We start from the raw sequence: 115,343 nt of genomic DNA on the forward strand, positions 1-115,343 counted from the left end.
GCGGTGGGAAAGCCTTTGGCGCCACTTTTGCTCTTGGTGATCAAACGCGCGGGCTTCTTCTTGTCCGCCGCGTTCTTGTTCTTGACGGTCTTGCCCGATGAGCAACAACCGCAGCCGGGGCCGTGCGAGGCCTTGTATTGTGCCAACGTCTGCGGCGCGTGCGCACTGCGCTCGTTGACGGCGTGCGCCTTGCGCTTGTCTGCCGGCATGCAGAAGAAGTTCGGTGCGGTCAGGATCACGCGCGGCGCCATCGTCTCGCAGTGCGGACAGTTTTGCGGATCGTCGCATTCCGCCATCGGGCGGAGGTCCTTGAAAGGTCCGCAGTCGTCACAGAGATATTCATAGACCGGCATCGTGTTGTCCTTCGTGTTCCTTGATCCGTCATCCTGAGTCGCTCTGGATGGGGCGCGTTGCGCCTCATCGAGAGCCTCGAAGGATGTACGGCCGAGATGCAGCCGAGCCGTCGTCCTTCGGGGCTCGCCTTGCCTTGCAAGGCGAGCACCTCAGGATGACGGGGATAGAACGCACGATCATTTGTCCGGCGAGATCGGCATCTTGATATCGCCGGTGATGTGCTTGATCGGGCCCGCCGCCGAAGGCATCACGTCGAAATCGAAGATCTCGGTCGGCAGCCACAGCGTGGCGCAGGCGTTGGGCACGTCGACCACGCCGGAGATGTGGCCCTGGCACGGCGCGGTGCCGAGGATCGAATAGGCCTGGGCGCCGGAGTAGCCGAACTTCTTCAGATACTCGATGGCATTGAGACAGGCCTGGCGATAGGCGATGTGGACGTCGAGATAATGCTGCTTGCCGGCCTCGTCGACCGAGATGCCTTCAAAGATCAGATAGTCCTTGTAGTTCGGCGTGATCGGCGACGGTTTGAAGATCGGATTCTTGATGCCGTATTTCGACATGCCGTCCTTGATCACCTCGACCTTGAGATGCAGCCAGCCGGCCATCTCGATGGCCCCGCAGAAGGTGATCTCGCCGTCGCCCTGGCTGAAATGCAGATCGCCCATGGAGAGACCCGCGCCGGGCACATAGACCGGGAAGTAAATCTTCGAGCCGCGCGAGAGATCCTTGATGTCGCAATTGCCGCCATGCTCGCGCGGCGGCACGGTGCGCGCGCCCTCGGCGCCGATCTTGGCCTTGACGTCGCCCTTGGCACGGCCGCCATGCGCCGTTGCCGCGAACGGCGGATTGGCGAGACCAGGCACGCGGGTCGGGTTGGTCGAGATCAGCTCGGCCTCGCGCTTGTTCCAGGTCTCCAGCATCTTCGGATCAGGCAGACAGCCGATCAGGCCGGGATGGATCAGGCCGGCGAAGTTGACGCCGGGCACATGGCGCGACGAGGTGTAGAGGCCCTTGATGTCCCAGATCGATTTCTGCGCCAGCGGAAAATGGTCGGTGAGGAAGCCGCCGCCATTCTGCTTGGAGAAGAATCCGTTGAAGCCCCACAGGCTCTCCTTGAGCGGGCCGACGTCGAGCAGGTCGACCACGAGGAGATCGCCGGGCTCGGCGCCCTTGACGCCGATCGGACCGGAGAGGAAGTGCACGATCGACAGGTCGATGTCGCGCACGTCGTCGGCGGAGTCGTTGTTCTTGATGAAGCCGCCGGTCCAGTCATAGGTCTCGATGATGAAATCGTCGCCGGGATTGACCCAGGCCACGATCGGGATGTCTGGGTGCCAGCGGTTATGCACCATGTCATTTTCGTAGGCCGACTTGGTGAGATCGACCTTGATCAGTGTCTCTGGCATCGAGATGCTCCCCTTTTACTACGGTTGGTTAGACGGACAGATATTTCGAGACCTGCGCGGCATCGACAGCATCGCGCGGGTCGTCACGCACGATCTCGCCGTTCTCGATCACCAGCACGCGGTCGGCGATATCGAGCGCGAAGCTCAGGACCTGCTCGGAGACGACGATCGACAGCCCCTTTTCGTCGCGGATGCGTTTCAGCGTCCGCGCCATGTCCTTGATGATCGACGGCTGGATGCCCTCGGTCGGCTCGTCGAGCAGCAGCACCTTCGGCTTGGTCGCGAGCGCCCGCGCAATCGCGAGCTGCTGTTGCTGACCGCCGGAAAGATTGCCGCCACGGCGGCCCTTCATCTCCAGCAGCACCGGAAACAGCTCATAGATGTCGCTTGGTACTTCCGATCCGCCGGAGACGACGAGGCCGGTCTCGATGTTTTCCTTCACCGTCATGGTGGAGAAGATCATGCGGCCCTGCGGCACATAAGCGAGGCCCTTGGCGACGCGCTCATAACTCGGCAGGCCGCCGAGCTCCGCGCCGTCCATGGTCACTGAGCCGCTTCTAGCCGGCAGGATGCCCATCAGCGATTTCATCAGCGTGGTCTTGCCCATGCCGTTGCGGCCCATGATCGCAACGATCTCGTTGGGCGCGACCTTGACGTTGAGCCCGTGCAGCACCTCGCTTTGGCCGTAGGCGACGTGAAGATCGGAAATTGCCAGCATCGTCGTACTCCTAGGCTCGGTGTTCCTTCACCTCTCCCCACCGGGGAGAGGTCGCGCCGAAGGCGCGGGTGCGGGGGTGCAGGTCCCTCGAGAGAGCGGAACCCCTCACCCGAATTGCACTTGACGACGCTTCGCATCGCAAGGCGCAATTCGACCTCTCCCATAGGGAGAGGTGGACCGTCGTTGCCGCGACAGACTCGACCAACTTCGCCATCGTCAGTGCCCCAGATACACTTCGATGACCTTGGGATCGTTCTGCACTTTCTCCATGGTGCCCTCGGAGAGGATCTGGCCCTGGTGCAGCACGGTGACCTTGTGCGCGATATTCTCGACGAACTTCATGTCGTGCTCGATCACCAGCACCGAACGGTTCTGGATGATGCGGTTGAGCAGCTCGGCGGTCTTGGCACGCTCGGACACGCTCATGCCGGCGACGGGCTCGTCTAGCATCAAGAGGTCCGGATCCTGGATCAGCAGCATGCCGATCTCGAGCCATTGCTTCTGGCCGTGGCTGAGCAGGTCGGCGCTCATGTTCAGCTTGTCCTTCAGGAAGATCATCTCGGCGACCTCGTGGACGCGATCGCGCACGGCGGCATCGCGGGTGAAGGTCAGCGCGCCGAACACCGAGCGTCCGCGCGGATAGGAGATCTCCAGATTCTCGAACACCGTGAGATCGTCGTAGATCGACGGGTTCTGGAATTTGCGCCCGACACCGGCCTTGACGATCTCGTTCTCCTTCATCCGCGTCAGCTCCTTGCCGCGGAACTGGATCGAGCCTGAGGTCGCTTTGGTCTTGCCGCAGATCAGGTCGAGCACGGTGGTCTTGCCGGCGCCGTTGGGGCCGATGATGACGCGGATCTCGTTTTCGTCGACATAGAAGGAGAGATCGTTGACCGCCTTGAAGCCGTCGAACGACACCGTCAGGGCCTCGACCGCGAGCAGGAATTCCTTGGGCTGATGACCGATGAGCATGATCTATTTCCTCATTGCTAACGCGGCATCGGCATCGTGATGACCGATGAGCATGATGATCTCCTCACTCCGCCGGGGCGCCGTCGGCGACCGAGCCGTCGGTCCACCCTTCAGGCTTGGGTTTGCGCGAGGCGATCACGCGCTCGATGCGTGGCTGCACGTAGTCGCCCCAGATCCCGGCAAGACCGTTCGGGAATGCGAGCACCACGGCAATGAACAGACCGCCGAGACCGAACAGCCACAATTCGGGGAAGGTTTCCGACAGGCTGGTCTTGGCGAAGTTCACCAGCAGCGTGCCGTAGATGGCGCCGAGGATCGACAGCCGGCCGCCGACGGCGGTATAGATCACCATTTCGATCGAGGGCACGATGCCGACGAAGGACGGCGACATGAAGCCGACATTGAGCGCGAACATGGCGCCGCCGACGGCGGCGAACACAGCGGCGATGCAGAAGGCGAAGATCTTGAAGTTGGCGACGCTGTAGCCGGAGAACCTGACCCGGTCCTCCTTCTCGCGCATCGCGACCAGGATGCGCCCTAGCTTGGAGTGCCGGACGAACTGCGCGATCATGATGCAGACGAACAGGCAGCCGACCTCGAAGAAGTACAGCGCGATCTTGGCGTGATCGGGCCGGATGTCCCATCCTTTCAGGGTGCGCAAATCGGTCATGCCGTTGATGCCGCCGGTGTAGCCCTGCTGGCCCACGATCAGGATGGTGAGGATGGCCGCGACCGCCTGGGTGATGATGGCGAAGTAGGTGCCGCCGACGCGGCGCTTGAACATCGCGGTGCCGATGATCAATGCGAAGATGCCGGGCACCAGGACAATCGCCGCGATGGTGAAGGTGAGGCTGTGGAACGGCTTCCAGAAGAACGGCAGTGCGGTCAGCTGATTCCAGTCCATGAAATCAGGGATACCCGGCGTCGACTGGATCTTGGTGTTCTCCACGCTCGAGGCTTCGAGCTTGAGGAACATCGCCATGCAGTAGCCGCCGAGCCCGAAGAACACGCCCTGGCCGAGGCTCAAGATGCCGCCATAGCCCCAGCAGATGACAAGGCCCAGCGCAACGAAGGCGTAGGTCAGGTACTTTGCGACCAGGTTGAGCCTGAAGACATCGAGCGTGAGCGGCAACACCGCGACCAGGAACACCGCGAGCACCAGAATTCCGATCAACTCTGATCGATTGAAGAACCTGTTGTCGGTCATTGCATCAGCCTCATATTCTCACTTGCGAACCTTGAGGGCGAACAGCCCCTGCGGCCGCAGCATCAGGATTCCGACAACGGCGAGTAGCGTCAGCACCTTGGCCATCGAGCCCGACATGAAGAACTCGAGGGTGGATTGCGTCTGCGAGATCGAGAAGGCCGAGGCGATGGTGCCGAGCAGGCTGGCGGCGCCGCCGAACACGACGACAAGGAATGTGTCGACGATGTAGAGCTGCCCCGAGGTCGGCCCGGTCGATCCGATCATGGTGAAGGCGCTGCCGGCGACGCCCGCGATGCCGCAGCCGAGGCCGAAGGTGTAGCGATCGACCTTCTCGGTGTTGATGCCGACGGCGCCAGCCATGATGCGGTTCTGCACCACCGCGCGGACCTGGCGACCCCAGCGCGATTTGAACATGACATAGGCGACCACGATGGTGATCAGCACCGTCAGGCACATCACGAATACGCCGTTGATGGGGACTTCGATGCTGCTGGTCACTTGCAGAGAGCCGAGCATCCATTGCGGCAGCTCGACGCCGACCTCGCGCGCGCCGAACACGGAACGATAGGCCTGCTGCAACATCAGGCTGAGGCCCCAGGTCGCCAGCAGCGTGTCGAGCGGACGCTTGTAGAGGTGACGTATCAGCACCCATTCCACGAGCATTCCCAGCGCGCCTGAGGCGAGGAAGGCGAGGATCATGGCGAGGAAGAAGTAGCCGCCGAACAGACCAGGCATGTAGGCCTGGAACAGATTGGAGGTCATCCAGGTGACGTAGGCCCCCAGGATCATGAACTCGCCATGGGCCATGTTGATGACGCCCATCTGGCCGAAGATGATCGCAAGCCCGAGCGCCATCAGCACGTAGACCGAGAACAGGATCAGTCCTGCAAAGCCCTGCATGACGAAGATGGAGCCAAGGTCACCAAGCGAGTAGTCGCCGAACATCGATGTCCTCCGTCAGGGAATAGGGTCCCGCGTCGCGCGCAAATGCGCGACGCGGGGTCTTGGGCATGGACTTGCAATCCACGCCAGGGAGAGGCTTGAGCTTGAGGGACGTTGCCGGAGAGGCCGCGACTTACTGGTAACCCTTCGGGAACGGATCCGGCTCGACGAGGTCGGCGGTCTCGTAGATCAGCTCGAACTGGCCATCGAGCTTGGCGCGGCCCACGCGGGTCTTCGACCAGAGGTGATGGTTTTCGTGGATGCGCACATAACCTTCCGGCGCGCCCTTGAACTCGACGCCGGGCGAAGCCGCAGCGATCTTGTCGACGTCGAAGGAGCCGGCCTTCTCGACCGTCAACTTCCACAGCCACGGGCCGAGATAGGCAGCCTGGGTGACGTCTCCGATCACGGTCTTTTCGCCCCACATCTTCTTGAACGCGGGCACGAAGGCCTTGTTGTTGGGATTGTCGAGCGACTGGAAGTACTTCATGCAGGCATAGGCGCCCGCGATGTTCTCGCCGCCGATGCCGTCGATTTCGTCCTCGGTGACCGAGATGGTGAGCAGCGGCTGCTTGGCGAGATCGATGCCGGCAGCCTTGAGCTGCTTGTAGAAGGCGACATTGGAGCCGCCGACGACGTCGGTGAAGATCACGTCGGGCTTGGTCAGCTTGATCTTGTTGATGACCGAGTTGAACTGGGTGTTGCCGAGCGGATAATACTCCTCGCCGACGACCTTGCCCTTCAGCACGTTCTCGACGTGCTTGCGCGCGATCTTGTTGGAGGTGCGCGGCCAGATGTAGTCGGAGCCGATGAAGAAGAAGGTTTTGGCGCCCTTTTCCTTGGCGATCCAGTTGAGACCGGCGAGGATCTGCTGGGTCGCTTCCTGGCCGGTGTAGATCACGTTCTTGGACTGCTCGAGGCCTTCATAGAAGGTCGGGTAGTAGAGCATGCCGTTGTACTGCTCGACGACCGGCAGCACCGCCTTGCGCGAGGCCGAGGTCCAGCAGCCCATGATCGCCGCAACCTTGTCGTTCACGAGCAGCTTCTTCGCCTTCTCGGCGAAGGTCGGCCAGTCGCTGGCGCCGTCTTCCTGGATGAACTTGATCTTGCGTCCGAGCACGCCGCCGGCGGCGTTGATCTGCTCGATGGCGAGCTTTTCGGCCTCAATCGAACCGGTCTCGGAGATCGCCATGGTGCCGGTCGCCGAATGCAGGATGCCAACCGTCACCTCGGTGTCGGTGACCGCGAGGCCGGTGGTGTTCACCGCCGAGGTCGCCGGGGTCTGCGCAAACGACGTCCGCGGCAGCATCGTGATGGCAGGGACGGCCGCCATTCCCATCAATAGTTTGCGCCGGAGCGGCGACAACAAGCCCTTGTTGGTTTCGTCTGACATGAGCACCCCACTGTTTGTTCGAGGACACGCGATTGGTGTCGTGAGGATGGCTCGAATTTGTGCACCGCAAGCATACGCAAGATCGCGTATACTGCACCGCAAAATACCGACGTAGGCTTTTGGTACGGGATTTGCGAGGGCTCCGGGTCCGCATCGGGAGTGGGGTAAAGCGTGGCAGGGCGGCAGCGAATAGACCGCGTCAGGCGCCAGTACAACCAATGGGTCGCCAACCAGACGCTGGAAGACTACGCGCTGCGCTTCACCGCCAAGAGCGCGCGACGCTGGTCCGCCGCCCGCGTCGCCAACACCGCGATCGGCGCGATCTCCTTCCTGGTGCTGGAGGCGATCGGCGGCACCATCACCCTCAACTACGGCGTGACCAACGCCGCATCCGCAATTCTCGTCGTCTCCGCCATCATCTTCTGCTGCGGGGTTCCGATTGCCTACTATGCCGCCAAATGCGGCATCGACATTGACCTCCTCACCCGTGGCGCCGGCTTCGGCTATATCGGCTCGACCGTCACCTCGCTGATCTACGCCTCCTTCACCTTCATCTTTTTTGCGATTGAGGCGGTGATCCTGGCAACCGCACTGGAGATGTGCCTCGGGATTCCCCGCCCGATCGGCTACCTCATCAGCGCGGTCGCGATCATTCCGCTGGTGACCTACGGCATCACGCTGATCAGCCGCTTCCAGCTCTGGACGCAGCCGCTCTGGGTCGTGCTGCACATCCTGCCCTTTGCCGCGATCGCGTGGGCCAACCCGCACTCTTTCACGGAATGGCACAAATTCGCCGGCGAGCACGGCGATCTCGGCGGCCATTTCGATCTGTTGCTGTTCGGCGTCGCATCCTCCGTCGTATTCTCGCTCGTGGCGCAGATCGGCGAGCAGGTCGACTTCCTGCGATTCCTGCCGCGCGACCGTCGCACCTCCAGGGCGTCGTGGTGGATCGCGCTGATGAGCGCAGGGCCGGGCTGGATCGTGCTCGGTGCGCTGAAGCTGCTGGCGGGGTCGTTCCTCGCTTTTTTTGCGCTCAGCCACGGCGTGCCGCCCGAGGAAGCCGCCGAGCCCGCGCACATGTATCTGGTGGCGTTTCGCTACGTGCTGTCGGATCCGGATCTTTCACTGGCGCTGACCGGCTTCTTCGTGGTGTTGTCGCAGATCAAGATCAACGTCACCAACGCCTATGCCGGCTCGATCGCCTGGTCGAACTTCTTCTCGCGCCTGACGCACAGCCACCCCGGACGCGTGGTCTGGCTGGTGTTCAACGTGATGGTCGCGCTGCTGTTGATGGAGATCGGCGTCTACAAGGCGCTGGAGCAGACGCTCGCGCTCTATTCCAACGTCGCGATCGCCTGGGTCGGCGCGCTGGTGTCCGATCTCGTCGTCAACAAGCCGCTCGGCCTCCGTCCGCCGCAGATGGAGTTCAAGCGGGCGCATCTCTACGACATCAATCCGGTCGGCGTCGGCGCGATGACTCTCGCGATCATCGTTTCCATCGCGGCGTTCTACGGCCTATTCGGCCCGACCATGAAGGCGCTCGCGGCGTTCGTTGCGCTGACGGTGGCTTTCGTCACCGCGCCGATCATCGCCTGGCTCACGGACGGAAAATTCTACATCGCCCGCAAGCCGAAGCGGAGCTGGGCCAATATCGAGGCGATCCAGTGCTGCATCTGCGAGCACAGTTTTGAGCCGGAGGATACCACCTCCTGCCCCGCCTATGCCGGCCCGATCTGCTCGCTATGCTGTTCGCTCGATGCGCGCTGCCACGATCTCTGCAAGCCGCATGGGCGCGCGCAGGTGCAGTTCTCCGAGGCGCTCGGCAAGATCCTGCCGCAGCCGATCTATCAGCGCATCAACTCGCAATTCGGGCACTATATCGGTGTCTTCGTCGTCTCCGCAGGCCTCGTCGCGCTGGTGCTCGGGCTGATCTATCTGCAGACCTCGGCCAGCGTGCATGGCGAGAACGCGCTGGTCTCCAACGTGCTGTGGAAGGTGTTCTTCTCGCTCAGCATCATCATCGGCGTGGTCGCCTGGCTGTTCGTGCTGGCGCAGCAGAGCCGCCGCGCCGCGGAGGCCGAGACGCGCCGGCAGACCGCGCTGCTGATCCAGGAAATCGACGCGCACAAGCGCACAGACGCCGAGCTGCAGCGCGCCAAGGAGGTCGCCGAATCCGCCAACCTCGCCAAGAGCCGCTATGTGGTGGGGCTGAGCCACGAGCTGCGCTCGCCGCTGAACGCGATCAGCGGCTATGCGCAGCTGCTGGAGCAGGATGCGTCGCTCAATACAAAGCCGCGCGATCAGGTCCGCGTCGTCCGTCGCAGCGCCGACCACCTCTCCGGCCTGATCGACGGCATTCTGGATATTTCCAAGATCGAGGCTGGCAGGCTCTATCTCTCCCGCGACGAAGTCCGCCTGAGCGAATTCCTCGATCAGCTCGTCGGCATGTTCCGCCTCCAGGCCGGCGCCAAGGGCATCGACTTCGTGTTCCGGCGTCCGGCTACACTGCCGACAGTGGTCTATGCCGACGAGAAGCGGCTGCGCCAGGTGCTGATCAACCTCCTCTCCAACGCCATCAAGTTCACCCAGACCGGCAGCGTGCAGTTCGTGGTCCATTACCGCAGCCCGGTCGCCGAGTTCGAGGTGATCGACACCGGGCCCGGTATCCAGAGCGACGATCTTGAACGCATCTTTGCACCGTTCGAGCGCGGCGCGCTCGGAGTCTCGCAGCCGCAGACGGGCACAGGGCTGGGGCTCACCATCAGCCGGTTGCTCGCCGGCGTGATGGGCGGCGACATCAAGGTCACCAGCACCGTCGGCCGCGGCAGCACCTTCAAGGTGAAGATGCTGCTGTCGGAGGTCACCAATCCCAGGCGCACCGCGCCGGTGGAGGCGCCAATCTCGGGCTATCACGGCGCGCGCAAGACCATCCTCATCACTGACGACGACCCTGTTCATCGCGATCTCCTGCGCGAGGTGCTGACGCCGCTCGGCTTCATCCTGCTGAGCGCCGGCGACGGTCCCGGCTGCCTCGCGCTGGCGAAGCATTGCCGGCCCGATCTGTTCCTGCTCGACATCTCGATGCCGGCCATGGACGGCTGGACCGTCGCGGAACAGCTGCGCGCCGACGGTCATCACCAGGCCCGTATCCTGATGGTGTCGGCGAGCGCGCTGGAGGCGCACGGCGCGCCGCTGGCACAGCCGTTCCACGACGGCTATCTGATGAAGCCGATCGACATTCCCCGATTGCTGGAAACCATTCGACAGCTGCTCAAGATCGAATGGCAGTACGGCTCCGACGAGACGGCCGTGCCGTTGTGGCGGCCGGAGAGCGGCTCGCGCCCCCCGGCCAGGCACATCGAGGCGCTGATCGGGCTCGGCCAGATCGGCTACGTCAAAGCCATCCAGCTCAAGCTGGACGAGATCGGCAGCGAACACCCTGAACATGCCGACTTCGTCGCGGAAATGCGATCGCTGGTCGATCGCTTCGACCTCGACCAATACATGAGAACATTGAAAAACCTGCATGCTTATGAGCATTGAGCCGAAAAAGCGCGACGTCGCGCTCGTTGTCGACGACTCGCCGGAGACGCTGAGGCTGCTGACCGACGCGCTCGACGGCGCCGGGATGACAGTGATGGTCGCGCTCGACGGCGCCAGCGCGATGCGCATCGTCGACCAGATCACGCCCGACATCGTGCTGCTCGATGCCGTGATGCCAGGCATGGATGGATTCGAGACCTGCCGGCGACTCAAGCGCGACACCGGCCTTGCCAATGTGCCCGTGATCTTCATGACCGGCCTCGCCGAAACCGAGCATATTGTGCGCGGACTGGAAGCCGGCGGGGTCGACTACGTCACAAAACCGATCGTGATCGAGGAGATGCTGGCACGCATCCGCGTCCATCTCGGCAATGCGCGGCTGACCCAGAGCGCGCGCGCCGCGCTCGACGTCTCCGGCCGCTTCCTGTTCGCAGTCAACCGTCAGGGCCACATCCTCTGGGCAACGCCGCAGGCCCAGAAGCTTCTCGCCGATCACCATGGCATGCAGACGGATGACTTCGTCCTGCCGCCGTCGCTGCTGCAATGGCTGGAGCAGGCGAAAGGCAAGGGCAGTGCGAAGTCGCAGACCGCTTCGCTGCCCGACAATCCGCAGCTCCGCTTCTACTACATGGGCGAAACCGCGCCGAACGAGTTTCTGCTGCGGTTGTCGAAAGAGGCCGGCACCGCGCTGCCGCCGGAATTCACCAGCGAGCTCGGCCTCACCACACGCGAGGGCGAGGTACTGGCCTGGCTCAGCAAGGGCAAGACCAACCGCGACATCGCGCAGATTTTGGGCCTCAGCCCGCGCACGGTCGACAAGCATCTGGAGCAGATCTACGCGAAACTCGGCGTGGAGAACCGGACGGCGGCGGCAGCAATCGCGACGAATGCGACAAGGAGGAATTCGTAGGCCTATCAGGAATGAGTTGGAACGCTAGCGCCTAACAACCGGTGTCGTCCCGGCGAAGGCCGGGACCCATACCGCGTGATCTCTCGATTTTGGAAGCTAGTCGTACCGGACAACGAGTCTTCGCCAAACTACTCCCTGGGGTTATGGGTCCCGGCCTTCGCCGGGACGACAGTGGAGTGCGGAGCGGATGCTCTCGCCCAACACATCAAGAACCACCTCACCCATACACAAACGCCTTGTCATCCAGATCCGTCTTCGGGATCTCGTCCTTCTCGGTCCAGTAATCCTGGCTGTGCTGCCATTCCGGCTTGTCACCACGCTTGGGCAGCAGGTTCATGTTGCGCATGATATAGCCGGGATTGAAGTTTTCCGGATCGATCCAGGGCAGGATCGGCATGTTGTGATCTTCGGGCCGCAATTTGACCTCGACCTTCTTCGCCCCCTTCGCCTTCATGTGACCGAGCAGGCGACAGACAAAATCGGCGACCAGATCGACGCGCAAGGTCCAACTCGCGCGGAAATAGCCGAACACCCAGACCATGTTCGGCACACCCGTGAACATCATGCCACGATAGGTGACGGTGTCGCCGAAAGCGAGCGGCTTGCCGTCGATCTCGAAGGCGATGTCGCCGAGCGCCGAGAGATTGAAACCGGTCGCGGTGACGATGACATCGGCCTCCAGCAACTTGCCTGACTTGAGCTGGATACCGTTCTCGACGAAGCATTCGATCTCGTCGGTGACGACCGAAGCCTTGCCGCTGGCGATGCCCTTGAACAAATCGGCATCGGGCACGAAAGCGATGCGCTGCCGCCACGGCCGGTAGCTCGGCGTGAAATGCGTCTCGACGTCGTAATCAGGACCGAGCACCGCGCTGATCTGGCCGATCAGCTCCTTCTTCACCTGCTCGGGCCTGGCCAGACAGAGCTTTGTGAATGCGTCTTGCTCGAACAGGATCTTGCGCCGGACAATCTCGTGGATCCAGGCTTCATCGACCTGAAGCCGGCGCAATTCCTCGGCGATCTCGATGGCGTTGCGCCCGAGGCGGAAATAGGTTGGCGAGCGCTGCAGCATGGTGACATGCGCGCAGTCGTCCGCGATGTTCGGCACCAGCGTCGCAGCAGTCGCCCCCGAGCCGATCACCACGACCCTCTTGTCCTTGAGGTCGATGTCGTCAGGCCAGGTCTGCGGATGGACGATGCGCCCCTTGAAGCGGTCCATGCCCTTCCATTCCGGCGTGTAGCCTTCGGAATGGCGATAGTAACCCTGACACATCCATAGGAAGTTTGCGGTGAAGGTCCTTGCCTCGTCGGTATCCGTCGTCACCGCCTCGATGGTCCAGAGATTCCGCTCGCTCGACCAGCTCGCCGACATGATCTTGTGCTTGTAGCGAATGTGGCGAGCGATATCGTTGTCGTCGATCACCTCTTTCATATAGGCGAGGATCTCCTCGGCGGTGGCGATCGGCGGCCCGACCCAAGGCTTGAAGCTGTAGCCGAAGGTATGGAGATCGCTGTCCGAGCGAATGCCGGGATAACGATGCGTGCTCCAGGTACCGCCGAATGTCGCCTGCGTCTCCAGGATGACGTAGCTGGTGCCCGGCAGCTGCTTTTCGATGTGGTAGGCACTGCCGATGCCGGAGATGCCGGCGCCGACGATCAGCACGTCGAAATGTTCTGAGGCCTGTTGAGTGGCGGCGTGACTGCGAACAGCGACATTCATTTTTGCTTCTATGCCTTGTCATTTTCAGGCCGCCATTGCTTGGCGACGCGTTTCCTCCGCGACGGGCATGGTTGCCAACCGCGCTTCCCTTGCAAAATGACATAGATCAAGTCGCGATCAAACTACAACGCCGCGCCCCAGCTCCGCGCCGTCTGCAGGATCCAGTCGCGATAGAGCGTCAGCGGCGTGACACCAGTCAATCCGCCGCAGCCCGCGGCATTATTCGGCCCTGTCGACCAGCTGATGACCCCGACAAGCACCGCGCCACCAGGCTTGTCCTCAAACACGGGACCACCGGAATCGCCGGTGCAGGCGCCGATTCCGTCGCGAACACCGTTGGTTACGGGATCGACCAGACGGATCTGGAACGTGCCGGGCTGGCCGGTAACAACGAGGCCCGCAACGCGAATCGTGCCGCCACTCTTGCCGTCGCCGCGCACGGTGACGCCGATCCCGGCGATGGTGAAGCGACTGCCGACCTGGACTGGAATAGTTGGCGCTCCGACCGGCACCGTCGATTTTCCCTTGAGTGGAATTTCCAGTTGCAGCAATGCCACGTCGGCCGTGGCGCGATGCGCCAGCATTGCCTGCATGTTGAAGCCCGGATGGATCGCAACGGTGCGCACGTTCAGCAGTTGCGGCTGACCGTCCGCGCCTCGCTCGACGATCTTGTAGTCTGCGCCCGGCTGCACGCAATGCGCGACCGTGAGCACAAGCATCGGAGCGATCAAGGTGCCGGTACAGAAATTGCCGCGCGAGCCGACGATGGTGACAACCGCGCGCGCAACGCCTTCCGTCTGCGGCGTGCCGCCGCCGACGATGGCATGAGCGGGCGTCGCAACCAGCAGCGCGGTTATGGCGAATATGGCAAGCTTCTTCATGGAACAGGTTCGGGCATCGGCAGGACTGGTCCTTGCCGATAGCGCATGCTAGCCGTCTTGGAAAGCAATTGACGAGGGCGGGACATTGGCGATCGAGGCGGTGATCTTTGATTTTGGCGGCGTGTTGACGAGCTCGCCGTTCGAGGCGTTTTCGCGGTTCGAGACCGAGCGTGGCCTGCCCGTCGACATTATCAGGCGTACCAACGCCGCCAACCATTTGGAAAATGCCTGGGCCAAATTTGAGCGCGCCGAGGTCGACATCGAGACATTCGACAAATTGTTCGCGGCGGAATCACTGGCGCTCGGCGCCGAAGTGCGCGGCCGCGACGTGCTGCCGCTGCTCCAGGGCGATCTCCGTCCCGAGATGGTCGAGGCGCTGAAGCGCATCAAGACCGGGTTCAAGACCGGCTGCATCACCAACAACCTTCCGGCCAACGCCATCGGCAGCATGACCGGGCGCTCGCTCTATGTCGCCGAGGTGATGGTGTTGTTCGACCACGTCATCGAATCCGCCAAGATCGGCCTGCGCAAACCGGACCCGCGCATCTACCAGTTGATGGTCGAAACGCTGCAGGTCGATCCGAGGAAATGCGTCTATCTCGACGACCTCGGGGTCAATTTGAAGCCCGCGCGCGAGATGGGCATGACCACGATCAAGGTGACGAGCGGGGCGCAGGCGATCGCGGAGCTCGAGGCGGCGACGGAGATGAAGCTGGGATAGTTCGCCAATGCCGTAGGGTGGGCAAAGCGGAAGCGTGCCCACCAAAAGCATGTGGTGGGCACGGCGCTTTCGCGCCTTTGCCCACCCTACGAGAGCTACTCTGTGGCGGCAGCGATGCGCTCAGGGAACGCAGCCGCGAGCGAAGCACGATCAGGTTTCAGCACGCCGCGTTCGGTGATGAGGCCCGTCACGAGGCGCGCCGGGGTCACATCAAAGGCGTAATTCGCAACAGGCGAACCTTCCGGCACGATGCGCACGGTCTCGAGCCGGCCATCGGCCGTGCGGCCGGTCATGTCCGTTACCTCGGCTCCGCTGCGCTGCTCGATCGGGATATCCCTGATGCCGTCATTCACCGCGAAATCGATCGTCGGCGACGGCAGCGCGACATAGAACGGCACGTTGTTGTCGTGCGCTGCGAGCGCCTTCAGATAGGTGCCGATCTTGTTGCAGACGTCGCCATTGGCGGCGACGCGATCGGTGCCGACGATGGCGAGATCGACCATGCCGTGCTGCATCAGATGGCCGCCGGTGTTGTCGGGGATCACGGTGTGCGGCACGCCGTGATGGCCAAGCTCCCACGCGGTGAGCGAGGCGCCCTGGTTGCGCGGACGGGTCTCATCGACCCAGACATGGATCTTGATGCCGCGCTCATGCGCGAGATAGATCGGTGCGGTTGCCGTGCCCCAATCGACAGTCGCGAGCCAGCCGGCGTTGCAATGGGTCAGCACGTTGACGGTCTCGCCCGGCTTCTTCCTGGTCACGATCGCCTCGATCAGCTTCAGCCCGTTGCCGGCGATGCCGCGGTTGATCTCGACATCCTGTTCGACGATCTGGTCGGCGCGCGCATAGGCCGCTTCCGCCCGTTCGACCGGATCGATCGGCGCGAGCGTCGCGCGCATCTCGTCGAGCGCCCATTTCAGATTGATCGCGGTCGGCCGCGCCACGACCAGCGTGTCGTAGGCGCGCTTCAGTCCGGCGTCGGATGCGTCCTCGCGCATCGCCAGCGCCATGCCGTAGGCGGCGGTGGCGCCGATCAGCGGCGCACCGCGCACCAGCATGTCGCGGATCGCGACCGCCGCGTCCTCGCATGAGGTCAAACGCGCAACGACGAATTCATGCGGCAGCCGACGCTGATCGATCGCACCGACCGACCAGCCGTCGCGCTCGCGCCAGATGCTGCGGAAATGCTTGCCGTCGACCTTCATGGCGTTCTGCCTTTCGACCTTGTTGCGTCTCAACCGCGCAGGATGCGCCCGGCCACCGCATCGAGCTTCTTCAACAGCTCGGGATCGCGCGCCTCGGGCGCGGTGATCAGCGCGGTGTCGAGCGCCCGGTCCGATCCGATCGGACACGGCTCATGCTCGCGCGGAAAATCCCTGGCCAGCCGTGCCACGAGTGACTTTGCCTTGTCGGCGTTTGAGGTCAGCACGCGGATGATGTCCTGCACGGTGACGGCGTCGTGATCGGGATGCCAGCAATCGAAATCCGTCACCATCGCCACGGTCGCGTAGCAAATCTCCGCCTCACGCGCGAGCTTGGCCTCGGGCATGTTCGTCATGCCGATCACGGAATAGCCCAGCGTCTTGTAGGTCATGCTCTCCGCATAGGTGGAGAATTGCGGTCCCTCCATGCAGACATAGGTGCCGCCGCGCGCGATCGCGATACCCTCGGCCTCGGCCGCTGCGGCGAGATGAATGCGCAGCCGCGGCGAGACCGGATGCGCCATCGAGACATGCGCAACACAACCCTTGCCGAAGAACGAGCTCTCGCGCTTGTGCGTACGGTCGACGAACTGGTCGACCAGAACGAAGGTGCCGGGCGGCATCTCGTCCTTGAAGGAGCCGCAGGCCGAAAGCGAGATCAGATCGGTGACACCGGCGCGCTTCAGCACGTCGATATTGGCGCGGTAGTTGATGTCGGAGGGCGACAGCCGATGACCTTTGTCGTGGCGCGGCAGGAATACGATCGGCAGGCCCGCGATGGTGCCGCGCCGCACCGGCGCCGACGGCTCGCCCCAGGGGCTCCCGATCACCTCTTCGCGTGCGCCCTCCAGACCCGGCAAATCGTAGATGCCGGAGCCGCCGATGATGCCCAATACCGCCTGTGTCATGCCTACTCACCCCTGTCCGCCGCGTGCGACATGGTTAAGCTATGCCAGTTTTGCGGCGAATTTGGAACGGGGGTGTGGTGGCGGAGCGTGACAAGCCTAGGCGCTTGCCACACATTCAGTGTCGTCCCGGCGAAGCTAAGCCGCCGCCGCCAGCTTCAGCTGCGTCGCGACCATGCGTTCCAGCGTCTCGACCGACTGGAAATTCTCCGGCGTGATCTCGGTCTGCGGAATGGTGAAGTCGAACTCGGCTTCGACACCCAGCATCAAATTGACCATGTCCATCGAGGTCAGGCCGGCATCGACGAGCTTCGTCGACGGCGTGACGTCAGCGCTGAGCGAGTTCTGCTCGAGGATGCCCTTCACCAGCTTGATGATGCGGTGACGCACGTCGGTGTCGAAGGCCTGCATGGTTAAATTTCCCGTCTGTCAACAATCGATCGAACCCGTCGCCCGGTACGATGGGCGCGACGGGTCGATCTCACAATGGGCGCGACCAATACTTCGCGTTTGTTAGTAAACGATGACTCAGATTGTCAGGAATTTGGGCTTCTTCCAGAACCCTAACGCGATCGCGGAAATCCGGGGGATGCGAAAAACCGGCCTTTAACTGTTCGTTCCGAATTGCGGTCCGTTTACCCTGTATTTCATCGACGAATTTGAATTAAATCCGTAGCCTCGTCTCACAAGCAAAGATGGTCGGAGGATCTCTTTCAGCGACATCGCGAATGATGCCGGCGATCCCGAACGACGAAGCGGAGGCGGACGAGTATGAACGTGCGTGAAGCAGTCCAGACTTTCGACGAAACGCGGCCGAGCCTTTTCGAGCATGGTCCTTCCCTGATCGAGCGCGCAGCGCGCACCGCCAGCGTGGCTGCGGCCGAGGCCGACGGCGTCGACCGAGACGCCGGCTTCCCGCACAAGGCATTCGATACCGCGCGTGAGCAAAAACTGCTCGGCGTCATGATCCCGGTCGAGTTCGGCGGCTTCGGCGCCTCGATCCATGACGTCACCGACATCTGCTACACGCTCGGGCGCGCCTGCGCCTCGACCGGAATGATCTACGCGATGCATCAGACCAAGGTCGCCTGCATCATCAGGCATGGCCATGGTATCCCCTGGATGGAAACCATGATGCGCCGGGTCGCCCGCGACCAATGGCTGCTCGCCTCTTCCACCACCGAAGGCCAGAACGGCGGCAACATTCGCGCCAGTGCGGCCGCGGTCGATCACGCCGGCGATACTGTCTCGCTGGTGCGCGACGCCACCGTGATCTCCTACGGCGCACAGGCCGACGGCCTCGTCACCATCGCCCGCCGGGCCACCGATGCGGCTGCTTCCGACCAGGTGCTGCTGGCACTCGCCAAGGATGACTATTCGCTGAAGCAGACGCAGGGCTGGGAAACGCTGGGCATGCGCGGCACCTGTTCGACCGGCTTCGAGCTCAAGGTCGACTGTCCTGCCGATCGCGTCTTCCCGGAAGCCTATGACAAGATCCACGCCCAGACCATGACGCCGTTTGCACATCTGTGCTGGTCGTCGACCTGGGCCGGCATTGCAGCGGCCTCGGTGACGCGCGCGCAGGCTTTCGTCCGCAAGGCCGCTCGCGCTTCCGGTGGCCAGATGCCGCCGGCCGCCGCGCACTTCACCGCCGCAAAGATGTCGCTGGCCAAGCTGCGTGCTTTGATCGCTGCCAATCTCGATGCTTTTGCCCGCGCCGAGCATGACGAGCGCGCGCTCGGCTCGCTCGACTTCCAGTCCTCGATCACGCTGCTGAAGGTGCAGGCCTCCGAGCTCGCGGTCGAGACCGTGATGCATGCGATGCGTACCGCAGGCCTCGCCGGCTACCGCAACGACGGCGAGTTTACCATGGGCCGCCACCTGCGCGACGTCCTGTCGTCACCCATCATGATCAACAACGACCGTATCCTGGCCAATGCCGCCACCTCGACGCTGATGAGCGGCGTGCCGGCGAGCCTTCGTGACTAATTCAACAAGAACAAATTTGAGATAACAGGACATCGGACCATGAACATTGCCGTCTTCCCCGATTCGCCCGAGACCGCGCCTGAGATCGCGGATCCGCTCGATCATCTCGCCGACAAGCTGTTCCACCGCATGGGCGCGGACGGCGTCTATGCGCGCACCGCGCTCTATGAGGGCGTCGTCGAGAAGCTCGCTGCGCTGATCACCAACCATCGCGAAGCCAGCACCGAGGTCATGCGGTTTCCGCCGGTGATGAGCCGCGCCCAGCTCGAGAAATCCGGCTACCTCAAGAGCTTTCCGAACTTGCTTGGCTGCGTCTGCGGTCTGCACGGGACCGAACGCGAGATCAACGCCGCGGTGAGCCGCTTCGACGCCGGCGGCGATTGGACTTCGTCGCTCTCGCCCGCCGACCTCGTGCTGTCGCCGGCCGCCTGCTATCCGGTCTATCCGATCGCGGCGAGCCGCGGGCCCCTGCCCAGGGGTGGCCTGCGCTTCGACGTCGCAGCCGATTGCTTCCGTCGCGAGCCATCGAAGCATCTCGACCGGCTGCAATCGTTCCGGATGCGTGAATATGTCTGCATCGGCACGCCCGATGACGTCGCCGATTTCCGCGAGCGCTGGATGGTGCGCGCGCAGAAGATCGCGACCGATCTCGGCCTTTCTTTCCGCGTCGACTATGCCAGCGATCCCTTCTTCGGCCGCGTCGGCCAGATGAAGGCGGTCAGCCAGAAGCAGCAGCAGCTCAAATTCGAGCTCCTGATCCCGCTGCGCTCGGAGGAGCAGCCGACCGCCTGCATGAGCTTCAACTATCACCGCGAACATTTCGGCACGACCTGGGGCATCCAGGACGCCAACGGCGAGCCTGCCCACACCGGCTGCGTCGCCTTCGGCATGGATCGTCTCGCCGTCGCCATGTTCCACACCCACGGCACAGATCTTTCCGCCTGGCCCGCCAAGGTGCGGGAGATGCTGGGTATCCAGCCGCAAATCGCGGCCGACGCCCACGGCGAAGGTTGGCGCTAAAACAAGAGGCTTCCTATTTCTACGGGCAAGACGAGCGTGATCCATACCAAGGTTCGATGTCGCGAGATCACCGAGTCCGATGTCGAAGGCATCGCGGACCTGCTGACGCGCGGCTTTGTCGGCCGCTCGCGCAACTACTGGATCCAGGGCCTGCGCCGGCAAGCCTTCCGGCCGGTGCCGGACGGCTATCCGCGCTTCGGCTACATGCTCGACAATGACGGCGAGCCGGTCGGCGTGCTGCTGCTGATCTATACCGCGCGCAAGGACGGCGAGGAGACCGCCATCCAGTGCAACCTGTCGAGCTGGTATGTCGAACCAGCCTATCGCAACTACGCGCCGCTGCTGACCAAGATCGCGCAGCGGCACAAGCACGTGACCTATCTCAACATCAGCCCGGCACCGTGGACCTGGCCGATCGTCGAGACGCAGGGCTTCCGCGCCTATTGCCGCGGTCTGTTCGTCTCGGTCCCGGCACTGTCGCGCGCGCCGCGCCGGAGCAAGATCGAGGTCATCTCGCAGCACGCCAAGACGATCGAGGGGCTTTCCGAAGCCGAGACCGAGCTCCTGACACGGCATGCGCGCTACAATTGCCTCAGCCTGGTCTGCCGCACGCCGAAGGGCGTATTCCCCTTCATCCTGCAACCGGTGCGCATCCGCCGCGGTTTCATCGCACCGCCGGTGATGCAGTTGATCTACTGCCGTGGCGCCGCCGAATACGCCACCTGCGCCGGCCGCATCGGCCGGCTGCTGCTGCGGCTCGGCAAGATCTCAGTGCTCGTCGATTCAAACGAGCCCATTCCCGGTCTTGTCGGTATTTATACCGAGCAGCGCGGCCGCAAATATTTCAAGGGCCCGCATCGCCCGCGACTGGCCGATCTCACCGATACGGAACTCGTGCTGTACGGGCCGTAGGCGCGATACGCGCTGACGACAGCGCGAATTGTCGTGCGGTCTGGGATCAACACTCTCAGCATCAGTAGACACCCTCCGTAAACTACGGCGCTTAAGGGAATTTTCCCGCCTCTTCGCTACGCTCAGTGGCTGAATTACGTTGTGTTAAGTTTATTGCCACCGAGATCCGCTGATCCCATGATGTCGACCTGCGACAACGAGCTCGGTGCGCGCCGCGAGCAAGGCCAAGAGGCCCTGCTGTCGCTGAGTCAGCTTGCGCTCGACGGCATGGAACAGGGCGTCTGCGTCTACGACGCGGACAACCGGATCGTCCTGGTCAACCGCCGGTATGTCGAACTGTTCGACATGTCGCCCGACATCGTCCGGCCCGGAACGTGCTACCGCGACGTGCTCGCCCACAGCGCAGCGCGCGGCAATATCCCGGCGAGCGAGCTCGACGCGCTCTACGCTACGCGGATCGCGTCGATTGCGGCCGGCGAACCGTTCCGGACCCGGCAGACGCTCGCAAGCGGCCTTGTCATCACGCTCGAGCTGAAGCCGCTTCCCGCTGGCGGCTGGATGACGATTTGCGACGACGTCAGCCGCCTCGCCCGCCTAGAAGCCGAGTTACGGCTTCAGACCGAGCGCAGCCAGCACGCGCTCGCGAACATGTCTCACGGCCTCATCATGTTTGACGCCGATAGCCGCCTCGTCGTCTGCAACGAACGTTTCCTGCACCTCTACGACCTCGATCCCGACATTCTGAAACCGGGTATTACGCACACCGAGTCGATCGACCTTTGGCTCGCCCGCGGCAACCGAACGGACATGCCGGGAGACGAATTCCGCAATGCCCGGATCAACGATGTCCTGACCCGGAACCCCAAATCCGTTTTGGTGACGCGCTACGACGGCCGGAAGATCCAGGCCGTATCGCGGTTCATGCCCGACGGTGGTTGGGTGACGCTGCATGAGGATGTTAACGAGCGGCTGCAATCCGAGGAGACCCTGAAGCAGCAGAACCTCATGCTGGATGCTGCGCTCGAGAACATGGCGCATGGTCTCGCGTTCTACGACAGCGACATGCGCCTGCGTGTCTGCAACTCCACCTATCAGAAGATCTACCGGCTGTCGCCGGAGGAGAGCAAACCGGGTACGCACCTGTCCGAGCTGATCGAACGATCGATGGCGAACGGCGCCTTTTCATCCGAATACAGCCCGCAGCAGATCCTTGAAGCCGCGCGCGCCCGGATCGAGAACAACGATTCCTCGCCGATGCGCCGGCGCATGACCAACGACACGATCATCTCGGTGCGCTATTGCGCGCTGCCCGAAGGCGGCTTCGTCGCCACCTATGAGGACATCACCGAGCGCGAGCGCGCGGTCGAGGAGCTGAGCGAGCAGTACCGCCGCTTCGACGCCGCGCTGAACAACATGAGCCAGGGCCTGTGCATGCTCGATGCGAGCCTGCACGTGATCGTCTGCAACCGCCGCTACATCGAGATGTACGGCCTGTCGCCCGACATCGTTAAGCCCGGCGTCTCGATGCGCGAGATCATGGAGCACAGCTGCGATCTCGGCATCCATCCGAACACGACCGCCGCCAAGCTCTATGCCGACTATGTCGAGCGGCTGCGCGAGGGCGAACACACGCTGCACCGCCACTTAAGCGACGGCCGCATCATCAAGCTCAACCACAAGCGGATGGAGCATGGCGGCTGGGTCGTCACCTACGAGGACGTCACCGAGCGCCACAAGGCCGAGGCCCGCGTCGCGCATATGGCGCGGCACGATTCCCTGACGGATCTGCCCAACCGCACGCTGTTCCGCGAGAAGATGGGCGAGGGACTGAACCAGGTCGCGATCGCCGGCGGGTCCATGGCGGTGCTGTGCTTCGACCTCGACAATTTCAAGACCGTCAACGACCGGCTCGGCCACGCTGCCGGCGACCGGCTGCTGCGCTGGGTCGCGGCGCGGCTGCAGGAGAATGTCGGCGAGCATGACACCGTCGCCCGCCTCGGCGGCGACGAGTTCGCCGTGCTCCAGCGCGGACCGCAGCCGCAATCGGCGGAGCGGCTGGCGTGGCGCCTGGTCGAGATCATCGGCCGCCCGCCGCCGCTGGAAAGCCAGTCGATCCATGTCGGCGTCTCCGTCGGCATCGCGATCGCGCCCGACCACGGGCTCGATGCCGACGAGCTGATGAAATGCGCCGATCTTGCGCTGTACCAGGCCAAGGCCAAAGGGCGCGGCGCCTATCAGTTGTTCGAGCCGCGGATGGAAGAGGAGGCGCGCAGCCGCCACGCGCTCGAGCACGATCTGCGCGGCGCGCTGGAAGATAACCAATTCCATCTGGTGTTCCAGCCGCAGGTGCGGCTCGACAGCAGCGAGCTGACCGGCTTCGAGGCGCTGCTGCGCTGGAAGCATCCCTCGCGCGGCCTGGTCTCGCCGGCCGAGTTCATTCCGATCGCCGAGGAGAACGGGCTGATCGTTCCGATCGGCGAATGGGTGCTGCGCACCGCCTGCGCCACGGCCGCCTCATGGCCTGAGGTCATCGTCGCGGTGAACCTGTCGCCCGTGCAATTCCACTCGCGTGGACTGGTGGCGATGGTGACGAACGCGCTGGCGGAAGCCGGGCTGCCGCCGCAGCGGCTGGAGCTCGAAGTCACCGAGACGGCGCTGCTCGACGACAGCGAAGCGACGATCGAGATGCTGCACCAGCTTCGCGCGCTCGGCGTACGCGTCAGCCTGGATGATTTCGGCGTCGGCTATTCGTCGCTGAGCTATTTGCGCAAGTTCCCGTTCGACCGCATCAAGATCGACCGCTCCTTCGTCGGCACGCTCGGCGAAAGCCCGGAGAGTGTCGCGATCGTCCGCACCATCGCGAGCCTCGGCTCGGTGCTCGGCGTCGAGACCACGGCGGAAGGCGTCGAGACGATCGAGCAGCTCGACTTCGTGCGCGAATGCGGCTGCACCGCGGTGCAGGGCTATTATTTCGGCAAGCCCTGCCCGGCGGCGGAGGTCGGGATGACCATCGAGACGCTGAACGCGGTTCGCCGCGTGGCGTGAACTCGGTCTCGTCTCCTCAAGTTTCGAAAACAACCCCATGCACAGTAGAACGGGTGTTGATTTCACAGGAGAAATTCGTCGCAAACGTAGGGTGGATGAGCCGAAGGCGTAATCCACCACTTCTCCCCACGCGGATAGCAGGTGGTGGGTTACGCCAAGGGACTGCGCTTCGCGCAGCCCGGGGCTAACCCACCCTACGAGACCTACCCCGCCGCCGGCAGCGCGTCGTTCGGCGGCTGACACCACGGCCGCTCGGCTGAGGCGAGGCCGATCAGGCGGCCCTGGATGTAGTCGCAGCCCCAGTCGCGCAGCATGGTGGCGGCCTCCTCGTCCTGCACCCATTCGGCGACGGTCTTGATGTCGAGGCGGCGGGCGAGGTCGATCAGGGTCTGCACGAAGGCGCGGTCGTCGGCGGAACGGATGATGTTCTGCACGAAGGCGCCGTCGATCTTGACGATGTCCACGCCGAGCTTGCGCAGGTTTCGGAACGAGGTGTAGCCGGCGCCGAAATCGTCGATGGCGATGCGGCTGCCGAAATTCTTGAGCCGGCTGACGAAGGCGCGGACGTCGTCGATGTCCTGGATCGCGACCGTCTCGGTGATCTCCACGATCAGCCGCTCGGCAACGCCGGGATGGGCGCGCATCAGCGATTCGATTCCGGCCCACCAGTCGGGATCCATCGTGGTATCGGGCGAGATGTTGAGGCTGAGCCTGACATCGGGCGCGGCCGCGAGCTCTGCGACCACGAGCTCGAGCACGCGATGATCGACCAGGCGGATCAGGCCGAGCCGTTCGGCGACCGGCACGATGTCGGGTGCGAGCAGCACCTGGCCGTCGCCCTGGTCCATCCGCACCAGGCATTCGTGGAACGCGCCCTCGCGCGTGGCGGCCGATACCACCGGCTCGTAAGCGAGCCTGATGCGACGCTCGTTCAGCGCGGTGACGATCTCGTCGGTGACGCGGATGTTGACGCGGCGCTGCGCATCACGGGTCGCATCCGGGCGCCAGGCCGCGAACGCACCGGCACGGCGACGCTTGGCGGCGTCGAGCGTCTCATGGGCGCGATTGATCGCCTCGTCGGTGTTGCGGGCATAGCGTGGCAGGCTGACGGCGCCGATCGAGACGGTGACAGACACCGGCCCCGACTTGGTCGGCACCACCTCGTCGCGGACACCGGCGAGGAAGCGCTCGGCGGCGACGTTCATGTCGTCGACGGTGCAGTTCTTCAGGATCAGGCCGAACTTGTTGCCCGAGAAGCGGCCGAGCACGTCGCCGCCGCGCAAGCGCGCGCGAATGCGCCTGGCGACGTCGAGGATCACGGCATCGGCCACGTCGAAGCCGAAGGCGTCGTTGACGCGGGCCAGATGGTCGATGCCGACCAGCATGAAGGCCGCGGTGGAGCGGAAGCGGCTCGTCTCCTCGATTGCTTCGGCCAGCGCCGCGATCAGGTGCGAGCGGTTGAGCTCGCCCGTCAGCGGGTCGAGCCGCGCAAGCCTGGTCAATTCCTCGTCGCGGGCATGCCGTTCATTATTGATCCTGATAGAGCCGATCGCGCGCGTGGGGCGACCGTCAGCGCCGGCAAACCAGCGGCCGGTCTCCTCGATCCAGACCACGGGATCGGAGGCGCTCATGCGCACGCCATATTCGACCCGGTAGGGCGTGCCGTCGTTGCCGTGCACGGCGGAGGTCTGGGCCAGCGCGGCGCTCCGCAAGCCTTGCGCAGGCTCGATCAGCTTGGCGAACTCGGCGCCGGTGGCAAGCCGCTCGGCCGGAATGCCGGGGAAGATGGCGCCGGCCTGCTCGCCCCAGACGATCGCGTCGCTGGCGAGATCCCAGACGAACAGGGCCTCGCCGAGGGCGGCGAGGATTTCGGAGGCTTGCGGCAATGCTGGGGTCAAAAGCGCCTCGTTTCGGGACAGCGGGGAGTCCTGAGCCGGCACAGAATAGGGCCAGAATCGTCTCCGACCCTAGGCAAAGTTCATAAACAATTTGGAAACCACGTTTCCGAACCGCGCGGAACGGAATAGGCTCGGCCGGCATAGGCCTTGCGAGACCATCACATGCACCGGCGCCAGCGTCCCAAAACGCGCCAGTTCATCAGGATCAGCGGTGTTGCGATGGTGAATGCGGATCAGATCGAACAAACGACGCGGGAAGCGAGTACCGCGCTGGTCCCGCTTGCGCCGGTTTTACAGCTGGTCCGCAAGGTGCCGCTGACTCGCCCCGATCCGAGCTTCGTCACCCAGCTGATCGCCAATGCCGAGCACCTGCCCCAGGCGAGCCGGCTGCGCCGCGGCTCGTCCGAGGACGCCCGCACGGCCTATGGCAGCAAACGGCCGCTTCCCAGCGTTACCTCGCGCACGCGGCAGGTGGCGTAGCGCTGCTTTCAGGAAAATTGTCGCCTCGCGCTCGCTCCGCCTCTCCCGCAAGCAAGCGGGAGAGAGAGCACACCTTCACGGCGGTGACAGCTGTAGCGCTCTCTCGCTCACCGCGGCTCTTCGGGCGAGGACGGCGTGCCGTTGCCTGGCTGCAAATGCGGTGAGGGAATTTCCGGCGACGGCGCGATGCCCGGCTTCGGCGCGGGGTGGTCCATCAGGACGGATTCGGCCACCGATTGGGCCGAGGGCGCGGGCCGTTCAGGCGGCGGTGCGGGCACGGGATCAACCTTCGGCTCGAAGGTTGATGCCGGCGACGGCGCCTCGGCCTGGCGCTTGGCCTTGCGCGGCACTGTCACCGTCTCCGTGGCGACATAGGCAATGCGGCGGCGGGTGCGTTGCGCGATGCCGCCGAGGAAATCGGCCATCGAAAGCAGCACCAGAAGAAAATAGGTCGAGTTGCCGAATTTGGGCCACATCACGAATTCAGCCGCGGCCGCGCCGAAGATGATCAGCGACAGCAGATGATCCATCAGGAATTTCGCGCCGGGCCGCGCGCCCTTGACCACTTCGAGCAGCAGCAGCAGCACGCCGAGCGCCAGCAGCAGATCAGACAGCGTGACCGGCCAGGTCTCGCCCGTGATCATCGGCACCTTGAACAGCACGTCCGAGAAGGACACGCTGGGCATCAGGAAGGCGATGATGTTGTAGACCGCGAGCGGAATCAGAAGCAGCGGGAAACCGACCATCGGCAAAGCGCCTTCTCGATCAAGATGTCCAGACAGAACAATGCAGCGGCGAAGCATTCGCTCCGCCGCCGTCACCGTCATATCTCATGGGTTGGCAATCAGGCGGGCGCAATGCCCGCCTGGAAGAAGAGTCCTTGGCTTAGGACTCTTTCTTCTTCAGGACCTGACGGCCCTTGTACATGCCGGTCTTGAGGTCGAGATGGTGCGGACGACGGAGCTCGCCTGAGTCCTTGTCTTCCACATAGGTCGGCTTCTTGATGGCGTCTGCCGAGCGGCGCATGCCACGGCGCGACGGCGAAGTTTTACGTCTCGGAACGGCCATTTCGATATCCTCTAGGGATTGGTGTTCATCCGGGCATCGTCCGCCAGGGACGGCTCAGCACCCGCAATACGAGGCGAGCTGAATGCCGATCAAGGCCGGGCTTATAGAGGAAGGCTGGCCGTAAAGCTAGGGTTCTGGAGCGGAAAAACGGTACGAAAAGGCCCCGAAATCAGCGATTTTCCCGCCAGCAGGTCAAAAGCGAAGTGGCCTGCGCCCTTGCCACATAGGTCCCGGCCAGCCGCCTCACCCCCGGTCCCGGGACCCTGGCGCTGCGTTTGACCGGATTCGGCAGGATCGCGGCCAGAAGGGCCGCCTCCCGGGGGGACAGGTTGGCGGCCGACTTGCCGAAGGCATAGGTGCTGCCGGCCTCCGCCCCGAACTGGCCCTGGGGCCCGAGCTCGGCGATGTTGAGGTAGATTTCCAGGATCCGCTGCTTGGGCAGGACGAGATCGATCCAGAGCGCCAGCGGAAATTCCAGCGCCTTGCGGACGAAATCCCGCCCCTGCCAGAGGAACAGGTTTTTCGCCACCTGCTGGGTGATGGTGGAGGCGCCGCGGAACGCGGTGCCGTCCTCCTGCGCGTCGTTGATCGCCTCGCGCAGCGCGCCCCAATCGATGCCGTGATGCCTGCAGAAATGGGCGTCCTCGGCCGCCACCACCGAGCGCGGCAGGTAAGGCGACATCTCGGCGAGATCGATCCATTCCCGATGCATCGGCGCGCCCGTCAGCGAGCGCCAGGCCATCAGGGTCGAAACCGGGTGACCGGTGCGGTAGAACGGCGCGACCACATAGGGCACGAGAGCCACGATCGCGAGCGCTACCAGCAGGATTTTGACGATGCGCAAATCGACCTTTCCGGCGCGAAATCAAACGCAGCCACGGATGGCGGCATTAAGCCTGTGATAATTCGGGCCTTTTCCAGCACTTTTTAGGCCTTCCAAACGATTGACTGGGGCGGGCGCATAAAGGATTGTCCCGCCGAATTTTAGTTCTGGAGCCTTTCTTGATGACCGGCACGTCCCCGTCCGATTTCGCCAAACGTCTGGACAAGACCGCTGATGACACCGAGGCCTTGCTCGGGCGTCTGCTGTCGGACGACATCCTGCCCGATGAGATCGCCCGCCCCAAGCGGCTGATGGACGCGATGCGCTATTCGAGCCTCAATGGCGGCAAGCGGCTGCGGCCGTTCCTGGTGGTCGAGAGTGCGGCCGTGTTCGGTGTTCCCCGCGAGGCCGCGCTGCTCGTCGGCGCCGCGCTCGAATGCATCCACTGCTATTCGCTGATCCATGACGATCTGCCGGCGATGGACAATTCGGACCTGCGCCGCGGCCGCCCCACCCTGCACAAGCAGACCGACGATGCGACCGCGATCCTTGCCGGCGACGGCCTTTTGACCATCGCTTTCGACATCATCACCCGCGATGAGGTGCATCGCGACGCCAATGTACGGCTGCTGCTGACGCGCGCGCTGGCGCGCTGCGCCGGCATCGGCGGCATGGTCGGCGGCCAGATTCTCGATCTGGCCGGCGAAGGCCGCTTCGGCGGCAATGAGCCTGTTGATGTTGCCCGCATTCAGCAGATGAAGACCGGTGCGCTGCTGCGCTATGGCTGCATCGCCGGCGCGATCCTCGGTCAGGCCTCAAATGCGGAATATCAGGCGCTCGACGATTACGGCCGCGCGCTCGGTGAAGCCTTCCAGATCGCCGACGACCTGCTCGACGTCGAAGGCGATGCGGCCGCCCTCGGCAAACCCGCCGGCGCCGATGCCGCCCTCGGCAAGACCACCTTCGTGACCCAGCTCGGCATCGACGGTGCCAAGCAGCGTGTGCGCGACCTGCTGGCCCGCGCCGACAGCGCCATCTCGATCTTCGGCGAGCGCGCCGCCGTCCTGCAAGCCGCCGCGCATTTCGTGGCCGAGCGGAAGAACTAGTAACCCCAGGCTCCTCACCTCTCCCGCTTGCGGGAGAGGTCGGATCGCGACAGCGATCCGGGTGAGGGTTCTCTCCTCTTGGGGAGTGTCCCATCGCGGAGACACCCTCTCCCCAGCCCTCCCCCGCAAGCGGGGGAGGGGGCGCACCCGCGATGCCGCTCGATTTACCGGACGATCTGCATGGAAAAAGAAGATCCCGCACTCGCCCGCTTCCGCCAGATGTCGCGGCCGATGCGGCTGATCTATGCGCGGCCGCGGACTTTCATCTCGCTTGCCGCCGGCATCCTCGTCTGCCTGCTCATTCCCGGTTCGTTTCGGCTGGCGACGCGGCTGCTGTTCGGCTGGGATGCGCTGATCGCGGTCTATCTCGTGCTGGTCTATACGATGATGCTGTGCAACGACCACCAGCACATCCGCCGTGCGGCTGCGATGCAGGACGACGGCCGTTTCGTGATCCTGCTGGTGACGGCGACCGGCGCGTTCGCCAGCATTGCCGCGATCGTCTATGAGCTCGGGACGCCGCACCGCGGCGCCATGGAACTGACCGTTGCGATCAGCACCATCGCGCTATCCTGGGCCGCCGTGCACACGACCTTCGCGCTGCATTACGCCCATGACTATTATCGTCACCCGCCGGGCGGCTTGCAGTTTCCGAGCGGCGACACCGAAGACCACGCCGACTATTGGGACTTCGTCTATTTCTCGTTCGTGATCGGCATGACGGCGCAGGTCTCCGACGTCGGCATCACCGACAGGACCATCCGCCGCACCGCCACCGCACACGGCATCGTATCGTTCATCTACAACACGGCGCTATTGGCGCTGACGGTGAACATCGCGGCGAGCGCGATCGCGACATGATCCCCGCAATATTGTCCCGGCTTCGCCAGGACGATATTGCAAGCGACGCTCTCAGTTGCAGACTTCGTAATTGGCATCGTTGTGAGGGCCGCCACCGCCGCGATACTCAAGATGACAACCGCGCTTGACAGGACGGCATAGCAGATCGTTGCAGAAAATCTGGCCGCCACCGCCCGAGGCGCGACCGGCGCCAGCAGCAGCAACGCCTGCAGCTCCAGCGGCCGCACCGCCGGATTGACGACGCTGCCGTGCGGCACGGTCATCGCTGTCGTCGCGCGTGGCGGTTGCGGGCTTGGAGGTTGCGGGCTTGGCGGTTGCTGGCTTGTCAGTTCCGGGTTTGGCCGGCTTGGCGGCGCGCTGCTTCTCGCATCGATTGTCGTCATTCAGCACATAGCCCTCGTCGCAGACGATCTTGGTGCAGACGTCGCCATCGGCCTTGAAGCCGTGATCGCAGACCAGCGGGCAGACGCGTGACTGCCTTGACTTGACCGTGTCGAGCGCATCCGTGCTCGCCACCTTCACGTCGAGCTTGGTGCCGGCATAGCGATTGAACTGCGACAGCGACCGCTGCGAGGACGTGTTCCAGACGCCGTCAGCCTGTCCCGAGAAACAGCCGACGCGACCGAGCTCGGTCTGAACCGAGCGATTGAGATCAACAGGCGTTGCAGTCGGCGTCAGCGCGGCGACGTTGGTCCCGGCAGGGCTTGCGGTGCCGGCCGGCGCAGTGCTCGGCGCCGCCGCGAGATTGACCCGCTGCTGCTCGGCAGCAGCAGCCTGCTGCTGCGCCTGCTCCTTCGCTTTCTGCGCGGCAAGCTGGGCCTGCTCGGCCGCCTTCGCCTCGGCCGCCGCCCTGGCTTGCGCATCCGTCTGCGCGCCAATCGCAGCGAGACGGTCGCGCTCGGCCTCGGCCTGCCTGGCCTTCTCGATGGCGGCGGCATGAACCTGCTCGGCCTGGATCTTGTCGATCTGAAGCTTGGCAAGGTTGGCGTAGAAGCCGTCCGGGTGCTGGGCCAGGAAGGCTTCCCATGCCGCCCTGTTGCCGACCTGGAGCGCAAGCTCATAGTCGCGGCGCATATCGGCCTGCGGATTTAGCGCGGGCGCGGGTGCTGCTGCCGGCGCGGCCTTGACCGGCACCAGCGGCACATCCTCGCCGCCGAGCGAGCCGTAGACGAACGGCTCCTGCTTGTTGCCGGTCGCCTTGAGCACGTCGTCGCGCACGAAGCCGAAGGCGCGGCGGACGTCGAGGCCGGGCGTGGTCAGATGCTTCGACAAAGCGATGGTGAAGGGGCTGTTGGCGCCGTCGCCATCCTGCGCGGTGAAGCCGGCCTTGGCCGAATAGGCGATCAGCGTGTTGGTGCTGGCCGGCTCGACCTGGGCCAGACCGCGGCCGATGCCGCGCGAGGCCAATGTGCGCTTCATGGTCCTGCCGAACGGATTGTCGCGGCAGGCATCGAGGATCACCAGACGAAGCTGCTTGGCCGGCTCGACCGCGACCAGCACGCGATCCAGCGAGAGCGCCTCGTCATAGACGTCGGTGTCGCGCTCGAGCTTGGCATCGACAGGGATCAGATAGTTGGAGCCGTCGACCTCGATGCCGTGGCCGGCATAGTAGACCAGGGCGATGTCGGCATCGCGGGTCGCATCGGCGAAGTCGCGCAGCACGCGCCTGGTATCGAGCGCGGTCAGGTCGTGGCGGGAATCGACGACATCGAAGCCGGCCTCCTTCAGCGTCTTCGCCATCACCGCACCGTCATTGACGGGATTGGCGAGCGAGGGCGCGTTCTGATAGGCCGAGTTGGCCAGCACCAGCGCGACGCGCTTTCCGGCAAAGGCGGGATCGGCGCCAAACAGCAGCGCGACGGTGAGGAGCAATGGGCTAAGCCTGAACAAATTGCGCATGACCACTTCCAAAATTTGGGGGCAGTTCACACCCTCGGGGACAGCCTTAGCAAGATCCGCCGCCTGCGCTTGTGATGGAGGTCACCAAGACGGCGCGAGCAACCGGCTAAGGAGCCCCTTTTGTTAGTCGCGCCAGTGCGTTGGCGGTTCGCCGCCTGCCGCCTCGGCCGGTTTTCGCCAGAGCCCCGTTCCGATGAATCGGAACGGGGCTCTAGGATGTAGTTTTGACGCGTTTTCTTGACGCGAACCGGTATCCATTTCGCTCGAAAACGCTCTAGCCATCCCCGACGTGCCCCCGATATTGCGGCAGATTGTCCGTGATCTCGTGCCACGGCGCCTTGGAACCCACGAAAATATGCGCAGTGGGACGGATCGTGGGGGTATCGACCAGGGTTCCCATAGCGACATGGGCCCATTTGCCTTCGCGGACGCGGGAATAAAGCAGCGAGCCGCAGCGGGCACAGTGTGCGTCATGGGTGATGTCGTCGCCGTAGATCACCTTGCTGTCCTCGCCCCTGACCAGACGAAGCTGGCCATATTCGATGCCGGCAAACGGCTTGAAGGCGGAACCGGTGGTGCGGCGGCAGTTCGAGCAGTGACAATTCAGCGCATAGGAGAACGCGTCCGCCACTTCGTAGCGGACCGCGCGGCAATAGCATTCGCCGGCAAGGATCGGAGCGTTCTGATGTCGCGAGCCCGTCATGATGATGCCCTCGCGCAAATGGCGGAAGACAGCCATAGCGCAATTTGATCCGTACGACTAAGTTCCCGTCAAGCCATCATTCAAAGGGGACGACCCATGAGCCAAAATCGGTCGAGCGTCGAAGCCGTCGTGCAAACCTATTTTGACGGGCTTTACGAGGGAGATGCCGACAAGCTCGGCGAGGTCTTCCACCCCTCAGCCGATCTGCGCTGGGTGGACAAGGGCGAGCTGAAGATCCTGACCGTGCCTGACTGGCTCGCCTGGGTGCGCAAGCGCCCCTCCGCCAAGGCGGAAGGCAAGCCGCGCGAGGACTTCATCATCACCATCGACCGCTCGGACGACAAGACCGCCTTCATCAAGGTCAAATGCCAGCTGCCGCCACGCTTCTTCACGGACTATCTGGTGGCGATGAAGCTGGCCGACGGCTGGCAGATCGTGTCGAAATCGTACCGGTACGATCTGAAGGAGTGAGGGTCCGCTGCCTGAAATCGGGCACGCTCGTCCTGCATTTCTCACTCATTGCGAGCCAAACTCGCCACACCTCATTGCGAGGAGCCCTTGCGCGAAGCAATCCAGAATCTCTTCCGCGGATCGATTCTGGATTGCTTCGCTTCGCAATGACGGCGCGTGTGGCGCGTTCGTCGCTTCACTCACTCCCGCTTCCCCCCAAAGGTCCCCATGCTGCTCGATCGTTGCTCCCTGCTCGTCCAGCATCGGACTTATGGTGCCTGAACGATTGGCGTAAGCCACCACACCTTGACCTCTCCACATTGACCTCTCGGCCGCTTCCGGGCCAAGACAGGTCATGATCGCGGCGAAATTCCAGACCTTCCTGATCCTGCTCGCGGTGCTGGCCGGCACCGCGCTCGTTGCCCGGCGCTTCAACCTGGCGCCGGCCATCCTCTTGATGCTCTCGGGCGTCGGCCTGGCTTTCGTGCCGGGCATGCCGCCGGTCGAGCTGCCGCCGGAGCTGGTGCTGCTGATGGTGCTGCCGCCGCTGATCTATTCGGCGAGCGTCGCCATGAGCTGGCGCGAGTTCAGAAACAATCTGCGCCCCATCGTGCTGCTTGCGGTCGGCGCCGTGATCTTCACGGCGGCGCTTGTTGCGGCCGCCACCCATTACGTGATCGGCCTGCCCTGGAGCATCGGCTTCCTGCTCGGGGCCATCGTTGCGCCGCCCGATGTGGTGGCGCCGCTCGCGATCGCCCGCCGGCTCAACATGCCGCGCCGGCTGCTTGTCATCCTCGAGGGCGAAGGGCTCGCCAACGACGCCACTGCGCTGATCCTCTACCGCTTCGCGCTCGCCGCGATCATGGTCGGGCATTTCTCGCTGCCGATGGCGGCGGGCGAATTTGTCCTGATCGTCGCCGGCGAGATCGCGTTCGGCATCGGCGTCGGCTGGCTGTCGCTGCGCTTCCGCAAATGGTCTTGCGATCCGCAGGTCGAGCTGACGCTGTCGCTGATCACGCCCTATGTCTCCTATTGGCTGCCGGAGCATGTCGGCGGCTCCGGCGTGATCGCCACCGTCGCCTGCGGCCTTTATGTCAGCTGGAACGGACCGCTGCTGATTTCGGCATCGACGCGCCTGCAGGGCATCTTCTTCTGGGACCTCATCATCTACCTGATCGAGGGCCTGCTGTTCCTGCTCACCGGCTTCCAGATGCGCGCGCTTTATGAGAAGTCGAAGACATTCCCGCTCGACGACATCATGATCGCAACGGCGGTGGTCATGCTCGTGATCGTTCTGGCGCGCTTTGCCTGGCTCTATCCCGCGACCTATCTGCCGCGAATATTGAGCAAGTCGCTGCGCAAACGCGATCCGTCGCCGCCCTGGCAATGGCCGTTCGCGCTCGCCTTCACCGGCGTGCGCGGCGCGGTGTCGCTGGCCGCCGCGCTGGCGCTGCCGTTCACGCTGCCTGACGGCAACGCCTTCCCCTATCGCGACCTGATCCTGTTCGTCGCCTTCGGCGTCATCTTCATCACGCTGATCGGCGTCGGCCTGACGCTGCCGCCGGTGGTGCGCTGGCTCGGCATCGCGCAAGCCGGCCGCATCGAGCATGCCGCCGAGCACGAGGCCGAGATCTCGGCGCGGCGCCAGGCGCTCGACGCCGCGCTGAAATCGCTGGATGCGCTGACCGAGCAGAAAGAGGTGTCGGACGAGGTGATGCGGCTCTTGCGCGCCCGCCACGAGATCCGCGTCAACCAGCTGCCTGACTCGCTCGATCCCGCCCATCATGACGTCTCGGCCGCCGGCACCGCGCTGACCCGCGAGCTGATCGAGGCCGAGCGCAAGTTCATCCATGATCTCCTGCGCGACGGGCAGATCACCGACGAGACGCGGCGCAGGATCGAACGCGATCTGGATCTGGAGGAGGCGAGCCTGGCGAACCGGGAATATCGCGGGGCGCCGCTGTAGGATATTGGCCAGCTACCGCTTCTCGCAATACGACCGCATCGCCCGCGTCACAGCCGCCGCAATCAGCTCCCGTCGCTCCGGCGAGTTCATCGCCATCTCCTCGTCGCGGTTGATGATGGAGCCGGCTTCCAGCAGCACCGCGGCGCTTCGGGTCTGCGAGAGCACGACGAGGCCGTCATAGCGGTAGACGCCGACATCCTTGTCCAGCAACGGATGCCGGTAGCGCCCCATCAGCGGCAGGGAGTATTGGGTGGCGTATTGCAGGCCTTTGTCCTTCAGCTCCCGGCCCAGCAGCTTGGCGAAGGCGAGGCTGGCGGAGAAATGCGGGTTGCGCTCCGACACGAACAGCGAATGACCGCTGAAGCGATCGCTGAAATAGCTCTTGGCGCCGTCGAATTCCCACTCTTCGAGCATCTTGTCGGGCACGGAATCATGATGAATCGACAGGAGGAAATCCGCATGCGCAGCATTGGCGGTTCCGACGCGCTTGAGCAGGCTCGCTTTCGCCTTGCCGTCGGTCACCAGCACGCGGGTTGCGGCGAAGCTTGCCGACTTCAATCTCTCGCCGATCAGCTTCGCCAGCTGCAGGTTGAAGCCGAATTCGACATCGTTGCGCGCGCTGGTAGCGCCTTGCGATTCGGAGGTGTGTCCGACATCGAGAATGATCCGGAATTTGTGCGGATCGCATGTTTCCGGAGCGGGCAGAGGCTTGGGCTTCGCGCGCGCGACCTTGCGCCCCGGTGCCGCCTCGCCATGCTCAGCCGGCAAAGCCAAGAGCGGGATCAGCGCAACAGCAAGAGCGGCGGTGATGCGCCACGATATCGTCACACCGGCCGTTCTCCCTTCACCGTGACGCGCGTGCCCGAGCGCGTGTGCGGCCAGTAGTCCCACATCGCGCGATGCTGGGTGCAGCGGTTGTCCCAGAACGCGATGGCGTTCTCGGTCCAGCGGAAGCGGCACTGGAACAGCGGGTTCTCGGCGTGCTGGTAGAGATAGGCGAGTATCGCGTCGCTCTCGTCGCGCGGGATGCCGTTGATGTGGCGGGTGAAGCCTCTGTTGACATAGAGCGCCTTCCTGCCCGTGACCGGATGGGTGCGCACCACCGGATGCTCGGCGTGCGGATAGGACGGGCGGTCGGCGACGCCATAGTTCGCATAAAGGCCGCGATAGATCGGCTCGCCGTCGTGCAGCGCGGTGAGGCCGTCGAGATAGGCTTTCATCCGATCCGACAGCGCCTCATAGGCGGCGTACATGTTGGCGAACAGCGTATCGCCGCCGCGCGGCGGGCACTGCTTGATGTAGAGGATCGAGCCCATCGGCGGCTGGAGATCGCAGGAGACGTCGGAATGCCAGCCCTCGCCATTGGCGCGCGGCGAGTTCTTGTCGGCGTAGATCTTCATCAAGGCCGGGTCTTCATCCTCGTGAGGAGCTGCGGGATGAAAATGCAGCTCGCCGAACTTGCGGCCGAAGGCGAGGTGCTGCTTCGGCGTGATGTGCTGGTCGCGGAAGAAGATCACGAGGTTTTCGGCCAGCGCGCGGTGGATCTCGTCCATCTGCCTGCTAGAGCCGGCATCGCCCTCGACCAGCTTGCCGATGTCGACGCCGGAGATTTCCGCACCGATGATGGGGGTGAGCTTTTCGACCGCGATGGTTTCGTAGGGCGCGCCGTCGTCAGCCGCGTGGCGATAGCGCGGGCCTTGCTTGCCGGCGAGTGAGCTCATGGGTGTTGCTCCCGATCATCTTGATTGGGAAGCATCGTAGCAATGTAGGGCGGGTTAGCGAAGCGTAACCCGCCACTTCGCGCGCGCAAAAAATAAGGCGGGTTACACTCCGCTGACCCGCCCTACGCTTCGATAATTGAAAGACGCCTACTCCGCCGCCGTCTCCGGCACCTTGGCGCCCTGGCCGTAGCGCTGGTCGATGTAGTCGATCACCAACGCCTTGAAATCGGCGGAGATGGTGGGCCCACGCAGCGTGCGGAACTTCTTGCCGTCGACGAAGACGGGCGCGGCCGGCGCTTCGCCGGTGCCGGGCAGGGAGATGCCGATATTGGCGTGCTTGGATTCGCCGGGGCCGTTGACGATGCAGCCCATCACCGCGACGTTGAGCTCCTCGACGCCGGGATATTTGGTCTTCCAGGTCGGCATCTCGTCGCGGATGAAATCCTGGATCGAGCGTGCCAGCTCCTGGAACGTGGTCGAGGTGGTGCGGCCGCACCCGGGGCACGCGGCCACCAGCGGCACGAAGGTACGGAAGCCCATGGTCTGCAGCAGCTCCTGGCCGACCTGCACCTCGCGGGTGCGGTCGCCGCCGGGCTCCGGCGTAAGCGAGATGCGGATGGTGTCGCCGATGCCCTGCTGCAACAGGATGCCGAGCGCGGCGGACGAGGCCACGATGCCCTTCGAGCCCATGCCTGCTTCGGTCAGGCCGAGATGGATCGCGTAGTCGGAACGCGCGGCGAGATCCTGATAGACCGCGATGAGGTCCTGCACCGCCGAGACCTTGGCTGAGAGGATGATGCGGTCCTTGGGCATGCCGAGCTCTTCGGCGCGCGCGGCCGAGAGCAGCGCCGACTGCACCATCGCCTCGCGCGTCACCGCGCGCACGTCGCGCGGATTGGCGGAGGCGGCGTTCTCGTCCATCAGCTTGGTCAAGAGCTCCTGGTCGAGCGAGCCCCAATTGGCGCCGATGCGCACCGGCTTGTTGTTCTTGTTCGCGATCTCGATGATGTCGGCGAACTGGGTGTCGCGCTTATCCTTGAAGCCGACATTGCCGGGATTGATGCGGTATTTCGCCAGCGCCTCGGCGCAGGCCGGATAGGCGGCCAGCAGCTTGTGGCCGATATAATGGAAGTCGCCGATCAAGGGCGTGGTGATGCCGCGCTTGGCGAGGCCGTCGCGGATGTGCGGGACAGCCGCAGCGGCCTCCTCGCGATCCACGGTGATGCGGACCATTTCGGAGCCGGCGCGCGCGAGCGCTGCGACCTGGGCGATGGTGCCGTCGATATCGGCGGTGTCGGTGTTGGTCATCGACTGCACGACGATCGGCGCGCCGCCGCCCACAGCGACGTTGCCCACCTTCACCTGGGTGGTCTTGTGCCGGGGCGCGGGGCCGGCGATGTCGGAATCGATGGTGTTTTCGAGCTTGTTCATGGGGTCCAAATATCAGGTTTTGGTGACGTTCAGCAATGCATCAGCTGGCGCCGCGGCCTCTCGGCTCGGACGGTTAACCAGAAAAAGTCCAGCAATTACAAGGACGGCTGCCGCCCCAAAGGCCAGACTTAGGGTGTCGTGCATGATGAAATAGCTAGCCACCACGCCAAACAAAGGGGTGATGAAGGTAAAAGCCGACAATTTGCTGGCCGAATAGGTCTTCACCAGCGCGAACCAAAGCGTGAACGTCGTTCCCACCACCCAGACCGTCTGGAACACCATCAGCCCGATCGAGAGCGGGCGCGGGGTATGAGGGATGGTCTCCCCGAACAGATAGGCGGCGAGCCCCAGGATCGGGATCGACATCGCGACCTGGTAGCCCAGCGCCTTCTCCGGCGGAGCAAAGCGCAGCCGTGTCGCCTTGGCGACCAGCGTGGTCGCGGCCCAGAGCGCGCCGCCGCCGACGATCATGAGATCGCCGAGCAGCACTTTGGCATCGACATCCGGCTGCGGCACGCCGATCGCAAGCGCGACGCCGGCAAAGCTCAAGGCCAGCCCCAGCCATTGCGAGCCCGTCAGCCGCTCCCCCAGCACCTGATAGGAACCGAGCGCGACGAAGAACGGCGCGGTGTAGAGGAACACGACCGCGCGCGAGGCCGGCGTGAAGCGCAGACCTTCATAGATCAGCACGAATTCGACGCCGAACATCAAGCCGGCAAACAGGCCTGCGGCGAGCGTACCGTCGCGCTCGAAGAACTTTGCCCCGCGCAAGCTGCCGATGATGAACAGCACCGGCAGCGCGCCCATCGAGCGGATGGTCGCCTGCAACATCGGCGGGATGTCGGGGATGACGAGCTTCACCGCGATCTGGTTGAAGCCCCAGGTCAGGCACAGCATCAGCATCAGGGCGATGGCTCCGGCACTGAGCGGGCGGCCGGCGGACGGGATGGCTTCGGTTGCGGACATTTCTTCCTGAGGTCCGGCTTTGCGCCGTGTTGCTTGATTAATCAGATGGCGGGTTCTTTACCTCTCCCCAGCGGGGAGAGGTGGGCACCACCGCTTTTGCTCGAGTTGCTTCCATCTCCCTAAGAATTCTTCTGGCAATGGGTGCAGACGCCTGTGATCTCCACCACGGACAGTTTTGGTGCGAAGCCTGAGCTGCGCGCCGCGGCGTTGAGTTCCCCGGCGAAAGATCCTGACGGGATCTCGCCGACGAGGCCACAGCGCTCGCAGATCAGGAACGCCACCGCCGAGGTCGCGTCATGGTCGTGGGCGGCGCAGGCGAGATAGGCGTTGCGGCTTTCGATGCGGTGTACGAGGCGGTTCGCCATCAGGAAATCGAGAGCACGGTAGACCGTGATCGGCGCCGGCCGCGGCATCGATTTGGCGAGCTCGTCGATCACTTCATAAGCACCGAGTGGGCGATGGCTGGAGAGCAAGGCCCCCAGCACCTGGCGGCGAATCGGCGTGAATTTCTGCGCGCGCTGCTCGCAAACCGCTTCCGCATGCGCCAGCGCGTCCGCGGTGCAGCGTCCGTGATCATGGTCGGGCGTCGGAAAGGCCGGCTTTGCGAGGGTCATTCGGCCCGCCTTCTAGCATTTCGGCCGGGGAACCCAAAGCATGACCGGCGCCGCGGCGGTCAGCCATGCTTTTGCGGCAGGACAGCTTCCCGTTGAACCCGGCATGAAATAATCATAAGCTTGCTTATTATATTGCAAGCTTATTGGAGACCAAGCTTATGACCCGCGGGTCGTCTGTCGACCAGAATTTCCTCTTCACGCTCGGCGAGCTGTACCGGCTCTTGCGCGTCTATGCCGACAAGGAGGCCTCGCGCTTCGGCATCACCCGCGCACAATGGGCCGTGCTGGCCAAGGTCGAGCGCAGCGAGGGCATGAAGCAATCGGAGCTCGCCGAGCTGCTGGAGATGCAGCCGATCACGCTGACGCGGCTGATCGACAAGCTCTGCGACAACGACTGGATCGAGCGCCGCAGCGACGCCACCGACCGCCGCGTCAAGCGCCTCTATCTGAAGAAGGCGGGCCGTGCGCTGCTGGGCAAGATGAGCGGGCTCAAATCCGAGCTGACCGCGAACGCGCTTGACGGCATCAGCCCGTCCGACGCCCACCGTCTCCTCACCCAACTCGAAACCATCAAGGAAAACGTGCGAACCGCGATCCAGACGTCTGGCGCGGAACAAGCACGTAAGGAGCAACGCTATGGCTGATCAGGTTCTCAAATTCCAGCCCGAGCAGAAGATCGACAGCGGCAAGCCGACCAAGAAGGCCGGCACCGATCCGCGCCGCCGCTTCGTCGCCGGCCTGCGCCGCTATCGCCGCTTCCTGCTGATGGTGGTGCTGCCGATCGTGGCCGTGATCGCCGGCCTCGCCTTCTATCTCAATGGCGGCCGCTATGTCGGCACCGACGATGCCTATGTCGGCGCGCAGAAGGTGCTGGTGACGCCTGATATCTCCGGCAAGATCCAGAAGGTCGTCGTGAAGGAAGGCCAGCTTGTCAAGCAGGGCGACGAGCTGTTCGAGATCGACCCGGTGCCGTTCCGCCTCGCGGTGGATGAGGCCAAGGCGCAGCTGATGCAGGCCCAGACGACCTATGACAATTTGCGCGCCAACATCAAGATCTACGGCGACATGCTCGATCTCGCCCAGAAGGGCGTCGACCTGAAGCAGCGTGACGTAGAGCGCAAGCAGGCGCTGGTGAAGAACAGTTTCGGCTCGCAGCTCGATCTCGACAACGCCTCGAACGCGCTGGTGACCTCGGGCTCGATCGCACAATACGTCAAGCAGCAGATCTCGACCGCCAAGACCCAGCTGCTCGGCGACACCGACCTGCCGCTGGAGAAGTTCCCGCCTTACGCGCAAGCCAAGTCCAAGCTCGAGAACGCCGAACGCAATCTCGACCATACCGTGGTGCGCGCCTCGATGGGCGGCATCGCGACCCAGGTCGAGCAGATCCAGCTCGGCCGCTATGTCGCCGCCGGCACCGCGGTGTTCTCCATCGTCGACATCGCCCATCCCTGGGTCGATGCCAATCCGAAGGAGAGCGACCTCACCTATGTCACCGAAGGCCAGGCGGTCACGCTCGAGGTCGACGCGTTCCCGAACCACCTCTTCAAGGGCAAGATCGGCTCGCTGTCGCCCGGCACCGGCGCACAATTCGCGATCCTGCCGCCGCAAAACGCCACCGGCAATTTCGTCAAGGTGGTGCAGCGCGTGCCGATCAGGATCTATTTCGACGAGAGCGACACATACGTGAAGAAGCTGAAGGCCGGCATGAGCGTCTATGCCAGCATCGACACCGGCCATCAGCGCTCGCTCGCCGGCCTGCTCGGCCTGTCGGCGACAGCAAGCCAGGATAGAGACCAGGACAAGGACTAAGCTGATGTCCGGCCCCAATGCCCATCTGATGGTCCCCGGCCTGCGCCGGAACATGGTGACGATCTGCGCCATGACCGCGACCATCATGCAGGCGCTGGACACCACCATCGCCAACGTCGCGCTGCCCTACATGCAGGGCACGCTGTCGGCTTCGCAGGACCAGATCAACTGGGTGCTGACCTCCTACATCGTCGCCGCCGCGATCATGACGGCGCCGGTGGGATGGATCTCCAACCGCTTCGGCCGCAAGCGCATCTTCATCATCTGCGCCGGCGGCTTCACCTTCGCCTCCGTCCTATGCGGGCTGGCGCAGGACATCAACCAGATGGTGCTGTTCCGCCTGCTGCAGGGCGTGTTCGGCGCAGCGCTGGTGCCGCTGTCTCAGTCGGTGATGCTCGACTATTACACGCTCCAGGAGCGCGCCAAGGCGATGTCGATCTGGGGCATGGGCGTGATGATGGGCCCGATCATGGGCCCGTCGCTCGGCGCCTGGCTCACCGAGACCTATTCCTGGCACTGGGTGTTCTTCGTCAATCTGCCGTTCGGTGCGATCACCGTGTTCGGGCTGATGGTCTTCATGGATGAGACCAAGAAGGACCTTAGCCTCAAGTTCGACTGGTTCGGCTTCGGCGCGCTGGCGATCGCGATCGGCGCGCTTCAGCTCGCGCTCGACCGCGGCGAGCAGCTCGACTGGTTCGAGTCGGTCGAGATCGTGACCGAGTTCGTCATCTCCGGCATCGCCTTCTATTACTTCTTCGCGCACTCCTTCACGACCTCGCGCCCGTTCATCCAGTTTGCGCTGTTTAAGGACCGCAACTTCGTCACCGGCTGCATCTTCATGACGGTGATGGGCCTCGTGCTGTACTCGACCATGGCGCTGGCCTCCCCTTACTTACAGAACGTCATCGGCTATCCCATCATGACCGCCGGCGGCCTGCTTGCGAGCCGCGGCTTCGGCACTTTCTTCGCCATGATGATGGTCGGCCGCATCATGAAGTACATCGAGGCCCGCACCCTGATCATCTGCGGCCTGACGCTGACGGCGGCCTCGCTGTTCCAGATGACCGGCTGGACCGACCAGACCCAGGTGCCGGAGATCGTCATCGTCAGCGTGATCCAGGGTTTTGGCTTCGGCCTCGTGTTCGTGCCGCTCTCGACCGTGTCGTTCCTGACGCTGCCCAATCATCTGCGTACCGACGGCACCTCGATGCTGACGCTCTTGCGCAACGTCGCAAGCTCGGTCGGCATCTCCATCGTGATCGCGCAGCTGACGCAGGGCACGCGCAAGAGCTATGCGATCCTCTCGGAGCACATCAATCCGTTCAACCACGCGCTGCAGATGCCTGACGTGCGCGGCCTGATCAACCTCTCCACCGACGCCGGCCGCGCCATGGCCGACCGCATGGTCAGCGTGCAGGCGCAGATCATTGCCTTCGCGCACGACTACCAGCTGGTGATGTTCTTCATCCTCTGCACCATCCCGCTCGCCCTGATGATCGGCTCGACCAAGGCCACGCTGCGCAAGCAGGCGGCGGGGCCGGAACATGCGGTGATGGAGTAGGCACTGCCGTCATGCCACAAACTCCGCCGTCGTCCCGGCCTAGTGCGCAATTGCGCACGGGGGCCGGGACCCATACGGCCGCAGCAATAGTTTTGCGAAGACTCGGAGTCATCAGCTTGCTCCCACAACCACTCCCTGTGGTTATGGGTCCCGGCCTTCGCCGGGACGACACCGAGAATGTGGAGACGCCGTCGCACTTCATTTCCACTGCGAGCGCTACAACAACTCCTCGCATCCCAGATCCTCGACCGCCATCATCACCCGCTCCAGATTGTTCCACCAGATCCCCGGCGGGAGGTTGATGGCCCATTGCCAGACCGGCTTGGTGATGTGCCAGAGCACCGACCAGCGGTAATCCTGGTCAAGCGCGCCGCGGGTATAGCCGGTCACACCGCGTGCGAGCAGCGTCTCGTAGTAACGGTTGAGCAGCACCCGCTCGAGCGCCTGGCGGCGCTCCGGGTACCATTGGATCGCCATCATATAGGCGAGGTCGTTGGTGGGAACATTGATGCCCCACAGATCGAAATCGAAAATGCGCACGGTGTCCGCGACGCCGGCCCGCGGCAACAGGAAATTCCACGTATGCGCATCGCCGTGAACGATGGTGACGTGGCGGCGCGAATGGTAGCGCTGGGAGAGTCGCTCCGACTGCTCGATGAGACGGCGGTAAAGGATACGCCGCTCCTCACTGAGGCGATCGCCGAGCTCGTCGGCAAAGCGGTCGTAATGACCGGCGAAGGTCTCGATGCGCGCCGCGCTGTCCTCGGGACTTGCCCAGGTGCCGACGGTCTCGCCGAGATCGGGATGATTCCACCACACCGCATGCATGCCCGCCAGCGTCGTGACGATGGCCATCGACTGGTCGCGCGACGGCGGCAGCGTCGGTACGGTCGCGAGTTCATGACTGTCGGTGAGGTCTTCGAGCAGGAGATGCCAGGCTCCGCTCTCGTCGTCAGAACGGCCATCGAAACAGCGCGGCACCAACCCGGGCGGCATCTTCGGCGCGAGCTTCAGGTAAAAGGCCAGCTCGTGCCGACCGCCCTGCGCGAGCGTCTTGGCAAAATCGGCGTGCGGCGTCTTGAGGATCAGCGTCTGCGGGGAGCCTGTGGACTCCCCGACATAGCGCAGGCCGAGCCGGGCGATATGCGACACCACGGTGTCGCGCTCATGCAGCACAGTCACCTCGCGCACGGCGCCGGCGTCCAGCGCGCGGGCCTTGCGCAATGCAGCCGTGAGGTAACCGGGGTCAGCGACCGCCGGCAGTTGTGGAGGTGTCATAGCCATGATGCCCCTGCCCCGCGCCATACTGCACGATCACACCCCGACGCGCCAGCGGCCGAGCTGATGCCGGACTTTACGCCGCGGCGGTTGATTCGCGCACGGTGCGGACCACGACCGATCGGAGCGATTCCAGATTGGCCGCCATGCCCGCGATGGCCTGCCTGACCTCCGCTGCGCGATCGTTCACCGAAGCGGCGTCGCGGCTGACATTGGCGATCTTGGCTGAGACCTCCTTCGCGGCGGACGCCGATTCGGAGATCGACCGGGCGATCTCCCGCGTCGCGGCATCCTGCTCTTCCATCGCGGCGGCAACCGAGGACGCCACGCCGTCGATCTCGGCGATGTGGCCACCCATGGTCTCGACGGCATCGACCGCGGCCTGCGTCGACGTCTGGATCTCCGCGATCAGGCGCCCGATCTCCTCGGTGGATTTCGCGGTCTGGTCGGACAGGGATTTCACTTCGGCCGCGACGACCGCAAAACCGCGGCCGGCCTCACCGGCGCGCGCCGCCTCGATCGTGGCGTTGAGCGCGAGCAGATTGGTCTGGCCGGCGATGCCGCCGATCAGGTCGGAGACCTCGGCGATCTTTTTCACCGCGCCGGCCAGCGCCTGGATGGTCGAGCGCGCCTGCTCGCGGCCTGCGACCGCCGACTTGGTAACAGTCGAGGTGCGTCCGACCTGCGTTGCGATCTCCCGGATCGAGGCACTCAGCTCTTCGGCGGCGGCCGAAACGGTCTGCGAACTGCCGAGCGCCTGGGTGGAGGCGGCGGCGACCGCCTGCGATTCCGAAGACAGGGATCGCGCAATCTCGGACAGGCTCAAGGCAGCGCGCTCCACGCCTTGCGTCGCAGAGCTCGCGGTAGCGACGGAACGACCGGTCTCGCGCTCGACGGTCTCGGCCATCTGCTGCAGGGCACCGCGCTTGGCAAGCGCCGCTTCCTGTTGCTTCTGCAATTGCTCCTCGCGGAGGCGCGAATTCTCGATCGCTCCCTGCTTGAACACCGCGAGTGCGCCCGCCATCGAGCCGACCTCGTCCCGACGTTGCGCGAAAGGAATGTCGGCGGCGAGATCGCCGGCCGCGAGCTTCTGCATCGTATCCGTCATGCGCACGATCGGACGCACCACACCAAGCGCGACGCCGAGCAGGCCTGCCGCAACGAAGGCAAGCACGGCCGCGGAGACGCCGAGCAAGATGGTGAGCATCGCGCTGTCGCGGTCGGCGGCCAGCTTCTCCATGTCGGCGTTCTGCTTGTTGGCGCTGTCGACGATGCTGTCGATGACGGCACGATGCGCGGTGTAGGCGTCCTTCAGCTGCGCATAGGCGCGTTCGGACGCCGCCGCGTCCCTGGCCTTGAGGGCCGGCAGTAGCTGATCGGACAACAGCTTCCAGAACTTCTGCACCTCGGCGTCGGACTTGGACACCAGGGCTGTCTTCAGGTCGGCCGAGAGGCCGGAGGCGGTCCAATAGGCCTTGCGCTCGTCGTAATCCTTGCGGAGCTGGACCAGGCGTTCGCCATGAGCCGCCAGTTGGTCCGGCTCATGCATGGCCAGAGTGGCTTCGAGATAGGCCTCGATGACATATTCCGGCGGCGGCAGGATGTCGGCGATCAAATCGTTGCCGAGCTTGATATCGGAGTAGAGCGGACCACCGACCTTGAGCTCGCGCAGTGCATAGAGGCTGGTGGACACGACCGCCGTAAAGCCGATCGCAAGAACGATTCCGAATGCAATGATCGCGGAAGACAACGACAGGCGAATTTTCATGGGGCAATCCGAGCGCGAATTCAAATCCGCACTGACCCTAGATCACTACGGTAAATACGGGCTTTCCTCTCGGACTGGTTGCAGCGCGAAAAAGCTCCGCAGCACTACGGGAATGGGAGAGTGGTCAAACGAATTTGAGTCAGCGAGACTGACATTTAAACGCAGCACCGGCTGCAACTGCGCTGAACGAGAAGCGTAGCGGCGACCAGGCGCCGCCGCTACGCGCTGCTTCACACGTCGAAGAACACCGTCTCGTTCTCGCCCTGCAAATGCAGGTCGAGCTTGTAGACGGCCTTGCCGGCCTCGCGCACCGCAATCAGCGTGGTGCGACGGTCGGCGGGCACCAGCGCCAGCACGGGATCGGCGGCGTTGCCGGCCTCGTCGCTGAAATAGATGCGGGTATAGAGATGCCGCAGCATGCCGCGCGCGAACACCGCCAGCACGATATGCGGCGCCTGCGGCTTGCCGTCGGGGTCGGGCACCGCGCCCGGCTTGATGGTATCGAATGAATAATTGCCGTCCTTGTCGGTACCGCAGCGGGCAAAGCCCCGGAAGCTGGCGTTCGGCAGCGCGCGCTTGTCCTGCGGATCGGCGTAGAGCCCCTGCGCATCCGCCTGCCAGATCTCCAGCATGGCGTCGGGCACGGTGGTACCGTCGCCATCGAGCACGCGGCCCTCGATGCGGACGCGATCGCCGGAGACGTCGGGCGTCAGCGTCGAGTTGGTGAAGGCGTCGTTCCAGGCGTAATCGCCGGTCGGCGTCAGGCCGTATTTGAAGAACGGGCCGACGGTCTGCGACGGCGTGATCCCATCGGGCTTCACAGAATCCTGCACGTTAGTGGTTCTCCATGGGGGTGGCGTTCTTGCCGCGCAGCACGATGTCGAAGCGATAGCACAGCGCCCATTCGGGCTTGGTGTTCTCCAAATCGAACGACGAGACCATGCGCATCCGCGCCTTCTCGTCGGGCACCGAGTTGAAGATCGGATCGAACGGGAACAGCGGATCTCCAGGGAAATACATCTGCGTCACCAGGCGGCTGACAAAGGAATGGCCAAACACCGACAGATGGATATGGGCGGGGCGCCAGGCATTGTGATGGTTGCCCCAGGGGTACGCGCCGGGCTTGATGCTGACGAAGCGGTAATAGCCCGATGCATCGCTTAACGTGCGGCCCGCGCCGGTGAAGTTGGGATCGAGCGGCGCCGGATGCTGGTCGCGGACATGGACGTAGCGGCCGCAGGCATTGGCCTGCCAGATCTCGACCAGCGTGTTGGACACACCGCGGCCGTCCTCGTCGCGGACATGACCGTGCACGATGATGCGCTCGCCGAGCGGCTCGCCCTTGTGCTGGGTGGTGAGGTCGTTGTCGCCCTCGCGCACGGTCTCGTGACCGTACACGGGTCCGGTCAGTTCCGACAAAGTGTGGCGCATCGGGATCAAGGGCTTGTTCGGCGCGCGCTTGATCGAGCTCTTGTACTCGGGCGACAGCGGCAGCGGATGTGCCTTGTTGCTGTCAGTGGGATAGATTGATGTCATTGGCGAACTCCTCCCCGGCCATTTCGGTCCGGCCGGACCAACTTTGCGACAATCATTATAGAATATAACTAATTTTGGGAAGCGGCTTTGCACCCTGTCCGCGCCCCGGCATTGGGGCCGACGGCCCTATTTGATCGGCGCACGCGGCAGCACGGCCTCCCCGGCCTCGAGCCGGTAGGTGTGGTCGAGCGAATACCAGGGCGTCGAAACGTCAGCTGCGCTCGGATGCGGCGTCTCGTGGCGCACGAACTTGCCGATCAGCGCCCGTGTCACCCCGAACTGCACGTCGCTGTCGATATGGGGATCGTTGGGATCGTAGACCTGCGAGATCAGCACCTTGAAGCCGGGCTTGAAGATCAGGGCGTGCAGATGCGCAGGACGATACGGGTGCCGGCTCTGCGCCGCCAGGAGGCGGCCGACGGCGCCATCGGTTGGAATGGGATAGCCTGTCATCATCACCGAGCGGAAAGCGAAGCGCCCGTCGGCATCGGTCGTGAACTTGCCGCGCAGGTTCATGTCGGCCTGTTCGGGGTCCTGGTTCTCGTAGAGACCAACCGGCGAAGCGTGCCAGACATCGACCTCGGCGCCCGCGACGGGGCGACCGTTCTTGTCGACGACACGGCCATTGACGAACAGCGCTGCACCCGGCGTCTCGGAGCGGACGATCGATCCGCCATTCTGCACCCGGGGCGAGTTCAGCCGCCAGAACGGCCCGAGTAGCGACTGATCGGTTTCGGTATTGCCCTGATCGCCATTGTTGAGCAGGCACACCAGCGACGAGACGCCGAGCGAGCCCGCCATCAGCACGACTTCGTTATGCGTGTCGGTGGTCAGCTTGCCGAGTTCGGCAATGATGGCGGTGGCGTCGCGGAATTCCTTCTCGGTCAGGCGCACGTCACGGACGAAGCCGTGCAGATGCTTGACCAGCGAGACCATGATCTGCCGCATCCGCGGATCGGATGTCCGCTCCATCACCGCCAGGGCGGCGGCCGTGACGTCCTGCTCGCGTTCGATGATCATATAACGATCCTATCGTCTGTCATTCCGGGGCGATGCGCAGCATCGAACCCGGAATCTCGAGATCCCGGGTTCGGTGCAAGTGCACCGCCCCGGGATGACGGGACGCGTAGCGTCCCGTCAATTCACCTTCTCGATCGCAACGGCCACGCCCTGGCCGACGCCGACGCACATGGTGGCGAGCGCGAGCTTGCCGCCGCGCTTTTCCATGCCATGGATAGCGGTGAGCGCGAGGCGGGCGCCGCTCATGCCGAGCGGATGGCCGAGCGCGATGGCGCCGCCATGCGGATTGACGTAGTCGGCATCATCGGCGACGCCGAGCTGGCGCATGCAGGCGATGCCCTGCGACGCGAAAGCCTCGTTGAGCTCGATCAGGTCGAAATCGCCGATCTTCTTGCCCAGACGCTCCATCAGCTTGCGGGTCGCCGGCACCGGGCCGATGCCCATGATGCGCGGCGGCACGCCGGCCGAGGCGAGGCCAAGGATGCGCGCGCGCGGCGTGAGGCCATGCTTCTTCACGGCAGCTTCGGAGGCGAGGATCATCGCGGCCGCGCCGTCATTGACGCCCGAGGCATTGCCGGCGGTCACGGTGCCGGGATTGCGCACGATCGGCTTCAGTTTTGCCAGACCTTCCAGCGTGGTCTCGGGCCGCGGATGCTCGTCCTTGTCGACCGTAACAGGGCCGGCCTTGCCGCCGGGAATGGTGATCGGCGTGATCTCCTCGGCGAAATAGCCTGATGCGATCGCTTGGCCGGCGCGCTGCTGCGAGCGGATCGCGAAGGCGTCCTGGTCGGCACGCGAGACCTGGAATTCCTCGGCGACGTTCTCGCCGGTCTCCGGCATCGCATCGACGCCATACTGCGCCTTCAACAGCGGATTGATGAAGCGCCAGCCGATGGTGGTGTCGAAGATTTCAGCCGAGCGCGAAAAGGCTTCCTGCGCCTTGCCCATCACGAAGGGCGCGCGGGTCATGGATTCGACGCCGCCGGCAATCGCAAGCTCGATCTCGCCGGAGCGGATGGCGCGGCCGGCGGCGCCGACCGCGTCGAGGCCGGAGGCGCAGAGCCGGTTCAGGGTCTGGCCCGGAACCGAATCGGGGAGCCCTGCAAGCAGCAGCGCCATGCGCGCGACGTTGCGATTGTCCTCGCCGGCCTGGTTGGCGCAGCCGAAGAAGACTTCGTCCACCTGCGCCCAGTCGAGATTGGGGTGCTTGGCCATCAGCGCCTTGATCGGAGCGGCGGCGAGATCGTCGGCGCGCACCTTGGCGAGCGAGCCGCCGAAACGGCCGATCGGGGTCCGCACGGCATCGCAGATAAAGACGTCACGCATCATCGTTCTCCCTGAATGCCGCGGTCCGGCGAAAATTCTTCAATGTCGGCGGAGTTTTAGGAGGGCGGCCGCGGCAGGTCAATTGACGGTTTCGCGGGCCGCATATTCGAAACCCTCCGTCATTCCGGGGCGCGACGAAGTCGCGAGCCCGGAATCCATTTGCCGGCGTGACGTGCGGCCCGATGGATTCCGGGCCTGCGCCTGGCGGCGCATCCCGGAATGACGACTGAGAATGTGGCAGCGCCTCATTGCGGACAACGTGGAAAACCTCCTCTGTCAGGCCAAACCGATAGGACCACGCGGCGAAATTTTGTAGGTTGCGCCGCCCATGACGATGCAACAGCCCATTCCCGTCCCGACCCCTGACGAAGCTCCCGCAGCGACGCCTGAAGCCGCCGCGCGCGTCACGCCGATGATGGAACAGTATCTGGAGATCAAGGCGGCGCATCAGGGCCTCTTGCTGTTCTACCGGATGGGCGATTTCTACGAGCTGTTCTTCGAGGACGCCGAGATCGCCTCCAGGACGCTCGGTATCGTCCTGACCAAGCGCGGCAAGCACCAGGGCAACGACATCCCGATGTGCGGCGTGCCGGTCGAGCGCTCCGAGGATTATCTGCACCGCCTGATCAGCGCCGGCCACCGGGTCGCGGTGTGCGAGCAGACCGAGGATCCTGCGGCGGCGAAAGCGCGCGGCAACAAGAGCGTCGTGCGCCGCGGCGTGGTGCGCCTGGTGACGCCAGGCACGCTGACCGAGGACACGCTGCTCGATGCGCGTGCCAACAATTACCTGCTGGCGATCGCGCGGGCGCGCTCATCCACCGGCGGCGACCGCTTCGGGCTTGCCTGGATCGATATCTCGACCGCCGAATTCACGGTCACCGAATGCTCCAGCGGCGAGCTCGCCGCAACGCTGGCGCGCATCAATCCGAACGAGGCGATCGTCACTGACGCCCTTTATGGCGACAACGAGCTCGCCCAGACGCTGCGGGAGCTGCCGGCGGTGACGCCGGTGACCCGCGATGTCTTCGACGGTGCCACCGCCGAGAAGCGCCTTTGCGACTATTTCGCCGTCGCGACCATGGACGGGCTGGCGCAACTCTCTCGGCTGGAAGCCACCGCTGCCGCCGCCGCCGTCACCTATGTCGACCGCACCCAGGTCGGCAAACATCCGCCGCTGTCGCCGCCTGCGCGCGAAGCCTCCGGCGCGACCATGGCGATCGATCCCGCCACCCGCGCCAATCTCGAGCTGACGCGGACGCTCGCGGGCGAACGCCGCGGCTCGCTGCTCGATGCCATCGACTGCACCGTGACCTCGGCCGGCTCGCGCCTGCTGGCGCAGCGGCTCGCGGCGCCCCTGACCGATGCGTCGGCGATCGCGCGGCGGCTCGATGCCGTCAGCGCCTTTGTCGCGGATTCGGCGACGCGCGAGGACATCCGCAGCATTTTGCGCGGCGCGCCCGACATGTCGCGGGCCCTCGCCCGTCTCTCAGTCGGCCGCGGCGGCCCGCGCGATCTTGCAGGCTTGCGCGACGGCATCATCGCTGCCGACCAGGTGCTGGCGCGGCTGTCCGAGCTCGACCAGCCGCCGCAGGAGATCGCCGCGGTGATGGCGGCGCTGCAACGCCCTTCGCGCCAGCTCGCCGCCGAATTTGCCCGCGCGCTCGACGAGCAATTGCCGCTGATCAAGCGCGACGGCGGCTTCGTGCGTGCCGGCTATGAGCCGGCGCTCGACGAGGCGCGAAACCTGCGCGACGCCTCGCGCCTGGTCGTCGCCTCGATGCAGGCGCGCTACGCCGATGATACCGGCGTGAAGGGCCTCAAGATCCGCCACAACAACGTGCTCGGCTATTTCGTCGAGGTCACCGCCCAGCACGGCGACAAGCTGATGTCGGCGCCGCTGAATGCGACCTTCATCCACCGCCAGACCCTGGCGGGCCAGGTGCGGTTCACGACGTCGGAGCTTGGCGAGATCGAAGCCAAGATCGCCAATGCCGGCGACCGCGCGCTCGGCCTGGAGCTCGAAATCTTCGAGCGGCTCTGCGCCAAGGCGCTGGAGATCAGCGACGATCTGCGCGCCGCCGCGCAAGGCTTTGCGCTGCTCGATGTCGCAACGTCGCTGGCCAAGCTCGCGGTCGACGAGAACTATGTGCGGCCGGAGGTCGATGGCTCGCTCGCCTTTGCGATCGAGGCCGGCCGTCATCCCGTGGTCGAGCAGGCCCTGAAGCGCAACGGCGAGCCGTTCATCGCCAACGCCTGCGATCTCTCGCCGAGCCCGGCGCAAAGATCCGGCCAGCTCTGGCTGCTGACCGGCCCGAACATGGCCGGTAAATCGACCTTCCTGCGCCAGAACGCGCTGATTGCGCTGATGGCCCAGATCGGCAGCTTCGTGCCGGCGACGCGCGCGCGGATCGGCATCATCGATCGCCTGTTCTCGCGCGTCGGCGCCGCCGACGACCTCGCCCGCGGCCGCTCGACCTTCATGGTGGAGATGGTCGAGACGGCGGCGATCCTCAACCAGGCCGGCGAGCGCGCGCTCGTGATCCTCGACGAGATCGGCCGCGGCACCGCGACCTTCGACGGCCTCTCGATCGCCTGGGCCGCGATCGAGCATCTGCACGAGAGCAACCGCTGCCGCACGCTGTTCGCGACGCACTACCACGAGCTGACCGCGCTCTCGGCCAAGCTGCCGCGCATGTTCAACGCGACGGTGCGGGTGAAGGAATGGCAGGGCAATGTGGTGTTCCTGCACGAGGTGCTGCCGGGCTCGGCCGACCGCTCCTACGGCATCCAGGTCGCCAAGCTCGCAGGCCTGCCGCCGGCCGTGATCACGCGCGCCAAATCGGTGCTGGCGAAGCTGGAAGCGCAGGACCGCGGCCAGACGGCGCGGGCGCTCGCCGACGATCTCCCGCTGTTCGCCGTCCCCTCGCGCGCCGCCGCGGAAGCCGCCCCGCCGACCGAGGCCGAGCTGCTGATGGACGCCGTGAAGGCGCTCCATCCGGACGAGATGTCGCCGCGCGAGGCGCTGGACGCGCTCTACGCGCTCAAGGCCAAGCTGCCGAAGCCGTGAAATCGGCCGTCATTCCGGGGCGATGCAAAGCATCGAACCCGGAATCTCGAGATTCCGGGTTCGCCTCTTCGAGGCGCCCCGGAATGACAGCGTGGTTCCGGCCTACGCCCTCGCCGCGATCGCGGCCGCTTCCGCGGCCGCGCGCTGCATGCTGGTCGACATCTCGTTGGTGACCGTGCTCTGCTCCTCGATGGCGGCAGCGGTCGAGGTGACGTATTCGCTGACGTTATTGATCGCCTGCTTGATCGAGCCCAAGGCGCTGACGACGTCGCCGGAGATGCCGTTGAGGCTGCCGATCTCCTGGCCGATCTTGTCGGTCGCCTGCTTGGCCTGGTTGGCGAGGCTCTTCACCTCGGATGCGACCACCGCAAAGCCGCGGCCGGCTTCACCGGCGCGGGCGGATTCGATCGTGGCGTTGAGCGCGAGCAGATTGATCTGGCCGGTGATGTTGTTGATCATCTCGACGATGCCGCTCATCGCCTGCGCGGCTTCGGTGAGGCGCTGGGCCTGCGAGTCGGCCGCGGAGACCTGATCCACCGCGCTCATCGCAGTCTCACGCGACTTGGTCATCGCCTCTGAGATCTCCCGCACCGAGGCGTTGAGTTCCTCCGAGCCGGCGGCGACCGATTCCATCATGCCGCGGACACGCTCGTTGCCCATGCGGACCAGCACCTGCTTGGTGGTGTCGGTGGCATATTTCACGACCTTGAACGGCTTGCCGTTGAGATCGAAGATCGGATTGTAGGAGGCCTGGATGTAGACTTCCTTGCCGCCCTTGCCGATACGCTTGTACTCCCCCGCCTGGTATTCGCCGCGGTTGAGCTTGGCCCAGAATTCGCGGTAGCCGGCGCCGTCGCGCTCGCTGGGCTCGACGAACATGCTGTGATGCTTGCCCTTGATATCGGCCAGCGAATAGCCGAGCGCAGCGAGGAAGTTGGCGTTGGCCGTGATGATCGCGCCGTCCATGTTGAACTCGATCACGGCCTGCGCCTTGTCGATCGCCGCGATCTGCCCGGCGAGATCGGCGCTCTTCAGCTTCTCGGCCGTGATGTCGGTTGCGTATTTGACGACGCCGAAGGGCTTGCCATTCTCGTCGAACATCGGATTGTAGGAAGCGAGAATCCAGACCTCGCGGCCGCCCTTGCCGATCCGCTTGTATTCCCCCGCCTGGTATTCGCCGCGGTTGAGCTTGGCCCAGAATTCGCGATAGGCGGCGCCATTGCGGTCAGCCTCAGGCATGAACATGCTATGATGCTTGCCCTGGATCTCGGCGAGCGAATAGCCGAGCGCCTTGCAGAAATTCTCGTTGGCGGTGACGACGGTGCCGTCGAGCTTGAACTCGATCACGGCCTGGGCACGGCTGCTGGCAGCGATCTTCGAGGCGTCCGTCATACTCCGGACCTTCTTCTCGGTGATGTCGGTCGCGATCTTGGCGACCATCACCGCCTTGCCGTTGCCGTCGAGCACCGGATTATAGGACGCTTCGATCCAGACCTCGTGGCCGTCCTTCGCGATTCGCCTGAACTCGCGCGCCTGATATTCGCCACGGTTCAGTGCGGCCCAGAACGCCTTGTACTCGGCGGTGTCGCGCTGGTCGGCCGGCACGAACATCGAGTGATGCTTGCCCTTGATTTCGTCGAGCCGATAGCCGAGGGCATCAAGGAAATTCTTGTTGGCCGTGATGATCGTTCCATCAAGGTTGAATTCGATCATCGCCTGCGAGCGGCCGATGGCATCAAGCCGCGCCTGTGCATCACTTTGGGACTTGCGACCGAACATCCGAACGTCTCCTCGATGAGAAATTGTTTTGCATGACGTAGGCAGCATTGCCTTCACGCCCGAAAATTTTCGGCGCGCACGTCACTCGGGTGTATTGGAACAACGGGCCCGTATTGAACGTGGGCGCCTCAACAGCCGATGAGTATATTTGCCGGCAAAGCGCAAAGATTAAATTAACGACGCTATCGAAAACGCGCGGCCTAGCACCGCAGAACTACCGGCCGATCCCGGCAAAAAATCCGTGCGGAATGCTTACGCTTCAATGCGCCGTCTTCGCCGCCCATTCCACCACAGTGTCAGGTTCCACGTCACGCAGGTTGCAAGCGCCAGACAAAGACCAACCAGCGATCCAACTTGCACGACCGCAACGTGCATCACTGCAATCGCGGTTCCAAATCCGAGCAGACCCCAGGCGGAACTCGCAAGCACGGCGGCGGTCGCCGGGCCGCCGATGCGGGGATGCAGGATCACCATCATGCTGGAGAACACCACGGGGAACAGCGCAATGATGCCGCTGATGCGAGGGCCGACCCAATTCGACGTCGAGACGACGATGGCAACGAGGGTCGCGACCAGCGCGGCCCGCATCGGGATGTCGTACCAGCGACGCGTCACCAGCGGCATCTTCACGTGGCGATAGCCTGAGAGCAGTGGAATGCAGATGCCGAAGGCAACGAGGTTCGCGGCAAGGCCGGCGGTGAGCGTCCAGTCGAACAGGCGGATAACGGAGGCGATCGCGATCCAGACCGCGAACGCGCTGCAGCAACTGACCGCCATGCTGTGCCGCTGCGCCAGCACGACATAGGTAAGCCCCATGAAGATCGTCGCGGCGTTGACCGGCAGGCTCGACAGCGCACCCTGCGCGATGAAGGCGGCGTCATGATCGATGGCGAGGAAGACGTAGGAGGGCCCGGCGGAAACCGGCAGCGTCGCCACCAGCGCTCCAATCGCGGGCCCCGAGCGCTCGGTGATGACAGACGCCGACACGACGAAGGCGGCCGCGATTGCCATGCGCAGGAAGAGGAAGAGGACAAAGTGGAGGTCGAGGGGCATTTAACGCGGGATATTTATTGTTGAAAACCTTATCCGCGGGTTCGTTCACCTCTCCCGGAGGGAGAGGTCGATTTGCGCAGCAAGTCGGGTGAGGGCGTCAGGTCCCACGATAGAGCAGAGCCCCTCACCCGCGCCGGAGCCTGTCATCGGGCGCGCCTTCGGCGCGACCCGGTGGGCGCGACCTCTCCCCATGGGAGAGGTGGGCAATCACATCCGCTGCATCGACACCGAAACTTTCGGGCCGTTCTTGATGGTCTGATAGACCACGCAATAGCGCTCGGTGAGCTTGAGCAGGAGATCGAGCTTGTCTTGCGGTGCCGGCGTGTCGACCTCGAAACGGAGGCGGATCTCGGCGAAGCCGACCGGGGTCTCCTTGTCGACGCCGAGCGTGCCGCGGAAATCCAGATCGCCTTCGGCATAGACGTTGCCGGTCTTCAAGGGCACCTCGAGCGCAGTCGCGACCGATTTCAACGTGACGCCGGCACAGGCAACCAGGGCTTCCAGCAGCATGTCGCCGGAGCAGAGCTCGAGGCCGGAGCCGCCAGTGGCGGGATGCAGGCCTGCGACTGCGAGCGCGCGGCCGGTCTCGACCTTGCAGGCGATGCCTTCGCTGTCGGTGGAGCCCTTGGCCTTGAGCGTGATCAGCGCGGCCTTGGGATCGGTCTTGTAGCGCTCCTTGATCGGGGCCTGCATCTGGCGCAGTTCGGCGGCGTCCATTTTGTTCTCTCCCGGGACAATTGCTCCTTGATGTACCGGCTCGAGGCGAAGATGTCACCACCACATGGCCTGACCGGGACCCTGGGTTGCGTCACGGTCGGGCACGTTGCGGTCGAGCGAACGGTCGAGTGACGTCAGCACGCTTCGCTTGAAAGTCTCGAACAGCGGCGAGTTGCGGTCGCGCGGACGGGTCAGATTGATTTCGATCTGGTCGAACAGCCGTCCCGGCCGCGGCCGCATCACCAGAACGCGATCGGCCAGCACGACGGCCTCGTCGACGTCATGCGTGACGAGGATCAAGGTCGGACGCGTGTCGGCCCAGAGGTCGAGCAGATGATCCTGCAAATCCCGGCGGGTGAAGGCATCAAGCGCGGAGAACGGCTCGTCGAGCAGGAGCACTTCGGGCTGCGGCACCAGCGCCCGCGCAATCGCGACTCGCTGCGCCTGCCCGCCCGAGAGCTCGCGCGGCCAGGCCTGCGCCTTGTCGGCGAGGCCAACGCGCTCCAGCGCGCGCGCCACCTTCTCGCGCCGCTCGGACGCCGCGAGATCGGCGATGCCAAAGCCGATATTGTCGGCAACGCTGAGCCAGGGCAGCAGCCGCGGCTCCTGGAAGATGATGCCGATCTTGGCGTGCGGCGAAGCGATCGCCTCGCTGTCGAGCGTCACCGTGCCGGAACTGGCGCGGTCGAGGCCGGCGATGGCGCGGAGCAATGTGGATTTGCCGCAACCGGAGCCGCCGATGATGGCGATGATCTCGCCCTGCCCGATCTCGGCGGAGAAGCGGGCCAGCGCCTCGACACCATTGGGATAGGTCTTGCTGACCCGGTCGAGCGCGAGCATTGCGTTACGCCCCCTTCGTGCGCGAGAAGGCGTCCTGCCAGCGCAGGAACGGCGCCGCGGCGAGCTCGATCAGCCAGTCCGTCAGCTTGCCGAGAATAGCGAATATCACGATGGCGGCGAGGATCTGCGCCGGCTTGCCGAGCTGCTGGCCGTCGAGCAGGAGATAGCCGAGGCCTTCGGAGGCGCCGATCAATTCGGCGGCGACCACGAACATCCAGCCGAGACCAAGGCCAACACGCAAGGATACGACATAGGCCGGCAGCACGGCAGGCAGCAGGATGCGGCGGATCATCGCAAAGCCGGAGAGGCGGAAGGTGCGGCCGACCTCGACGATCTTGCGATCGACCGAGAGGATCGCGCCCATCACGCCGAGATAGACCGGGAAGAACACGCCGGCCGCGATCAGCGCGATCTTCGAGGTCTCGAAGATGCCGAGCCACAGGATGAACAGCGGCACCCAGGCGAGCGAGGGAATCGCGCGCAGCGCCTGCACGGTCGGATCGAGCAGCCGCCGCGCCAGCGACCAATAGCCGGAAATCGCACCCAGCAACGTGCCCGCGACCACGCCGAAGGCGAAGCCGAGCCCGACCCGCCACAGCGTCGCGGCGATGTGGCGGAGCAGCTCGCCGGACCGGGCAAGATCCGCAATGGCGGCGAACACCCGCGAGGGCGGCGGCACCAGCCGGCCATTGGACCAGCCGAGCCAGACGACAAGCTCCCAGCCGAGGGCGAGCGTCACCGGCAGCAGCAGGCCCAGCACCGGCCGCGCATAGCGCGACAACCGCGACGGCGCGACGGCGTTTTCGGCCGGTTCCGATGATTGCTGCAGCACTGGCGCGTCGGAGATCATGGCCGGTAGCAAGCGCGTCTGGTCGGGGAATGCAACACCACTCTTGCGGCGGCCTCGCCTGCCGTTCCTCTCGCTACCTCTGTAGCCCGGATGGAGCGAAGCGCAATCCGGGAATCGAGCCGCGGATAGAGTGGTCCCGGATTTCGCTGCGCTCCATTAGGGCTACGAGATCGCGATCAATTCGTCGGCAGCGGGACCTGGTCGTCAATGAGCGCATCCAGCGTCGCCTTCACGTCGACCTTGGCATCGACAACGCCGGCCTGTTGCAGCGCGAGGCCGGCAGCGAGGATCGATTCGCGCTGGGGCACGCCGATGCGGCTGTGGGTCAGCTCGGTACGCTCCTTGAGCTGCTTGTCGACGACGGCCTCGGGAAGCTTCGTCACGGCGATGAAGGTCTTCTTCAGTTCGTCGTAATTCGCCAGCGAATATTTGCGCGCCTCTTCGTAGGTTGCGAGCACGCGGCGGGCGATGTCCGGATAGTCCTTCAAGAACTGCTCGCGCACATTGAGGATGCCCCAGGTGTTGGCGTCGGCCTTGCGATAGAACAGCTTTGCGCCTTCCTCGATCTCGGCCTGTGCCATCATCGGATCGAGACCGGCCCAGGCATCGACGTCGCCGCGGATCAGCGCGGTCTTGCCGTCGGCGTGCTGGAGCAGCACCGGCGTGATGTCCTTCTCAGTCAGCCCCGCGCCCAGCAGCGCGCGCACCAGGAAGATGTGCGGATCGGTGCCGCGCGTCACCGCGACGCGCTTGCCCTTGAGATCGGCAACGCTTGCAATCTTGGAATCCTTTGATGCGACCAGCGCCGTCCACTCAGGACGCGAGTAGACGTAGATCGACTTGATCGGGTTGCCGTTGATGCGCGCGACCAGCGCAGCCGAGCCCGCGGTCGAGCCGAAATCGATCGAGCCGGCGTTGAGGAACTCAAGCGCCTTGTTGGAGCCGGCCGACTGCACCCAGGTGATGGTGATGCCGTCCTTGGCGAACTCCTTCTCCAGCAGTCCCTTCTGCTTCAGCACCAGCGACACCGGATTGTAGGTCGCCCAGTCGATGCGGATTTCCTTGAGCGGGTCGGCCGCCCGCGCCGCGGGGGCCACGGCGAGCGCAACGGCTCCCGCCAGCAAGATACGTCGTGTGATGTCAGCCATGCCCAGGATCCTCAAAAACTTCATTGTTTTTCAATGAGTTATGTCTGGAGGTCAACGAGAAAATCCCACCCTCGAAGGCGCGGGACTTGAGAACAATTTTGCGCGACGTCGGCGATTTCCAGCATGGAATGACTATTGCTGGCGAATGGCTGATGACAGCGCCTGCCGCCTCTTATATCCGGTGGAGACATGGATAGCGTTGCGACCGAGCATAAGCCAGAGCTGGATGACCGTTTCGACACTGCGCGGATCACCGCTGCAGTGGATGCGCTTGCCGAAAAGCATCAGGGGCGCGAGGACGCGTTCCGCACCGCGGTCGCGCAATTGCTCAAGGCGGAACTGATCGCCGCGCGCGCTGCAGCACAAGCGATCCTGCTCAAGGACCGGCACGGCCGCCGCTGCGCCGAGCGGCTGTGCCACGTGCAGGACGAGATCATCCGCATCCTCTACTCGGCCGCGACGCGTCACCTCTACCGCTCGCCGATCCCGAGCGGCGCCGAACGCATGGCGGTGGTGGCGACCGGCGGCTACGGCCGCGGCCTGATGGCTCCGGAATCGGACATCGATCTGCTCTTCATCCTGCCCTACAAGCAGACTGCCTGGGGCGAGCAGGTGGCTGAGGCCATTCTCTATTGCCTCTGGGACATGGGTCTGAAGGTCGGCCACGCCACGCGCTCGGTCGATGAATCGATCCGCCAGGCGCGCGGCGACATGACCATCCGCACCGCGATCCTGGAGACGCGCTTTCTCACCGGCGACCAGCCGCTCTATAACGAGCTGGTCGAGCGCTTCGACAAGGAAGTGGTGCAGGGCACCGCGTCCGAGTTCGTCACCGCCAAGCTCGCCGAGCGCGAGGAACGCCACCGCCGCGGCGGCCAGTCGCGCTATCTGGTCGAGCCCAACGTCAAGGACGGCAAGGGGGCGCTACGCGACCTGCACACGCTGTTCTGGATCGCCAAATACGTCTATCGCGTCCGCGACACCGACGAGCTGGTCGAACGCGGCGTGTTCGACGCGCAGGAGTATCGCAGCTTCCGCCGCTGCGCCGACTTCCTCTGGTCGGTGCGCTGCAATCTGCATTTCTACTGCGGGCGGCCCGAGGAGCGGCTGTCGTTCGATCTGCAGCGCGAGATCGCGATCAGGCTCGGCTACACCTCGCATCCCGGCATGCAGGATGTCGAGCGCTTCATGAAGCACTACTTCCTGGTCGCCAAGGAAGTCGGCAACCTCACCGCTATCCTCTGCGCCAAGCTCGAGGACCAGCAGGCCAAGCCCGCCCCGGTGCTGAGCCGAATGATGGCACGCTTGCGCCCCACGCAAGTGAAGCGGCGCGTGCCCGACAGCGACGACTTCATCGTCGACAACAACCGGATCAACGTCGCCGCGCCCGACGTCTTCAAGCACGATCCGGTCAATCTGATCCGCATTTTCCGCCTGGCGCAGAAGAACAACCTCGCCTTCCATCCGGACGCGATGCGCGACGTGACGCGCTCGCTCGGCCTGATCAACGCGCAGATGCGCGAGAATCCCGAAGCCAACCGGCTGTTCATGGAGATCCTGACCTCCGACAATGCCGAGATCGTGCTGCGACGGATGAACGAAACCGGCGTGCTCGGTCATTTCATCCGCGCCTTCGGCAAGATCGTCTCGATGATGCAGTTCAACATGTATCATCACTACACGGTGGACGAGCACCTGATCCGTTGCATCGGCTTCCTCCAGGAGATCGAACGCGGCGTCAGCGAAGAGTTCACGCTGGCCAGCGACCTGTTTCGCAAGATCCGGGCCGAGCACCGGCCGGTGATCTACGTCGCGACCCTGCTGCACGACATCGCCAAGGGGCGGCTGGAAGATCATTCGATCGCAGGCGCCAAAGTGGCGCGGCGGCTGTGCCCGCGGCTCGGTTTCAGCGCTGCTGACACCGAGCTCGTGGCCTGGCTGATCGAGGAACATCTGACGATGTCCACGGTGGCGCAGTCGCGCGACCTCTCCGACCGCAAGACCATCGAGAATTTTGCCGCCGTGGTGCAGTCGGTCGAGCAGATGAAGCTGCTTACCATCCTGACCACCGCCGACATCCGCGGCGTCGGCCCCGGCGTGTGGAACGGCTGGAAGGCGCAGCTTTTGCGCTCGCTGTATTACGAGACCGAGCCGGTGCTGACCGGCGGCTTCTCGGAGGTCGACCGCGGCAAGCGCCTCACGGCCGCCTATGCCGAATTCCGCCACGCCTTCGCCGAATGGCCGGCCGACGAGCTCGACGCCTATATCGACCGGCACTATCCGGCCTATTGGCTCAAGGTCGAGCTGCCGCGCAAAATTCGCCACGCGCGCTTCGTGCGATCGAGCGAGCAGGCCGGCCACAAGCTCGCGATCAATGTCGGCTTCGACGAGGTGCGCGGCGTCACCGAGCTCACGATCTTCGCCGCCGACCATCCCTGGCTGCTCTCGATCATCGCCGGCGCCTGTGCCTCCGCCGGCGCCAACATCGTCGACGCGCAGATCTACACCACGACCGATGGCCGCGCGCTGGACACGATCTCCATCTCCAGGGAATACGACCGCGACGAGGACGAAGGCCGGCGCGCCACCCGGATCGGCGAGATGATCGAGGACGTGCTCGAAGGCAAGCTGCGCCTGCCCGAAGTGGTGGCGCGGCGCACCGTGCGCAGCAAGGCGCGGCCCTTCGTGATCGAGCCTGAAGTGACCATCAACAACCAATGGTCAGATCGCTACACGGTGATCGAGGTCTCCGGCCTCGACCGCCCCGGCCTGCTCTACGAGCTGACCACGGCGATCTCGAAGCTCAACCTCAACATCGCCTCGGCCCATGTCGCGACCTTCGGCGAGCGCGCCCGCGACGTGTTCTACGTCACCGATTTGCTGGGCGCGCAAATCAACGCCCCGACTCGCCAGGCTGCGATCAAGAGCGCATTGACCCACGTGATGGCCGGCGACAAGGCGGTTCAGCCGGCGGCGTAATTTTCACGCGTCATTCCGGGGCGATGCGCAGCATCGAACCCGGAATCTCGAGGTTCCGGGTTCGCCCTATGGGCGCCCCGGAACGACTGGGGCCTAAACCTCCACCCCTTCATGCCGCAGCAGCCATCTCTTCCGCTCCAGCCCGCCGCCATATTTCACCAGCGAACCGTCCGCGCCGATCAGGCGATGGCATGGCAGCACCACGCTGATCGGGTTGGAGCCATTGGCGTGGCCGACGGCTCTGATGGCCCTGGGCATCTCGATCTTCGCCGCCAACGCGCCGTAGCTCATCGTGGTGCCCACTGGAATCGTCGCGAGCGCCGTCCAGACCTTTTGCTGGAACGGCGTGCCGGCGATGCGCCAATCAATCCGCATGAGCTGACCGAGGTCACCTTCGAAATATGCTGACAGCGCCGTCTTCATTGCCGCTGGCGCAGGTCGGTCGATCAGCTCCACCGCGCCGTGATGCAAGCGTAGCAGCTCCCGCATGCGATGCTCGTAATCGTCCCAATCGAGCGCGCGCAATGCGCCATCGCTATCCGTGACGAGCAGCGCGATCCCGATCGGCGTCGCGAGCCGATCGAGGCCGAAGCGTTCGGGAGTCCTGGTTGATCGAGCAGGCATTGCGGCACCATCACTTCGAAACACACTTCGCACTTGCCATGCCGGCCGTGCTAACGTCCACCCGAAAGCTGACGCTTTGGGGGGCTCAACTTGATTCTGATCGCCAATGTCCTGGTGGCGCTCGTCGCCGCACTGCACGCCTATTTCCTGATCCTGGAGATGTTTCTCTGGGACAAGCCGCTCGGCTTGAAGACATTTCGCAATACGCCTGACAAAGCCGAGATCACGAAAGTGCTGGCGGCCAATCAGGGACTCTACAACGGCTTCCTGGTCGCTGGCCTGGTCTGGGGGCTGCTGCATGGCAACCCGGCCTTCGCGTTCCAGATCAAAGTGTTCTTCCTGCTCTGCGTGATCGTGGCCGGCGCTTATGGCGCGGCGACCGTCAGCACGCGCATCCTGATCGTGCAGGCGGTGCCGGCCGCGATCGCGCTGGCGGCGTTGTTCCTGGCGTAAGACGCGCCAGACGTAAGGCTCCTGGCCTCGCCTGAGACGCTACGGCGCAGCGAAGCGATCCTTGCGCTGAGGTGAACCTTCCTCCACTATCTTCGGCAGCGATGGCGACCGTTGCAATCGACGGAGAAAGACCATCGGCCGAAAATTCCGTCAGGAGGAACGAACCAACATGAACAATCGCAGAGCCTTCATAACGGCCACGGCGGCGTTTGCCGTCGCAGTCTCGACCAGCCAGGCCTTCGCCCAGAAGAAATACGACACCGGCGCAAGCGACACCGAGATCAAGATCGGCCAGACCGTGCCATTCTCCGGCGCCTATTCCGTCTACGCCAATATCGGCAAGACCCAGGCCGCCTACTTCAAGATGATCAACGATCAGGGCGGCATCAACGGCCGCAAGATCAACCTGATCCAGTATGACGACGCCTATTCGCCGCCGAAGACCGTGGAGCAGGTGCGCAAGCTCGTCGAGGGCGACGAGGTGCTGTTCACCTTCCAGCTGATCGGTACAGCGGCGAACGCCGCCGTGCAGAAATATCTCAACAGCAAGAAGATCCCTCAGCTGCTCGCCTCGACCGGCGCCGCCCGCTTCAACGATCCGCAGAACTATCCCTGGACCATTGCCTACAATCCGAACTACGTGTCCGAGGGACGGATCTACGCAAAATATATTCTCGCCAATCATCCCAATGCCAAGATCGGCGTGCTCTACCAGAACGACGATATGGGCCGCGACTATCTCGCCGGCCTCAAGAGCGGCCTCGGCGACAAGGCCGCCAGCATGATCGTCGGCGAGGTCTCGTACGAGGTGACCGACCCGACCGTCGACTCGCAGGTAGTCAAGCTGAAGTCGATGGGCATCGACCTGTTCTATGACGCCTCGACGCCCAAGTTCGCGGCGCAGGCGATCAAGAAGCTCGCCGACCTCGGCTGGACGCCCGTGCACATCCTCGACATCAACGCGAGTCCGGTGTCGGCGACGCTGAAGCCAGCCGGCCTCGACATCTCCAAAGGTATCATCTCGACCAACTACGGCAAGGATCCGGGCGATCCCCAGTGGAAAGACGATCCGGGCGTGAAGGCCTTCTTCGCCTTTATGGACAAGTATTTCCCGGAAGGTGACAAGCTCAACACCGTCAACACCTATGCCTATTCGGTCGCCGAGTTGCTGGTGCAGGTGCTGAAGCAATGCGGCGACGACCTGACGCGCGAGAACGTCATGAAACAGGCCGCCAACATCAGGGGCTACACGCCGAGCCTGGCGCTGCCCGGCATCAAGATTACCACTGGTGCGAACGACTATCGCGTCAACAAGCAGATGCAGATGATGAAGTTCAACGGCGAGCGTTGGGAGCTGTTCGGACCGATCATCGAGGACAGCGGGCCGTCGGGCTAGGCGAACCGCTCTGAACTGCAATCGGCGGCCTGCGGGCCGCCGATTTTTTGGAGCGTCTATTCCGGTATCTCGCCAAAATTCTTCCCCACCGGCAGCACCGCGTGCCGGATCAAACGCGAATCCTCCACGGCAGCCTGCCTGTGCTTCACCGCTTCGCGATAGACGGGGTCGCGGATCATCTCGACGAAGGCGGCGACGCTGGGGTATTCGGCGATGAAGCAGTGGTCCCAACGCTCCTCTTGCGGGCCGATCAGCATCAGCTCGAACCGGCCCTGCCAGACGATGCGGCCGCCGAGGCGCGTGAACACCGGACCGCTCTCGCGGCCATAGGCCGCATAGGCTTCCGCGCCGCTAGCCTTGCGGCCGTCGGGATAGGCCGCCTCTTTGCGTAAGCGCACCAGATTGAGCATGTGGATCGGGCCGGGGCGGTCGTTCTCCCGGAATTGCGCAAAAATCTCCTTGGTCGGATCGATGTGGCCCATAGGTGTTTCCTCTTCTTGTGCCTTCGATCCTAACGCCCGCGCCCTCGAAGCGGAACTGCGGCAGGCGAATGCCGCACCTCCTAATCACGCGTTAACCTCGGGGTAACCGGGCCTTAAACAGCGACCGCTAGCGTGCGGCGGGGCGGGGTGACCGGGCGTTTTGCGTATGGGGTCGGCAAAGAAAAAGGGTGGGCGGAAGGAGCCGTTGTTCGGCTTGCCCGCGGCGCTTGCCGATCTGCGCCTGACGGCGGCCGATCGCATTCCCGGCGGCGACGACAAGCCGAAGAAATCGGCCGGCAAGCGCAAGGCCGAACCTGACGGCGACGAGCCGCCGCGCGAGCGCAAGGCACCCGCCAAGCGCAGTGGTGCCAAGCGCCGGTCGCGATCATCGATCGGCGCCGGCCTCGGCCGCCTCGTCTATTGGGGCGCCGTGCTGGGCCTCTGGGGTGTGATCGCCGTCATCGGCGTCGTGATCTGGGTCGGCGCCCATCTGCCGCCGATTCAGTCGCTGGAAATTCCAAAACGCCCGCCGACCATCCAGATCGTCGGCATCGACGGCAGCCTGCTGGCGCAGCGCGGCGAGATGGCCGGCGCCAACGTCTCGCTGAAGGATCTGCCGCCCTATCTGCCGAAGGCCTTCATCGCCATCGAGGACCGCCGCTTCTATTCGCATTTCGGCATCGACCCGGTCGGCATCCTGCGCGCCCTCGTCACCAATGTGCTCCATCGTGGCGTGTCGCAGGGCGGCTCGACGCTGACCCAGCAGCTGGCGAAGAATCTGTTCCTGACCCAGGAGCGCACCATGGCGCGCAAGCTGCAGGAGGCGGAGCTCGCGATCTGGCTGGAACGCAAGCATTCCAAGAACGAGATCCTGGAGCTCTATCTCAACCGGGTCTATTTCGGCTCCGGTGCCTACGGCGTCGAAGCCGCCGCGCAGAAATATTTCGGCAAGCCGGCCAGGAACGTCACGATCGCGGAAGCCGCGATGCTGGCCGGGCTGGTCAAATCGCCCTCGCGCCTGGCGCCGAACCGCAATCCGGAAGGCGCGGAGGCGCGCGCTCAGGTCGTGCTGGCGGCGATGGCGGATGCCAAGTTCATCACCGACGCACAGGCGCAGGCCTCGATCGGCCACCCCTCCTACGTCGTGAAGCCCGTTGGCGCCGGAACCGTGAACTACGTCGCCGACTGGATCGGCGAGGTGCTGGACGATCTCGTCGGCCAGATCGACGACAGTATCAAGGTCGAGACCACGATCGATCCGAAACTGCAGGCCTTGGCGGAAACCGCCATCATCGACGAGCTCGCGGCCAAGAGCGTGAAGTTCAATGTCAGCCAGGGCGCGCTGGTGGCGATGACACCTGACGGTGCGGTGCGCGCCATGGTCGGCGGGCGGAACTATTCCGAGAGCCAGTACAATCGCGCGGTGACCGCAAAACGCCAGCCCGGCTCATCCTTCAAGCCGTTCGTCTATCTGACGGCGATGGAGCAGGGGCTGACGCCCGACACCATCCGCCAGGACGCGCCGATCGAGGTCAAGGGCTGGAGACCTGAGAACTACACCCACGAATATTTCGGCCCGGTGACGCTGACGCAGGCGCTGGCGATGTCGCTCAACACCGTCGCCATCCGCCTCGGCCTCGAGGTCGGACCGAAGAACGTGGTGCGCACCGCGCACCGGCTCGGCATCGCCTCCAAACTCGAGCCCAACGCCTCGATCGCGCTCGGCACCTCTGAAGTTTCAGTCGTCGAGCTGGTCGGCGCCTATGCGCCGTTCGCCAATGGCGGCTTCGCGACGACGCCGCATGTGGTGACGCGGATCAGGACGCTCGACGGCAAGCTCCTCTACATGCGCCAGCCCGACGAACATAATCAGGTGATCGAGCCGCGCTACGTCGGCATGATGAACAGTATGATGCGGGAGACGCTGATCTCGGGCACTGCGAAGAAGGCTGAGATCCCCGGCTGGCAGGCGGCCGGCAAGACCGGCACCAGCCAGGATTATCGCGACGCCTGGTTCATCGGCTACACGTCGAACCTCGTCACCGGCGTCTGGCTCGGCAATGACGACAACTCGCCGACCAAGAAGGCAACCGGCGGCGGCCTGCCGGTGGAAGTCTGGACCCGCTTCATGCGCGCGGCGCACGAAGGCGTGCAGGTCGCAGCCCTGCCGCAAAGCAATTGGGGGCCGTCGAACCTGGTGCAGATCTCATCGCAGATATCGCCGCCGACGCAGGCCGCACCCGGAGCTTCATCGGCGCCGGTCAGCAATGGCGGCTACCGCGCGCCGCCGCCGACCCGCGCCAATGTGCGGCCGGAGCCGGCTGCAGGGCTTGATGGCTGGCTGATGGACCGGCTGTTCGGCGGCAACCGGTAGGCCTCAAAACAAAACGCGAAAACAACCCCATGCACAGTAGGCGGGGTGTTGCGGCGTGATGCGGGGTGGGAGTCGCGTCGTCGTTGATACGGCTCTCAAATCAGCGAATGTGGCGCAAGAGGCGCTATGCTCGCCTCAAACACCACTGTCATTCCCCGCGAAGGCGGGGAATCCAGTACGCCGCGGCTTCTCGGTTTAACAACAATCGCCTCTGGAATACTGGATCGCCCGCTTTCGCGGGCGAGGACAGCATTTGCTGAGCTAATCCTCGACCCCGTACCGGTGCAGATCGTTGCCGCAGGTGTCGAGCCACTTCTTGGCGCGCTCCATGGACGGGCAGATCTTGCCGCAGACGCGCCAGAACTTCGCCGAGTGGTTCATCTCGACGAGATGGGCCACTTCATGCGCGGCGAGGTAGTCCAGCACATAGGGCGGAGCGAGGATCAGGCGCCAGGAGAATGACAGCGAGCCGGCCGAGGTGCAGGAGCCCCAGCGGCTGGACTGATCGCGGATCGAGAGCCGCTTCACCTTGACGCCGAGCTCGGCGGCATGGATCTCCGCCGAACGCTGCAGATCCTTGCGCGCCTCGCGCTTGAGGAAGTCGCTGACGCGGCGATCGACATAGTCGAGGCCGCCGGCGACACAGAGAATGCGTTCTCCGCTGTCGCGAATTTCCGGCCAAACCGTGCCGCGGCTGCCTGCGCGATGCACGATGCGATGAGGAACGCCGCGGAGCGGTATCACTGTGCCAGGCTGGAACGGTGCAGCCTTCGGCAGACGACCGAGACGGGCCGCGATCCACGCACCATGACGTTGCGCGAAGTCCTTGGCTTCGACGAGCGTGCCGCGCGGCGGCATCGTGAGGATGGCTTCACGATCACTCGGATGGATTCGAAGCGTGTAACGACGCGCTCGGCGGTGCCTGCGCAGCCGAATCGCAAAGAATTGCGATCCATGGGTGATGACGAGGGTCTTCGGTTCGTGGGGCCGCCGATAGAGGAGTGCGCGTGTGGCCATGTCTGTCAGTCCGGGGAGCAGGAGGTCGCCCGGATTCTGCCATAACCGCCGCCAGGGAAAGCGCTCGGCGCAAAAACAAATCATTTGCCCAATATACAGGGGTCTGGCGTCCGGGAGACCCTACAGACTGGGGTTGGAACCCGCTTTTTTCGCCCCCGCTGGACGCATGCGACACCCCCAAGGGGTGAGGGCCGACTCACTCCTAGATCGCTACCTAAATACCTCGATTCTGGCGGGAACTAGGGCCTCCTGGAGCCCCTCGGCAGGCCCGCAGATTCAGCGGGAAAGCCGAAAAACAGCTGTTTCCGTCCTCATCCTGAGGAGCCCGCGCAGCGGGCGTCTCGAAGGATAGTCGCCGGCGAGATACGGGCCTTCATGGTTCGAGACGCGCGTTCCGCGCACTCACCATGAGGAGCATTATTCGGCCGCAAGCGCCTTCAACGAGCTCGGATTTGCTGCCGAGACCATGAAATCATGGATGCGCGGCATGATTTCCGACTTGAAGCGCGAGCCGTTGAACACGCCGTAATGTCCGACGCCCTTCTGGACGTAATGAACGCGGCGATGATCCGGGATCGAGCTGCACAAGGCGTGTGTCGCTTCGGTCTGGCCGAGACCCGAGATGTCGTCGTTCTCGCCCTCGACCGTCATCAACGCAACGCGCGTTACCTTGGAGGGATCGACGCGCGTTCCACGATGGGTCATCTCGCCCTTCGGCAGCGAGTGCTTCACGAAGACGGTGTCGACCGTTTGCAGGTAATATTCGGCCGAGAGGTCCATCACCGCGAGATATTCGTCATAGAACTCACGATGCTTGTCGACGAGGTCGCCGTCACCCTTCACCAGATGAGCGAAGAGCTGCTTATGGGCGTCCATGTGCCGGTCGAGGTTCATGCTGATGAACCCGTTGAGCTGGAGGAAGCCCGGATAGACGTCGCGCATCATGCCCGGATGCGGGAACGGCACCTTGGTGATGACGTGGTTGCGGAACCAGCCGATGCCGCGCTCCTGCGCGAGATTGTTCACGGCGGTCGGATTGCGGCGCGTATCGATCGGCCCGCCCATCAGCGTCATCGAGGTCGGCACGAAGGGATCGCGCCGCGCTTCCATGATCGAGACCGCGGCCACGACGGGCACGGACGGCTGGCACACCGCCATGACATGGGTGTTGCCACCCAGCACATGCAGCATCTCGATGACGTAGTCGATGTAATCGTCGAGATCGAAGCGGCCTTCGCTGAGCGGCACCATGCGCGCATCGGCCCAATCGGTGATGTAGACCTCATGCCCCGGCAGGAAGGCCTCGACCGTGCCGCGCAGCAGCGTTGCATAGTGGCCGGACATCGGCGCTACGATCAGCACGCGCGGCTGCGGGCTGCGCAACGGGCGGGCGAATTTGCGATCGAAGTAAAGCAGGTTGCAGAACGGCTTTTCCCAGACCGAGCGGACCTCGACGGGGACGCGGATGCCGTTAACCTCGGTGTCGTTGAGGCCCCATTCCGGCTTGCCGTAGCGGCGCGTGGTGCGCTCGAACAATTCGCAGGCCGCGGCGACCGACTTGCCGACTTCGGTGCGCGCCCAGGGATTCAGCGGATTTTGAAACAGCAGCTTGGTTGCGTCGGTGACCGCGCGCGCCGGATTGAGAGAGGCGTGGGCCATCTCGTACATCCAGTACATCGGCGTGGTTAGGACCGGGCTGCCTTCTGCCGCCAGGGGCGGCGCGCCGCCAAACTCACCAATAGGCATATTATAATCCTCTTCGCATCGCAGCATACTGCCGAATGCGCAATATTGCGTCAATCCATGGTTCCGTACATCTACGTGGCCTGAACAGCCAAATCAGCCTGAATCCACGAGAAAGTGACGTTATTCGCCGCCCGAGAGCAGCGAGCCATGCTTTCGGGCGCTGCGCAAAAGGGCAAGGAATGCCCCAAATGAAGCCACCAGAAGCACCGCATTGATGGCTAACGCGTCCAGCATCAAATCGGTCCGGAAGCTGTTCTCGATCAGCAGCGCGCGCATCCCCTCGAAGACGTAAGTCGGTGGCAGCGACCAGGCGATGGTTTGCAGCCAACCCGGCAGCACGCTGACGGGATAATAGATGCAGGCGAGCGGCATGATTCCAAACATCAAGGTCCAGACGATGCTCTCGGCGCCAAGGCCGTTCCGCAGCACCAGACCGGAGACGAAGATGCCAACCGACCAGCTGGTGAAGATCAGATTGCAGAAGAAGGCGATCAGCGGCAGGCCGAGGCTGTAGACGTTGAAATGAAAGAACGCGATCGCGAGCAGCGTCATCGGGATGACGCCGATCGCGAGCCGGATCAGGCTCATCGCCATCAGCGAGAGCAGGAACTCGATCGGCCGCAACGGGCTCATCATGAGGTTGCCGAGGTTGCGGGCCCACATCTCCTCGAGGAAGGAGATGGAGAAGCCGAGCTGGCCGCGGAACAGGATGTCCCAGAGGATGACGGCGCCGATCAGCGTGCCGCCGGCGCGCGCAAAGAAATTGGCATTCTGGGCGATGTAGAGCTGAAGAAAGCCCCAGGTGATGATCTGCAGCGCCGGCCAGTACAACAGCTCGAGCAGCCGCGGCCAGGACGACAGCAGCAGATACCAATAGCGCAGGATCATCGCGCCGATGCGCTGGAGGGAGATGCCGTGGTGGAGGATGAGCTCGGTCATGGACGTTCATCAGTCTTGAAAGGACCCGTCATTCCGGGGCGATGCGCAGCATCGAGCCCGGAATCCATCGACCCGCAGCACATGCGGGGAAATGGATTCCGGGTTCGCGCTTCGCGCGCCCCGGAATGACGGCTGAGACACGGGAGCTCCCTCATCTCGCCTCCTCCTTCGCGCCATTCGCCCGCCCGCGCGCGACGTCCAGGAACACCTCTTCCAGTGTGGTGCGGTTGTAACGGGCCATGATGGCGTCGGGGGTGTCGTCATCCTCGATGCGACCCCGCTTCATGATGATGACGCGGTCGCAGAGACGCTCGACCTCGAGCATGTTGTGCGACGCCAACAAGATGGTGGCGTTGTTGTCCTTGCGGTAGCGCTCCAGATGGCTGCGCACCCAATCGGCCGTATCAGGGTCGAGCGAGGCGGTCGGCTCGTCCAGCAGGAGCAGCTCGGGCTGGTTGATCAGCGCCTTCGCCAGCGCAACACGGGTCTTCTGCCCGGCCGAGAGCTTGCCATTGGCGCGGTCGATGAAATCGGTGAGATCGAGGTCGTCGGCCAGTTTTGCGATGCGGTCGGCAAGGTGCCTGACGGCATAGAGCTTGCCGAAGATGGTGAGGTTCTGCCGCACCGTCAGCCGCATCGGCATGTCGACATAGGGGCTTTCGAAATTCATCCGCCCCAGCACCTCGGCGCTCTCCTCCGGCATCCGATGGCCGAGCACACGGACACGGCCGGAGGTCGGCAGCACCAGCCCCATGATCATCGCGATGGTGGTGGTCTTGCCGGCGCCGTTGCCGCCGAGCAGCCCGGTGATGCTGCCGCGGGGAAGCGAAAAGGAGATGCCATCGACCGCGCGGGTCTGTTTGTAGACCTTGACGAGACGATCGACCTCAATGGCCGCGGACGAAATGCCCTCCGCGACAGTCGGCCAGCTTGAAGCGTTGTCATTCCCGGTCATGCTGCAGGCGTTCTTCCGCCATTGCGCGGTGGAGTGCAAGGCTTGATGTCGGGGACTTCCGCCCTATGAACCGCAGGGTGATCGCATATGGATTGTACGGAGATTGTCTGCGGGCTTGCTTCGCCTCTCCCGCGTGCGGGAGAGGCCGACGCGCTCGCAGAGCGCGGCGGGTGAGGGTTCTTTCCTCTTGGGGATTGTCCCTTTGCGGAGACACCCTCTCCCCAATCCTCTCCCCAATCCTCTCCCGCAAGCGGGCGAGGGAGCGCAGCGCCGCCTCATCGTGCACGCCAGATGCGACGGCCTGCGACCGAATGTGTGGGGGAGCGTGTTTGTGATCGGACCCGTGCACCGCTAGATTGACTTGCAATGACCGAGACCGCCGCTTCCGATTTCCGCCCGTCGCAACGACACATCCGCCTGGACACCATCCTGCGGCTGCGCTGGCTTGCGGTGCTGGGCCAGTTAGCTGCAATCTTTATCGTGGCGCAGGGGCTCGAGTTCGATGTCCCGATCGTTCCCTGCGTCGGCATCATCGGCCTGTCGGCCACGCTCAATCTGGCGCTCCAGACCGCCGTCAATCCGATGCGGCGGCTGGAGCCGATCCAGGCGGCCGGACTGCTGGCCCTCAACATCGTGGAACTGGCCGGGCTGTTGTTCTTCACCGGCGGATTGCAGAACCCGTTCTCGTTTCTGTTCCTCGCGCCCGTCCTGATTTCGGCCACCGCCTTGCCGGCACGGCTGACCTTTGGCCTCGGCATCCTGGCCGTCGCCTGCGCCTCGATCCTGTTCTTCTTTCATTTCCCGCTGCCATGGGACTCCGAAGATCCCGTGGTGCTGCCGCCGATCTATCTTGTCGGCGTCTGGCTTTCGATCGTGCTCGCGATCGGCGTCACCAGCCTCTACTCGTTTCAGGTGACCGAGGAGGCGCGCAAGCTGGCGGACGCGCTCGCCGCGACCGAGCTGGTGCTGACGCGCGAGCAGCATCTGACCCAGCTCGACGGATTGGCCGCGGCCGCCGCGCACGAGCTCGGCACGCCGCTCGCGACCATCTTCCTGATCTCGCGCGAGCTGGAGAAGACGGTGAAAGACCCGGCATTCGCCGCCGACCTGAAAACCCTGCGCGAACAGACGCAGCGTTGCCGCGACATCCTGGGCAAGATCACCCAGCTCTCCTCCACCGGCGCGCCGTTCGACCGCATGAAGCTGTCCGAGCTGATCGAGGAGGTGGTGGCGCCACATCGCGATTTCGGCGTCGCCATCAAGGTGCGGATTGCCGTGACCGCAACAGCCGAGCCGGTCGGATCACGCAATCCAGCGGTGCTTTATGGCGTCGGCAACATCATCGAGAACGCCGTCGACTTCGCCAACTCGACGGTGGAAGTGAACGCGTGGTGGAACAACGACACGATCGAGATCGTGATCTCCGACGACGGCCCGGGCATTCCGCCCGATCTCATGAACCGCATCGGCGAACCCTATCTGTCGCGGCGGCGCGCACAGGATTCCGGCGGCGGCCTCGGACTTGGCGTGTTCATCGCCCGCACGTTGCTTGAACGCACCGGCGCCAAGGTCTCGTTTACCAACAGGACCTTTCCGGAACACGGCGCGGTGGTCCAGATTGCGTGGCCGCGCCAGCGTTTTGAGGCTATCGAGAGCCTAGAGGAAACAATAGGATAGGCCGCGACCTTGCGTCGCACATGAGGCCCGATCGACCATTGGCGGCCTTCACACCGCCTGATTGCGACGCCATATGTAGATGTGCAGGAGAGAGGACAAAACCTTGAACGCCATCGCCGAACTGAACGATCAGACCGACCGCTCGCTTCTCATCGTGGAGGACGACAAGCCGTTCCTGGAGCGCCTGTCGCGCGCCATGGAGACACGCGGCTTTGCGGTGACGTCATGTGACACGGTCTCGGATGGTCTTGCGCAAATCGGCAAGTCCGCCCCGGCCTTCGCCGTGGTCGATCTCAGGCTCGGCGACGGCAACGGTCTCGACGTCGTCTCCGCGCTGAAGAAGAAGCGTCCCGAAGCCCGTGCCATCGTGCTGACCGGCTACGGCAACATCGCCACCGCCGTCACCGCGGTGAAGATGGGCGCGATCGATTATCTGTCGAAGCCTGCGGACGCCGACGACGTCGTCGCCGCGCTGCTCTCGACCAGCGCTGAAAAGTCCGAGCCGCCCGCGAACCCGATGTCGGCCGACCGCGTGCGCTGGGAACACATCCAGCGCATCTACGAGATGTGCAACCGCAACGTCTCGGAAACGGCGCGGCGGCTCAACATGCACCGGCGGACGTTGCAGCGCATTTTGGCCAAGCGCGCGCCGCGGTAACGGTGCCGTAGGGTGGGCAAAGGCGCGTAGCGCCGTGCCCACGAATTGTCTCTGAGTTTCATCGTTAGGTTTGGTGGGCACGCTATCGCTTTGCCCACCCTACGGCACCGTATTTTCTCGCTCGATCGCGCCACATCGTCATTGCGAGCGTAGCGAAGCAATCCAGAATCCTCTGCGGAGACAGTCTGGATCGCTTCGTCGCAAGGGCTCCTCGCAGAGACCAACGCCACACCGTAACCCGTCTTGCCGCTGCAAGCCCCGCTTTCCACGGCGGGCGACGGTGCTGTGCCTACTCCCAGAAATCCGCATGCCCTTGCGGATCGACCAGGCGGTTGATGCGCAACGCTGCCGCCATGCCGAAGCGCACCGTCATCTGCTTGCGCGTTGCGGCGGCGATTCTGTGCTCGGGCGCTTCGCAATGCATGTGCGCGCCATAGGCATCGGCGATGATCAGGCCGGTATCTTCAGGAAAGATCTCGCAGGGCAGGTCCTGCATGAAGGCGAAGAACAGCCGGTCGCAATGGGCGCGGTATTCGTGCCATTTCTGATCGGCGCGCAGATCCTCGACCGACGACTTGATCTCGACAATCCAGATCTCGCCGCGCTCGTTCAGCGCCACGAGATCGGCGCGCCGGCCCGACGGCAACGGCAATTCGCTGATGCAGGAAAAGCCGAGCGAGCGCAGCAGCCGCGCCGTGCCGCGCGCGATCGCGAGCGCGGTTTCGGACTGCCGGCGGTCGGGCGGCGGAACGAGGGCGATGTTGCGGGCGGGGTGGTCCATGGCAGGGAGAGTAGCCGATTCCGTCCTCAGTGTCGTCCCGGCCTGGCGCGCAATTGCGCGCTGGGCCGGAACGGCACCTGGGGTGCGGGAACCACGCTTGCTCAAATCGCTTATCACGCAGCCGCCGCACCCCTCGGCGGGACCACCGAGGCTGCGCGCGCATGATCGACGATCTCTGGTACAAGAACGCCATCATCTATTGCCTCTCCGTCGGCACCTATATGGATGCTGACGGCGACGGCATCGGCGATTTCAAGGGACTGTTACGCCGGCTCGATTATCTGCACGGCCTCGGCATCACCACGATCTGGCTGATGCCGTTCCAGACTTCGCCGGGCCGCGACGACGGCTACGACATCGCCGATTATTACAGCGTCGATCCCCGCTACGGCACGCTCGGCGATTTCGTCGAGTTCGCCCATGGCTGCAAGCAGCGCGGCATCCGCATCATCATCGACCTCGTCGTCAACCACACCTCGGACCAGCATCACTGGTTCAAGGAGGCGCGGCGCGACAGGAATTCACCCTATCGCGACTGGTATGTCTGGTCGGACAAGAAGCCGGCAGGCGCCAACAAGGGCATGGTGTTTCCCGGCGTGCAGAAATCGACCTGGACGCGCGACAAGGAGGCCGGCGCGTATTATTTCCATCGCTTCTACGATTTCCAGCCGGACCTCAACACGTCGAATCCGCACGTGCAGGCGGAGATCCTCAAGATCATGGGCTTCTGGATCCAGCTCGGCGTCTCCGGCTTTCGCATGGACGCCGTGCCCTTCGTGATCGCGACCAAGGGCGCGAAGGTGAGCAAGCCGGTCGAGCAATACGACATGCTGCGCACCTTCCGCGAATTCCTGCAATGGCGCGAGGGCGACGCCATCATCCTCGCCGAGGCCAACGTGCTGCCTGATACCGACATGGATTATTTCGGCAAGGCCGCCGACCGCATGCACATGATGTTCAACTTCCATGTCAACCAGCACCTGTTCTACGCGCTGGCGTCGGGCGACTCGCGTCCGCTGGCGAAGGCGCTGAAGGCCACAAAGCCGCGACCGGCCTCGGCGCAATGGGGCCTGTTCCTGCGCAATCATGACGAGCTGGACCTCGGACGGCTGACCAAGGCGCAGCGCGAGGCGGTGTTCAAGGCCTTCGGCCCCGACAAGGACATGCAGCTCTACGACCGTGGGATCAGACGGCGGCTTGCACCGATGCTCGGCGGCGACCGCAGGCGGCTCGAACTCGCCTACAGCCTGATGTGCACGCTGCCAGGAACGCCCGTGATCCGTTACGGCGACGAGATCGCGATGGGCGACGATCTCTCACTGCCCGAACGCCAATGCGCGCGCACACCGATGCAATGGTCGACCGAGCCGCAGGGCGGCTTCACCAAGAGCGACAGGCCGGCGACCCCTGTGATCGACACGGGTCCGTACGGCTATCCGCATGTCAACGTCGCCAAGCAGCGGCGCGATCCGAATTCGATGCTGAACTGGACCGAACGCATCGTCCGCATGCGCAAGGAGGTGCCCGAGATCGGCTGGGGCGACTTCGCGATCATCCCGACACGCGATCCCGCCGTGTTCATCATCCGCTACGACTGGCGCAACAATTCCGCGCTGTTCGTGCACAATCTCGACGAGAAGCCGCGCGAGATCGCGTTTTCGGCCGGGCTGCCTGACGATGCCGGCGCGCACCTGATCAACCTTCTCGCGGAGGACCACAGCCACGCCGACAAGCGCGGCCAGCACCGCGTCGTGCTGGAGCCCTATGGCTATCGCTGGTACCGGGTCGGCGGGCTGGATTATCTGCTGAAGCGGAGTGAGGTGGATGAGAGGAACGCGAAGGGGAAGAAGCATCCGGCGTGATGTGGGGACGCCACCGTCGCGTCAGCCTCCGCTGTCGTCCCGGCGAAGGCCGGGACCCATAACCACAGGAAACAGTTGCGACGCGAGGTCGGCAACTCCGAGTCTTCGCAAAACTATTGCTGCGGCGTATGGGTCCCGGCCTTCGCCGGGACGACAGTGGGGAATGACGCTGGCGTTTTCTCCAGGCACTCAGGACGGCGGCGCGACGATGACCCCCTCATTTCCGCGCAAATCCAGCACACCTTCGAGCCGCTCACCCTCGCGATCCAGGAATGTCGAGATCAATATCTCGCTGCCGAACTTGATCGCGCTCGTCGTTACCGCAATCGGTTCAGGCCCGAGATTGAGCACGATGATGAGGGCCCTGCCCTGGGCCTCGCGGCGATAGACCAGGAGATCGCCTTGCGCGGCGATCGGGTGGTAGTCGCCGGCGACGAGGGCCGGTGAATTCTTCCGCAATGCGATCAGGCGCTTGTACAGGCTCAGGATCGAGCGCGAATCTGCGTCGAGATTGACGACGTTCTCATGGACGTGATCCTCCGGCAGCGGCAGCCATGGCCTCACGTCCGAGAAGCCGGAGAAGTTTGATGAATCCCACTGCATCGGCGTACGGCAGCCGTCGCGCCCGACGCCGATGCCGGGCACGTTCTTCTCGAAGGGATCGCGCACGTCCTCCGGCGCGATCGCGAGCTGGTGCATGCCGATCTCGTCGCCGTAATACAGCGTCGGCGTGCCGCGCAGGGTCAGCAGCAGCATGGCGGCGATGCGGGCCTGCTCCGGCCCGACGCGGCTGGCGACACGCGGGCGATCGTGATTGCCGAGCACCCAGTTCGGCCAGGCGCCTGTGGGCAGCGCCTTCTCGTAATCCTCGATGATCTTCTCGATCGAGCGCGCGCTCCAGAAGGTCGAGAGCAGCGCGAAATTGAACGGCATCTGCGCGCCGGTGAGGTCGTTGCCGTAATAGGCCATCAGGCGGTGCAGCGGCAGATAGATTTCGCCGATCAAGACGCGCGCCGAATAGGCATCGGTGACGCGCCGCATCTGCGCGATCACGTCATGCACTTCCGGCTGGTCGGTAGAATATTGCGTCAGGATTTTTTCGTTCGGCGGCCGGCCCTCGACATAGTGCGGGTTTGGCGGGTTGTCGCGAAACTCGGCATCCTTGATCAGGTGCCAGATCACGTCGACGCGAAAGCCGTCGACGCCTTTCTCGAGCCAGAACCGCATCACGTCGTAGATTGCCGCGCGGACGTCAGGGTTGCGCCAGTTGAGGTCCGGCTGCTGGGCGAGGAAGGCGTGGTAGTAATATTGGCCGGTGGCCTCGTCGAGACGCCACGCGCTGCCGCCGAATTCGGACAGCCAGTTGTTCGGGACGCCGCCATCCGGTGCCGGATCGCGCCAGATGTACCAGTCGCGCTTGGGATTGTCGCGCGAAGAGCGGCTCTCGATGAACCAGGGATGCTGGTCGGAGGTGTGGTTCGGGACGAGATCGAGGATCAGCTTCAATCCGGCCTCGTGCGCGGCGGCGAGCAGCGCATCGAAATCCGCCATGGTGCCGAACAAGGGATCGATGCCGGTATAATCGGAAATGTCGTAGCCGAAATCTGCCATCGGCGAGGGGAAGATCGGCGACAGCCAGATCGCATCGACGCCGAGCGATTTGACATAGGGCAGGCGCCGCAGGATGCCGGCGAGATCGCCGACGCCATCACCGTTAGAGTCCTGAAACGAGCGCGGATAGATCTGATAGAAGATGCCGTCGCGCCACCAAATCTCGCCGCCCTGTACCATGTGAGAATACCATCCAAAGACTGCCCCTTGCGCGGGAGAACGCGGAAGCAACGCCCCGGTTCAGATTGGCGGGCCAATTGGGACGGCCGTGTGACCTGTTCCCCGGTCCCTCGCACGAATCTTTTGCTTGGCGGCATGGCAAAAATCGGCATTGTGGCGGCCATGACCGAGCAAAATGATACCACAGCCAGATCTGAAGCGCCGAAGGCCGGCGCGATCATCGTCCCCGTGACGCTGTTCGAGCAGAACTGCACCATCATCTGGGACGAGCCTTCCAAGAAGGCCGTGGTGATCGATCCCGGCGGGGACGTGCCGAAGATCCTGGACGCGATCAAGCAGACCGGCGTGACCGTGGAGAAGATCTGGCTGACCCACGGCCATATCGACCATGTCGGCGGCGCCGCCGACTTGCGCGATGCGCTGAAAGTGCCGATCGAGGGTCCGCACGTCGCGGACAAATTCCTGCTCGACAACGTGGTCGAGAGCGGCGCGCGCTTCGGCATGACCGGTGTGCGCAATTTCGCGCCGGACCGCTGGCTCGACGAGGGCGACAGCGTCTCGATCGGCGCCTTGAGCTTCGACATCCTGCACTGCCCCGGCCATTCGCCCGGCAGCGTGGTGTTCTTCAACGGGGATTTGCGCTTCGCCCATGTCGGCGACGTCTTGTTCGCCGGCTCGGTCGGCCGCACCGACCTTCCCGGCGGCAGTCACGCCACGCTGATCAATTCGATCAAGACAAAATTGCTGCCGCTCGGCGACGATGTCGGCTTCATCTGCGGCCACGGCGCCGGCTCGAGCATCGGCCAGGAGCGGATGACCAATCCGTTCATTACCGGCGAGATGTGAGGTCGCGACGCGCTACTTCATCAATCCCGCCGCCGTCAGCGCGCGGGTGATGATCTGGCCGAGATCGAAGCGGCTGGCCTGCTCGCGCTTCGGCGCGGCCTTCTCCTCGGCGACCTTCACACGGATCGTGCGGGCAAGATGCGGCGCCGGCGGGCGGACGGGAACTGCCTTTGCTGGAGCGACGGGCTTCGCCTCGGCCTTCTTCTTTGCCTCCTGGATCCAGCCGGTGAGGCCGAAGAACTTTGCGATGTGGTAGGACGAGGAGATGCCGGCCTCGATCAGGAAGGCGCCTTCGAGGCCGTAGCGCTGGTCGTTGTCGGCAAGGCCGAGCGGCGTACCGTGGGCCATGCCGGTGATGGTGTAGGACTCCACCAGCGTCTCGCCGTCCCTGTTCCACCAGGCCTGGCGCGGATAGCCGTCGACATTGGTCTCGGCCATTGGCGTCAGCGGCAGGTCGTGCAGATCGAGCCACTGCTTGACGATCTCGTTGGCATTGCCGGGATTGACGGTGCGGTCGGCGCTGCCGTGCCACACCGACACTTTCGGCCAGGGCCCGCGATGGTCGGTGGCCCGCCGCACGAAGTCGCCGAGCTCGCGCTCAGGCCGCGCAGGCGAATGAAACATGCCGTCCAGCGCTTCGCGCAAGTTCGAGGCGATGCCGTAAGGCAGTCCTGCGATGATCGCGCCGGCCGCGAACACTTCCGGATAGGTCGCGAGCATCACCGAGGTCATGCCGCCGCCGGCGGAAAGGCCGGTGATGTAGATGCGCCTGGGATCGATGCGATGCGCCTGAACCATATGCGCGATCATCTCGCGGATCGACTTCGCTTCGCCAGAGTCGCGCGCGGTGTCATCAGGATTGAACCAGTTGAAGCAGGTGTTGCCGTTGTTGCTGCGCTGCTGCTCGGGCATGACAAGCGCAAAGCCGTAGTGACGCGCGAGCGTCGACCAGCCCGCACCGAGGTCGTAAGCCGCGGCCGTCTGGCCGCAGCCGTGCAGCACGACGACGAGCGCGCGCGGCTTCTGCAGTTGCGCGGGCACGAACGCGAACATGCGCAAGGCGCCGGGATTGTCGCCGAAGCCGGTGATCTCCTGCAACGGACTGGACGAATCAGCGCTTGCGCCGAAGTCGGGCAGGCGCAGACCATCCATGCCTCGATCTAATCTTGGCAGACGTCTCAACAGATCGACATTTCTGGCTAGCGACACGGCAAATTCCTGGTGGGCGGCTTTCAACGTTTACCCGACCAGATAGTTGCTGCAGTGCGAAATGAAAAGGCCGCGTGCTGTCGACCTCTTAAGGAATCGCGCGGATTCCCGCAGATTTCCGCACGTATTAACCGCAATGCCTCAACTTCGTGCAGATACGCGGCGCATCCACGTCAGGAATGCGGCTGACATCATGATTAATGTCACAAACAGCGCGAGCGAGACGAGAAATCCTGCGCGCGCTGATTGCAACGATTCGATGGCGAAAAATACCGCGCCGATCGCGGCCACTCCGGCCGCATTTCCGATCTGCGCTGTCGTGCCGTACATGCCGGACGCCGAGCCTGCCGCGACAGGCTTGACGGTCGAGAGCACCGCGCCTGACAGCGGCGCCATCACCAGGCCCTGGCCGTAGCCGAAGATGAGCATGATGAGTGCGAGCGCGACCGGTGTTGGCGCATCGCGCACGCCCACGACAAGCGCGAGCGCGGCGAGGCCCGCAATCTGCAACGCGCAGCCTTCGAGCAAAACCCTGGTGCCGCGATGCCTTGCCCGCGCGCCGCTGTGGCGCGAGCCGACGACGAAAGCCAGCGCGAGCGGAAGAAAGGCAAGGCCGGCGGCGAGCGGCGCGATCTTCAGGCCGCGCTGCATGAACAGCGTCATGACAAGATAGAACGAGAGATTGGCCGCGAAGAAAAACAACGCAGCACCAAGCCCGCGCAGGAAGGCGGCATCCGCCAGCAGTGTCAGATCGATCAACGGCATGCCGCCGGCGCGCGCGACGGCGTGCTCGAGCTTGACGAATGCGAACAGGATCGCGCCGCCGCTTCCCATTGCCGCCCACAGCCAGGGCGCCCAGCCGGCATCGTGGCCGAACAGCAGCGGGCCGATCAGGCACAGCAGCCCTGCGAACAGCACGATGCTGCCCTTGATGTCGAGCCTGGTGCCCGCTCGGCGCGGCGTTGTCGGCATGATCTGCCACGCAGCCGCCGCGATCACGAGGCCGAAAGGAACGTTGACGAAGAACACCGAACGCCAGCCGGTATGGGCCAGGTCGAGCGTGAGCAGCAGGCCGCCGAGCAAGAAGCCGGCAGCGCCCGCAAGCCCGAGCACGATGCCATAGATGCCGAAGGCGCGGCTGCGCGACTCGTCGGTGAAGAGCAGATGCAAGGTCGCCAGCACCTGCGGCGCCATCAACGCTGCGGTGGCGCCCTGCGCCAGCCGCGCGATGATCAGCTCCAGGCCTGAATGCGCCAAACCGCACCACAGCGACGTCGCGGTGAAGCCGAGGACGCCGGCGAGGAAGATCGTCTTGGTGCCGTGGATATCGCCGAGCCGGCCGCCGGTGACGACCAGCGTCGCATAGGCGATCAGGTAGATCGCGATGACGGATTCGATCTGCGCCGGGCTCGCGTGCAGGTCGGCCGCGATGGTCGGGATCGCGACGTTGACGATGAAGGCGTCGACGCCGAACATGAATTGCGCGGCGACGACGATCGCCAGCACCCACCAGCGGCGGGTCGAATCGACGGGCTTTGTGACGGTTTGATGCATTTTCGCGCGAGCCTTCCGCGATTTACTTGCGCGCAAAGCTCGCAGATCGCCGTCATCGGCGCGATTACCTCGGAGGTAGGACTGGCCGCCTCTTGCCGCCTCCGTGTCGCCTTGGCCCGATTGCTGCATGTCGGTTCCCGCTGAGATTGCAAGGCTTTGAAGGCAAGTCGGTTTGGAAGCGAATCCGATGTACGACTACGACATGGTGGTGATCGGCTCGGGCCCGTCGGGGCGCCGGGCCGCGGTGCAATGCGCCAAGCTCGGCAAGGCCGTGCTGGTGGTGGAGAAGGGCCGGCGCGTCGGCGGCGTCTCCGTTCACACCGGCACGATCCCCTCGAAGACGCTGCGCGAGACGGTGCTGAATCTCTCCGGCTGGCGCGAGCGCGGCTTCTATGGCCGCTCCTACCGGGTGAAGCAGGACATCGCCGCGAGCGATCTGATGATCCGCTTGCAGAAGACACTCGACCACGAGGTTGAGGTGCTCGAGCATCAGTTCAGCCGCAACCTGGTCCGCACCGCCAATGGCGAAGCACGCCTGGTCTCGCCGCACGAGGTCGAGATCACCAGCGCCATCGGCGAGACCAAGATCGTGTCTGCCGCCTTCATCCTGATCGCCTGCGGCACCCGCCCGTTCCGGCCCGCCGACGTGCCGTTCGACGGCCATTCCGTGCTCGACAGCGACGAGATCATCGAGCTGACGAAGCTGCCGCGCAGCCTCGCCGTGATCGGCGCCGGCGTGATCGGCGTCGAATACGCCACCATCTTCAGCGCCCTCGACGTTCCGGTGACGCTGATCGAGCCGCGGCCGACCTTCCTCGATTTCATCGACAAGGAATTGATCGACGAATTCATGCACGAGCTGCGCGACCGCAACGTCGCGCTGCGGCTCGGCTCCAAGGTGACGTCGATCGAGAAGAATGCGCAGGGCAGCATCGTCACGCATCTGTCTGATGGCCGGCACGTCGGCACCGAGATGCTGCTGTTCGCGGCGGGCCGCGTCGGCGCCACCGACCGGCTCAACCTGGAGGCGGCCGGCATCGCCGTCGACCATCGCGGCCGCATCAAGGTCGACCCTGTCACCTTGCAGACCAGCGTGCCACATATCTATGCGGCCGGCGACGTGATCGGCTTTCCGAGCCTCGCCTCGACCTCGATGGAGCAGGGCCGCGTCGCCGCCTGCCACGCGCTCGGCATGGAGCCCTTGGCGCCGCCGGAATTCTTTCCCTACGGCATCTATTCGGTACCGGAGATCTCAACCGCGGGCCTGACGGAAGAAGAGGTGCGCACGCGCGGCATTCCCTACGAGGTCGGCATTGCCCGCTTCCGCGAGACCTCGCGCGGGCACATCATGGGGCTGAACAGCGGCATGATGAAGATGATCTTCTCCACCAAGACCCGCCGCCTGCTCGGCGTGCACATCCTCGGCGAAGGCGCCACCGAGCTGATCCATATCGGCCAGGCCGTGCTGAACCTCAAGGGCACGATCGACTATTTCATCCAGAACACGTTCAACTATCCGACGCTGGCGGAAGCGTACAAGATCGCCGGCCTCGATGCGTGGAACAGGATGATGCGGTGATCTTTCTTCGCCTCGCCCCGCTTGCGGGGAGAAGTCGGAATTCAAACGCAGTTTGAATTTCGGCTGAGGGAGCTTCCGCGAGCCGTCTGTCCACTGGCGCGAATGCCCTCTCAACGCGTCATTGCGAGCGCAGCGAAGCAATCCAGCGTCTTTCGCGGAGGGATTCTGGATTGCTTCGCTGCGCTCGCAATGACGCTGTGGGAGCCCCTCGACAGCCCAACGACCTGCGTCCCCGCGGAGACTCCCCCCTCACCCGGCCCTCTCCCCGCAAGCGGGGCGAGGAAGAAGAAACACGCATGCCTTTCATTCCGCCGCGCGGGACATCGCGCGATTGCGTTCGTGGCATCGGGCACGTAGCCTGACACAACCAACGAACAAAAAAACTCAACCGGAGAGAACGCCATGGCGCGCCTGAAGTTTGGGGCTTTCCTTGCCCCGCATCACCCGATCGGGGAGCATCCGATGCTCCAGTTCCGGCGCGATCTCGACCTGGTCGAGCAGCTCGATGCGCTCGGCTATGACGAGTTCTGGTGCGGCGAGCACCATTCGTCCGGCTGGGAAATGATCGCCTCGCCCGAGATGTTCCTGGCCGCGGCCGGCGAGCGCACCAAGCGGATCAAGCTCGGCACCGGCGTGATCTCGCTGCCCTATCACCATCCCTTCAACGTCGCCCAGCGCATGGTGCAGCTCGACCACATGACCGGTGGCCGCGCCATCTTCGGCTCCGGCCCCGGCGCACTGGCCTCGGACGCACATACGCTCGGCATCGACCCGATGACGCAGCGCGACCGCCAGGACGAGGCGATCGCGGTGATCCGCCGCCTCTTCAACGGCGAGCGTGTCACCGCCAGGAGCGACTGGTTCACCATGAACGACGCCGCGCTGCAGCTCCTGCCGTTGCAGGAGGAGATGCCGTTCGTGGTGGCCTCGCAGATCTCGCCGTCAGGCATGACGCTGGCCGGCAAATACGGCATCGGCATCATCTCGCTGGGCTCGATGACGACGCAGGGATTGATGTCGCTGCAACAGCAATGGCAATTCGCCGAGGATGCCGCCAGGAAGCACGGCACGAAGGTCGACCGCGCCGACTGGCGCGTTCTGCTGACCTTCCACATCGCCGAGAGCCGCGAGCAGGCGCGGAGAGAAGCTGGCGCCGGGCTGATGCGCTGGCACAACGAATATAATGTCGGCACGCTGCAACGGCCGGGCCTGACCGCGTTCTCCTCGCCTGATGAAGCCGTGGACAAGACCGCCTTCGTCGACGGCGCCGCCTCCACCATCGGCACCCCCGACGATCTCGTCAAAACCATCAAGAACGTGATGGAAGTGTCCGGGGGCGTCGGCGCCATCATCGGCTTCGTGCACGACTGGGCCAATCCGGAAGCCACGCGCCGCAGCTGGGACATGGTGGCGCGCTATGTCGTGCCTGAAATCAACGGCTATATCGATGGCCTGCGCAAGTCGCAGAAATTCGTGATCGAGAACCGCGCGATCTTCGAGCGTGCCGGCCAGGCCGTGATGGCCAAGATCATGGAGAACGAGAAGGCCGCCGAGGCGCTGAAGGTGACCGGCCCCGGCCGCGTCGCGATTCCCGCCGTCAACGCGCCGGATTTGCAGAAGGAAGCGGCGAAGCGGTAGGGCGCTGAAGGCCAGTCTCCATTGTCGTCCCGGCGACGGCCGGGATCCATACGCCGCAGCAATAGCTTTGCGAAGACTCGGAGTTACCAGTTCGTCCTACAACCACCCCCTGGGGTTATGGGTCCCGGCTTTCGCCGGGACGACGATCTCGCTTGCGGTAATCCGCGCGCCAAACAACCGGCGCGTATCGTGCCAGTATTGTGCTATTATCCTCTGGGTCAGCCATCCGGAGCAATCGTCATGTCGATGCAGAATGTGGCCACGTCGGCGCCTGCGTACACCGCGCCCAAACGAAATGCGCTGACGCACATTCCCGGCGACGAAGGCTGGCCGATCATCGGCAAGACGTTTCAGGTGCTCGCCGATCCCAAGGGGCATATCGAGCAAAACGGCGCCAAATACGGTCCGGTCTACCGCACCCATATTTTCGGCGAGACCAACATCGTGCTGCTCGGCCCGGAGGCCAACGAGCTCGTGCTGTTCGACCAGCAAAAGCTGTTCTCGTCGACCCATGGCTGGAACAACGTGCTTGGGCTCTTGTTTCCGCGCGGCCTGATGCTGCTCGATTTCGACGAGCACAGGCTGCATCGCAAGGCGCTGTCGGTCGCGTTCAAGTCCGGACCGATGAAGTCCTATCTGAGCGATCTCGATCGCGGCATCTCCGCGCGCGTCGCGCAATGGAAGTCCAGGCCCGGCGAGATGCGGCTTTATCCGGCGATGAAGCAGCTCACGCTCGATCTCGCCGCGACGTCCTTTCTCGGCGCCGACATCGGACCCGAGGTCGACGAGATCAACCGCGCCTTCGTCGATATGGTGGCGGCTGCGGTCGCCCCGATCCGCCGTCCGCTGCCCGGCACGCAGATGGCGGCCGGCGTGAGGGGGCGCAAGCGCATCATCGCCTATTTCCGCGAGCAGATTCCGCTGCGCCGTGGCAATCACGGCGGCGATGACCTGTTCTCGCATCTCTGCCGCGCCACCCATGAGGATGGCGCGCTGTTGTCCGACCAGGACATCATCGACCATATGAGCTTCCTGATGATGGCCGCGCACGACACGCTGACCTCGTCGCTGACGTCCTTCATCGGCGAGCTCGCCGCCAATCCGGACTGGCAGAGCAGGCTGCGCAACGAAGTTCTCGCGCTCGGCCTCGCGCCGGATGCGCCCAGCAGCTTCGACGCTCTCGAGAAGATGCCGCTGTCGGAAATGGCCTTCAAGGAAGCGCTGCGGATCAAGCCGCCGGTGCCCTCGATGCCGCGGCGTGCGATGCGCGATTTCAGCTTCAAGGGTTTTGCGATTCCCGGCGGCACCGCTGTCGGCGTCAATCCGCTCTACACGCACCACATGAAGGATATCTGGCCGGAGCCGGATCGCTTCGATCCCTTGCGCTTCACCGAGGAAGCCCAGCGCAATCGGCATCGCTTCGCCTGGATTCCATTCGGCGGCGGTGCCCATATGTGCCTCGGCCTGCACTTCGCCTACATGCAGGCGAAATGCTTTGCGCGGCACTTCCTGCAGAACATCGAGGTCTCGCTCGAGCCTGGCTACAAGCCGGAGTGGCAGATGTGGCCGATCCCGAAGCCGCGGGATGGGTTGAGGGTGCGGATGAAGGCGGTTTAGCCGCCGCTCTCGTAGGGTGGGCAAAGGCGCGCCGCGCCGTGCCCACCATCTTTCACTTGGGAGCAATTGGTGGGCACGGCGCGCGAAGGGCGCGCCTTTGCCCACCCTACGGCACTGCGCGAAGCGCGGTTCGCATGGCGTAACCCACCTCTTTCATCCCTGCGGAAATAGAAATGGTGGGTTACGCCAGCGACTGCGCTTTGCGCAGCCGCTGTCTAACCCACCCTACGGCATCTCACCTCGCCCTCCGGTATGCGGCCGCCCGCGATCACAATTTTGGCACCTTCGGCAACGAAGACTTCCACGGAATCCAGCCCGCTCGTCGCTCCCCGCGATCGCCGCAACCTTGCCCTCGAATGTGCTTGTTTTCGAATGATTTTGATGCCTATGGCGGACACCTAACGATGACGCCACTGCGACATCGGGCGCCGCAACCGTCACTGTTCCTTCTGCCTGGCGACAAGGCAAGCTTTGCTTGCGCATCCGGGATGCGTAACATCGTGGCCTGCCTCTCGATTTTCGGACGAAGATCGCAACCGGGCTGCGCATGGGGAAGCTGATCGAGGAATTCCGCAAGGGCTGGCAGGGCGTTGCGACACCTCCGCTCGGCCTGAGCCTTGCGTTCGCGCTGGCCTGCCTGCTGCTTTCGACCCTGGCACGCTGGGGGCTCGCGCAAGTGCGCCCCGACGTCTACTTCACGCCATACTTCCCCGCCGTGTTCTTTGCGGCCGCCTTCGGAGGATTCCGGGTCGGCATCGTGACCGCGCTGGTCGGCGGCGTGCTCGGCTTCGTCCTGAATTTCGGCGATGCGTTTGCCGATCGTGCGCGTTTCGTGCTGCTGACGCTCTATTGGGGCGTCTGCGCGCTGACCATCTGGGGCGTCGAGCATTATCGGACGATGCTTGCCGAGCAGCGCCGGATCTCCAGGCGACTGATCGAAGAGGAAGAGTATCGCAAGCTCTTGGTCGACGAGCTGCAGCACCGGCTGAAGAACAAGCTGTCGACGGTGCACGCAGTGATGCACCAGGTGCTGCACGACCAGCCGGAGGTCTGGGCCCGTATCGACCCGCGGCTGCGCTCGCTGGCCGCGACCGACGATCTGATCTCGCGGATCGACAAGGGCGGTTGCGACATCCGCGATCTCCTGATCTCCGAGCTCGGCCCGTACGGCCATGTCCGCTTCACCCTCAATGGAGAGCGGTTGTTCCTGCCGCCGAAGCTCGCGGTGACACTGTCATTGATGTTTCACGAGCTCGCCACCAATGCCGGCAAATACGGCGCGTTCTCCTCACCACGCGGATTGTTGCAGGTGTCATGGACCGTCAATGACGACCGTCTGACCATCACCTGGGACGAAACCGAGGGCCCGACCGTTGGCGAAATCTCCACGCCCGGCTTCGGTACCAAGCTGTTGAAGTCGGCGCTGTCCGCCTTCGACGGCAAGAGCGAGATCTCGTATTTGAAGACCGGCCTGCATTGCATCATGCAGTGCCGTATTCCCAAGAGCGAATAACCTGCGCGCACGCCTCGTCCTTCGAGACGACCGCTCCGCGGTCTCCTCAGGATGAGGCTGAATGAGCATCGGCGCGCGCTCAAACAGCTGCCACACACTCAGTCCTCATCCTGGGGGCCCGCCAAGGCGGGCGTCTCGAAGGATGCGCCGCGGGGAATGCGAAAACCGACCACGCGCTTCGCTCCGCGCTTTCGCAGGTGCCGTTGACGTTCTGTTAATGACGATCGACAGCGCGCCTCGCGGCACCACGCTTCTCCCCGGAACACCCCCGTATTTCAGCGGACCCCTTAACCAAACCTAAGAGGGAACTGCGCATGATCGCGCCCATTGCAAAGACGCGCTGAAACAACAAGATTCATGAATTCTATGAACGACAATGCATATGACGGCGCGAGCGAAGCCGAGCTCGGATTTCTCAAGGAAATCGTTAGAATGCTGCCTGCCGGCCTCACCGTGCAGGACGCGCAGGGCAAGCTTCTGCTGATTAACGATGTCGCCGCCGCCCAGCTCGGCATGGACGGCAGCCGTCCCTCGCCGGATCTCGCGCAGCGCCGCGAGGCCTGCGAGCGCGCGCTCAGGGCCGGACATCCTGTTGTCTCCGAAGAAGCGCTTCAAGACGGCGCCGCACGCCAGGTGTTGCTCACCACCCATAGACCGGTCCGCCTCGCCGGTCGCGAGCTCTTGATCTCGGCGTCCGCTGATATCACCGAGCAGAAGAATTTCGAAGACCAGCTGTTTCGCTCGGCCTATTTCGACGAGCTGACCGGACTGCCCTCGCGGCGCGTGATCGAACACCGCGCCATCAGCCTGCTCGGGCGCGATCGCAGCGACGAGCGTTTCGCGCTGGCCTTTCTCGATGTCGACAATTTCAAGCATATCAACGACTATTACGGCCACGCCGTCGGCGACGCGCTGCTGGTCGAGCTTTCGAAGCGGCTGGCGCGAGACCTGCGCGAGTCCGACATGCTGGCGCGCATCTCCGGCGACGAATTCCTGCTGCTGCTCTCGCCCATCCGGAGCCAGGAGGAAGTTGCCGAATTCATGTCAACGACATTGGAGCGGCTGACGGCTCCGTTCTTCATCGACAATTCGGAAGTGTTCGCCTCGACCTCGGTCGGTGTCAGCCTGTATCCCGACCATGGAAGCAGCTTCGAAACGCTGCGCCAGAACGCCGACATCGCGATGTACCGCATCAAGAACAACGGCAAGGGATCCTGCGCCTTTTTCGATACCGGCATGGAGCGCGAGGCGCTGGCGCGGATGAAGATCGAGCAGTCGCTGCGGATGGCCATCCTCGAGAAGCGCTTCTGCTGCGCCTTCCAGTCCAAGGTCGACATCCGCACCCAGGCCGTGAAGGGCATCGAGGCCCTGGTGCGCCTGCGCGACGACGAGGGGGTCATCCAGGCACCGGGCTCGTTCATCAACCTGGCGGGCGAGCTCGGCCTGATCGATGAGCTCACTCATCTCGTGCTCGCCGAGATCGTCAAGTCGATCGACCTGATCAACGAGACCTTCGGTGCGGAAGCGACCATCAGCATCAACGTCGCCGCCAAGCAGGCCGGCAATCCAGACTTCATGCGCAGCTTTGCGCAGGCACTGGATGACACCGGCTTCCCGCAGCGGTTCATGATCGAGGTGACTGAAGACGCCTTTGTCGCCAAGAACCACTTCCAGGCCGAGATCCTGCCGATATTCCGCAAGCTCGGCGTCGGCATCTCCATCGACGATTTCGGCACCGGTTATTCCTCGCTGTCGGCCCTCGCCGACATCACCGCCGACGAGATCAAGATCGACCGCTCCTTCATCACCGACATCCATAAGCGGCCGCGCAGCCAGGGCATTCTGCGCGCGATCGAATCCTTGAGCGAAGCGCTCGGCATGACGGTCATTGCCGAAGGGATCGAATCCTATGAGGAGCTCGCCTATTTGCAGGCCGCGACCAAGATCCGCTACGCGCAGGGCTATTATTTCGCGCGGCCCATCTTCCTGGAGGAGCTGAAGCTCGCCAGCCCCGTCTCCAGCGAATCCCGCGCCAGCGTCTCCGCCCGCCCAATGCAGCAGAACCGCCAGGGCTATTCACGGGCGAGCCGGTATCGGCGGTAACTGACGCAGCGCAACAATCTCGGTGTCGTCGCCCGGCTTGACCGGGCGACCCAGTATTCCAGAGACGGTCGTTGTCGAATCGAGAGGCCGCGGCGTACTGGATGCCCCGGTCAAGCCGGGGCATGACAGTGTAGGGGAGGCCCGCCTCCAATCCATTTCCCCCTTTGAAATCGCTGCCCTTTTGGTAATACACAGGCAGGCCTCCCGAGGTACGCCATGTCCGGTCCCTCTTCCGTCGTCAGCGACCCCGCCTATATCCGCGCACGCGCCATGGAGACGCTGTTCGAGCGGCTGGAGCATCTGTGCGAGGGCGCCATCGCGATCGATCGCAGCGGGCGCGTGGTCTATGTCAACGAAAAATACGTCACCGCGATCGGCCTCTCGCATGAATCCGAGGCGCTCGGCCGCCCGATCGAAGAGGTGATCCCCAACAGCCTGTTGCGCAGGGTCGTGGAAACGGGCGAGCCGATCATCCTCGACATCATGGAGCTCGGCGGCCAGCAACTGGTCGTGACCCGGATGCCGATCGAGGACGAGAGAGGGAACATCATCGGTGCGATCGGCTTCGTGCTCTATGATCGCCTCGAAGGCCTGAAGCCGCTGCTCGGTCGCGTCGCCCAGCTCGAGAACGATTTGCGGCTGGCGCGACGGCAATTGTCGCACGCGCGCGCCGCGCGCTTCACCTTCGAGGACTATGTCGGCGGCACCGCAGGCATTGCGCAGGCCAAGACACTCGCAGCACGCGCCGCGCGCCAAAGCGTGACGGTCCTGCTCACGGGTGAGACCGGCACCGGCAAGGAGATGCTGGCGCAGGCGATCCACAATGCGTCCGCGCGCGCCGAGAAGCCTTTCGTGAGCGTCAACGTCGCGGCGATCCCGGACACGCTGATCGAATCGGAGTTCTTCGGTGCGGCGCCGGGCGCCTACACCGGTGCGGACCGCAAGGGCCGCGACGGAAAATTCCGGATCGCCGACGGCGGCACGCTGTTTCTCGACGAGATCGGCGAGATGCCGCTGCAATTGCAGGCCAAGCTGCTGCGCGTTCTGCAGGAGCGCGAGATCGAGCCGCTCGGCTCCGACAAGGTCACCAAGGTCGACGTACGGGTGATTGCCGCCACCAATGTCGACCTGCACAAGCGGGTCAGCGAGGGGACGTTCCGGGCCGATCTCTACTACCGGCTCAACGTGCTCTCGATCGTGCTGCCGCCGCTGCGTCATTGCCTGGACGACCTGCCGGAGATCTGCGGCCGGCTGCTCGAAGACATCAGCGCATCCGGCGACTATCTCAACGCCAGGATCACGCCGAGCGGTCTGACTGCGCTGGCGCGGTACGGCTGGCCCGGCAATGTCCGCGAGCTGCGCAACATCCTGGAACGCGCGCTGATCCTGAGCGATTCGGGACGCCTCACCAGCGACGATTTCGATCGCATTCTTCCCGTGAGCGCGGAGATGATACCGGCGGCACCGTCGCGGCCGACCGGTCTCGTCCTGCCCTATGCCGAGGCCGAAGCCGAGTTCGAGAAGCACACGCTCGAGCAGGCGCTTGCCGCGAGCAACGGCCAGATCTCGGAAGCCGCCAAGATGCTCCAGATCTCGCGCGCGACCTTCTACAAGAAGCTCGCCAAGTTCGGCCTCGCCTCGGGCGCCACACCCGTCTGAGTTTCGAGACACCGCGTGTCCGGAGTCTCGGATTCCTGACATGGCGCATTGTGCCTTGGCGGCGCCGCCCACGCTGAATCTGCTGGATTTTCCGCCCATTTGCGCAAACCTATGGCATCTGGCGCAGAGCTTGCTCTTCGCTTTGCACAATGACGCATGCTGCACATGCGCATTCGCAACCAGGGAGAATGCCAGATGAGTGGAGCGATCGCCGTCAATCAGCTTCAAGCACGACACCCGTCACACGTCACCGTCGCCACCGCCAGCCTGATCGGCACGGCGATCGAGTGGTACGACTTCTTCCTCTACGGCACCGCCGCGGCGCTGATCTTCAACAAGCTGTTCTTTCCGACGTTCGACCCGATGATCGGCACGCTGCTGGCGTTCGCGACCTATGCGCTCGGCTTCATCGCCCGTCCGCTCGGCGGGGTCGTGTTCGGTCATTACGGCGACAAGATCGGTCGCAAGACCATGCTCTATCTCACGCTGTTGATCATGGGCGCGGCGACGGCGGCGATCGGATTCCTGCCGACCTACGACACCGCCGGCATCTGGGCCGCGATCCTGCTGATCACCTGCCGCCTGGTCCAGGGCTTTGGCCTTGGCGGCGAATGGGGCGGCGCGGTGCTGATGGCGGTCGAGCACGCGCCAGCGGACAAGAAGGGCTTCTACGGCAGCTGGCCGCAGCTGGGCGCGCCGCTCGGCCTCGTGCTCGGCACGCTGGTCTTCTCGGTGGTCTCGGCGATGCTGACGGACGCGCAGCTGCTGGCCTGGGGCTGGCGCATTCCGTTCCTGTTCTCGATCGCACTGGTGCTGGTCGGCCTCTGGATCCGCTTCACCATCGCGGAATCGCCCGAATTCCAGAAGGTGAAGGACACCAAGCAGGAAGTGAAGATGCCGATCCTCGAGGCGATCAGGATGTATCCGAAGAACATCCTGCTGGCGATGGGCGCGCGCTTTGCTGAGAACGGCTTCTTCTACATCTACGCCACCTTCGTGCTCGCCTATGCGACGCAATCGCTCGGCATGCAAAAGCAGGACATGCTGAACGGGGTGCTGATCGCAGCCGCGATCGAGACCTTCACCATTCCGGCCTTCGGCGCGCTGTCCGACAAGGTCGGGCGCCGGCCGGTCTATATTTTCGGCGCGGTGTTCTCGGCGCTGATGTCGTTCCCGCTGTTCATGCTGCTGGCGACGAAGAATCCGCACCTCGCTTGGATCGCGATCGCGCTGGGGCTCGCCGTCGGGCACGCCGCGATGTACGGCCCGCAGGCGAGCTTCCTGTCGGAGCTGTTCGGCACCAAGGTGCGCTATAGCGGCGTCTCGCTCGGCTACAACCTCGCCTCGATCTTCGCCGGCGCGCTGTCGCCGCTGATCGCGACGGGGCTGATGACAGCCTATGCGCCCGCGACCTGGCCGATCTCGCTCTACATGATCGGGCTCGCGATCATCACGGTGGTCTCGGTCTATTTCGCCACCGAAACGCGCAAGGCCTGACAGCCCTGAATGAGCCGGCGCTCACGGCACGGGAGCGGTTCGCCGCTCCCGTGATACAGATCAAATAAAGCAAGACAAGCGGACCATAGGATCCGCAAAAACGTGGGAGGAAATGCGATGAGCCAGCACCCAGCCTTGGCTTACCTGCCCCATTCAGAGAAGGGCAAGATCGTCACGGCGGCTGAAGCCGTCATGCTGATTCGCGACGGCGACACGGTCGCCACCGGCGGCTTCGTCGGCATCGGCTTTGCCGAGGAGATCGCGATCGCGCTGGAGGAGCTCTATCTGGCGAACGAGGGCGATGCGCCCTACACGCAAGGCAAGCCGCGCAACCTCACGCTGGTCTATGCCGCGGGCCAGGGCGACGGCAAGCACCGCGGCCTTAACCATTTTGCCCATGAGGGCCTGGTCCGCCGCGTCATCGGCGGACACTGGGGCCTTGCACCGAAATTGCAGCAGCTCGCGATCGCGAACCAGATCGAAGCCTATAATCTGCCGCAGGGTGTGATCACGCATCTGTTCCGCGACATCGCCGCCCACCGTCCGGCTCACGTCACCCGCGTCGGCATCGGCACCTTCGTCGATCCGCGAAACGGCGGCGGCAAGCTGAATCCGCGCACCACCGAGGACATGGTGGAGCTGATCAATCTGCGCGGCGAAGAGTGCCTGCTGTATCGGACGTTCCCGATCAATGTCGGGATCATTCGTGCCACCACCGGCGATCCCGACGGCAACCTCACCATGGAGAAGGAAGCTCTGACGCTGGAAGCGCTGGCGATTGCCATGGCCGCGCACAATTCCGGCGGCATCGTCATCGCCCAGGTCGAGCGCGTCGCCGAGAGCGGCAGCCTCAATCCGCGCCAGGTCAAGATCCCCGGCGTGCTGGTCGATTGCGTCGTCGTGGCCAAGCCCGAGCATCACTGGCAGACCTTTGGCACGCCATATAATCCGGCCTATTCCAGCGAGATCAAAGTGCGGACGACATCGCTGCCCGAGATGCCCTTGAGCGAGCGCAAGATCATCGCCCGCCGCGCGGCCTTCGAGCTGAAGGCCAACAGCGTCGTCAATCTCGGCATCGGCATGCCGGAGGGCATCGCCTCCGTCGCCAATGAAGAGCGCATCATCGACCTGATCACGCTGACGGCGGAGCCCGGCGTGATCGGCGGCATCCCCGCAAGCGGCATCGATTTCGGCGCGGCGATCAATACCCAGGCGGTGATCGACCAGCCCTATCAGTTCGACTTCTATGACGGCGGCGGGCTGGACGCCGCCTTCCTCGGGCTTGCGCAGGTCGATCGTACCGGCAATCTCAATGTCAGCAAGTTCGGGCCGAAGCTGGCCGGCGCCGGCGGCTTCATCAACATCAGCCAGAATGCCAAGGAGGTCGTGTTCGTCGGCACCTTTGCCGCCGGCCGGCAACGCATCGCCGTCAACGACGGCAAGCTCGCCATCGTGGAGGAGGCGAAGTCGCGCAAGTTCGTCGACAAGGTCGAGCATGTGACCTTCAGCGGCCGCTTTGCCGCGGCGCGCGGGCAACCTGTGCTCTATGTCACCGAGCGCTGCGTCTTTGCGCTGCGGCCCGACGGGCTCGAGCTCACCGAGGTCGCGCCCGGCATCGACATCGACCGCGACATCCTGCGCCTGATGGATTTCAAGCCGCTGATCCCGCGCGAGCCGAGCCTGATGGATGCCCGCATCTTCCGCGACGGTCCCATGGATCTGCGCGAGCGGCTGCTGACCATTCCGCTCGAGCAGCGTTTTGCGCTGGACGAGCAGCAGAACCTGTTCTTCATCAACCTGGAGCGCTATCCCTTGCGCAGCAAGGCCGATATCGACGCGATCGCGCGCATCGTCGAGGCCAGGCTCGCCCCGCTCGGCCGCAAGGTTTACGCCATCGTCAATTATGACAACTTCTCGATCCTGCCCGAACTGCTGGACGATTACTCGGCCATGGTGCGCAGCCTGGTCGACCGCTTCTATACCGGCGTGTCGCGCTACACGACCTCCGGTTTCCTGCGCATCAAGCTCGGCGAAGCGCTGGAGCGGCGCGGTGTCGCGCCGCACATCTTCGAGAGCGCCGAAGAGGCGCGGTCGGACTGGCAGATCGAGGCCGGCGGCGCGCGGCGCGCGGCGCGGCTGGGTTAAAAAATGATGCAGAGCTTGCGAGCAGCCGCCTCAGCCGTAAGGTCGAATTGCAATGTCCGTCAGGCTGTGCAAATCGCTATTGCCCAACAAATCAAGTCAGGAGGGACCATCGTGCGTCGATCACTCATCATAACAACAACCGTTCTCGCCCTCGCTGCGGCGACTGCCGCGCACGCCGACGATCTCAAGGTCGCACTGATCTACGGCAAGACCGGCCCGCTCGAAGCCTATGCCAAGCAGACCGAGACCGGCCTGCAGATGGGTTTTGAATACGCCACCAAGGGCACCATGACGCTCGACGGCCGCAAGATCGTCATCGTCACCAAGGACGACCAGGGCAAGCCGGACCTTGCCAAGGCTGCGCTCGCGGAGGCCTATCAGGACGACAAGGCGGATATCGCCATCGGCACCACCTCCTCGGCCGCCGCGCTCGCCATTCTCCCCGTTGCGGAAGAGAACAAGAAGATCCTGATCGTCGAGCCGGCGGTCGCGGACCAGATTACCGGCGAGAAATGGAATCGCTACATCTTCCGGACCGCGCGCAATTCATCGCAGGACGCGATCTCGAACGCGGTCGCCATCGGCAAGCAGGGCGTGACAGTGGCCACGCTGGCGCAGGACTACGCCTTCGGCCGCGACGGCGTCGCCGCCTTCAAGGAGGCCCTCGCCAAGACCGGCGCGACGCTCGCCGCGGAAGAGTACGCCCCGACCAGCACCACCGACTTCACCGCGGTCGGTCAGCGCCTGTTCGATGCCCTGAAGGACAAGCCGGGCCGCAAGGTGATCTGGGTGATCTGGGCCGGCGCCGGCAATCCGCTGGCAAAACTCCAGGACATGGATCCGAAGCGCTACGGCATCGAACTCTCGACCGGCGGCAATATCCTGCCCGCGCTCGCCGCCTACAAGAGCCTGCCCGGCATGGAAGGCGCGACCTATTATTACTACGACATCCCGAAGAATCCGGTGAATGACTGGCTCGTTGCCGAGCACCAGAAGCGCTTCAACGCCCCGCCGGATTTCTTCACCGCGGGCGGCTTTGCCGCCGCCATGTCTGTCGTGGCCGCCGTCACCAAGGCGAAGTCGACCGACACCGAGAAGCTGATCGCGGCGATGGAAGGCATGGAGTTCGACACGCCGAAGGGCAAGATGGTGTTCCGCAAGGAGGACCATCAGGCGCTGCAGAGCATGTATCACTTCAAGGTCAAGGTCGATCCGAACGTCGCCTGGGCCGTGCTCGAGCCGGTGCGCGAGCTGAAGATCGAGGACATGGACGTTCCGATCAAGAACAAGCGGTGAGTTTTCTTCCTTCACTTCTCCCGCGCGCGGGAGAGGCCGGGAGAGGGCTCTAACCTCTTGGGGGTTCTCGCCCAGAGGAGATACCCTCTCCCCGACCCTCCCCCGCAAGCGGGGGAGGGAGCGCAGCGAGATCGTGGAATTATTGCTCTCTCATCATTTGCCAGGCCAATGCCCCTCTCCCTCGAAACCCGTGATCTCACCATCCGCTTCGGCGGGCATGTCGCGGTCAACAACGTCAGCTGTACGTTCCGCCCGGGCGAGCTCACGGCCATTGTCGGGCCGAACGGCGCCGGCAAGACCACCTATTTCAATCTGATCTCGGGCCAGCTGCGCGCATCCAGCGGCAGCATCCTGTTCGACGGCGCCGACATCACTCAGCATTCCGCGCCGCTGCGCACCCGCGCAGGTCTCGGTCGGGCGTTTCAGCTCACAAACCTCTTTCCGAATCTGACCGTGGAAGAGAACGTCCGCCTCGCGGTGCAGGCGGCGAGCGGCACCCATTACGACATGCTGCGGCCCTGGATGATCCGCCGCGATTTGATCGCCCGCGCGGATGGCATCCTCGACCAGGTCGCGCTCGGCAACCGGCGCAGCGTCGCCGCGACCGCGCTGTCGCATGGCGACCAGCGCAAGCTCGAAGTTGCGCTGATGATCGCGCTGGAACCAAAAGTATTCATGTTCGACGAGCCGACCGCCGGCATGAGCATCGACGAGGTGCCTGTCGTGCTGAACCTGATCGCTCAGCTCAAGCAGGACAAGAGCAAGATCATCCTCCTCGTCGAGCACAAGATGGACGTGGTGCGCTCGCTCGCCGACCGCATCATCGTGCTGCATAACGGCCAGCTCGTCGCCGACGGCGTGCCTGCCGAGGTGATCGCCTCGCCGATCGTGCAGGAAGCCTATCTCGGCGTAGCCCCCAGGAAGGTTGCAGGGGGCGCCGCATGACCGACCTGCTCAAACTGTCCGGCGTACATACCCATATCGGCCGCTACCATATTCTCCAGGGCATCGATCTCGCTGTCCCGCAGGGGCAGGTCACGATGCTGCTCGGCCGCAACGGCGCCGGCAAGACCACGACGCTGCGCACCATCATGGGCCTGTGGCAGGCCTCCTCAGGCGAGATTACGCTCGGCGGGATGCGCATCGAGAGCCTCGCCACGCCCGACATTGCGCGGCTGGGCGTCGGCTACGTGCCCGAGAGCATGGCCGTGTTCTCCGATCTCACGGTGAAGGAAAATCTCGTCCTCGCGGCGCGCGATGCGGCGATGGACGACAGACAGCTGGAATGGATCTTTGGCTTCTTCCCGGCGCTGCGCCGGTTCTGGCTGTCGCGCGCCGGAAGTCTCTCCGGCGGGCAGAAGCAGATGCTGTCGATTGCGCGCGCCATCATCGAGCCGCGCAAGCTGCTGCTGATCGATGAGCCGACCAAGGGTCTGGCACCGGCGATCGTGATGGCGCTGATCGAGTGCCTGAAGGAGATCAAGCGCAAGGGCGCGACCATTCTCCTGGTCGAACAGAATTTCTTTGCAGCGCGCGAGCTCGGCGACAGCGTGCTGGTGATGGACAACGGCACCATCGTCCATCGCGGCGAGATGGCGGCGCTGGCCGCCGACGTGCCGCTGCAGGAACGGTTGCTCGGCCTGAGCCTGGAGGCGCATCAGTGACTGAACTCGCTGCATCAGATCCGCTGCCGAAGCCGAAGCGCGACCTCGCGCCGATCCTGCTGCCGGTCGCGCTCGCGCTTGTCATGATCCCGCTGGTCGGCTCGCCCTCGACCTGGCTGACGCTGACGGCGGCGAGCCTCGCCATGGGCATGATGATCTTCATCATGGCCTCGGGGCTGACGCTGGTGTTCGGCCTGATGGACGTGCTCAATTTTGGCCACGGCGCCTTCATCGCGGTCGGCGCCTATGTTGCAACGCTGGTGTTTGCGCCATTTGCGGCCTCGGTGCAGGCGGATTCGCTCTGGCTGAACCTCGCCGTGCTGGCGCCGGCGGCGCTGCTGTCGATGGTGGTATCAGGCGCGCTCGGCCTCGTCGTCGAACGCGTGCTGATCCTGCCCGTCTATGGCCAGCACCTGAAGCAGATCCTGATGACAACAGGCGGGCTGATCGTCGCCGAGCAGACGCTGTATGCGCTGTGGGGGCCGCAGATCATTCCGATGCCGCTGCCGGCCTCGCTGCGCGGCTCCTTCATCCTTGGTGACGTCGCGATCGCGAAATACCGCGTGCTGGCCATGCTGATTGGCCTGGCCGTCTTCGTCGCCATCCAGCTGGTGCTCAACCGCACCAAGCTCGGCCTGTTGATCCGCGCCGGCGTCGAGAATCGCGAGATGGTCGAGGCGCTCGGCTATCGCATCCGCCGGCTGTTCCTGGGCGTGTTCATGACGGGGTCGGCGCTGGCGGGCCTCGGCGGCGTGATGTGGGCGCTCTATCGCGAGCAGGTCCATGCCTCCATGAGCGACGAGCTCACCGTCCTGATTTTCGTCGTCGTCATCATCGGCGGCCTCGGCTCGATCGGCGGCTGCTTCATCGGCGCGATCCTGGTGGCCATGGTCGCCAATTACGGCGGCTTCCTGGTGCCTAAACTCGCCCTCGTCTCCAACATCCTGCTGATGGTCGCCGTTCTGATGTGGCGCCCGCGCGGCCTCTATGCGGTGACCAGCCGATGATGCTTCTCTCAGGCGATCCGCCGCGCAGCCGCGTGCTCACGCTCATTCTCGTCGTCATCATCCTGGCGCTGGCGGCAACGCCGTTTCTGTTTCCGGGAGCAAAGGCGCTGAACGTCGCGGCCAAGATCTGCGTCTTTGCCGCGCTGGTCGCGTCCTATGACCTGCTGCTCGGCTACACCGGCACGGTGTCGTTCGCGCACACCATGTTCTACGGCATCGGCAGCTACGCGATCGCGATCGCGCTGTATGGCATGGGCGCGAACTGGGCCGCGGTTGCCACCGGCATTGTCATCGGCCTGCCGCTGGCCGCGCTGCTTGCGCTTGCGATCGGCCTGTTCTCGTTGCGGGTGGCCGCGATCTTCTTTGCGATGATCACGCTCGCCGTCGCCTCCGCTTTCCAGGTCCTGGCCTCGCAATTGTCATGGCTCACCGGCGGTGAGGACGGGCGCAGCTTCCAGCTGCCGGAGCTGCTGCGCCCCGGTACGGTGCTGATCTCCAAGAACCTGTTCGGCTTCGAGGTCAACGGCCGCATCCTGACCTTCTATCTGGTGTTCGCGATCTCGGCCCTGATGATCCTGGCCCTGCTGCGCGTGGTGAACTCGCCGTTCGGCCGCGTGCTGCAGGCGATCCGCGAGAACCGCTTTCGCGCCGAGGCGCTCGGCTTCCGCACCGTGTTCCATCTGACCTACGCCAACTGCCTCGCGGCCCTGGTCGCCGCCAGCGCCGGCATCCTGAACGCGCTGTGGCTGCGTTATGCCGGGCCGGACACCTCGCTCAGTTTCTCCATCATGCTGGACATTCTCCTGATGGTGGTGATCGGCGGCATGGGCACGATCTACGGCGCGATCATCGGCGCCACCATCTTCATTCTTGCCCAGAATTATCTGCAATCGCTCATGGGCGTCGCCTCCAAAGCCGCGAGCGAAGCCGGCCTGCCATTGCTGCCGGGGCTGCTGCATCCCGACCGCTGGTTGCTCTGGCTCGGGTTGCTCTTCATTGCCAGCGTGTATTTCTTCCCGACCGGCGTGGTCGGGCGGCTCCGTCACAGCCGTGGCGACAAGAGTGCTGGCAGGTCGCATTAGGCTTCGATTAACGATGCGGCGCAGCGTCCCTCGCAGGCGCTGCGCGACCGCGACGCAATGCCAAGCGGCCCCGCTTTGCTGGATATCCCTAGAAGTCCCGCAACCGATTTAAGCCATGAGTAACCGGCTTTCCTAAGCATTGCGCCATCTGTCGGTAGTATTTCTGTTCCTGCAGGGGGTGGGATGCGCCAGTTTTTATCAGGGATGGCAACTGCAACGTTCCGGGCCGCGAAAGGCGGCTGGGACGCCGCCGTGCGTTGCGGGCCGGTGCTGTGGCTGACCCTCTCGGGCATGTTGCTGGTCGTCGGCATTTTCGGCGCAACAGCCATGGCGGTCGGCGAGTTTCGCGAGCGCACGCTGGCCAACCGCGAGCGCGAGCTGGAAAACACCGCTCAGCTGATTGCACGTCACTTCGATCAGCAGTTTGAAGATTCGGACGTCGTCGCAGCCGATTTGATCAGGCAGATGAATCTGCCCGAGATCACCTCGCCGCAGATGTTCCGTGAGCGCATGTCCGGCCCCGAAGCGAACAGGATGCTGCGAGGCAAGATCAGCCCCGTCTCCTATCTCGGCGACATCGCCATCTACGACGCCGACGGTGAGATCGTCGCCTGGTCCCGCGCGGAGCCGCTGCCCAAGATCAACATCTCCTCGCGCGCTTATTTCCAGACCTTCAAGACCAACCCGATGTCGGAGCCGGTGCTGCTGGAATCCGTGCGCAGCTTTCTCATCGGCAAATGGACCACGATCGTCGCGCGCCGGCTGAGCCTGCCGGACGGCACCTTCGTCGGCGCGATGGTCCGGCGGATCGATCCCGACAGCTATCAGCGTTACTTCGCTTCGGTCGCGCTCGCCGAAGGCGCCGCCATCACATTGTTCGACCGCGAAGGTGTCATGCTGGCGCGCTACCCGCACGTCGAATCGATGATCGGCACCAGCTACAAGGGCGGGCCGCTGATGCAGACGGTTTTGGCCCGCGGCGGTCAGCACACGCTTCGTGTCAAGAGCCCGGTCGACGGCACGGAGAAGCTCGGCTCGGCGGTTGCGCTGACCCATTTCCCGCTGGTCATCGTGGCGACCAACACCACGTCGGCCGCACTGGCCGACTGGCGGCAACAAACCGGCTTCATGGTCACCACCGCGACGGTGTCGGCGGCGGTGATCGCGCTGATTCTCTTCCTGATCATCCGCCAGATCGTCAGGCAGAACCACGAGGCGCAGCAGCGGCTGGAGGCGGAACGGCTGCGGCTGGACACCGCCCTCAACAACATGTCCCAGGGGCTGATCCTGTACGACGCCGACGGCTATATCGTCACCTGTAATCGCCGCTACGCCGACATGTTCGGCCTCTCCCACGACATCATCAAGCCTGGCTGTCATATCCACGAGGCGATGCATCATCGCAAGGAGCGCAACGCGTTCAGCGGCAACGTCGAAGAGTTTTGTGCCGACGTCATGCGGGGCGTCGCCGACGGCAAGGTCGCCGCCAAGCTGCATCAATTGCCCAACGGGCGCACTTTCCAGGTCATCAACACGCCGCTCGCGCAAGGCGGATGGGTCGCCACGGTCGAGGAGATCACCGAGCGGCGCAATCTGGAGCAGGAGCGCGACCGCAACTACACGTTCCTCCGCGAGATCATCGACCACATTCCCTCGCAGATCACGGTGAAGGACGCTCACACGCGGCGCTACCTTCTGGTCAACCGGATTGCCGAGGACATTTTTGGGGAAGGCGGCAAGACCATCGTCGGCAAGACCGCGGCCGATATCCTGCCGGAAGCGGACGCCGACATCGTCACGCGCGACGATGATGCGGTGCTGCAATCGCCGGACCGGCTGCTGCAGAAAGAGCAGAGCTGGAAGACCCCGACCGAAGGCCAGCGCCACACCATTTCAAAGCGCATCGGCATCTGCGACAAGGCCGGCGACCCTCGCTACATCATCAATGTCATCGAGGACGTCACCGAGCAGCGCAACACCGCCGAGAAGATCGCGCATATGGCGCATTACGATGCGCTGACCGACCTGCCCAACCGCGTGCTGTTCCGCGAGCAGATCGAGCGCGAGTTGGAGAAGGTCGCCGGCGGCGCCCGGTTTGCGCTGCTCTATATCGATGTCGACGAATTCAAGGGCATCAATGATTCGCTCGGCCATCATGTCGGCGACGAGCTCTTGATGGCGATCGCCGGCCGCATCCGCGCCTGCCTCAAGCCGGGCGATCTGATCGCGCGGCTCGGCGGCGACGAGTTCGCGGTGATCCAGACCGGAATCGAATCATCCACCGACGTCCTGGGCTTCGTGAGCCAGATCCAGGAAGCGATCCGCCGTCCCTATCACTGCCTCGGCCACCAGCTCTCCACCGACGCCAGCATCGGCATCGCGCTTGCGCCGCAGGACGGGGCCGACCTCGATCAGCTCATCAAGAGTGCCGACCTCGCCATGTACGGCGCCAAGGCGGAGGGGCGGCGCACCTACCGCTTCTTCGTGCCGGAGATGGACGCGAGCGCCAAGGCGCGCCTCTCGCTGGAGCAGGATCTGCGCCAGGCGCTGGTCAATGGCGGCTTCGAGATCCACTACCAGCCGCTGGTCAATCTGCATTCGGGCGAGGTCTCCGGCTGCGAGGCGCTGCTGCGCTGGCGCCATCCCGAACGCGGCATGGTTTCGCCAGCCGAATTCATTCCGATCGCCGAGGACACCGGCCTGATCAACCATCTCGGCGACTGGGTGCTGCGCACGGCCTGCAACGAGGCCGCGACCTGGCCCGCCCATGTCCGCCTCGCGGTCAACGTCTCTCCCGTGCAGCTCAAATGTGGCACGCTGGCGCTCCGGATCGCCGGCGCTCTCGATGCGGCAGGGCTTGATCCGCGGCGGCTCGAGCTCGAGATCACCGAAGCCGTGCTGATCCGCGACGACGAGGCGGCGCTCCAGATCCTGCACCAGCTCCGCTCGATCGGCGTGCGCATCGCGCTCGACGATTTCGGCACGGGTTATTCGTCGCTGAGCTATTTGAAGCGGTTCCCGTTCGACAAGATCAAGATCGACCGCTGCTTCGTCGCCGACATCGCTGACGCCGACGGCGCGCCCGTGATCGTGCAGGCGGTGGTGAACATCGCCTCCGCCAGCAACATGACCACGGTTGCCGAAGGCGTCGAGACCGAGGCCCAGCGCGAGATGCTGCGTGCTCTCGGCTGCACCGAGATGCAGGGCTATTTGTTCAGCAGACCGAGACCGGCCGCCGAGGTGCGTGAGCTGTTCGGCCCAGGCGGTGCCATTCCCGTGGCAGCGGTGGCCTGAGATGGCAAAGCTCGGCAAGACGCCCGCGAAGACTGTCGATGTCGCCGATTCCTACGCGGTGCGGCTGATGCAGCATCTGGTGGTGCCGACCTTCGTGATCGATCCGAAGCGGTGCGTGGTGATCTGGAACAAGGCCTGCGAACGGCTGACGGGCGTTGCCGCCTCCGAGGTGATCGGCACCAACAGGCATTGGCAGGCGTTCTACGAGACCAAGCGCCCTTGCCTTGCCGATCTGGTCGCGCTCGACCAGCCCGAGCAGCTGCCGGAGCTCTATTCGGAATATGCAGCGCGCGGCCATAACGGGCTCGGCTTCTCCGCGGAAAACTGGTGCGTGATGCCGAAGCTCGGCAGCCAGCTCTATCTTGCGATCGATGCCGGCCCCATCCACGACGAGGCCGGCAATCTGATTGCCGTGGTGGAGACACTGCGCGACCTCACCGACCAGAAGCGTGCCGAAACGGCGCTGAAGGAGCTTGCCACCAAGGACGGGCTGACTGGCCTGTCGAACCGCCGCGCATTCGACCAGATGCTGACGAGCGAATGGGCCCGCGCGCAGCGGACGCAGAAGCCGTTAGCGCTGCTGTTCGTCGACGTCGATCATTTCAAGCTGTTCAATGACGAGCACGGCCACCAAAACGGCGACGAGTGCCTGCGCGCGGTCGCCCGCGTGGTCAGGCGCTACGCCTTGCGTCCGCTCGACCTCGCCAGCCGCTATGGCGGCGAGGAATTTGCTCTGATCCTGCCCGAGATGGGCTGCGACGATGCCTGCACCATCGCCGAGGAGATCCGCCGCGCCGTGATGGCCTTGCAGATCGCCCATGGCGCGCGTGGAGCCGGCGACCGCGTGACCCTCAGTGTCGGCGTCGCCTGTCACGTTCCCGGCGAGGCCGATGGCACCCCCAATAACCTGCTGAACGCGGCCGATCAGGCGCTCTATGCCGCCAAGCGGCTCGGCCGCAACCGCGTGGTCTGCTCCGATCGGGTGCTGGCCGAATTTACCGGCCTTGGCCGGGAAAACGAGCCAGTTAGCGGTCAAGTTCCTGCCGTCGCTCCACGCAAATCGGCCTAAAGCGCTGATATTGCCGCGGCGAGACCGTTGCCCGCCCCTCGCCATTAGGCTAAATGAGGCCTTGTTGCGCCCGTAGCTCAGCTGGATAGAGCGTTGCCCTCCGAAGGCAAAGGTCACACGTTCGAATCGTGTCGGGCGCGCCATCTCGAAATACGCTGTCACCACCGAAGGCCGACGTTTCCTGTACCCGACCCATTGGGTTTCGTTACAGGCCGCCATCGCGATTCCGAAGACGTGCAATGGAATTGAGTTCACTGTTACCGTAATTCCCAGGTGGCTTACGACAAGGCTGATGGCGGGCCGGCCCTCCGTACTTGACCGCGCGATGTTGTCCGAGCTGTACGGCAAACTGAAGATCATGGCTTGGAGGCGGCTGCAAGCGCGCCGATCTTGTCGAGGACGGCAAGCGCCGCTTCGAGCGTGCGGCGCTCCTCGGCTGTCGCATGATCGCGTAAAGTTTGGGCGATCCATTCGGAGCGCGCTCGGCGGTCGGCACGCAGCGTGGCGCGACCCTGCGCGGTGAGCATTACGACTTGGGTGCGGCGGTCGCTGCCGTCCGAGGTCTTCTCGACCAACCCGTCCTCCTGGAGCTGGACGACGACCAGCCGCATGCTCTGATGCTTGACGTTGCGTCGTTCAGCGAGCGCCGCCGTGCTCATCGCTCCTTCCCGATCGAGAAGCCCCAGTGTCTCCGAGCGAGCGGTCCTTGGAGTTTCGGCCAGTGAGCGCGTGGTGCGGACGAAATCGCTGACGGACTGCCGCACGCGTTCCGCAAGGGTGAGAAGCGCCTCGTGATCGGATGGGGTCTTCGTCTGTCGACGCTTCACGTTCTCAGCCCCGCCAGAACGGCGGGTAGGCTGTTGATACCCCAATGCTCGACATAACGCTGGTCGCGGACACGCACGATGTCGATCACGTCGATCGAAACGACCCGGCCTGTCGGCGCGATGCCCATGAGCGGCCCGGTGTGGACGCCACTGATCGTTTTGCGGGTCGTCACCTTGTCGCCTTGCGCGATCTGGTCGTGGATGGTCACGGTCAGGTCCGATAGCGCGGGGCGGAGCACGGACTGGAACGTAGCCCACATGCTTTCCGCATCATGGGGAGCGCCGGCGGGCGCGCTCCGGTTGACAAAATCGGGCGCCATCAGATCCTCGAACGCATCGCGTCTGCCGTTCTGGATGACCTCGATATTGAAGCGACGGACGACGTCCTGGTTCTCGGGCATGTTCTACCTGTAAGGGGTTATTCATCGTGCGCTCGACACTATACAGTGAAACTGTATATATCAAGAGGTGGGCACGCTGAGGCTGGGGCATCAGAGGGGAATGGCGAAGGAATAGTCCCATCTTCACCGGCGATGGCGCGCCATTCCGGCGGCGCGGGCGCGCCATCAGCCACCTTGAAACGGCCTGATATTCTCACGTAGAATGTTCCGGAGGGGACAAGCAGACTCCCCGTGAGACTTCGGTCCAAGCTCTGCGCAGCACGCAATTCGTGGAGCTTGCGCATGATCGAACGTCAATCACCTCCCCTGCATTCCGTGACCATTCTTTCGCGGGGCGACGCCACGGCCCGCCGGGATACGACCGCTCAGAACAGCCGCTTCGCCGACGTCTTCGAAGCGCTCGCCGCTATTGGCATCGAAGGGCGCCCCGCGATCTACGACGAGAGCTTCGCCGAGAAAGTGCGCGAACAATTGCTCGCGGTCGACGGCGTGCTCGTCTGGGTTAACCCGATCCAGGACGGTCGGGACCGTGCCGGTCTCGACGCGCTGCTGCGCGACGTCGCCGCCAAAGGCGTGTGGGTGAGCGCGCACCCCGATGTGATCCTCAAGATGGGCACCAAGGAGGTACTCTATCGGACCCGCTCGATGGGGTGGGGAAGCGACACGGCGCTGTATCAGAGCGCCGCGGCAATGCGCGCCGAACTGCCGGGCAGGCTCGCGAGCGGCCCGCGCGTGATCAAGCGCAACCGGGGCAATGGCGGCCAAGGCGTCTGGAAGGTCGAGAAGCTCCCGACCTCCTCCATGATAAGAGTGCTGGACGCGACCAAGGATGTCCCCGAGCAGCTGACGCTGGATGATTTTGTCCGTCGCTGCGCGGAGTATTTCGAGAACGGCAGCGTGATCGACCAACCCTTCCAGCCTCGCCTGAGCGAGGGCGTGGTGCGTTGCTACATGGCAGGCGATCGCTGCGCCGGCTTCGGCCACCACAAGGTCAAAGCCCTGGTCGATACGCCGGCCGGACGTGCCGGGGCCGGACCGCGGCTCTATACATCCAACGCAGACCCGCGCTTCCAGCGGCTGCGCCGGTTGATGGAAGACGAGTGGACGCCGCAGTTGACGTCGTTGATGGATATCGCGAGAGATGACCTGCCCGCGATCTGGGACGCCGACTTCATGCTCGGCCCGGTCGAGGCCGATGGGAGCGACGGCTACGTGCTCGGCGAGATCAATGTCAGCTCGGTGCACCCCTACCCGAACGAGGCGCCGGTGCACATCGCCAGATGGGTTGCCGACCGGCTACAGCGCAAGCTTTGACGCATGCTGACAGTCAGTGGGCTCAAGCGCCTGCACATCTCCGTGTCATTCGACCTGCAGGACGGCGAATGCGTCGCCCTGCAGGGGCCCTCCGGCGTCGGGAAGACCGTGTTGCTTCGCGCCATCGCGGACCTCGATCCCAACGAAGGAACGGTCAGGCTCGATGGCGCGCTCAGAGAACAGATGCCTGCCCCGGCGTGGCGAAAACGGGTGACCTACCTGGCCACCGAGCCTGGTTGGTGGTCCGAGACCGTGCAGGAACACTTCACGGCCTGGAATGATGCCCTGTCGCTGGTCAAATGCCTGGGGCTGCCGGAGGACTGCGGACCGTGGCCGGTGCAAAGACTTTCGACCGGCGAGCGTCAGCGATTGGGGCTTGTGCGTGCGCTGATGCTGCGCTCGCGGGTGCTTCTGCTGGACGAGCCGACCTCGGCGCTCGACACGGCATCCACCGCGGCCGTGGAATCCTTGATCGCCGCACGCATCGCGGATGGAACGAGCGTCGTTTGGAGCACCCACGACGATGCCCAGGCCCGCCGTGTGAGCTCAAGGATATTTGCCATGAGGCCCGGCGGCCACATCGAGGAAAGCCGGCCATGACCTACATTCAGCTTTCGTATGGAGATCTCGCCCTCCCCGCTCTGCTTGTCGTCATGGATGGCGTTCTCTCGATTGTTCTCCGCCTCAAGCTTGAAAGACAACTTGCCATCGCGACGGTGCGCATGGTGGTTCAGCTCGTCCTTGTCGGATATTTGCTGACCTTCCTGTTCGCCGCGGTGTCGCCGCTCTGGACCGCCGTCGCCGCCTGCGTCATGGTCCTGTTCGCCTCTCGGGAGATCGTCGCGCGGCAGAAGCGGCGGCTGCCGGGCATCTGGAGCTATGGCCTCGGCGGGGGATGCATGCTGCTCGCCGCCGGTACGGTCACGATATTCGCGCTCCTGACGGAGCTACGCCCCGATCCATGGTATCACCCGCGCTATGCGTTGCCCTTGCTGGGCATGATTCTCGGCAACACCATGACCGGGATAAGCCTCGGCCTGGACGTGCTGACGAATAGCCTGGTGCGCGAACGCGCCGCCGTGGAAGCGTGTCTCGCACTCGGTGGCACCCGGTATCAGGCGCTGCTTCCGGTCATACGCGACGCGTTAAGAAGCGGCTTCATGCCGATCATGAACAGCATGGCGGCGATCGGCCTGGTTTCATTGCCGGGAATGATGACAGGCCAGATTCTTGCGGGTGTCGACCCGGTCGATGCGGTCAAATATCAACTGTTGATCATGTTCCTGATCGCCGGCGGCACCGGGCTCGGAACGCTTGCTGCCGTCCTGGGTGGTGCACACTTGCTGACCGATCATCGACACCGGCTGCGTCTCGATCGAATGACCCTGGACAATTTCAGTTGAAGGCTCACGCGTTTCATTGCGATGTCGCGGCGCCGGCTTCCGCCCTCGATCGCGCTGAGACGGCAACAATCCATTGCTCGAATGCGCCGAGCAGCCGATCGTTTCGGCGAACGGATCGAACAAGGAGATAGTAGCCCTCATCAAGCGTGATCGGTGGCGCGAGGAGCTGTAGGCGCCGGCTCGAAAGGTGCTCGTCGACATAGGCCATGTCGATCATCGCGATGCCCCCGCCGGCAAGCGCCGCCTCGAGCGCTTGCGCGCGTGACTCGACAACCATGCCGCCGTCATCAGGCCTTCCAGCGCGCCGGGATGCCGTCCACCAACGCGACCAGTCCCGAAAGCGGGAACGGGCACGGATGATGGAGCTTCCTTCAAGGTTCTGATCGGCGCCCGGCGCGGCCACGGGCGCGAGGGTCTCGCGAAACAGCAAGGTCGCGGTCAGCCCGGGCCAGTTTCCCAATCCATGCCTGATAGCGCAGTCGAAATCCTCGGCCTCGAGGTCAATAGCCCGACGCGTCGTCGTGAGTGCAACCTCGATGTCTGGATGCAGGGCTCGGAATTCCGGCAACCGCGGCAGCAGCCAGTGCGACGCCAGGGTCGCGACCGTGCTGATGCGCAATTGGGAGCGTCGCCGGCGGATCGGTTCGACAGCGGCCTCGATGCGGTCGAGGGCGTCGCCCATCACCGCGATAAGTGCCTCGCCATCATCGGTCAGCACGACACTGCGCCCTTGCTTCTGCATGAGGATAACGCCGAGCTGGCGCTCGAGATCTGCGACCCGGTGGGACAGCGCCGAGCGGCTGACGCCGAGAATATCAGCCGCTGCCGTGAGGCTGCCGGTCTGCGACAGCAGGGAAAGCGCCTGCAAACCTCTGAGCGACGGAAGCATGACCGGGCGAACCGACTGGTGATGACAGGTGAGATTATCTCACGCTTCGATCCCACGGGAAACTGCTACCGACAAGACGGGAGGACCGCCCAATGCCGAATCTGTTCCAACAGCTTGCTGCCTATAATTCCTGGGCCAATGCCCGACTCTACGAAGCGGCGCTTGCGCTGCCGGAGGAGCTTTATCGCGCCGACACGGGCGTGTTCTTCCGCAGCCTGCATGGGACGCTGAACCACCTTCTCTTGACGGACAGGCTTTGGCTGACCCGGCTCACCGGTGTGGGCCAGCAGCCAAAGCGACTCGACGAGATCCTCTACAGGGATCGCCGGGAGTTGACGCTGGCGCGCCTTGCCGAGGACGCGCGCCTCATCGCGGTGGTCAGCGGTTACGACGAGGAGGCTCTGGCGCGGCCGCACGCTTATCAGACGACGTCGGGCAAGCCGCAGGAACAGCCGCTATCGGACATCCTGCTGCATCTTTTCAATCATCAGACGCACCACCGCGGCCAGGCTCATGCATGCTTGTCGATCTTGACCAGGCAGGAGCCGCCCTCGCTCGATCTGCTCATGATGCAGCGGGGGCTTCCGCCGCCTGATCTCGCGGAGCGTTTGGGCTCGTCCACGCCGGCGTGATCGTGCAAATCGGGCCGTTGCGATTTCACCTTGCCTGCTCAAATTGCCCTGATAGCGTCGGGTGCGCCAGTGGCCGACAAGACCGCAGCTCTCAATACCGCCCTTTTGGCGTGACGTCTTTACGGCCGGTTAATTGCGTCGCTTCAATCCGACATTGGCGGCATCAGGCACTCCATATTCGCGCGGTGCCAGTAAGTGTTACTTAAACAGCCAGCCTTCAGAGTTCCCCTGCCGGGAGACAGGCGAGGCCTTTCGATCCGCCTTGTTCCGGCACGCAATACCTGAACTGACGGGAATTGCCTGTGCCGTGGTTAACGGCGATTAGGATGAAGGGTCATGCTGCGCGCCTCGCTTTGTCGCTTTGTCAGAGATCGCAAGGCCAACGTTGCCGTCATATTCGCGATCCTGCTGTTCCCGACCGTCTATCTGCTGGGCATGACGCTCGACTACACGCAGGCCCAGCGCCGGCAATCGCAGCTGGACGCCGCAGCCGATGCCGCCGCGATCGCGGCCGTGACCCCGTCGATGATGGCCCAGAGCACGACCGTCGCCCAGACCACCGCCACGAATATCTTCAACGCGACGGCAAACGCGATCGCCGGCGGCCTATCGGGGAATCCCGTGCTGACGGTCAATGTCGGCAATGTCGGCCTGGTGCGCACCGCGACCGTCACTTACACCGCAAACTCCAGCAACGCCTTCCCGAGCCTGCTCGGCACCTCCGTGTGGCCGATCAAGGGCTCCGCGACGGCCAGCGCTTCGGGCGCGCCCAACATCAACTTCTATCTGCTGCTGGACGATTCGCCGTCGATGGGCATCGCGGCTACGTCGACCGATATTACCAACATGATCAATGCGACCGCGAGCCAGCCCTCCGGCTCGAGGAACTGCGCCTTCGCCTGTCACGAATCGCATCCCGAGAAGGACTCGGGCGCGAGCACCTCGACCAAGGACAACCTCACCATTGCGCGCAACAACAACATCACGCTGCGTATCGACCTGGTGGCCCAGGCAACTGCGAGCCTGATGAGCACGGCGCAACAGACCGAAGCGCAGCAGAACAACACTTACAAGGCCGCGATCTACACGTTCGACTACGGCTTCAACACGATCTATGCGCCGTCGGGGCTGCCGTCCGCCGACCTGTCGACCGCCGCGAGCCAGGCTGCCAATAATATTTCGCTTGTCACCGTCGATCATCAGAACTGCGTGGCCTCGGGATGTCCCATCGGCACCGACTATGGCACGGACATCGAGAATGCGCTGACGAGCGTCAACGCTCTCATGCCCGCTCCCGGCGGAGGCAGCAATCAAACCGGGGATACGCCTCAGGAAGTGGTGTTCCTCGTCACCGACGGGGTCGACGACAAGATCGTATCGATGAGCTCGTCCTGCAGCGGAACGCCGATTGCCACCGGCTCCAAATATCGGTGTCAGCAACCGATCAACACCTCGATCTGCACGACGATCAAGAACCGGGGAATTCGTATCGCGGTGCTCTATACCGAGTACCTGCCGCTCACAAGCAACGGCTGGTACAATTCCTATATCGCGCCGTTCAACAATCCGTCGTCGTCGACCGGACAGATCGCTCAAAACGCAAAATCCTGCGCCTCGCCCGGCTTGTTCTACGACGTGCAATCGGGCGGCGACATCACCGCGGCACTCCGGCAACTGTTCCTGTTGGTCGTGGAAACGGCCCCTCACCTGACCAACTGAGCGAGTGTCATGCCCAAGTTGCGAGCGGTAGCCGGACAGCGACGCCTTCGCCAGACGTTCGCAGCGTTCCGCAACGACGAGAACGGCGCAAACGCGGTCGAATTCGCCCTCGTCGCGCCGATATTCATCGCGTTGCTGGTCGGAATCATCCAGATCTTCCTGGTTTTCTTCGGCCAGCAATTGCTCCAGCAGGTCGTGCAGCAGTCCGCCCGGCAGATTATGACGGGTCAGGTGCAGGGGGCCGGGATGACGCAGACCCAGTTTTCGACCCTGGTCTGCTCGCAGGTCCGCATCATCTTCAGCTGCAACAATCTGATGATCAGCGTCCAGTCGGCGAGCAGCTGGTCGGCGTTGAGCGCGGCTGCACCGACATTGACGTTCAATGCCGACGGCACTGTCTCCAACAACTGGCCCTACAATCCGGGCGGCCCGTCCGACAAGGTCGTCCTGGAGGTGATCTACCAATGGCCGGTTTTCGGGGGACCGCTCGGCTTTACCCTGGCAAACCTGCCGAACGGCAATCGCCAGATCACGGCGTCCGCTGCTTTCCAGAATGAGCCCTATCAATGACCCGCTTGCCCGTGCGCCTGAGGCGGTTCCGAGCCAGCGAAGATGCCGTGGCGGCCATCGAGTTTGCCATCGTGCTGCCGTTCATGCTGCTGCTGTGCATGGGCGGCGTCGAACTCGGCAACGCCCTTTCGATCAACGTCAAGGTCACGGCCACGGTACATACCATTGCCGACATTCTGTCGCAGAACAAGTGTGTGACCACGAGCGATGTCACCGGCATTCTCAACGCATCGTCAAAAGTCCTCTCCCCGTATGACGTCACCAAAGCGGTCGTGACCGTCTCGGAGGTGCAGCCGACCGGCGACAACGTTACGGCCAAGGTGATCTGGAGCCAGTCGCTCAACGGCGCCGCAAGGACCGCCGGCTCCACCGTCACCCTGCCGACCTCCCTGACGGGGGTGCCGACCACCAGCGGGCTCATCCTCGGTGAGGCAACCTATGCCTATACCCCGAATCTCGGCTACACCATCAGCGGCACCGTCACGCTCCGCGACAGCTACTATCTGTACCCGCGCCAGACCAACTTTGTCCCGACCATCACGAGCGGGTCGACGCCGCCCGTCCCGACGACGTCCTGTCCGACGTCGTGATGGCGGCGACCGGATCTGATTTGCGCGACGGATCATACGCCCGATCCAACCACCCTTCGGCACCGCGGAAGGGTGGTCGTTTGTGCGCTCCCGTCAGTGCCTCACGTGCTCGAACACCACGATCACGCCGGTCGGCTCGGGCTCGTGTGCCATCAGGCGCGTCAGATCCGCATCGCTCCAGTCGGCGAGGCTGACGACTTCACCCGTCTGTCGTTCCGCACTGAGCGAGGGCGTCGGCTCGAGGACCTTCAAGCCCGTCTCGTCGACGAAGAAGGTGTGCTCGCCGAACATGCTGTTGAGCTGGGGCATGGCGGGATGCTCGTCGGGCAGCACCTGGGCGCCGAGCTGGTTGATGGTCTGCTTCACCTGTTCGGATGTGAGCTTCATGAGCTGCTCCGTTCTGTCGTTCGAGTTTCGTGGCTTGAGCCAGGTTTGGCCGGAGCGAGCGTGTTCCCTGCGCCGTGTTGCCTGGTTCAAAGTCCCGAACGGGTGCTGCGCACAAATGTTCCTGCGAAATGCATTTCGTGATCGCGCGCGGCATCTGCCGCGCCGACGGCGCGAGATTGCCACACCATGTCCACGATCCGGTCACCGAAGCTGCGGCCTGCTGTTTGTCGCGGGCTAATGCTCGCTCCTGTTTTCACCGACCGACAGCGCGCAGATGCGGGACAGATAGGTGTAGGGCAGCCCCGTCTCCTCGGCCCAGGCGTTGAACTGCGCCTGCACCTTGGCAAGATCGCCCTTGGACTTGACCTCTTCGGCGATGTCGAGACCGGCACCGCGCAGGCAGGCGACGACGTCCTTTGAGGTGACAAAGCCGTCCCAGCCGACGAAGCGCAGCAGCATCTGGCCGGTATTGCCGCCGAGCCTGGAGCCGCGCTTGGCCAGGAGATCGAGCAGGCCGATCTCGT

Annotated in this window: 96 protein-coding genes and 1 tRNA gene (2 of these 97 cut by a window edge); 47 read left to right on the forward strand and 50 right to left on the reverse strand. The window is 64.1% G+C overall.

Features of this window, described 5'->3' with window-relative positions:
- From XH98_RS09900 to urtA, 7 genes are all read right to left on the reverse strand, one after another.
- Positions 1-353, reverse strand: partial view of an FmdB family zinc ribbon protein gene (locus XH98_RS09900; RefSeq protein WP_271598115.1) — the 5' portion only. It extends 25 nt beyond the left edge of the window; only the first 353 of its 378 coding nucleotides appear in the window; the start codon lies at positions 351-353; its stop codon lies beyond the left edge, outside the window.
- Between the two features lie 177 nt (positions 354-530).
- Positions 531-1,760, reverse strand: a complete 1,230-nt coding sequence (gene fmdA / locus XH98_RS09905) for a formamidase (RefSeq protein ID WP_271598114.1) — start codon at positions 1,758-1,760, stop codon at positions 531-533.
- A gap of 28 nt (positions 1,761-1,788) precedes the next feature.
- A complete protein-coding gene (gene urtE, locus XH98_RS09910) occupies positions 1,789-2,478 on the reverse strand; it encodes an urea ABC transporter ATP-binding subunit UrtE (protein WP_220005406.1) in 690 nt (229 codons plus the stop codon).
- A 216-nt stretch (positions 2,479-2,694) separates the two neighbouring features.
- Positions 2,695-3,450 carry an urea ABC transporter ATP-binding protein UrtD gene (urtD, locus tag XH98_RS09915; protein WP_271618486.1) on the reverse strand — a complete coding sequence of 252 codons (756 nt, stop codon included), beginning with the start codon at positions 3,448-3,450 and terminating at the stop codon, positions 2,695-2,697.
- Positions 3,451-3,514: 64 nt separating this feature from the next.
- Positions 3,515-4,657, reverse strand: a complete 1,143-nt coding sequence (gene urtC / locus XH98_RS09920; protein ID WP_271618487.1) for an urea ABC transporter permease subunit UrtC — start codon at positions 4,655-4,657, stop codon at positions 3,515-3,517.
- Between the two features lie 18 nt (positions 4,658-4,675).
- Positions 4,676-5,602 (reverse strand): urea ABC transporter permease subunit UrtB, encoded by a 927-nt coding sequence (urtB, locus tag XH98_RS09925; RefSeq protein ID WP_057749914.1) that lies wholly within the window; start codon positions 5,600-5,602, stop codon positions 4,676-4,678.
- A 130-nt stretch (positions 5,603-5,732) separates the two neighbouring features.
- Positions 5,733-6,992, reverse strand: a complete 1,260-nt coding sequence (gene urtA, locus XH98_RS09930) for an urea ABC transporter substrate-binding protein (protein WP_057749917.1) — start codon at positions 6,990-6,992, stop codon at positions 5,733-5,735.
- 171 nt (positions 6,993-7,163) lie between these two features.
- Between urtA and XH98_RS09935 the strand changes: the two genes are divergently transcribed.
- Together XH98_RS09935 and XH98_RS09940 are read left to right on the forward strand one after the other, a co-directional pair.
- Positions 7,164-10,535: a hybrid sensor histidine kinase/response regulator gene (locus XH98_RS09935; RefSeq protein WP_271618488.1), complete on the forward strand. Its 3,372-nt coding sequence runs from the start codon at positions 7,164-7,166 to the stop codon at positions 10,533-10,535.
- Positions 10,519-11,445 carry a response regulator gene (locus XH98_RS09940; RefSeq protein ID WP_057749923.1) on the forward strand — a complete coding sequence of 309 codons (927 nt, stop codon included), beginning with the start codon at positions 10,519-10,521 and terminating at the stop codon, positions 11,443-11,445. Before XH98_RS09935 ends, XH98_RS09940 begins: the two co-directional genes overlap by 17 nt.
- A 217-nt stretch (positions 11,446-11,662) precedes the next feature.
- On the opposite strand, the gene XH98_RS09945 is transcribed toward XH98_RS09940, so the two are convergent.
- Together XH98_RS09945 and XH98_RS09950 are read right to left on the reverse strand one after the other, a co-directional pair.
- Positions 11,663-13,165: a flavin-containing monooxygenase gene (locus XH98_RS09945; protein WP_271618489.1), complete on the reverse strand. Its 1,503-nt coding sequence runs from the start codon at positions 13,163-13,165 to the stop codon at positions 11,663-11,665.
- Between the two features lie 122 nt (positions 13,166-13,287).
- Positions 13,288-14,046 (reverse strand): S1 family peptidase, encoded by a 759-nt coding sequence (locus tag XH98_RS09950; protein WP_271598108.1) that lies wholly within the window; start codon positions 14,044-14,046, stop codon positions 13,288-13,290.
- Positions 14,047-14,131: 85 nt separating this feature from the next.
- Here XH98_RS09950 and XH98_RS09955 point away from each other — a divergent pair, with 85 nt between their 5' ends.
- Entirely contained in the window at positions 14,132-14,767 is a 636-nt protein-coding gene (locus XH98_RS09955; RefSeq protein ID WP_271618490.1) for an HAD-IA family hydrolase, read from the forward strand.
- Positions 14,768-14,862: 95 nt separating this feature from the next.
- Here XH98_RS09955 and mtnA read toward each other — a convergent pair whose 3' ends face one another.
- The 3 genes from mtnA to XH98_RS09970 form a co-directional block, all read right to left on the reverse strand.
- The gene (gene mtnA, locus XH98_RS09960; protein ID WP_271618491.1) at positions 14,863-15,972 is read right to left on the reverse strand and encodes an S-methyl-5-thioribose-1-phosphate isomerase; all 1,110 of its coding nucleotides are present in this window, start codon (positions 15,970-15,972) and stop codon (positions 14,863-14,865) included.
- A 29-nt stretch (positions 15,973-16,001) separates the two neighbouring features.
- Entirely contained in the window at positions 16,002-16,877 is an 876-nt protein-coding gene (locus XH98_RS09965) for an S-methyl-5'-thioadenosine phosphorylase (protein ID WP_271598105.1), read from the reverse strand.
- Positions 16,878-17,012: 135 nt separating this feature from the next.
- A complete protein-coding gene (locus XH98_RS09970) occupies positions 17,013-17,285 on the reverse strand; it encodes a phosphopantetheine-binding protein (protein WP_271598104.1) in 273 nt (90 codons plus the stop codon).
- Between the two features lie 360 nt (positions 17,286-17,645).
- Between XH98_RS09970 and XH98_RS09975 the strand changes: the two genes are divergently transcribed.
- From XH98_RS09975 to XH98_RS09990, 4 genes are all read left to right on the forward strand, one after another.
- On the forward strand, positions 17,646-18,863 hold the full coding sequence (locus XH98_RS09975; protein WP_271618492.1) for an acyl-CoA dehydrogenase family protein: 1,218 nt from the start codon (positions 17,646-17,648) through the stop codon (positions 18,861-18,863).
- Positions 18,864-18,902: 39 nt separating this feature from the next.
- A complete protein-coding gene (locus XH98_RS09980; RefSeq protein ID WP_271618493.1) occupies positions 18,903-19,883 on the forward strand; it encodes an amino acid--[acyl-carrier-protein] ligase in 981 nt (326 codons plus the stop codon).
- 36 nt (positions 19,884-19,919) lie between these two features.
- On the forward strand, positions 19,920-20,795 hold the full coding sequence (locus tag XH98_RS09985; protein WP_271598101.1) for an acyl-CoA acyltransferase: 876 nt from the start codon (positions 19,920-19,922) through the stop codon (positions 20,793-20,795).
- Positions 20,796-20,975: 180 nt separating this feature from the next.
- Positions 20,976-23,840, forward strand: coding sequence for a PAS-domain containing protein (locus tag XH98_RS09990; RefSeq protein WP_271618494.1), 2,865 nt, complete (start codon positions 20,976-20,978; stop codon positions 23,838-23,840).
- Between the two features lie 203 nt (positions 23,841-24,043).
- On the opposite strand, the gene XH98_RS09995 is transcribed toward XH98_RS09990, so the two are convergent.
- Positions 24,044-25,738 (reverse strand): bifunctional diguanylate cyclase/phosphodiesterase, encoded by a 1,695-nt coding sequence (locus XH98_RS09995; RefSeq protein ID WP_271618495.1) that lies wholly within the window; start codon positions 25,736-25,738, stop codon positions 24,044-24,046.
- A 219-nt stretch (positions 25,739-25,957) separates the two neighbouring features.
- Between XH98_RS09995 and XH98_RS10000 the strand changes: the two genes are divergently transcribed.
- Positions 25,958-26,218 carry a hypothetical protein gene (locus tag XH98_RS10000; protein ID WP_271618566.1) on the forward strand — a complete coding sequence of 87 codons (261 nt, stop codon included), beginning with the start codon at positions 25,958-25,960 and terminating at the stop codon, positions 26,216-26,218.
- A 107-nt stretch (positions 26,219-26,325) separates the two neighbouring features.
- On the opposite strand, the gene XH98_RS10005 is transcribed toward XH98_RS10000, so the two are convergent.
- The 3 genes from XH98_RS10005 to mtgA all read right to left on the reverse strand — a co-directional run bounded on the left by XH98_RS10005 (position 26,326) and on the right by mtgA (position 28,130).
- On the reverse strand, positions 26,326-26,964 hold the full coding sequence (locus XH98_RS10005) for a hypothetical protein (RefSeq protein WP_271618496.1): 639 nt from the start codon (positions 26,962-26,964) through the stop codon (positions 26,326-26,328).
- 139 nt (positions 26,965-27,103) lie between these two features.
- A complete protein-coding gene (gene rpmF / locus XH98_RS10010) occupies positions 27,104-27,286 on the reverse strand; it encodes a 50S ribosomal protein L32 (protein ID WP_007598106.1) in 183 nt (60 codons plus the stop codon).
- Between the two features lie 169 nt (positions 27,287-27,455).
- A complete protein-coding gene (mtgA, locus tag XH98_RS10015) occupies positions 27,456-28,130 on the reverse strand; it encodes a monofunctional biosynthetic peptidoglycan transglycosylase (RefSeq protein WP_271618497.1) in 675 nt (224 codons plus the stop codon).
- A gap of 161 nt (positions 28,131-28,291) precedes the next feature.
- On the opposite strand from mtgA, the gene XH98_RS10020 reads away from it, so the two are divergent.
- Together XH98_RS10020 and XH98_RS10025 are read left to right on the forward strand one after the other, a co-directional pair.
- Positions 28,292-29,215 carry a polyprenyl synthetase family protein gene (locus XH98_RS10020; RefSeq protein WP_271598283.1) on the forward strand — a complete coding sequence of 308 codons (924 nt, stop codon included), beginning with the start codon at positions 28,292-28,294 and terminating at the stop codon, positions 29,213-29,215.
- 180 nt (positions 29,216-29,395) lie between these two features.
- Positions 29,396-30,076 (forward strand): DUF1345 domain-containing protein, encoded by a 681-nt coding sequence (locus tag XH98_RS10025; protein ID WP_271598284.1) that lies wholly within the window; start codon positions 29,396-29,398, stop codon positions 30,074-30,076.
- Positions 30,077-30,127: 51 nt separating this feature from the next.
- Here XH98_RS10025 and XH98_RS10030 read toward each other — a convergent pair whose 3' ends face one another.
- Both XH98_RS10030 and XH98_RS10035 read right to left on the reverse strand, forming a co-directional pair.
- Positions 30,128-31,975 (reverse strand): caspase family protein, encoded by a 1,848-nt coding sequence (locus XH98_RS10030; RefSeq protein WP_271598285.1) that lies wholly within the window; start codon positions 31,973-31,975, stop codon positions 30,128-30,130.
- Positions 31,976-32,249: 274 nt separating this feature from the next.
- Complete coding sequence (locus tag XH98_RS10035) at positions 32,250-32,678, reverse strand: GFA family protein (RefSeq protein ID WP_271598356.1); 429 nt, start codon at positions 32,676-32,678, stop codon at positions 32,250-32,252.
- 96 nt (positions 32,679-32,774) lie between these two features.
- Between XH98_RS10035 and XH98_RS10040 the strand changes: the two genes are divergently transcribed.
- Entirely contained in the window at positions 32,775-33,149 is a 375-nt protein-coding gene (locus tag XH98_RS10040; protein ID WP_271618498.1) for a nuclear transport factor 2 family protein, read from the forward strand.
- A 334-nt stretch (positions 33,150-33,483) separates the two neighbouring features.
- Positions 33,484-35,094, forward strand: coding sequence for a Na+/H+ antiporter (locus tag XH98_RS10045; protein ID WP_271618499.1), 1,611 nt, complete (start codon positions 33,484-33,486; stop codon positions 35,092-35,094).
- A 12-nt stretch (positions 35,095-35,106) separates the two neighbouring features.
- Here XH98_RS10045 and XH98_RS10050 read toward each other — a convergent pair whose 3' ends face one another.
- The 5 genes from XH98_RS10050 to XH98_RS10070 form a co-directional block, all read right to left on the reverse strand.
- Positions 35,107-35,922, reverse strand: coding sequence for an N-acetylmuramoyl-L-alanine amidase family protein (locus XH98_RS10050; RefSeq protein WP_442868563.1), 816 nt, complete (start codon positions 35,920-35,922; stop codon positions 35,107-35,109).
- On the reverse strand, positions 35,919-36,815 hold the full coding sequence (locus XH98_RS10055) for a TauD/TfdA dioxygenase family protein (RefSeq protein WP_271618500.1): 897 nt from the start codon (positions 36,813-36,815) through the stop codon (positions 35,919-35,921). The genes XH98_RS10050 and XH98_RS10055 overlap by 4 nt, the downstream gene beginning before the upstream one ends.
- A 147-nt stretch (positions 36,816-36,962) precedes the next feature.
- Positions 36,963-38,246 (reverse strand): flavodoxin-dependent (E)-4-hydroxy-3-methylbut-2-enyl-diphosphate synthase, encoded by a 1,284-nt coding sequence (gene ispG, locus XH98_RS10060; RefSeq protein WP_271598288.1) that lies wholly within the window; start codon positions 38,244-38,246, stop codon positions 36,963-36,965.
- A 12-nt stretch (positions 38,247-38,258) separates the two neighbouring features.
- Positions 38,259-39,212 carry a DMT family transporter gene (locus XH98_RS10065; RefSeq protein WP_271618501.1) on the reverse strand — a complete coding sequence of 318 codons (954 nt, stop codon included), beginning with the start codon at positions 39,210-39,212 and terminating at the stop codon, positions 38,259-38,261.
- Between the two features lie 119 nt (positions 39,213-39,331).
- Positions 39,332-39,826 carry a Fur family transcriptional regulator gene (locus tag XH98_RS10070; RefSeq protein ID WP_271598290.1) on the reverse strand — a complete coding sequence of 165 codons (495 nt, stop codon included), beginning with the start codon at positions 39,824-39,826 and terminating at the stop codon, positions 39,332-39,334.
- 158 nt (positions 39,827-39,984) lie between these two features.
- Here XH98_RS10070 and XH98_RS10075 point away from each other — a divergent pair, with 158 nt between their 5' ends.
- From XH98_RS10075 to XH98_RS10085, 3 genes are read left to right on the forward strand one after another with little or no spacing between them, the layout of a single operon-like run.
- The gene (locus XH98_RS10075; RefSeq protein ID WP_057749986.1) at positions 39,985-40,470 is read left to right on the forward strand and encodes a MarR family winged helix-turn-helix transcriptional regulator; all 486 of its coding nucleotides are present in this window, start codon (positions 39,985-39,987) and stop codon (positions 40,468-40,470) included.
- Positions 40,463-41,638 carry an HlyD family secretion protein gene (locus tag XH98_RS10080; RefSeq protein ID WP_271598292.1) on the forward strand — a complete coding sequence of 392 codons (1,176 nt, stop codon included), beginning with the start codon at positions 40,463-40,465 and terminating at the stop codon, positions 41,636-41,638. The genes XH98_RS10075 and XH98_RS10080 overlap by 8 nt, the downstream gene beginning before the upstream one ends.
- A gap of 4 nt (positions 41,639-41,642) precedes the next feature.
- On the forward strand, positions 41,643-43,199 hold the full coding sequence (locus tag XH98_RS10085) for an MDR family MFS transporter (protein WP_271598293.1): 1,557 nt from the start codon (positions 41,643-41,645) through the stop codon (positions 43,197-43,199).
- Positions 43,200-43,415: 216 nt separating this feature from the next.
- On the opposite strand, the gene XH98_RS10090 is transcribed toward XH98_RS10085, so the two are convergent.
- The 6 genes from XH98_RS10090 to pcaF form a co-directional block, all read right to left on the reverse strand.
- Positions 43,416-44,504: a phosphotransferase gene (locus XH98_RS10090; protein WP_271618502.1), complete on the reverse strand. Its 1,089-nt coding sequence runs from the start codon at positions 44,502-44,504 to the stop codon at positions 43,416-43,418.
- A 49-nt stretch (positions 44,505-44,553) separates the two neighbouring features.
- Positions 44,554-46,245 carry a methyl-accepting chemotaxis protein gene (locus XH98_RS10095; RefSeq protein WP_271618503.1) on the reverse strand — a complete coding sequence of 564 codons (1,692 nt, stop codon included), beginning with the start codon at positions 46,243-46,245 and terminating at the stop codon, positions 44,554-44,556.
- A 230-nt stretch (positions 46,246-46,475) separates the two neighbouring features.
- Positions 46,476-47,078 (reverse strand): protocatechuate 3,4-dioxygenase subunit alpha, encoded by a 603-nt coding sequence (pcaG, locus tag XH98_RS10100; RefSeq protein WP_271618504.1) that lies wholly within the window; start codon positions 47,076-47,078, stop codon positions 46,476-46,478.
- A gap of 1 nt (position 47,079) precedes the next feature.
- Positions 47,080-47,781 carry a protocatechuate 3,4-dioxygenase subunit beta gene (pcaH, locus tag XH98_RS10105; RefSeq protein ID WP_271598297.1) on the reverse strand — a complete coding sequence of 234 codons (702 nt, stop codon included), beginning with the start codon at positions 47,779-47,781 and terminating at the stop codon, positions 47,080-47,082.
- A gap of 126 nt (positions 47,782-47,907) precedes the next feature.
- Complete coding sequence (locus XH98_RS10110) at positions 47,908-48,801, reverse strand: dioxygenase family protein (RefSeq protein ID WP_271618505.1); 894 nt, start codon at positions 48,799-48,801, stop codon at positions 47,908-47,910.
- Positions 48,802-48,918: 117 nt separating this feature from the next.
- Positions 48,919-50,127 (reverse strand): 3-oxoadipyl-CoA thiolase, encoded by a 1,209-nt coding sequence (gene pcaF / locus XH98_RS10115; RefSeq protein ID WP_271598299.1) that lies wholly within the window; start codon positions 50,125-50,127, stop codon positions 48,919-48,921.
- A gap of 328 nt (positions 50,128-50,455) precedes the next feature.
- Here pcaF and mutS point away from each other — a divergent pair, with 328 nt between their 5' ends.
- Positions 50,456-53,194: a DNA mismatch repair protein MutS gene (gene mutS, locus XH98_RS10120; RefSeq protein WP_271618506.1), complete on the forward strand. Its 2,739-nt coding sequence runs from the start codon at positions 50,456-50,458 to the stop codon at positions 53,192-53,194.
- A gap of 102 nt (positions 53,195-53,296) precedes the next feature.
- Here the strand turns inward: mutS and XH98_RS10125 are convergent, their stop codons facing one another.
- From XH98_RS10125 to XH98_RS10150, 6 genes are all read right to left on the reverse strand, one after another.
- Positions 53,297-54,973 (reverse strand): methyl-accepting chemotaxis protein, encoded by a 1,677-nt coding sequence (locus XH98_RS10125; RefSeq protein ID WP_271598301.1) that lies wholly within the window; start codon positions 54,971-54,973, stop codon positions 53,297-53,299.
- A gap of 252 nt (positions 54,974-55,225) precedes the next feature.
- Positions 55,226-56,026: a hypothetical protein gene (locus tag XH98_RS10130; RefSeq protein ID WP_271618507.1), complete on the reverse strand. Its 801-nt coding sequence runs from the start codon at positions 56,024-56,026 to the stop codon at positions 55,226-55,228.
- Between the two features lie 207 nt (positions 56,027-56,233).
- Complete coding sequence (locus XH98_RS10135; RefSeq protein WP_057750017.1) at positions 56,234-56,743, reverse strand: OsmC family protein; 510 nt, start codon at positions 56,741-56,743, stop codon at positions 56,234-56,236.
- A gap of 54 nt (positions 56,744-56,797) precedes the next feature.
- Positions 56,798-57,583 (reverse strand): ABC transporter ATP-binding protein, encoded by a 786-nt coding sequence (locus XH98_RS10140; protein ID WP_271618508.1) that lies wholly within the window; start codon positions 57,581-57,583, stop codon positions 56,798-56,800.
- A 4-nt stretch (positions 57,584-57,587) separates the two neighbouring features.
- Positions 57,588-58,433: an ABC transporter permease gene (locus XH98_RS10145; RefSeq protein ID WP_271598304.1), complete on the reverse strand. Its 846-nt coding sequence runs from the start codon at positions 58,431-58,433 to the stop codon at positions 57,588-57,590.
- Between the two features lie 176 nt (positions 58,434-58,609).
- The gene (locus tag XH98_RS10150; RefSeq protein WP_271618509.1) at positions 58,610-59,581 is read right to left on the reverse strand and encodes an aliphatic sulfonate ABC transporter substrate-binding protein; all 972 of its coding nucleotides are present in this window, start codon (positions 59,579-59,581) and stop codon (positions 58,610-58,612) included.
- Positions 59,582-59,770: 189 nt separating this feature from the next.
- Between XH98_RS10150 and XH98_RS10155 the strand changes: the two genes are divergently transcribed.
- Complete coding sequence (locus XH98_RS10155; protein ID WP_271598306.1) at positions 59,771-62,560, forward strand: [protein-PII] uridylyltransferase; 2,790 nt, start codon at positions 59,771-59,773, stop codon at positions 62,558-62,560.
- 93 nt (positions 62,561-62,653) lie between these two features.
- Here the strand turns inward: XH98_RS10155 and XH98_RS10160 are convergent, their stop codons facing one another.
- A complete protein-coding gene (locus XH98_RS10160) occupies positions 62,654-63,184 on the reverse strand; it encodes a methylated-DNA--[protein]-cysteine S-methyltransferase (protein WP_271618510.1) in 531 nt (176 codons plus the stop codon).
- 96 nt (positions 63,185-63,280) lie between these two features.
- Here XH98_RS10160 and XH98_RS10165 point away from each other — a divergent pair, with 96 nt between their 5' ends.
- Together XH98_RS10165 and XH98_RS10170 are read left to right on the forward strand one after the other, a co-directional pair.
- A complete protein-coding gene (locus XH98_RS10165) occupies positions 63,281-63,637 on the forward strand; it encodes a DUF1304 domain-containing protein (protein ID WP_271618567.1) in 357 nt (118 codons plus the stop codon).
- Between the two features lie 169 nt (positions 63,638-63,806).
- Positions 63,807-65,033 carry an ABC transporter substrate-binding protein gene (locus XH98_RS10170; protein ID WP_271618511.1) on the forward strand — a complete coding sequence of 409 codons (1,227 nt, stop codon included), beginning with the start codon at positions 63,807-63,809 and terminating at the stop codon, positions 65,031-65,033.
- A 56-nt stretch (positions 65,034-65,089) separates the two neighbouring features.
- Here the strand turns inward: XH98_RS10170 and XH98_RS10175 are convergent, their stop codons facing one another.
- A complete protein-coding gene (locus XH98_RS10175) occupies positions 65,090-65,515 on the reverse strand; it encodes a DUF1330 domain-containing protein (protein WP_057750037.1) in 426 nt (141 codons plus the stop codon).
- Between the two features lie 166 nt (positions 65,516-65,681).
- On the opposite strand from XH98_RS10175, the gene XH98_RS10180 reads away from it, so the two are divergent.
- A complete protein-coding gene (locus XH98_RS10180; RefSeq protein WP_271618512.1) occupies positions 65,682-67,889 on the forward strand; it encodes a transglycosylase domain-containing protein in 2,208 nt (735 codons plus the stop codon).
- Positions 67,890-68,150: 261 nt separating this feature from the next.
- On the opposite strand, the gene XH98_RS10185 is transcribed toward XH98_RS10180, so the two are convergent.
- The 4 genes from XH98_RS10185 to XH98_RS10200 form a co-directional block, all read right to left on the reverse strand.
- Positions 68,151-68,990, reverse strand: a complete 840-nt coding sequence (locus XH98_RS10185; RefSeq protein ID WP_271618513.1) for a M48 family metallopeptidase — start codon at positions 68,988-68,990, stop codon at positions 68,151-68,153.
- Between the two features lie 333 nt (positions 68,991-69,323).
- A complete protein-coding gene (locus XH98_RS10190; protein ID WP_271598314.1) occupies positions 69,324-70,652 on the reverse strand; it encodes a polyhydroxyalkanoate depolymerase in 1,329 nt (442 codons plus the stop codon).
- A 120-nt stretch (positions 70,653-70,772) separates the two neighbouring features.
- Positions 70,773-71,591 (reverse strand): ABC transporter permease, encoded by an 819-nt coding sequence (locus XH98_RS10195; protein WP_271598315.1) that lies wholly within the window; start codon positions 71,589-71,591, stop codon positions 70,773-70,775.
- 151 nt (positions 71,592-71,742) lie between these two features.
- Complete coding sequence (locus XH98_RS10200; RefSeq protein WP_271618514.1) at positions 71,743-72,546, reverse strand: ABC transporter ATP-binding protein; 804 nt, start codon at positions 72,544-72,546, stop codon at positions 71,743-71,745.
- Positions 72,547-72,912: 366 nt separating this feature from the next.
- Here XH98_RS10200 and XH98_RS10205 point away from each other — a divergent pair, with 366 nt between their 5' ends.
- Both XH98_RS10205 and XH98_RS10210 read left to right on the forward strand, forming a co-directional pair.
- A complete protein-coding gene (locus XH98_RS10205) occupies positions 72,913-74,223 on the forward strand; it encodes an ActS/PrrB/RegB family redox-sensitive histidine kinase (RefSeq protein ID WP_271598317.1) in 1,311 nt (436 codons plus the stop codon).
- 103 nt (positions 74,224-74,326) lie between these two features.
- Positions 74,327-74,881 carry an ActR/PrrA/RegA family redox response regulator transcription factor gene (locus tag XH98_RS10210; protein WP_271598318.1) on the forward strand — a complete coding sequence of 185 codons (555 nt, stop codon included), beginning with the start codon at positions 74,327-74,329 and terminating at the stop codon, positions 74,879-74,881.
- A gap of 289 nt (positions 74,882-75,170) precedes the next feature.
- Here XH98_RS10210 and XH98_RS10215 read toward each other — a convergent pair whose 3' ends face one another.
- Positions 75,171-75,662 carry an MmcB family DNA repair protein gene (locus tag XH98_RS10215; RefSeq protein WP_271598319.1) on the reverse strand — a complete coding sequence of 164 codons (492 nt, stop codon included), beginning with the start codon at positions 75,660-75,662 and terminating at the stop codon, positions 75,171-75,173.
- A 161-nt stretch (positions 75,663-75,823) separates the two neighbouring features.
- Here XH98_RS10215 and XH98_RS10220 point away from each other — a divergent pair, with 161 nt between their 5' ends.
- Positions 75,824-77,524 carry an alpha-amylase family protein gene (locus XH98_RS10220; RefSeq protein WP_271598320.1) on the forward strand — a complete coding sequence of 567 codons (1,701 nt, stop codon included), beginning with the start codon at positions 75,824-75,826 and terminating at the stop codon, positions 77,522-77,524.
- 189 nt (positions 77,525-77,713) lie between these two features.
- Here the strand turns inward: XH98_RS10220 and XH98_RS10225 are convergent, their stop codons facing one another.
- Positions 77,714-79,315, reverse strand: a complete 1,602-nt coding sequence (locus XH98_RS10225; RefSeq protein ID WP_271618515.1) for an alpha-amylase family glycosyl hydrolase — start codon at positions 79,313-79,315, stop codon at positions 77,714-77,716.
- A 162-nt stretch (positions 79,316-79,477) separates the two neighbouring features.
- On the opposite strand from XH98_RS10225, the gene XH98_RS10230 reads away from it, so the two are divergent.
- Entirely contained in the window at positions 79,478-80,161 is a 684-nt protein-coding gene (locus XH98_RS10230) for an MBL fold metallo-hydrolase (RefSeq protein ID WP_271598322.1), read from the forward strand.
- 12 nt (positions 80,162-80,173) lie between these two features.
- Here XH98_RS10230 and XH98_RS10235 read toward each other — a convergent pair whose 3' ends face one another.
- Both XH98_RS10235 and XH98_RS10240 read right to left on the reverse strand, forming a co-directional pair.
- Positions 80,174-81,370, reverse strand: a complete 1,197-nt coding sequence (locus tag XH98_RS10235; RefSeq protein WP_271618516.1) for an extracellular catalytic domain type 1 short-chain-length polyhydroxyalkanoate depolymerase — start codon at positions 81,368-81,370, stop codon at positions 80,174-80,176.
- A 141-nt stretch (positions 81,371-81,511) separates the two neighbouring features.
- Positions 81,512-82,924 carry an MFS transporter gene (locus XH98_RS10240; protein WP_271618517.1) on the reverse strand — a complete coding sequence of 471 codons (1,413 nt, stop codon included), beginning with the start codon at positions 82,922-82,924 and terminating at the stop codon, positions 81,512-81,514.
- Positions 82,925-83,111: 187 nt separating this feature from the next.
- Here XH98_RS10240 and sthA point away from each other — a divergent pair, with 187 nt between their 5' ends.
- The 16 genes from sthA (at position 83,112) to XH98_RS10325 (ending at position 106,230) form a co-directional block, all read left to right on the forward strand.
- Positions 83,112-84,503 carry a Si-specific NAD(P)(+) transhydrogenase gene (sthA, locus tag XH98_RS10245; protein ID WP_271598325.1) on the forward strand — a complete coding sequence of 464 codons (1,392 nt, stop codon included), beginning with the start codon at positions 83,112-83,114 and terminating at the stop codon, positions 84,501-84,503.
- A gap of 402 nt (positions 84,504-84,905) precedes the next feature.
- Positions 84,906-86,141 carry an LLM class flavin-dependent oxidoreductase gene (locus XH98_RS10250; protein WP_057750066.1) on the forward strand — a complete coding sequence of 412 codons (1,236 nt, stop codon included), beginning with the start codon at positions 84,906-84,908 and terminating at the stop codon, positions 86,139-86,141.
- Between the two features lie 240 nt (positions 86,142-86,381).
- Entirely contained in the window at positions 86,382-87,758 is a 1,377-nt protein-coding gene (locus XH98_RS10255; protein ID WP_271618518.1) for a cytochrome P450, read from the forward strand.
- Between the two features lie 547 nt (positions 87,759-88,305).
- Positions 88,306-89,271, forward strand: a complete 966-nt coding sequence (locus tag XH98_RS10265) for a sensor histidine kinase (RefSeq protein ID WP_057753908.1) — start codon at positions 88,306-88,308, stop codon at positions 89,269-89,271.
- Between the two features lie 366 nt (positions 89,272-89,637).
- Positions 89,638-91,374 carry a putative bifunctional diguanylate cyclase/phosphodiesterase gene (locus XH98_RS10270; protein WP_271618519.1) on the forward strand — a complete coding sequence of 579 codons (1,737 nt, stop codon included), beginning with the start codon at positions 89,638-89,640 and terminating at the stop codon, positions 91,372-91,374.
- Between the two features lie 216 nt (positions 91,375-91,590).
- Positions 91,591-93,033 carry a sigma-54 interaction domain-containing protein gene (locus XH98_RS10275; protein ID WP_271618520.1) on the forward strand — a complete coding sequence of 481 codons (1,443 nt, stop codon included), beginning with the start codon at positions 91,591-91,593 and terminating at the stop codon, positions 93,031-93,033.
- 195 nt (positions 93,034-93,228) lie between these two features.
- Positions 93,229-94,530: an MFS transporter gene (locus tag XH98_RS10280; protein ID WP_271598330.1), complete on the forward strand. Its 1,302-nt coding sequence runs from the start codon at positions 93,229-93,231 to the stop codon at positions 94,528-94,530.
- Positions 94,531-94,647: 117 nt separating this feature from the next.
- Positions 94,648-96,675 (forward strand): acyl CoA:acetate/3-ketoacid CoA transferase, encoded by a 2,028-nt coding sequence (locus XH98_RS10285; RefSeq protein WP_271598331.1) that lies wholly within the window; start codon positions 94,648-94,650, stop codon positions 96,673-96,675.
- A 111-nt stretch (positions 96,676-96,786) separates the two neighbouring features.
- On the forward strand, positions 96,787-97,971 hold the full coding sequence (locus XH98_RS10290; protein WP_271598332.1) for a substrate-binding domain-containing protein: 1,185 nt from the start codon (positions 96,787-96,789) through the stop codon (positions 97,969-97,971).
- A 168-nt stretch (positions 97,972-98,139) separates the two neighbouring features.
- Positions 98,140-98,916 (forward strand): ABC transporter ATP-binding protein, encoded by a 777-nt coding sequence (locus XH98_RS10295; RefSeq protein ID WP_271618521.1) that lies wholly within the window; start codon positions 98,140-98,142, stop codon positions 98,914-98,916.
- Positions 98,913-99,635, forward strand: a complete 723-nt coding sequence (locus tag XH98_RS10300; RefSeq protein WP_271598334.1) for an ABC transporter ATP-binding protein — start codon at positions 98,913-98,915, stop codon at positions 99,633-99,635. Before XH98_RS10295 ends, XH98_RS10300 begins: the two co-directional genes overlap by 4 nt.
- The gene (locus XH98_RS10305) at positions 99,632-100,642 is read left to right on the forward strand and encodes a branched-chain amino acid ABC transporter permease (protein ID WP_271618522.1); all 1,011 of its coding nucleotides are present in this window, start codon (positions 99,632-99,634) and stop codon (positions 100,640-100,642) included. The genes XH98_RS10300 and XH98_RS10305 overlap by 4 nt, the downstream gene beginning before the upstream one ends.
- Positions 100,639-101,724, forward strand: coding sequence for a branched-chain amino acid ABC transporter permease (locus XH98_RS10310; RefSeq protein ID WP_271598335.1), 1,086 nt, complete (start codon positions 100,639-100,641; stop codon positions 101,722-101,724). The genes XH98_RS10305 and XH98_RS10310 overlap by 4 nt, the downstream gene beginning before the upstream one ends.
- Before the next feature lie 183 nt (positions 101,725-101,907).
- Entirely contained in the window at positions 101,908-105,018 is a 3,111-nt protein-coding gene (locus tag XH98_RS10315; protein ID WP_442868564.1) for a bifunctional diguanylate cyclase/phosphodiesterase, read from the forward strand.
- A gap of 1 nt (position 105,019) precedes the next feature.
- Positions 105,020-106,087, forward strand: coding sequence for a sensor domain-containing diguanylate cyclase (locus XH98_RS10320; RefSeq protein ID WP_271618523.1), 1,068 nt, complete (start codon positions 105,020-105,022; stop codon positions 106,085-106,087).
- Positions 106,088-106,153: 66 nt separating this feature from the next.
- A tRNA-Arg gene (locus XH98_RS10325) sits at positions 106,154-106,230 on the forward strand.
- A 213-nt stretch (positions 106,231-106,443) separates the two neighbouring features.
- On the opposite strand, the gene XH98_RS10330 is transcribed toward XH98_RS10325, so the two are convergent.
- Positions 106,444-106,914, reverse strand: coding sequence for a MarR family winged helix-turn-helix transcriptional regulator (locus XH98_RS10330; RefSeq protein ID WP_333931755.1), 471 nt, complete (start codon positions 106,912-106,914; stop codon positions 106,444-106,446).
- Positions 106,911-107,315, reverse strand: a complete 405-nt coding sequence (locus XH98_RS10335; RefSeq protein ID WP_271618524.1) for an ester cyclase — start codon at positions 107,313-107,315, stop codon at positions 106,911-106,913. The genes XH98_RS10330 and XH98_RS10335 overlap by 4 nt, the downstream gene beginning before the upstream one ends.
- Before the next feature lie 282 nt (positions 107,316-107,597).
- On the opposite strand from XH98_RS10335, the gene XH98_RS10340 reads away from it, so the two are divergent.
- From XH98_RS10340 to XH98_RS10350, 3 genes are read left to right on the forward strand one after another with little or no spacing between them, the layout of a single operon-like run.
- Positions 107,598-108,629 (forward strand): Cj0069 family protein, encoded by a 1,032-nt coding sequence (locus XH98_RS10340; protein WP_271618525.1) that lies wholly within the window; start codon positions 107,598-107,600, stop codon positions 108,627-108,629.
- 3 nt (positions 108,630-108,632) lie between these two features.
- Positions 108,633-109,229 carry an ABC transporter ATP-binding protein gene (locus XH98_RS10345; RefSeq protein WP_271598340.1) on the forward strand — a complete coding sequence of 199 codons (597 nt, stop codon included), beginning with the start codon at positions 108,633-108,635 and terminating at the stop codon, positions 109,227-109,229.
- Positions 109,226-110,032, forward strand: a complete 807-nt coding sequence (locus XH98_RS10350; protein ID WP_271618526.1) for an ABC transporter permease — start codon at positions 109,226-109,228, stop codon at positions 110,030-110,032. Before XH98_RS10345 ends, XH98_RS10350 begins: the two co-directional genes overlap by 4 nt.
- Positions 110,033-110,045: 13 nt before the next feature.
- Here the strand turns inward: XH98_RS10350 and XH98_RS10355 are convergent, their stop codons facing one another.
- Positions 110,046-110,921: a LysR substrate-binding domain-containing protein gene (locus XH98_RS10355; protein WP_271598342.1), complete on the reverse strand. Its 876-nt coding sequence runs from the start codon at positions 110,919-110,921 to the stop codon at positions 110,046-110,048.
- A 92-nt stretch (positions 110,922-111,013) separates the two neighbouring features.
- Here XH98_RS10355 and XH98_RS10360 point away from each other — a divergent pair, with 92 nt between their 5' ends.
- The 4 genes from XH98_RS10360 to XH98_RS10375 all read left to right on the forward strand — a co-directional run bounded on the left by XH98_RS10360 (position 111,014) and on the right by XH98_RS10375 (position 114,432).
- Positions 111,014-111,553: a DinB family protein gene (locus XH98_RS10360; protein WP_271598343.1), complete on the forward strand. Its 540-nt coding sequence runs from the start codon at positions 111,014-111,016 to the stop codon at positions 111,551-111,553.
- Positions 111,554-111,889: 336 nt separating this feature from the next.
- Positions 111,890-113,272, forward strand: coding sequence for a TadE/TadG family type IV pilus assembly protein (locus XH98_RS10365; protein WP_271598344.1), 1,383 nt, complete (start codon positions 111,890-111,892; stop codon positions 113,270-113,272).
- A gap of 9 nt (positions 113,273-113,281) precedes the next feature.
- Positions 113,282-113,842 carry a TadE/TadG family type IV pilus assembly protein gene (locus XH98_RS10370; RefSeq protein WP_271598345.1) on the forward strand — a complete coding sequence of 187 codons (561 nt, stop codon included), beginning with the start codon at positions 113,282-113,284 and terminating at the stop codon, positions 113,840-113,842.
- The gene (locus XH98_RS10375) at positions 113,839-114,432 is read left to right on the forward strand and encodes a TadE/TadG family type IV pilus assembly protein (protein WP_271598346.1); all 594 of its coding nucleotides are present in this window, start codon (positions 113,839-113,841) and stop codon (positions 114,430-114,432) included. Before XH98_RS10370 ends, XH98_RS10375 begins: the two co-directional genes overlap by 4 nt.
- Before the next feature lie 93 nt (positions 114,433-114,525).
- Here XH98_RS10375 and XH98_RS10380 read toward each other — a convergent pair whose 3' ends face one another.
- The gene (locus tag XH98_RS10380) at positions 114,526-114,819 is read right to left on the reverse strand and encodes a hypothetical protein (protein WP_057753974.1); all 294 of its coding nucleotides are present in this window, start codon (positions 114,817-114,819) and stop codon (positions 114,526-114,528) included.
- Between the two features lie 234 nt (positions 114,820-115,053).
- On the reverse strand, positions 115,054-115,343 hold the end of the coding sequence (locus XH98_RS10385; protein ID WP_271618527.1) for a DNA-3-methyladenine glycosylase I. It continues 400 nt past the right edge of the window; only the last 290 of its 690 coding nucleotides appear in the window; its start codon lies beyond the right edge, outside the window; the stop codon is at positions 115,054-115,056.

The organism is Bradyrhizobium sp. CCBAU 51745, from assembly GCF_028128715.1.
GTDB lineage: Bacteria > Pseudomonadota > Alphaproteobacteria > Rhizobiales > Xanthobacteraceae > Bradyrhizobium > Bradyrhizobium manausense.

Bases quoted from the DNA above. Each gene is read 5' to 3' on its own strand.
- XH98_RS10035 (WP_271598356.1), bottom strand. From the start codon at position 32,678: ATGACGGGCTCGCGACATCAGAACGCTCCGATCCTTGCCGGCGAATGC.
- XH98_RS10125 (WP_271598301.1), bottom strand. From the start codon at position 54,973: ATGTTCGGTCGCAAGTCCCAAAGTGATGCACAGGCGCGGCTTGATGCC.
- XH98_RS10150 (WP_271618509.1), bottom strand. From the start codon at position 59,581: ATGGCTGACATCACACGACGTATCTTGCTGGCGGGAGCCGTTGCGCTC.
- XH98_RS10285 (WP_271598331.1), top strand. From the start codon at position 94,648: ATGAGCCAGCACCCAGCCTTGGCTTACCTGCCCCATTCAGAGAAGGGC.
- XH98_RS10145 (WP_271598304.1), bottom strand. From the start codon at position 58,433: ATGATCTCCGACGCGCCAGTGCTGCAGCAATCATCGGAACCGGCCGAA.
- XH98_RS10025 (WP_271598284.1), top strand. From the start codon at position 29,396: ATGGAAAAAGAAGATCCCGCACTCGCCCGCTTCCGCCAGATGTCGCGG.
- XH98_RS10200 (WP_271618514.1), bottom strand. From the start codon at position 72,546: ATGACCGGGAATGACAACGCTTCAAGCTGGCCGACTGTCGCGGAGGGC.
- XH98_RS10195 (WP_271598315.1), bottom strand. From the start codon at position 71,591: ATGACCGAGCTCATCCTCCACCACGGCATCTCCCTCCAGCGCATCGGC.
- XH98_RS10250 (WP_057750066.1), top strand. From the start codon at position 84,906: ATGGCGCGCCTGAAGTTTGGGGCTTTCCTTGCCCCGCATCACCCGATC.
- XH98_RS10370 (WP_271598345.1), top strand. From the start codon at position 113,282: ATGCCCAAGTTGCGAGCGGTAGCCGGACAGCGACGCCTTCGCCAGACG.
- XH98_RS10280 (WP_271598330.1), top strand. From the start codon at position 93,229: ATGAGTGGAGCGATCGCCGTCAATCAGCTTCAAGCACGACACCCGTCA.
- XH98_RS09975 (WP_271618492.1), top strand. From the start codon at position 17,646: ATGAACGTGCGTGAAGCAGTCCAGACTTTCGACGAAACGCGGCCGAGC.
- XH98_RS10085 (WP_271598293.1), top strand. From the start codon at position 41,643: ATGTCCGGCCCCAATGCCCATCTGATGGTCCCCGGCCTGCGCCGGAAC.
- XH98_RS10190 (WP_271598314.1), bottom strand. From the start codon at position 70,652: ATGCCTATTGGTGAGTTTGGCGGCGCGCCGCCCCTGGCGGCAGAAGGC.
- pcaH (WP_271598297.1), bottom strand. From the start codon at position 47,781: ATGACATCAATCTATCCCACTGACAGCAACAAGGCACATCCGCTGCCG.
- XH98_RS10055 (WP_271618500.1), bottom strand. From the start codon at position 36,815: ATGAGCTCACTCGCCGGCAAGCAAGGCCCGCGCTATCGCCACGCGGCT.
- XH98_RS10065 (WP_271618501.1), bottom strand. From the start codon at position 39,212: ATGTCCGCAACCGAAGCCATCCCGTCCGCCGGCCGCCCGCTCAGTGCC.
- XH98_RS10040 (WP_271618498.1), top strand. From the start codon at position 32,775: ATGAGCCAAAATCGGTCGAGCGTCGAAGCCGTCGTGCAAACCTATTTT.
- XH98_RS10320 (WP_271618523.1), top strand. From the start codon at position 105,020: ATGGCAAAGCTCGGCAAGACGCCCGCGAAGACTGTCGATGTCGCCGAT.
- XH98_RS10240 (WP_271618517.1), bottom strand. From the start codon at position 82,924: ATGCATCAAACCGTCACAAAGCCCGTCGATTCGACCCGCCGCTGGTGG.
- XH98_RS10215 (WP_271598319.1), bottom strand. From the start codon at position 75,662: ATGGACCACCCCGCCCGCAACATCGCCCTCGTTCCGCCGCCCGACCGC.
- XH98_RS09950 (WP_271598108.1), bottom strand. From the start codon at position 14,046: ATGAAGAAGCTTGCCATATTCGCCATAACCGCGCTGCTGGTTGCGACG.
- XH98_RS10155 (WP_271598306.1), top strand. From the start codon at position 59,771: ATGGATAGCGTTGCGACCGAGCATAAGCCAGAGCTGGATGACCGTTTC.
- mutS (WP_271618506.1), top strand. From the start codon at position 50,456: ATGACGATGCAACAGCCCATTCCCGTCCCGACCCCTGACGAAGCTCCC.
- XH98_RS10170 (WP_271618511.1), top strand. From the start codon at position 63,807: ATGAACAATCGCAGAGCCTTCATAACGGCCACGGCGGCGTTTGCCGTC.
- XH98_RS09965 (WP_271598105.1), bottom strand. From the start codon at position 16,877: ATGACACAGGCGGTATTGGGCATCATCGGCGGCTCCGGCATCTACGAT.
- XH98_RS10110 (WP_271618505.1), bottom strand. From the start codon at position 48,801: ATGATCATCGAACGCGAGCAGGACGTCACGGCCGCCGCCCTGGCGGTG.
- XH98_RS10365 (WP_271598344.1), top strand. From the start codon at position 111,890: ATGCTGCGCGCCTCGCTTTGTCGCTTTGTCAGAGATCGCAAGGCCAAC.
- XH98_RS10030 (WP_271598285.1), bottom strand. From the start codon at position 31,975: ATGCGCAATTTGTTCAGGCTTAGCCCATTGCTCCTCACCGTCGCGCTG.
- XH98_RS10225 (WP_271618515.1), bottom strand. From the start codon at position 79,315: ATGGTACAGGGCGGCGAGATTTGGTGGCGCGACGGCATCTTCTATCAG.
- urtB (WP_057749914.1), bottom strand. From the start codon at position 5,602: ATGTTCGGCGACTACTCGCTTGGTGACCTTGGCTCCATCTTCGTCATG.
- XH98_RS10045 (WP_271618499.1), top strand. From the start codon at position 33,484: ATGATCGCGGCGAAATTCCAGACCTTCCTGATCCTGCTCGCGGTGCTG.
- XH98_RS10360 (WP_271598343.1), top strand. From the start codon at position 111,014: ATGCCGAATCTGTTCCAACAGCTTGCTGCCTATAATTCCTGGGCCAAT.
- XH98_RS10160 (WP_271618510.1), bottom strand. From the start codon at position 63,184: ATGCCTGCTCGATCAACCAGGACTCCCGAACGCTTCGGCCTCGATCGG.
- XH98_RS10220 (WP_271598320.1), top strand. From the start codon at position 75,824: ATGATCGACGATCTCTGGTACAAGAACGCCATCATCTATTGCCTCTCC.
- XH98_RS10185 (WP_271618513.1), bottom strand. From the start codon at position 68,990: ATGATTTGTTTTTGCGCCGAGCGCTTTCCCTGGCGGCGGTTATGGCAG.
- XH98_RS10300 (WP_271598334.1), top strand. From the start codon at position 98,913: ATGACCGACCTGCTCAAACTGTCCGGCGTACATACCCATATCGGCCGC.
- rpmF (WP_007598106.1), bottom strand. From the start codon at position 27,286: ATGGCCGTTCCGAGACGTAAAACTTCGCCGTCGCGCCGTGGCATGCGC.
- sthA (WP_271598325.1), top strand. From the start codon at position 83,112: ATGTACGACTACGACATGGTGGTGATCGGCTCGGGCCCGTCGGGGCGC.
- XH98_RS10070 (WP_271598290.1), bottom strand. From the start codon at position 39,826: ATGACCCTCGCAAAGCCGGCCTTTCCGACGCCCGACCATGATCACGGA.
- XH98_RS10180 (WP_271618512.1), top strand. From the start codon at position 65,682: ATGGGGTCGGCAAAGAAAAAGGGTGGGCGGAAGGAGCCGTTGTTCGGC.
- XH98_RS10005 (WP_271618496.1), bottom strand. From the start codon at position 26,964: ATGGTCGGTTTCCCGCTGCTTCTGATTCCGCTCGCGGTCTACAACATC.
- XH98_RS09945 (WP_271618489.1), bottom strand. From the start codon at position 13,165: ATGAATGTCGCTGTTCGCAGTCACGCCGCCACTCAACAGGCCTCAGAA.
- XH98_RS10000 (WP_271618566.1), top strand. From the start codon at position 25,958: ATGGTGAATGCGGATCAGATCGAACAAACGACGCGGGAAGCGAGTACC.
- XH98_RS10230 (WP_271598322.1), top strand. From the start codon at position 79,478: ATGACCGAGCAAAATGATACCACAGCCAGATCTGAAGCGCCGAAGGCC.
- XH98_RS10135 (WP_057750017.1), bottom strand. From the start codon at position 56,743: ATGGACGCCGCCGAACTGCGCCAGATGCAGGCCCCGATCAAGGAGCGC.
- XH98_RS10090 (WP_271618502.1), bottom strand. From the start codon at position 44,504: ATGGCGCGGGGCAGGGGCATCATGGCTATGACACCTCCACAACTGCCG.
- XH98_RS10270 (WP_271618519.1), top strand. From the start codon at position 89,638: ATGAACGACAATGCATATGACGGCGCGAGCGAAGCCGAGCTCGGATTT.
- XH98_RS09990 (WP_271618494.1), top strand. From the start codon at position 20,976: ATGTCGACCTGCGACAACGAGCTCGGTGCGCGCCGCGAGCAAGGCCAA.
- XH98_RS10080 (WP_271598292.1), top strand. From the start codon at position 40,463: ATGGCTGATCAGGTTCTCAAATTCCAGCCCGAGCAGAAGATCGACAGC.
- fmdA (WP_271598114.1), bottom strand. From the start codon at position 1,760: ATGCCAGAGACACTGATCAAGGTCGATCTCACCAAGTCGGCCTACGAA.
- XH98_RS10075 (WP_057749986.1), top strand. From the start codon at position 39,985: ATGACCCGCGGGTCGTCTGTCGACCAGAATTTCCTCTTCACGCTCGGC.
- XH98_RS09980 (WP_271618493.1), top strand. From the start codon at position 18,903: ATGAACATTGCCGTCTTCCCCGATTCGCCCGAGACCGCGCCTGAGATC.
- XH98_RS10355 (WP_271598342.1), bottom strand. From the start codon at position 110,921: ATGCTTCCGTCGCTCAGAGGTTTGCAGGCGCTTTCCCTGCTGTCGCAG.
- XH98_RS10315 (WP_442868564.1), top strand. From the start codon at position 101,908: ATGCGCCAGTTTTTATCAGGGATGGCAACTGCAACGTTCCGGGCCGCG.
- XH98_RS10335 (WP_271618524.1), bottom strand. From the start codon at position 107,315: ATGCCCGAGAACCAGGACGTCGTCCGTCGCTTCAATATCGAGGTCATC.
- XH98_RS10130 (WP_271618507.1), bottom strand. From the start codon at position 56,026: ATGCCCCTCGACCTCCACTTTGTCCTCTTCCTCTTCCTGCGCATGGCA.
- XH98_RS10350 (WP_271618526.1), top strand. From the start codon at position 109,226: ATGACCTACATTCAGCTTTCGTATGGAGATCTCGCCCTCCCCGCTCTG.
- XH98_RS10020 (WP_271598283.1), top strand. From the start codon at position 28,292: ATGACCGGCACGTCCCCGTCCGATTTCGCCAAACGTCTGGACAAGACC.
- XH98_RS10205 (WP_271598317.1), top strand. From the start codon at position 72,913: ATGACCGAGACCGCCGCTTCCGATTTCCGCCCGTCGCAACGACACATC.
- XH98_RS10140 (WP_271618508.1), bottom strand. From the start codon at position 57,583: ATGCTCGCGCTCGACCGGGTCAGCAAGACCTATCCCAATGGTGTCGAG.
- XH98_RS10340 (WP_271618525.1), top strand. From the start codon at position 107,598: ATGATCGAACGTCAATCACCTCCCCTGCATTCCGTGACCATTCTTTCG.
- urtC (WP_271618487.1), bottom strand. From the start codon at position 4,657: ATGACCGACAACAGGTTCTTCAATCGATCAGAGTTGATCGGAATTCTG.
- urtA (WP_057749917.1), bottom strand. From the start codon at position 6,992: ATGTCAGACGAAACCAACAAGGGCTTGTTGTCGCCGCTCCGGCGCAAA.
- XH98_RS10255 (WP_271618518.1), top strand. From the start codon at position 86,382: ATGTCGATGCAGAATGTGGCCACGTCGGCGCCTGCGTACACCGCGCCC.
- urtE (WP_220005406.1), bottom strand. From the start codon at position 2,478: ATGCTGGCAATTTCCGATCTTCACGTCGCCTACGGCCAAAGCGAGGTG.
- XH98_RS09940 (WP_057749923.1), top strand. From the start codon at position 10,519: ATGCTTATGAGCATTGAGCCGAAAAAGCGCGACGTCGCGCTCGTTGTC.
- XH98_RS10275 (WP_271618520.1), top strand. From the start codon at position 91,591: ATGTCCGGTCCCTCTTCCGTCGTCAGCGACCCCGCCTATATCCGCGCA.
- pcaF (WP_271598299.1), bottom strand. From the start codon at position 50,127: ATGCGTGACGTCTTTATCTGCGATGCCGTGCGGACCCCGATCGGCCGT.
- XH98_RS10265 (WP_057753908.1), top strand. From the start codon at position 88,306: ATGGGGAAGCTGATCGAGGAATTCCGCAAGGGCTGGCAGGGCGTTGCG.
- XH98_RS10295 (WP_271618521.1), top strand. From the start codon at position 98,140: ATGCCCCTCTCCCTCGAAACCCGTGATCTCACCATCCGCTTCGGCGGG.
- ispG (WP_271598288.1), bottom strand. From the start codon at position 38,246: ATGAACAAGCTCGAAAACACCATCGATTCCGACATCGCCGGCCCCGCG.
- XH98_RS10095 (WP_271618503.1), bottom strand. From the start codon at position 46,245: ATGAAAATTCGCCTGTCGTTGTCTTCCGCGATCATTGCATTCGGAATC.
- XH98_RS09970 (WP_271598104.1), bottom strand. From the start codon at position 17,285: ATGCAGGCCTTCGACACCGACGTGCGTCACCGCATCATCAAGCTGGTG.
- XH98_RS10345 (WP_271598340.1), top strand. From the start codon at position 108,633: ATGCTGACAGTCAGTGGGCTCAAGCGCCTGCACATCTCCGTGTCATTC.
- XH98_RS10380 (WP_057753974.1), bottom strand. From the start codon at position 114,819: ATGAAGCTCACATCCGAACAGGTGAAGCAGACCATCAACCAGCTCGGC.
- mtnA (WP_271618491.1), bottom strand. From the start codon at position 15,972: ATGAAGGTCGACGGCAAGCATTTCCGCAGCATCTGGCGCGAGCGCGAC.
- urtD (WP_271618486.1), bottom strand. From the start codon at position 3,450: ATGCTCATCGGTCATCAGCCCAAGGAATTCCTGCTCGCGGTCGAGGCC.
- XH98_RS10375 (WP_271598346.1), top strand. From the start codon at position 113,839: ATGACCCGCTTGCCCGTGCGCCTGAGGCGGTTCCGAGCCAGCGAAGAT.
- XH98_RS10310 (WP_271598335.1), top strand. From the start codon at position 100,639: ATGATGCTTCTCTCAGGCGATCCGCCGCGCAGCCGCGTGCTCACGCTC.
- XH98_RS10175 (WP_057750037.1), bottom strand. From the start codon at position 65,515: ATGGGCCACATCGATCCGACCAAGGAGATTTTTGCGCAATTCCGGGAG.